The following is a 113,455-nucleotide window of genomic DNA, read 5'->3' on the forward strand; positions in this document are numbered from 1 at the left end:
AAGGTGACGCGCCGCCGTCGTTGGTGGGGGTGGCCCCGATCAGATGATCGGGCGGCCCGCCTTCTTGGACTCCGAGACGTCGCGGAAGAAGCCGCGCGCGATGAAGAACAGGACGGCGGCCACGATCACGGGCCACATCAGTACGTACACAGTCAGCAGAACTGTTGTCATGGTGGTTCCTTTCTGGTTCGTCGCGGCCGGTCAGTCGCGCTGGGAGTCGGACGAGGATGATCCCCCCGAGGTTTCCGATGCCTTGGCGGCGGCAGCGGCCGCCACGATCTGCTCGGCTGTCTGCGGGGTGTCCGGATCGAAGTCTCCGGTGATGTCCTTGATGACGTCGAAGTCGAAGTTCTGCTTCGACCGGACGGACATCAGGTAGCAGACCAGGAAGGAGACCGCGTAGGCGACCAGCGAGGCGGAGAGCACCGTGTAGTCGCGCAGACCGCCGGTGAAGATCCCGGCGAACGTGAAGGGCGCGGCCGCCACGGTGGCGATCCCGCCGACCCAGATCGCCGGCTTCAGGCCGAAGAACCCGAAGGACATGATGCCCAGCACCACACCGATGCCGACCGTGGCCAACAGCTCGACGCTGAAGCCGAGGACGCCGGTGAACGGGATCCACTCGAAGCGCACCGGCAGGAACGCCACGAGGGCGGCGAGCACCGACACGGAGAAGGCCGCGTTGGTGACCTTCGGCCAGTAGAACGAGGCGATGACCGGGAACACCAGGCAACCCCACAGAGCACCGACGAACACCAGCAGATCGAGGATGTTGAACTGCGCCGTGGCGAAGTACAACCCCGCGCCCGTGGCCACGATCATGCTGATGCGGCCGACGAGCAGCATGGTCTTCGGGTTGGCCTTCTTCTTGCCGACGGACTGGCCGTAGATGTCCGCCATGACGATGGAGGACAGGGCGGCTAGGTCCGAGTCGGCGGTGGAGGAGAGGGCGCCGATGATCATGATGAACGCCAGGGCCAGCAGGATCGGGCCGAGGTAGGTGCCGGCCATCTGCGGGATGAGGTTGTTGACGTCCCCGTTCATGGGCTCCACGCCCAGGTACAGCGCCATCACGCCGAGCATGCCGATGCCGATCACCGAGCCGCCGTAGCCGATGGTGGCGGTCACGAAGGTCGGCTTGATGAGATCCTCCCGCACGGCGAACAGGCGCTGGGCGATGGTCTGGTTGCCGATGGCGTAGGCGAGGACGGCGGCGATGTACGGGGCGCCCTGGTTCATGAAGGCCTCAGAGGAGAAGAAGTTCTCCTGCTGCGGGGTGACGTTGCCGGCAGCCACACCGGCCTCGAACATGCCCGGGCCGCCGGCCACGAAGAAGATCACCGGGATGATGATGACGGCCGCGCCCAGCATGAACATCACCTGGGCGAAGTCGGTCAGCACGGAGGCGCGGAAGCCGGACCACAGGGTATACATCAGCACGCCCGCGGCCACGATCACGATGCCCGCACCGAAGCTCAGCGGGGACAGCATCGAGATCAGGGCGCCGCCGGCAATGAAATTGGAGGTCAACGAGATCAGTGAGCCCAGGACGTTGGATCCGGCCAGCATCAGCTGGGAGGACCGTCCGTGGCGGGCGTACATGACCTCGGCCAGGGTGTGGGCCCTCGGGGCAACCTTGCGGATGCGCTTGCCGAAGGGGTAGATGAAGAGGATCATCAGGGCTCCCCAGAGCCCGTAGTGGATGGGACCGGAGATGCCGTAGGTGTAGCCCGCGGTGGCGGAGGCGTACATGGACGAGGCCCAGATCCAGGTGGCGGTCATCGATGCCGCGGAGATGCCGAATCCGATGTTGTTGCCGGCGGTCATGTAGCCGTCGGCGTTCTCCTTCTTCCGGCTGATGCCCACGGACATCCACATGGTGCCGCCGTAGAAGAGGATCAGCAGCAACACCACTGCCAAGATCCCTAACTGATTGAATTCCTGAGCGGGTGGCATCCCGGTCCTTTCATCTCGGCGACAATGACAGCGGTCCACGGGGCTGGTATTCGGTCCCCGCGGACCGTAGTACGTAGCCGTCTCCGGCTACCGGCGGCCCCCTCGGGCCACGTGCGATGGCCCCGTTCGGGCCTCGCGGCGACCCTTCAGGTCACCTCCGGCGGGAGCCATGTCAGCGGGTCTGCATGTCGTGTCCATGCACCCAGCTGGGCTCTCTCGCATCGGCGTTGGCAATGAAGCCAACCGCTGAAGTCTCTCATGTTTGCAACCGCAATACCAGTTCGAGGGGTCGATCTTGAAGTAAAGCGCCTTGTCAGAAAGGAGTTTCCAGCGTCTTCACAGGCGGTCAGCAGTGGGGCCTGCGTCAGCCCGTGTTGGTCTGGTGTTGGCATCGGCGCGGCTCGGCCACGATGGGGACACCTGCGAATTCGAAGGGCGGCCAGTGACGGAGTATGATGGCTGAGCGCCTTCCGGCGATGCGTCGGGATCCGCGGGGCCTTAGCTCAGTTGGTAGAGCGTTTCGTTCGCAATGAAAAGGTCAGGGGTTCGACTCCCCTAGGCTCCACAATTGTCCTGAGTCGAGACACCGTTAGTAAACGATGTCTCGACTCAGGACTTTTTTCGTGGGTTCGTTTTTCGGGTTGTTGTCTTGAGGTGTGGTGGTGTGCCGGGGGTTCGGCTGAGGGGCTTCTGGTAGTTCTTGCTGGGGTCGATGGCGTGCTCGGCGATGACGTCGCCGGTGGCTGCGTTAGTGGTAGTGACGTGGTTGTCCTGGATCAGGAGCAGGACGTTCTCTTCGATGCGTGCCTGGGAGGTGTCGGAGTTGTCCGGCGTAGAGGTTGGAGACCTTGCCGTAGCGGTCCACCCGGTCGGTGTGGCTGCGAGATTCTGCTTCAGGGTGTGTGTTCCGGGCTGCCGACTCAGGCCGAAGCGCTGGGCGGCCTGGACGATGACGAGGTTGCGATTTTTCGATCCCATGGAATATCGTTGCCGGTCCACACTGTCGGTGCAGTGTCGTCGATGTCCCGAGTCATCGGTGGCCTTGGAGCCGACCATGCGGTGATCATGCAATGGCTTGCGGTATGCGTCCTGCTTGGCGCATCTCTTCCGAAGCTTCGAACTCCGGGGCGTTCGATGACTCGTGGAACTCCAAGAGCTGCGCCTCGTGGTCGGCATGGTGCTCTAGAAGCGCCTCCTTGACCTCCGACGGAGTGGCATAGAAATACTCCCGTCGTAGATTGACCAGATTCACACGCTTGTTGGCGAAGTGTTCATGGAGCGCACGTTCAAGTCCAACTGCATCCTTGGCGAAGATCATGGTGTGACTGTCGAAGTAGAATGGGACCGATGCGTCGCCCAGCTCTCGTACTCGGTCGTCCGGGTTGAGGCGTCGAGTCATGCCGATCTTGATGATTCCCGGTCCGAAAGCGCCGCGATTCGAGATGACGTAGACGTACCCTGCGCGTGTATTGGCCATAGTCGATTCAACATCGGCGAGTTTCTCCTCCGCCTCAGCGAGTGCTGAATTTGCCTTGTTGATGGCTTCTTGGTCGCCTGAAGCCTGGAGGGTCGCGAGCACCGATTTGTAGTGCTCGACCTCCTTCTCCTGCTTGGCCTTGGCGGCGAGAAATTCCTTTTGAGCTTGGCGTTCCTCACGCTCTCGAGCCCGTGCTTCCCGCTCCTCCTCCTTGGCGGCCTTGGTTGCCTCGAGATGGGCATGGGTGAGGGTGAGTTCCTTTTCGCGGAGGTTGAGGTACCCAGGGGTGATGCGGATGCTCATGGTTTTGCCAAGCCGAGCGACCGCCTCTGCGGACTTCTCGAGTCTCTTCTTTGCCGCTGACAAGTGGCCCGCCTTGACCGTCTTGATGGAGTTTTCTGCCTCCGCGTTGAATGCGCGGAGGAGTAACTTGGTCATATCGTTGACCATCTTCCGTCCCTGTGCCTCCGAGCCGTTGACTGTCCAACCCTGAGCGGCTGACGTGGCATTCTTGTCCCGGACCATGCCCTTAATGCGCTCGCGAGTTGCCTGAAGGTCAGCGCCGTACTGCACGGAATCCGATGCGGGATTTTCGAAGTTGTAGAGGCCATAGTCGTTCAGGTCAACCATGTCTTCTAGGTCGATCACCTGTTGTTTTAGGTCAGCGACACGGTCGCTTTCGAATTTTGCCTCGTCCTGGGTTGTCACGATGTGCCGGCGCAATGCGTCGATGTTTTCGTCGAGTCGGGCGACCTCGTCCTGACGCTCCAATACCTCCATGCCGTTAATGCGATCGAAGTCGGAACGAAGCTGGCGGTTCTCTGCTTGTGCTGCCCGTAAGGCAGTGGCCCTGCTTTCCCCGGTGCTGGCAAGGGTTTCGTTCTCCTTGCGAAATTTGAGGACGTGGGCGAGCCCCGCGATAGTGAAAGGAATGCCAACAATTGTGAATGTCGCGAGGATGAGTCCAATGATGGCGGATATGAACATCGGCTTGTTCTGCGATGTGGGTTCTGGACTTTCGGGTGGCGTTTTCAGTTCCATGAGAGGCCCGTCGTTTCGTTGCTAGCGGGATAGAGGTAAAGCCAAGTATCCCAAGTCGCTGGACACCTTAGGCAAGGGGTAAAAATCCTATTGACAGTTCACGCCACCCATCAGGGAATGCATTCCCGCTCGCAATGAGAAGATCACGGTTTTGACTCCCTTAGGCTCCACGATGAGTCGAGACATGGGTGACACCTGAGTCGCGTCATCGGTGACAGAAGAACGGGAGTCCGGCCATCGGCCGGACTCCCGTTCTCATGTCTGAAGGACCTCAAGCGTGCTGGGTTGAACGATGAACTGGTCAGGAATCGAGAAGCGCCCCGGGCGGGGCCGCCGTTAGTGTGGTCGGCATCAGCCAGGTGAGACCGAGGAGAAGCGACGATGACGACCGAGGGCGACACCCCAGGAGGTTTCTCCGCCCAGGAGCGGACCGCGATGAAGGAGCGAGCTGCGGAACTGAAGGCTGACGCCAAGCGGGCCAAGGGGGCGAAGAAGGCGGCTGCGGACGAGGCGGACCTTCTCGCCAAGATCGCGCAGATGCCCGAGGGCGACCGCGAGATGGCCGAACGGCTGCACTCGATCGTCTCGGCCGTCGCCCCCGACTTGGCGCCCAAGCTCTACTACGGTCAGCCCGGGTACAACCGGGATGGGAAGGTCGTGGTCTTCTTCCGCAGTGGGCAGATGGATAAAGAGCGCTACTCGACCTTCGGTGTCAGTTCGAAGGCGGCCCTCGACGAGGCTGACGGTTTCTGGCCGACCTCCTACGCCCTCATCGACCCGACCGAGGAGGGCTGGGAGCGGCTCGCCGACGTCGTCCGGCGCGCTGCGAAGACGGAGTAGCGAGCCCTACTTCGCCGCCAGCTCCGGGTGGAACTTCTCGGTGACCTTCGGATGCGCACGGACAAAGCCCTTGAGCATGTTGGAGCCGAACGAGGCCAGCATGGGGTTGTCGGGATCGTCGGAGACACCGCGGGCCTCGGCGGCCAGCTCGGCCGGCAGCTCCACGGGCTCGATCACGGCGTCCAGGCGCGGGGAGTAAAAGAACGGCACGGAATAGCGGTCCACGCCCTCGTCCGGGGCGATGGCCCGGTGGATGGTGGCCATGAGGTAGCCGTTGGTGGCCACCTCGAGCATCTCGCCGAGGTTGACGACCAGTGCGCCGTGGATCGGCTCGACGGGAAGCCACTCGTCCTGCCCGTAGGGGCGCACCTCAAGGCCGCCCACCAGATCCTGCAGGAGCAGGGTGATGAAGCCGTAGTCGGCATGCAGGCCGACGCCCTGGGTGCCGGCCTCCTTCACTCCGCCGACGTAGTGGGCCAGCTTGCCCATCCATGCGCGGTCACCGCTGAACGGCTCCGCGAAGTGGTCCTCGTCCAAGCCGATGGAGACACACAGGGCCTTCAGCAGGTCCTCGCCGACGCGATCCATCAGACCGGTCCAGTCCATGGCCGCCCGCTCGAGTTCTGGCATGTCCGCCGGCCACTGATTGCGGCCCTGCAGGTACCAGTACTCCTCGCCGGGCGTGATCTGCTCGGCCGGGACCGGGGCGCGGTCCGGGGAGAAGTCGATCTGCTCGCGCGAATCCGGGCGCCCCTGGGTGCGCTCGGAGCCCACCGAGGAATAGCCGCGGTAGTGCGGGGAATTCTGGTTGTGCAGGGCCAGTTTCTGCTCGTCCGGCCGGGCGAAGAACTCGGCGGTGACGCGGAACAGGTCGTCCACCTGGCCGGCGGCGGCGCCGTAGTTGACGATCTGGAAGAAGCCCACGTGGTGGGCGGCATGGCGCAACCGGTCCAGGAAGTCCGGGGCGAAGGAGCCGTCGGCGGTCCGCATGGTGGACAGGTCCAGGACCGGGATGTCCAACGGTGCACCGGTGGTGGTGGAGTCGTCAGAGAGCGCAGAAGTCATGGAACCAGTCAACGACGCCGGCCGGCGCACATACTTCTACGTTGCCTTGCGCTACCCCGGGTGACGACATTTCGTCACATGGTGGCGTTCGGCGCGCCAGTGGTCTTTAATGCCCACTCCAGGAAGGCCTGCCCGGCTTCCTCATGCCGACCCTCGGCCGTCCCGAAGCCCTGGGCGGCCAGGTCGTCACTGGTCATCACCGGGTACGGGGTCTCCGGGATGCCGTCCTCGTGCCGGACGTCCACGTGCACCACCGGCGCCCCGCGCTCCTGCAGCCAGTCCGCCATGGCGTAGTCCGTGCGGGAGTCCCCGCAGGTGAACCAGCGCATCGGCAGTTCCCCGTCGGCAGCGATCAGAGCCCAGGAGCGCTCCGCACCGCGGTCCTTGCCACTGGAGGCATGCTCGACGTCCGAGGAGATGATGGTCGAGTCCAGCTGGAACGCGTCGGCGGCCCGGTCCTCGGCGAGGAGGCCGGCCACGCGGTCCTCGAAGTCGCGCTGACCTGCCCGGTAGCGCTCCGGCGACTCGCCCACGTTCATCTCGGCCGAGAACATGGCCAGCTTGGTGTCGTCGTAGAACATGGTGTCCGTGTAGTCGCCCACCAGCCGGACCAAGCGCGACTCCAGGTCCGCTGGGAGCCGCATGCCGGCGTCGACCTCCATCCATACGGGCACCCCGTGGCCGCGCGTGGCCCGGGGGAGGCCGGCGTCGCGATCCGTGTCAGTGGGGTCCTGACCATACTCGCCGGTCTCGCCCTTCCGTGCGCTTCCGGAGGCCGGAGCGGCAAGGTCGGCCAGAGCAGCGAAGGAGAAGTGGACCGCGCCCTTCTCGCACACCGCGTGGAACCGGGCGTCGCCGGGCAAACCGGCAGCGAGGAGCGGGGCAGCCACGTGCTGCAGCACGAAGTCGGCGGACCGGCCGGTGTTGAAGACCACGGGGATGCCGCGGCCCGCCAGGGAGACCAGTGCCGTGACGATGCCGTCCGGCACCCGGCGGGTCTCGGGAGAGGCGATGGGACCGTCGACGTCCAAGAGCAGTCCAAACGGGGGCACAGTACGCATGCCACCAGAGTAGGGGGCGAACCGGATGCCAGACCGTGGCCCGTCGCCTAATGTGGTGCGGACTACAGTCCACGTGCACCGAAGGGGGTCCCGTGTCCCACCCTCAGCTGCCTCCAGACGTGGACCCGCGCCAGGAGCCGGACGGGCGGCGGATCTTCACGGAGAACGATCTCGGACGTTATTTCGGGGTGGTGGACCCGAAGGTGCTGCAGCGGGACCGCCGCCGGCGTCACCGGCGGCACGCGATCGTCCTGCTGATCGTGGCACTCCTCGTCTCCGGGGTGACCGTCACGGCATGCCAGGTGCTGCAGGGGGCCTGGAGCATCCCGGGATGGGAGGCGGCTCCGCCGGAGGAGCCCCTCCTGTGCCCGGCGGGGGAGTTCGACTACTCGACCGAGTCCACGGTGACGGTCTTCAACGGCACTAACATCGGCGGGCTGGCCGGGGACGTGGCCAACGCGCTCGAAGAGCGTGAGTTCGTGATCGGCGGAGTCGGCAACAAGGGGTTCACCACGTCCAACATGGTGGCCGTCATCATCTCCGGCCCGGAGGGGCGGGGCACGTCCCTGGCGGTGCAGCGGAACATCGAGGGCTCGGTCTACCTCCCGGACGCCCGGGAAGAGGCCACGGTGGACGTCATCATGGGCACCCAGTACGAGGGCCTCGTCCCGGCGGACGGGGTCAACACCGCATCGGGACCGCTGGACTGCCAGCGGCTCGAGACGGAGGCTCCGACGGCGGCGCTGGGCTGAGCGCTGTCTCACCGGCCCCGCGCCGCCGTCGATCGCGTGCGATCAGGTCACATGCCGCCGGGGAACACCAGCGGGACCAACGTGTACATCACGAGCATGATCAAGCCGATGGAGACGACGTTGAGCCAGACGCCGGCGCGCACCATCTGCTTGATGGTCACCTCGCCCGAGCCGAACGCCACCGCGTTGGACGGCGTGGCCACCGGCAGCATGTAGGCCGAGCAGACCGCCAGGGTCACGGCGATGGTCATGAACAGCGGATCCATGCCCAGGCCCACGGCCACGGCGCCGAAGATCGGGAAGAACGCGGCGGCCGTGGCGGTGTTGGAGGTGAGCTCGGTCAGGGCCAGGGCCACCAGGATCACGATCAGCAGCACCAGCCATGCCGGGACACCGCTGAGGGCTCCCACCTGCCCGCCCAGCCACTCCGAGAAGCCGGTGGCCGTGAACATCGCGGAGAGGGAGAGTCCGCCGCCGAAGAGCAGCAGCAGTCCCCACGGGATCTCCTTGGCCGCGGACCAGCGCAGCAGGGCGGTGCCGTTCGGGTTCACGGAGCGCTTCTCGGCGGGGACGAGGAAGCAGGCGATGGCGGCGGCCATGGCGACCTGGGTGTCCGAGATGGTGTCCAGGAATGGCAGGGCTGAAGCCACGGCGGGGATGTCCGCGATGAAGGGGACGAAGACCCAGAAGAAGATCGCCAGCAGGAAGATGATGCCCACGCGGCGCTCCGGGGTGGTCAGCCGGCCGAGCTTGGCCAGCTCGTCCTTGATCATCTGCTTACCGCCCGGGATCTCGGAGACCTCGGCACGGAACACGAGCTTGGTCAGCACCAGCCAGGCGATCCCGATCATGACGACGGCCCAGGGCACCCCGACCAGCATCCAGTGGCCGAACTGCAGGTCGAAGCCGTGGGACTCCATGAGGTAGCCCTTCATGAGGGCCATCGGCGGCTGGCCGATCAGGGTGGCGGTGGAGCCGATCGTCACGCCGTAGGCGACGCCGAGGAGCATGGACGCGGCGAACCGCTTGCCGCCGGCCTCCGGGTCGACGCGGCGCACCAGCTGCAGGATCGAGACAGCGATCGGCACCATGATGACGGCGGTGGCGGTGTTGGACACCCAGGCGGAGATGAAGGCTGAGGCCGCCATCAGCCCGAACACGATCTGCGCGGGCTTGGTGCCGACCATACGGATGGTCAGCAGGGCCACCCGCAGGTGCAGGTTGGACCGTTCCGTGGCGAGCCCCAGGATCACGCCGCCCATCACGAGGAAGACGACCGAATCGGCGTATGGCGCGGCCACGTCCTTCATGGGGGCCATCCCGAACAGCGGGAACAGCACGAGAGGCAGGAGGGATGTCACCGGGATGGGGGCGGCCTCGGTCATCCACCAGATCGCCATCCACAGGGCGCAGCCGGCCACGGCGCGGCCCTCGAAGGACAACGACGCCGGCAGCACCAGGGCCAGCACCAGGCCGGCTGCCGGCCCCAGGGCCAGCAACCACCAATTGCGCTTGCCGCCGGAGTCGAGCGCGTCTGACGGGGGTTCGGGTTGTCCCGGTGCGGTGACCGCGCGGGCGTCGGAAGAGGTCTGGGTCATCTCGGGTGGTCCTTGGGGATGTGATGGAGCGGGTTGAGCGGTGTCGAGCGGTTCTTTCTCCAGAACCGTCTGAATCTGTGATCTGTCACACCGTACGCGGATCAATGACAGGACAGAAGTACACATTCCACCTGTATTGATATGTCCAGAGTTCTAATATGGTTGGAACTGGTCTTTCACTTGTGAGTCATGCCATCCCTACGCTGGATCGACCATGCCGCGCTCGCCGAGCGTGGCGCAGAGCGGGCCGGCCCGGCCCAGGATGGCATCGGAGAGGGGGTGGCGTGGTGGATCTGCGCCAGATGCGCTATTTCGTGGCCGTTGCCGAGGAGCGGCATTTCGGGCGGGCGGCCGAGCGGCTGCACATGGCCCAACCGCCGCTCTCGCAGCAGATCAAGCAGCTGGAGGCCACCCTGGGCACCCAGCTCTTCGAGCGCACCACTCGCCGGGTGGACCTCACCGATGCCGGGCAGCTCATGCTGGAGCGGGCCCGCCAGATCCTGGCCGACGTCGAGGCCCTGACCAAGGATGTCCGCGAGGTCGGTGCCGGCGCCGCGGGCGTGCTGCGCGTCGGGTTCGTCGGATCGGCCACCTATCGGGTCATGCCGGCCGTGGTGCAACTGGCCCGGCGTGAGCTGCCCGGGGTCCGCCTGCACGTGGTGGGGGAGATGCTCACCCCGCAGATCGAGCAGGGGCTGTTGGAGAACCGGCTCGATGTCGCCGTTCTGCGCCCGCCGGTGCAGTCCTCGGAACTGTCACTCGACGCCCTCGAGGGGGACAGTCTGGTGGTCGCCCTCCCGGCCCACCACCGGCTGGCCACCGCCGGCGGCCCCGTTCCCCTGGCCGAGCTCGCCGGAGAGGACTTCGTGAGCTACCCGCAGGGGTCCGCCGTCGCCACCATCACGTCCGAGGCCTGCCGGCAGGCGGGCTTCCGCCCGCGCGTCGTGCAGGAGGCCACGGAGACCTCGACCCTGCTGGCCTTCGTGGGTGCGGGCATGGGCCTGGCCCTGGTGCCCGACGGCGCCCGGCGGGCCGCGGCGTCCCCCATCGCCTACCGCGAACTCGAGAGTGCGCCGGAGGTCGGCCTCGCCATCGCCTGGAAGCACGGCAGCCGCTCCGGACTCATCCCGCCCTTCCGGGCCCTCGCCCACCGTGCCGTGGGCGAGGTGCGCCACGGCCAGCCCAGCCTCGTCCACCCTCCGTCCCCTGACCAGCAGGAGCGTCCATGAAGATCACCGGCATCGAAGCCATCCCCTACGCCATCCCGTACAGCCACCCGTTGAAGTTCGCCTCCGGTGCCGTGGAGACCGCGGACCACGTGCTGGTGCGGATCCACACCGATGAGGGGATCACCGGGGTGGCCGATGCCCCGCCGCGGCCCTACACCTACGGTGAGACGCAGGTGTCCATCAAGAACATCGTCGAGGAGGTCTTCGCCCCGCAGGTCATCGGGCTGGACCCCTTCGACCGGGAGAAGGTCCATGCCGTGATGCGCCGGACCATCAACAACCAGGTCGCCAAGGGCACCGTGGACATCGCCCTGTGGGACCTGGCCGGCAGGACGCTGGAGCGGCCGGTGCACCAGCTGTTGGGTGGGTGGACCGATTCGATGCGGGTCTCCCACATGCTCGGCTTCAAGCCGGCCCAGGAGCTGCTGGACGAGGCGCTGCGCTTCGGCGAGGAGTACGGCATCACCACCTTCAAGCTGAAGGTGGGCCGCCGTCCGCTGTCCTTGGACATCGAGGCCTGCCACGTGCTCCGCGAGGGACTGGGGCCGGACGTGGAACTCTACCTGGACGCCAATCGCGGCTGGACCGCCAACGAGGCCATGCAGGTGCTGCAGCAGACGGACGGTCTGGGCCTGACCCTGCTGGAGGAGCCGTGCGACGCCAAGGAGGCCATGAGCCGCCGCCGCCTGGTCGAGAAGTCGCCGATCCCCGTGGTGGGGGACGAGTCCGTACCCACGGCCGGCGATGCCTCCCGTGAGCTGCTCTCGGGCGGCTGCAACGCGATCTGCATCAAGACCGCCCGGTCCGGGTTCACGGAGGCCACCGAGATCCTGGGGCTGTGCACCGGCCTCGGCGTGGATGTGACCATGGGCAACCAGATCGACACCCAGATCGGCTCACTCGCCACCGTGACTTTCGGCGCCGCCCACGAGGCGACCAGCCGCCGGGCCGGGGAGTTGTCCAACTTCCTGGACATGGCCGACGACCTGCTGGCCGAGCCGATCGCCATCGCTGACGGACGCATCTCCGTGCGGGACGTGCCGGGCGTCGGTGCGGAGATCGACGGCGAGAAGCTGTCGAGGTACCGCACCGACCGCTGAGGTCAGCTGCCGCTCACGAGCGGCCGGATGCCGCACAGGCGCATGGCCTGACCGTAGGTCTCGACCATCTGGTCCTCGAGTTCCTCCGGAGTGAACTTCCGGTTGGCGCTCTGGGCGTGCAGCGCGGGCGCGTGGAAGACCTTGATGGCCTTGGCTGAGAGTACCGAGCCGCCGATGGTGGAGGAGAACGCCTTGATGAGCTTCTGGGACTCGCCACCGTGGGCGATGATGGCCACCACGCGGGGGACGCGCTTGAGGAAGCGGTTGAAGGGCTTCACGCCCGTGGCAATCCGCTCCTTCGTGAGGTTCAGGGCGTAGTCCTCCTGGGTCCAGGGGTGGACCAGCCAGGGGATGGTGTACTTCGGGTCCAGGCCAGCCGAGGAGAAGACGCGGAGCAGGCGCTCGGAGGCGTCGTCGTCGTTCTCATGGGAGAGGAAGCCGGACGCGGTGCCGGGTCCGGGGGCGGGGGTGAGGACCAGGATACGGGCCTCGTCCACGTCATGGGCGGGGTCCACGTAGGGGATGGGACCCTTGTCCGTGGCCTCCAGGGAATCGCAGAGCTGGGTGATCGGTTCGATGTTCTCGCCGTGGAGGCGGTCTTGGCTTTCGGAGACGTAGGCGGGATCGGACATTCGGCGCATGGGTGCTGTCCCTCAGTGTTGATGTGTGGTGCTCCGGTCAGTTCAGACCGGCCTGCTGCCTCCAGTCTACGAGGCGGTTCTCACCCGCACGGAGGACCACTCCCCGGACAGCGGGATGTTGGCGTTCAGCGTGTGCCCACGGGCCTCGATGTCCTTCCAGATGGTGTCCCGGTTGATGTCCGATCGGCCACCCTTCGGATAGCCGATCCACAGCACCCGGGCACCGAGCGCCGGCTCCAGCCAATCGTCCAGCACCCCGTCCAGGGACTTCTGGTCCTGGGCGAAGAGCACGACGGCGGTGGCCTCCGTGATCTCGTCCGACAGCCTCACGCCCTCGGGCAGGGGATCCAGGAGCGAGTGCAGGCCCTGGTGCCCGCCGGCCAGGTGCAGGGTGTCGGTGGGCTTGATGAAGAGCTTCTGCGCGGTGGTCTTCTGAGGCGCGGAGGGGGCGGCACGTGCAGTTGAGTCGGCGGGGGTGGCGGGCTGTTCCGGGGTCGTGGCCATGACACCATTCTGCCTCCACCATGACGGGGGAACGACGTCGGCCCGGCATCGTCCACAGGATTCCCCGGGAAGATGCCGGGTCGGCTTCGAGGTCCGTGGAGCCCGTCATCTCCAGTGGCCGGGACCGCGGTCCTCTGCCGCTCGCCTATGCTGCTGTGGTCATCATGCGGAGGGGCACGCACAGAGGACTCGATGGTCATGGCTGGTTTGTGGGCAAGGTCATCAGTGACCGCCAAGGTGGTCACCGGGGTGGCCGTGGTGGCCGTGGCGGCAGGCGCCACCGGCGTCGCGGTGGCGCAATCTGGTGGTTCGGACGACCGTGACCGGGCGACCGTGGTCCGGGTGATCGACGGTGACACCATCGACGCGGAGGTCAACGGTGAGGTCCAACGTGTCCGGCTGTTGAATGTGGATACACCGGAGACCAAGCACCCGGAGAAGCCCGTTCAGTGCCTGGGCCCGGAAGCCACGGCGTTCCTGGAGGAATTGCTGGCCCCGGGTGAGCAGATCGAGCTCGTCTATGACGTCGAACGCACTGACCGGTATGACCGGACTTTGGCCGGTGTCTACAAGGACGATTCGCTGGTGAACGCAGATCTGGCAGAAGCCGGTTTGGGGGTGGCCGTCCTGTACGAGCCGAACGATCGCTTCTACGCAGAGGTTCTCGAGGCGCAGGAACGGGCCGAGGAGGCCGGCGAGGGCCTTCACGATGCGGCCGTTGAGTGCACCGTCCCGGCCCTGGCCGAGGCCCTTCCGCCCTTGGAGGATCTGCCGGCGGCCATCCCCGCAGACGCAGCCGGCGTGGCCGCGGCGCTCGCAGCGGCTGCTCCGGTGATCGCCGCCGGTGAGGCATTGGGGGCGGCTTTGGATCTGGTCGAGTCAGGTGGTCACGTGGTCCTCTCCAAGGCTTATGGAGGTCTGGCCCTGGAGTTGAGAAAGAGGAGCGACGTGGCATTGCCGGCTGCGGTTGCCTATCAACAGGGGCTGCTGGCCAAAGAAGCCGAACTGGCGGAGGAGGCTCGAGTGGCGGCAGAGAAGGCTGCCGAGGAGAAACTGGCTGCCGAAAAGGCCGCCGCGGAAAAGAAGGCCGCGGAGGAACGAGCGGCTGCGGAGCAGAAGGCCGCAGAAGAGCGAGCTGCCGAAGAAGCTCATCAAGCGGAGCAGGACCGTGCCGCAGAAGCAGAGCGGCAGCAGGCGGAAGCTGAGCGGCAGCAGGCGGAAGCTGAGCGGCAGGCAGACAGGGCCCGCGAACGGGAGGACGCTCGCCAGGCAGAGCGCAACCGTTCGAACGAGAGGCAGCAGGAGACACCACGTCGCCAGCAGCCGTCGAATAGTGGTTACGGAACGGATGCTGACTTCCCGGGCTACACGGGACCCCGTTGCTATGCCCCGGGCGGACAGGCGTGGAAACCCTGCTGAGAACGCACCTGTGGGGGTCAGGTCGACCGGTCGACCTGACCCCCACAGCGGGGAGGTGGAAGAGTCAGTCCCGGCGGGTGGGCTCCTCGTGGCCTTCGGCGCCGTAGGTCAGGCGCAGCACGCGCCCGTCGGCTTCCAGCTTGTCCCGGGCTTCCTTGGCCTTCTCCACCTTGGAGATGTCCCGCGGCGGGAGCTGGATCATCTCCTCGGCCGGGATCCCAGCCTGCAGCTGCCGCGCGCGCTCGACCTCCGCGTCGACCTCCGCACCCAGCAACAGCACGATGTTGAAGATCCAGAGGACGAAGAGCAGGGCCATCACGGTGCCGATCGCACCGTAGGAGCTGTAGCCGGCGAACTGCGTCAGGTAGATGGACAGGGCCACGCCGGCGATGGCGATGCCGACGATCGCCACGACCGAACCGATGCCGACCCAGGTGAACTTGGGTTGCTTCACGTTGGGCGTGAAGTAGTACAGCACGGCGATCATGGTGATCACGAGCGCCAGGATGACCGGCCACTTGACCCAGGCCCAGATCGGCAGGAAGGTCTCGGACAGGAAGGTCAGGGTGCCGCCCAGCCCGAGGGGTTCGGCGATCGGGCCCAGGACGCCGTCGACCAGCGACTGGTTCAGGGCGAGCGAGACCAGGATGAGCACCACGCCGAGGAGCAGGGACAGGGTGACCAGCAGCATGGTCCCGAGCTGCTTCACGAGCCCACGCCCCTCCTCCACCCCGTAGATGGCGTTCATGGACCGCGAGAAGGCCTTGACGTAGGCGGAGGCCGACCACAGTGCGGTGGCGATACCGATGATCAAGGCGATGACGCCTCCGGTGGCGGAGCTGATCATCGTGTCCACGAGGTCGACCACGAGGCTCTGGTAGTCCGCCGGCACGTACTGCTGGACCAGGTCGTCCACGAGCGTGGTCACCGTGCCGGCGTTGTTGGCGAGCACGAGGGTGATGATCGAGAAGATGGCCAGCAGGGCCGGTGCCAGGGACAGCACCATGTAGTAGGTCAGCCGGGCGGCCAGGTCGGTGCCGCTGTCGGTGCCGAACTCCTTGAGAGCGCGCTTGAAGGCGTACTTCCAGCTGGCGCCCTTGAGCTTGGGTGGATCATCGGGCTTGGTGCCGTGGTCCGGCTCCGGAGAGTCGGCCGCGTCGAGCGTTGCGTCTATCGGATCTTTGATGGGCACAGGATGTCCTCTCCTCTTCGTCTGCGCGGGTGCGCTGAACCTCGACTCGGGGCCCATGGTGCCACCGTTCGGTGGTCCGGCTGCACCGTTCTTGTTCTCCTGCCTGCCATCCTGTCCTGTCTGCGGCGGATCTGAAAGCACCGGCGGGCCGTGCCTACCCCTCCGCAGGTCACCGGTCGGTTAGGTTCGATGCATGATCAAGTACCTGGGCTCCAAGCGGTTGTTGGTGCCCGTGCTGGGTGCCATGGCGTCAGCGGCCGGTGCCCGCACCGCCGTCGACCTCTTCTCTGGCACCACCCGTGTGGCCCAGGAATTCAAGCGCCGGGGCATCCGCACCACGGCCTCGGACCGGGCCACCTACACCGGCGTGCTCGCCGGCTGCTACATCGCCACCGACGCGCGGGACATCGACCGGACCGAGCTGGCCGCCATCCTGGCGGATCTTCAGGGCACGACGCCGGCCCGCGGCTATGTGACGGCGACGTTCTGCGAGCAGGCACGCTACTTCCAACCCCAGAACGGCATGCGGATCGACGCGATCCGCCAGCGCATCGAGGACGACTACGCCGGCACCCCCTGGTACCCGATCCTGCTGACCTCCCTGCTCGAAGCGGCCGATCGCGTGGACTCCACCACGGGCATGCAGATGGCCTACCTGAAGTCCTGGGCCCGGCGCTCCGGGCGGGACCTGGAGCTGCGGGTGCCCGCGTTGCTGGACGGGCCTGGGGCGGTGGTGGTCGGGGACGTCATGGACACGGTGGACACCCTGCCGCAGTCCGACCTCTACTACGTGGACCCGCCGTACAACCAGCACCGCTATTACGCCAACTACCACGTGTGGGAGACCCTGGTCCGCTGGGACGAGCCCGAGCACTACGGGGTGGCCTGCAAGCGGGTGGACGTGCGGGACGAGGACACGCGCAGCGTCTTCAACTCCAAGAGAACCATGCCGGCGGCGCTCGCGGATGTGCTCACCCGGATCCGGTCCGAGCTGGTCATCGTGTCCTACAACGACGAGTCCTGGATCACCGCGGACGCCATGGAGCAGTCCCTGCGGGGGGCCGGCCATGAGGAGGTGGCCGTGCTGGGCTTCGACTCGAAGCGGTACGTCGGGGCGAGCATCGGCATCCATTCGCCCACGGGGGAGAAGGTCGGGAAGGTGTCCCACCTGCGCAACACGGAGCTGGTCTTCGTGGCCGGGCCGGCCGAGAAGGTCGAGGCGGCGCAGGCTGCGGCGGGAGCGGTCATCGGCGGGGGACGCTTTTCCGCGGGCAGCACGGGCGGCACGGGCAGTACGAGGAAGAAGGGCGATGCGAGCCATGTCTGCACCCTATGAATTCGAGATGGACCTGCGGTGGTCTGACCAAGACCTGCAGGGGCACGTGAACAATGCCAAGGTCGTGACCTTGGCCGAAGAGGCTCGCGTGCGGTTCCAGTCCTTCCTGGACCGGGCGACGTCGGGGCCGCCCGAGGCGAACCGCGTGGTGGCCCGGCAGGAGATCGACTACCACGCTCAGACAAGGTATGCCCCGAGTCTCACCATGCAGGTGGGGGTCTTGAGGATCGGCACGAAGTCATTCACCTTGCGCCATCGCGGGATCCAGGACGGCGCACCGGTGTTCACGGTGGACGCGATCATGGTCAATGTGGATGGGACGGGCCGATCTCGGGCGCTGACCCAGGGGGAGCGCGCTCAACTCGAGGAATGGAGCTGGCCAGACTGAGTGGTGCTAGTAGTTGGACGGCGGGTCCGAGGCCGGGAAGGACTCGTTCCCCCATTCCTCGGCCAGCTCCTCATCGTGGCGGTGTGCCGCCGTTTCGATCGGATCGTCGGCCACTGGCGGTTCGGCCAGGGCCTCGTCACCCGAGAGTTGTGGTTGCTGTTCGTCGAGGCGGTCCTCTTCGGGCACTTCGGGATTCACGTGGTCCACGGCGACTCCTTGTTCCGACGATGGGTGGAGATCCCCAGTTTGACCATCCAGGTGATCTGCGGCAAGAGTGCCGCCGCGTTGTCAGCGCGGCGGCATCTGCTGCAACGACCAGGTGTTGCCGTCCGGGTCAGCGAAGTAGACGAACCGGCCCCAGTCCTGTTCGTCCACGCCGCTGCACTCCACCCCGCGGCCGGACAGTTCAGCGAAGGCTGCATCCGCGTCCTCGATGACCATCTGAATGCCCTTCTGCGAACCGGGTGCCATCTCGGTGATGCCCACTCCCAGCGCGATCGAGCAGGCTGATCCCGGCGGGGTGAGCTGGACGAATCGCAGCTCGGGGGAGAGGACGTAATCATGGTCGGCGTTGAAGCCGACCTGGTCCACGTAGAAGGATTTCGCCCGGTCGACGTCGGTGACCGGAATATCGACCAGCTCGATCTTCATATCCATGACGGCCACCGTAGAACCGCGGCGGTGCCGGGACAATGTCCTGGCACCGCCGCGATCGAATCTCAGACCGATGTACCCGCCAGCGCCTGCCGCGCCGGGGCATTGGCCGAGAGGAACCTCCGGTAGGCCGGCAGGGTCAGGAAGTCGGGGTACTCCTCCGCCAAGGTGGATCCAGCGAAGACCTCGAGGGCGTCGTCAAAGCGGTCCCCCTCGGCCCGGTCGATCCGGCCGAACTCCTCGTCCATCAACTCCTGCACCCACTCCCGGGTCACCGTCTTGGTGCCACCCTCACTCAACTCAGCCGTGGAACCCGCGTTGATCCACTGCCAGATCTGCGAGCGGGAGATCTCCGCAGTGGCAGCATCCTCCATGAGGTTGTGGATGGCGGCGGCGCCGTTGCCCCGCAGCCAGGACTCCACGTAACGGATGCCGACCTCGATGTTCATCCGCACGCCGGCCTCCGTGATGGAGCCCGGGGTCTCGGACACGGTCAACAGCGCCGCGGCGTTGGGAGTGACATCCTCGCGGCGGTTGGCGCGGATCTGGTTCTGCCGGTCCTGCAGCACGGAATCGAAGACCTCCATGGCCACCGGCACCAGGTCCGGGTGGGCCACCCAGGAGCCGTCGAAGCCATCAGATGCCTCACGGGTCTTGTCTGCCCGCACCTTCTCCAGCGCCGCGGCGTTGGCCTCGGGATCACGGCGGTTCGGGATGAAGGCCGCCATGCCGCCGATCGCCGAGGCGCCGCGCCGGTGGCAGGCGCGCACGAGCTGATCGGTGTAGGCCCGCATCATCGGGGCGGTCATGGTCACGTCGGCACGGTCCGGCAGCACGAACGCCTCGCCGCGATCCCGGAAGTTCTTGATGATGGAGAAGATGTAGTCCCAGCGCCCGGCGTTCAGGCCCGCGGCGTGGTTGCGCAGCTGGTAGAGGATCTCCTCCATCTCGAAGGCCGCGGTGATCGTCTCGATCAGCACGGTGGCGCGCACGGTGCCCTGGGGGATCCCGAGGTGATCCTGGGCCACCACGAAGATGCAGTTCCACAGGCGGGCCTCGAGGTGGTTCTCCGTCTTCGGCAGGTAGAAGTACGGTCCGCGGCCGCGGCGCAGCAGCTCCTTGGCGTTGTGGAAGAAGTACAGGCCGAAGTCCACCAGGGCGCCGGCCATCGGCTCGCCGTCCACCACCAGGTGGTCCTCGTCCAGGTGCCAGCCGCGGGGGCGAACGATGATGGTCGGTCGGTCCACGAGCTGCACGCCGCCGAGCGCGTAGTCCTTGCCCTCGGGGGAGGTGAAGTCGATCTGGCGGCGGATGGCGTCGCGCAGGTTGACCTGGCCGTTCAGCATGTTCTCCCAGGACGGCGAGGAGGAGTCCTCGAAGTCGGCGAGCCAGCATTTGGCACCGGAGTTCATCGCATTGATGGTCATCTTCCGGTCCACCGGTCCGGTGATCTCCACGCGGCGGTCCTTCAGACCGGGCGCGAGCGGGGCAACGCGCCACGAGCCGTCTTCACGGATGGTGCGGGTCTCCGGCAGGAAGTCCAGGGTGGCGCCGTCGGAGATCCGTTGACGGGTCTCCTCCCGCTTGGCCAGGAGTTCGAGGCGGCGGCCGTTGAACTGACGGTGCAGGCTGGCCAGGAAGTCGAGAGCATCGGGGGTGAGGATCTCCTCCTGCCGGGGCAGGTGCGGGCCGGTGATCGTCACGCCGTTGAGCGTGATGGGCTGGTCGGTGGGGTACATGGGAGCCTCCTCGGGGAGTCGTCCGCGCCCGCCGTGTTGGCGGTGACGCGGTGCGCGTTCTGAAGAACGCGTGGTGTCAGGAAAGTCGATGGAAGAGCCCCAGGGTGTGGTGCGGGGTGTGATGGGCGACGTCGGCCGTCAAGGTGGGCGCCGGCGTCGGGATAGCTGATGGTGGGGTGGAAGGACGGACGGCGCCCGGACCATGTGGGGTCCGGGCGCCACCCGCCTTCCGTCCGGCTCAAGGCTTGGCCTGAGCTGACTGGATCAGAACTGGCCGGCCTCGGTGGACCCGGTGAGGGCCAAGGTGGAGGCATCCGGGTTCAGGGCGGTGGAGATGGCATCGAAGTAGCCGGTGCCGACCTCGCGCTGGTGCTTGGTGGCGGTGTAGCCGCGGGCCTCGTCGGCGAACTCGCGCTCCTGCAGCTCCACGTAGGCGGACATCTGGCGCTCCTGGTAGCCCTTGGCCAGGTCGAACATCGAGTGGTTCAGGGCGTGGAAGCCGGCCAGGGTGATGAACTGGAAGGTGTAGCCCATGGCGCCGAGCTCGCGCTGGAACTTGGCGATGGTGGCATCGTCCAGGTTCTTCCTCCAGTTGAAGGACGGCGAGCAGTTGTAGGAGAGCATCTGGTCCGGGAACTCGGACTTGACGGCCTCGGCGAACTTCTTGGCCAGTTCCAGGTCCGGGGTGCCGGTCTCCATCCAGATGAGGTCGGAGTACGGGGCGTAGGCCTTGGCGCGGGCGATGCAGGGCTCGATGCCGTTGCGGACCTTGTAGAAGCCCTCGGCGGTGCGCTCGCCGGTGATGAAGTCCGCGTCACGCTCGTCCACATCGGAGGTGATCAGGGTGGCAGCCTCGGCATCGGTGCGGGCGATGACCACGGAGGGGACATCGGCGACGTCGGCCGCGAGGCGGGCGGCGTTCAGGGTGCGGATGTGCTGGCCGGTCGGGATGAGGACCTTGCCACCCAGGTGACCGCACTTCTTCTCGGAGGCCAACTGGTCCTCCCAGTGCACGCCGGAGGCGCCCGAGGAGATCATGGACTTCATCAGTTCGTAGGCGTTCAGCGGGCCGCCGAAGCCGGCCTCGGCGTCGGCCACGATCGGGACCAAGTAGTCCTCCACGGTCTGGACGCCCTCGGCGAACTCGATCTGGTCGGCGCGCATCAGGGCGTTGTTGATGCGGCGGACGACCTGCGGCACCGAGTTGGCCGGGTACAGGGACTGGTCCGGGTAGGTGTGGCCGGAGAGGTTGGCATCGGCGGCGACCTGCCAGCCGGAGAGGTAGATGGCGCGCAGCCCGGCCTTGACCTGCTGGACGGCCTGGTTGCCGGTGAGGGCGCCCAGGGCGTTGGTGTAGGAACCCTCGGCGTGCTCACTGGTCAGCTGCTCCCACAGCTTCTCGGAGCCGCGGCGGGCCAGCGTGTGCTCCTCCTGGACGCGGCCGCGGAGCTTGACGACGTCCTCGGCGGTGTAGGTGCGATCGGTATTGGCCCAGCGGGAGTTGTGGTCCCAGTCGTGCTGGATCTGCTCGGCGCTGGCCGGGGTGTGCTGGGTGTTCTGCTCGGTCATGGCAGGCTCCTCGGGTCTGGACTGACGGATCTGTGGTGTCGAAGCGGTGTCTCGCTGCTTCGTTGAGATCCAGTCTTGACTCCTGCAAGGTCCCGAAGGGCGGAAAGGCCAGAAAAGTTCTGACCAATGCCCGACTCTGTCAAAAAGTGCATACCTGGGGTGCCATCTCCCCGGAGAGTGTCGTCCAGGATGCCAACTGCGTCAGAGAGCGAGAAAACTGACTCTCAGTCCTGAAGGATGGCCGAGTGATACGCCGCGAGATCGTCAGCGAAGGAGTCGGCGCCGGAAAAACCGGTGACGCTCCTGGTCGGCGCTGGGCCAACGGTCGGCTGTACCGCGGTCATATCGCCCGGGGTGGACGCGGCCTCCTCCGCGGACCTCGCTGCGGCCAGGGCGCGGAACATGGACCACGTGGGCGGCATGAGCTGATGATGTCCGGCGCGGAAGTCCTGCAGGGCGCCGCCCGCCGTGGTCCATCGGCTGGCCGTGCCCTCGAAGGAGAGCGTCCCCGGGACCTGGCCCTCCGGCAGGATCGCGGCGAAGAAGTACGTGTCGTACCGCCGGGAGGCGCCCTTCGGGGTGATCCAGCGGGCGAGGGGCGCCATGCCGGTCACGTCTGGCAATAGCTCCTGCTCCGTCAGCAGGCCGCCGAAGTCCAGTTCGTGGCGCTCGATGCGGATCCGGGTGTCCTCCGGCCAGGCGTTCACCGAGGCGGGGTCTACCGGGGTCCCGTCCCGGTGCCGCGCCATCAGGATGCCGGTCTCCTCGAAAGTCTCCCGCACGGCCCCGGCCAGCATCTTCCCCGCGGCAGCGGGCTCCAGTCCGAGCGACTCTCCCCAGGCGTCCAGGTCGGTGCCCTCCCAGAGGGAGGCGGGCAGTTCGTCGGCCGGATCGATGCGACCGCCCGGGAAGGCCGAGACGCCCGCGCTGAAGGCGAGCTTCGTGGAGCGAGTGATCGTGAAGACCTCGGGGGTTCCGGCAGCAGATGCCGTTCCCGGGCGAAGCAGCAGGACGGTCGCGGCCTGGGGTATCGGCTGGAGCGTGCCCGGAGCCGTCATGCCGCGCTCCCGGCCTCGGCGGCGACGGCGGGGGAGGTGTCGCCGGCGAGGGACCGGTAGGCCATCCCGGCCAGGACGACGCCGGCCGGATCCCCAGGGGAGTCCGGGGCGCTGTGCGGGGTGGAGTTGAGCAGACCGAAGGTGCCGAGCAAGCGGACCTGGCGCTCGCCGTCGCGCATGGCCGGGTCCAGGCGGGCCAGCACACCGTCCCAGAGCTGGACGTACTCGCGCTGCAGTCGGCGCACCTCCTGGTTGTCCTCCGGGGCCAGGGAGGGCAGTTCGCGGTCCTGGATGCGGATGACGTCCGGATCGGTGGTGGCGAACTCCAGGTGGAACCGGATCAGGCGCATCAGGGTGTCCGCGGCGCCACCGCGTGCCTCCTCCGGCGAGTCCTCCGCCAGGATGGTCCGGCACCCGTCCAGCAGCCGCTCGGAGGCGTCCACGAGGATCTCGGCGAGCAGGGCGTCCTTGGACGGGAAGTGCTTGTAGAGGGCGGGGCCGCTCATCCCCACGGCCTCGCCGAGCTCGGCGGTGGACACGGCGGCGAAGCCGCGCTCGGCGAACAGCCGGGCGGCGGACTCCATCAGCGCGGCACGGCGATGGGCCTTCTGCGTGGCCCGCCAGGTTGCGGTCATCTGGTCCTCCTGCGGATCCGGGTGCATCCATCATAGACAACTTCGGTTACTGACCGCTAACCTGATTTCAGTTACCGACTGATTACCCAAAGGACGGCGCCCCCGATGTCGACAACCTACCCAGAGCTGATCGCCGAGCTGCGCGAACGGCGCGCCATGGCGGCCCTCGGCGGGCCGGAGCGGTCCCGCCTCAAGCACACGGAACGCGGCAAGATGCTGGCCCGGGACCGCGTGGACGCCCTGCTGGACGAGGGCAGTCCCTTCCTCGAGGTGGCGCCTTTGGCCGGCTATGACCTCTACGACGGAGCCGCCCCCGCGGCGGGCGTGGTGGCCGGCATCGGCCTGGTGGAGGGCCGCCAGGTGATGATCGTGGCCAACGATGCCACGGTGAAGGGCGGTACCTACTACCCCATCACGGTGAAGAAGCACCTGCGCGCCCAGGAGATCGCCGCCGAGAACCGGTTGCCCTGTCTCTACCTGGTGGACTCCGGGGGTGCATTCCTGCCGATGCAGGACGAGGTCTTCCCCGACCGGGACCACTTCGGCCGCATCTTCTACAACCAGGCGCGGATGTCCCGAGACGGCATCCCCCAGATCGCCGCCGTCATGGGCTCCTCCACCGCAGGCGGCGCCTACGTGCCCGCCATGAGCGATGAGACCGTGATCGTGCGGAACCAGGGCACCATCTTCCTCGGCGGCCCGCCCCTCGTGAAGGCGGCCACCGGCGAGATCGTCACGGCGGAGGACCTGGGTGGTGGTGAGGTGCACTCGAAGGTCTCCGGAGTCACGGACCACCTCGCGGAGAACGACGAGCACGCCCTGCAGATCGTGCGGGACATCGTGGCCACCCTCCCGGACACCCCGGAGCTGCCCTACGTCCCGGCCGCCGTGGCGGAGCCCGAGCATTCCCCGGAAACGCTGGCGGACGTGGTCCCGGTGTCTTTGACCACCCCCTATGACGCCCGGGAGATCATCGCCCGCACCATCGACTCCGGCAGCTTCCACGAGTTCAAGGCCGAGTACGGCACCACCCTGGTGACCGGCTTCGCCCGGATCCACGGCCACCGGGTGGGGATCCTCGCCAACAACGGGGTGCTCTTCGCCGAGTCCGCTTTGAAAGGCGCCCACTTCATCGAGCTGTGTGAGCAGCGGGGCATCCCGCTGCTGTTCCTGCAGAACATCACCGGCTTCATGGTGGGCCGCGAGTACGAGTCCGGCGGCATCGCCAAGCACGGCGCCAAGATGGTCAACGCAGTCGCCACCGCCTCCGTGCCCAAGCTGACCGTCGTCGTCGGGGGCTCCTTCGGGGCCGGCACCTACTCGATGTGCGGCCGCGCGTACTCGCCCCGCTTCCTCTGGCTGTGGCCGAACGCCCGGGTCTCCGTGATGGGCGGACCGCAGGCCGCCTCCGTGCTGTCCACCGTGCGCCGGGACCAGATCGAGGCCGACGGCGGCACCTGGAGTGACGAGGACCAGGCCGCGTTCGAGGCGCCCACCCGGGAGCAGTACGAGCACCAGGGCAGCCCCTACTACTCCACGGCCCGGCTGTGGGACGACGGCATCATCGAGCCCGCCCAGACCCGCGACGTCCTCGGCCTGGCCCTGGACGTCGTGATGCGGCAGCCCTCGGACCGCACCGCCCATACCCCCGCCGGCCAGACGAGCCAGACGTCGTCATTCGGCGTCTTCAGGATGTGAGCCCCATGTCAGCAGCAGTGACCGAGACAGGCCCCCAGACCATGTTCAAGACCGTCCTCATCGCCAACCGCGGCGAGATCGCCTGCCGGGTGATCCGCACCCTGCGCTCGATGGGCATCCGCTCCGTGGCGGTGTATTCCGATGCCGACGCCGGCGCCCGCCACGTGCGGTTGGCGGACGCGGCCGTGCGGCTGGGCCCGGCCGCTGCGGCCCAGTCCTACCTGGACATCGACGCCGTCCTGGACGCCGCCCGCACGACCGGTGCCGAGGCCATCCACCCCGGCTATGGCTTCCTGGCCGAGAACGCCGCCTTCGCCCAGGCCTGCGCGGACGCTGGGATCGTGTTCATCGGCCCCGAGGCGGAGTCCATCCGGGTGATGGGTGACAAGATCACCGCCAAGAACGCCGTCGAGGCGCGCGGCGTGCCGACCGTCCCGGGCATCGCGAAGCCGGGGATGGACAACGACGCCCTCGCCGCGGCGGCCCCCGGGATCGGCTACCCGCTGCTCATCAAGCCCTCGGCAGGGGGCGGCGGCAAGGGCATGCACGTGGTGGAGTCCGAGGACCAGCTCGCCACCTCCCTCAAGGCCGCCCGGCGCGAGGCCGCCGCGAGCTTCGGGGACGACACCCTGTTCCTGGAGCGGTACGTCACGACCCCGCGGCACATCGAGGTCCAGGTCCTCGCCGACGCCCATGGCCATGTCATCCACCTCGGGGAGCGGGAGTGCTCGCTGCAGCGCCGCCACCAGAAGGTGATCGAGGAGGCGCCCTCGCCCCTGCTGGATGAGGCCACCCGCGCCCGGATCGGTGAGGCCGCCTGCGAGACCGCGCGGTCCGTGGGCTACCGGGGCGCCGGCACGGTGGAGTTCATCGTGCCTGCCGACTCCCCGGACGAGTTCTTCTTCATGGAGATGAACACCCGCCTGCAGGTCGAGCACCCGGTGACGGAGGAGATCACGGGCGTGGACCTCGTGGAGCAGCAGCTGCGGATCGCCGCCGGCAAGGTGCTGGAGCTGGACCAGGAGGACATCGTCCTGGACGGCCACTCGATCGAGACGCGCATCTACGCCGAGGATCCCTCCGCCGGCTTCCTGCCGACCGGCGGGCTCGTGGAGCACGTGCGCCACCCCGAGGGCGAGGGCGTCCGCGTGGACACGGCGCTGGAGGACGGACTGAGCGTCTCCATCGACTACGACCCGATGCTCGCCAAGGTCATCACCTGGGGCCGGGACCGCGAGGAGGCCCGGGCCCGCATGGTCGCGGCGCTGGAGAACACGGCGGTGGTCGGCTTCACGACCAACGTCGAGTTCCTGCGCGCGCTGCTGGAACTGCCGGCCGTCGTCGCCGGAGACCTGGACACCGGCCTGATCGCCCGCGAGTTCGACTCGATCGACTTCGCAGAGCCGGGGGAGCGGGAGTTCCGCGAGGCCGCCCTGCTGATGGACGCCGCCCGGGGCTCGTCTGCCGACCCGTGGCGGCGCCGTGACGGCTGGCGGCTGGGCGCGCCGGCAGCCCGGCGCTTCCCGCTCGTGGCGGCGGACGGCACCAGCCGGACGGTCCTGCTCTCCGGCACCGTGGACGCCCCCGCCGTGGTCGTCGAGGGTGACGCCGGGCCGGAGGCCAACACCGAGACCAACACCGAGCCCGACGCCGGCCGGGCCGGGTCCCTGCCCGCGCTCGTCAGGCGCCGGGGGCAGGACGTGACCGTCACGATCGGCGGCGTCGGGCGCAGCTTCACGGCCGTCGTCGGGCCCGAGGGGGTCCAGCTCACCCGGCTGGGAGCCCTCTTCGACATCCGCCGGGTCCACGCGGACCACAGCATCCAGGGAGAGGCCGAGTCCAACCCGTCCCTGGCCTCGCCGATGCCGGGCACCGTGCTGCTGACGCCGGTGGCGGACGGCGACGTGGTGGCCGAGGGCGATCCGGTGATCGTGGTCGAGGCCATGAAGATGGAGCACGTCATCCGGTCCACCGTGGCCGGCACCGTGGCGCTGCACGCGGCCGTGGGGGACGCCGTCTCCCGGGGGCAGGCGCTCGCGGTGATCACGCCGGTGGAGCACGAGAGTGAGGAAGAGGCATGAGTGAGAAGCGCATCGTCCAGCGGGGGCTGTACTTCGACGAGATGCAAGAGGGGGCCGTCTACGTCCACAGCCCCGGGCGTACGGTGACGGAGGCGGACAACGTCCTGTTCACCACCCAGACCATGAACACCCAGTCCCTGCACCTGGACGCCGCCTGGTCCGCCGGGACCGAGTTCGGTGAGCCGCTGGTCAACAGCATGTTCACCCTCTCCACGCTGGTGGGACTGTCCGTGGCGCAGCTGACGCAGGGGACCATCGTGGCCAACCTGGGATTCAGCGAGGTGGCGTTCCCCGCCCCGATGCGGCACGGGGACACCCTGTACGCCGAGACGCTGATCGCCGGCAAGCGACGCTCCAAGTCCCGCCCACATCAGGGGATCGTGGAGTTCCACCACACCGCCCGGAACCAGGACGGGGTGGTGGTGGCCACGGCGAAGCGGTCCACCCTGATGCAGGTATCACCGGAGGCGCTGGCAGCGGAAGGCGCCGGGGGAACGGCAGCCGAACGGCCGGCGTCGGGCGGTGCGGCATGACCGCCGCCGACCGGATTCCGGGCCCGTCCATCCTGTTCTGCCCCGCCGACCGGCCCGACCGGTACGCCAAAGCCGCCGCCGCGGCCGACGCCGTGATCCTCGACCTGGAGGATGCCGTGGCCCCCGCGGACAAGGCGGCGGCTCGGGGGCACGTGGCCGCCTCCATGCTCGACCCGGAGGCCACCATCGTGCGGGTCAACCCGGTGGACGGTGAGGCGGCGGAGGAGCACCGCCTGGACCTGGCCGCGCTCGACGGCGGCCGGTACCGGACGCTGATGGTTGCCAAGGTGAAGGACCCGGCGCAGCTGGACCACCTGCATCAGGCCGGCTACAGGGTCATCGCCCTGTGCGAGACCGCGGCCGGGGTGGAGCGGGCCTTCGAGATCGCCCGGCACCCGGCCGTCGTCGCGCTGATGTGGGGTGCCGAGGACCTGGTGGCCTCCATGGCGGGTAAGTCCAGCCGTTTCGCGGAGGGCTCGCGCGCCGGGCAGTATCGCGAGGTGGCCCGGTATGCGCGCTCTCGGGTGCTCGTTGCCGCGAACGCAGCGGGGAAGGTCGCGGTGGACACGGTGTTCATGGACATCGTCGACCTGGACGGACTGCGGGACGAGGCTGAGGACGCGGTGGCCTCGGGGTTTGCCGCCACGGCGTGCATCCACCCCTCCCAGGCGGAGGTGATCCGGCAGGCCTATGCCCCGAGCGCCGAGGAGCGCGAGTGGGCCGAGGCGGTGCTGGCCGAGGCGGAGGTGCAGCCGGGCGTCTTCCGGTTCCGGGGCCGCATGGTGGACGAGCCGATCCTGCGGCAGGCCCGGCGGATCGTGGGGTGACCGTCCCGGCTCGGCCGGTCTAGATCCTGATCGGGCCGGGCGGTCCTTGACGACCGTCGAGGTGACATCTATGGTCAGTCCATTCTGGTGTGCTCTCGATGTGGATGTGAGTGCATTGACGTGCGTCTCCTCGCCCGGAGACGGTGATGCCGGGAGGCGGTAGTGCCTGAATCTGCCCAGGAGCTCACTGAGCATGCCCATCGCATCCTGGAGCTGGTGGGTTGTCTCAGCCGTCATTCCTACCAGCGGGTCGATGTGGGGGACCGCCTGCCCGAACTGGATGCAGCGCTTGCTCGGGCGGAGGCAGTGGTGCGCGGCCTGGCCAACCGGGCCAAGAGGGCGTCGAGCCCGGCGCCGTCCAGTGGGGTGATGGATCTCTTCACTCTGCTGGCCGATATTGGCGACGTCAGGAATCGCCTGCTCATACACCAGCTGGCTGGTCGGCATGAGGTGATTCACCGGATGAACGCGGCGCTGGGCAGGCTGCGATCAGTGGAGACGGTGCAGGAGTTCATCGACCAGGTGCCCGTGGAGGTCGTGAACCTGGGGTATGTCCGTTCCCTCTATTCTTCGGCGGAGAGCATGCAGTGGATCGCCCGGTCTGCGCACTCGACTCAAGGCCCAGAGGAGAGCCTTCTTCTGCTGGAAGCGGGGCAGCAGGATCCTCTGCGAGATATCCACGACCTGTACGAGGCCGAGATGGTCCGGGAACGTCAGCCCATCTTGCGCCATGGAATCCGGAAGAGTCGACGGGTCCACCCGGAGATCATCAAGGTCACCGAATCTGATTCCTATGTGGCATCGCCCCTCATACTGGGCGGACAGGTCAGGGCCTTCGTCAGCGTGGACGTCAATGCGGAAAGCGGGACTGTCGATGCGTTCGACATGGAGCTGATGGGGCTGTTCACCACCGGCGCCGCTATCGCGTTGGACCGGCTCGGGGGCCCACGTCACCTCAGCTCGGTGGTCGGTGCTGAGTGGGCTAACGGGGCCGGATCCGGCCGAGGAGATGGCATGCCCTCGGATCTGACCCGGCGCGAGCTGGAGATTCTCGGGTTGGTGGCTGAGGGCCTGTCCAATGCGGCCATTGCCCAGCGGCTCGTCATCAGCGAGGGGACCGCCAAGACGCATGTGAAGAACATCCTGCGCAAGCTGGGCGCCTCGAACCGCACCCAGGCGGCCGCCTTCCTGCGGCGGGCTAACCCCGCCGCGGAGGCAGAGGGTCTTCCTGGGGAGAGATACCCCTTTCGGGAGATGTGAGCCGCATCACAGTAAACCTAGATTGGGGGCACCCAACCTAGGAGGAAACGATGAGCGTCACCCAGGATTCCCCGGACACGTTGGTCCCCGACCACATCGCACGCCAGGTCGTCACGCCGGAGGGCCACCGCGATGACGAGGCCCTCTTCGAGGCGTACCGGTGGTTGCGTGACAACGCCCCGCTCGCCAAGGTCCACGTCGAGGGCTATGACCCTCTCTGGCTGCTCACCAAACACGCGGACATCATGGAGGTCGAGCGGCAGCCGCAGATCTTCTCCAACGGCGGTCCGGAGATCGGCTCCCACAACCCCAATCTTGGCAGCCAGGCCGACGACGCCTTCCACCGGCAGCTCACCGGGGGCAGCCTGCGGGTGATCGACTCCCTCACCTACCTCGACCCGCCCGAGCACACCATGGTCCGGGACATCGCCACCGACTGGTTCCGTCCCGTCACCCTGAAGAAGTGGGAGGACGAGATCCGCGTCCTGGCCCGGGAGGCCATCGAAGCGCGGTTGCACCCCGGGACCAACGAGCTGGACTTCGTCAAGGAGTTCACGGTCTACTACCCCCTGCACGTCATCATGACCCTGTTCGGCGTCCCGGCGGAGGACGAGCCCCGCATGATGGCGCTGACCCAGGACTTCTTCGGCACCGCGGATCCGGACGCGCAGCGCGAGGACGTGGAGCCACTGTCTCCAGGGGCCGCGGCGGAGCAGTTCTCGGCGGCCATCCAGGACTTCTACGCCTACTTCGACCGGCTGATCGAGGACCGCCGGGCCGAGCCGCGGGACGACCTCGCGTCCATCATCGCGAACGCGCGCACGGAGGACGGCGAGTACTTCGCCCGTAGCTACGCCTACGGTTGGTTCATCGCCATCGCCACCGCAGGCCATGACACGACGTCGAGCACCCTGGCCACCTGCCTTGAGGCGCTCGCACAGAACCCCGACCAGCTGGCCGCCGTACAGGCCGATCCCTCCCGGATCCCGGACCTGGTCAACGAGTCGCTGCGCTGGGCCTCGCCCGTCAAGCAGTTCACCCGGATGGCACTGGAGCCCTACGAGCTGCGGGGCCAGAAGATCGAGGCCGGCGATCGCCTGGTCACCCTCTACCAGTCGGCGAACCGGGATGAGGATATCTTCGAGGACCCCTACGCGTTCCGCTACGACCGCAAGCCGAACAAGCACATCGCGTTCGGTTACGGCCCCCACATGTGCATCGGCCAGCACCTGGCCAAGATGGAGCTGCGGGTGATGCTTGAGGAGCTGCTGCCACGCATCACGTCCCTGCAGCTGACCGGGGAGCGCAAGGTCGTTCAGACCAACTTCGTGGGCGGGCTGAAGAACCGCCCGCTGGTCCTGGAGCTGTCATGAGTCCGCGCAAGGTCATCGTGGTGGGGGCCGGCCACGCCGGAGGCACCTTCGTGGCGCTGCTGCGCCGGGAGGGCTTCGACGGGGAGATCGCGATGGTGGGCACGGAGGTCCACGCCCCGTACCACCGGCCGCCGCTGTCCAAGTCCTTCGGCGGGCCCAAGGACGGTGGGGACCGAGGTGCACCTGCGAAGTGGCTCTATGACCCGGCCTTCTACCAGGAGCAGGGGATCGATCTTCACCTGAGCGAGACCGTCACCTCCGTGGACCGGGGCGGCCGCTCGGTCACCCTGAGCGGTGGAGCCGTCCTCGACTATGACGTGCTCGTGTTGGCCACCGGCGCCGAACCCCGCAGCCTCGGTCTCCCGGGTGAGGGACTGGAGGGTATCCACACCCTCCGGGACGTCGGCGACGCCGTGCGGCTGGACGAGGCCATCACCTCGGGTCGGCCGCTGGCGATCGTCGGCGGCGGCTATATCGGCCTGGAGGTCGCCGCGGCGGCCAGGGCGCACGGCGTGGACGTGACCGTGATCGAACGCGAGGACCGCCTCCTCGCCAGGGTCGCGAGCCCGGCGCTCTCAGGGTTGCTGTCCGAGCACCACCAGGTGAGCGGCACCGCGATCCTCACCGGAGCGCAGACCGTCGGCTATGTGTGCGACGCCGGCCGGGTCGGCGGGGTGCGCCTGGCTGATGACACGGTCATCCCCTGCGGCACCGTCCTCGTCGGAGCCGGGGCCGTGCCCCGGCAGGCCCTCGCGGAGCAAGCCGGGCTGGAGTGCGGCAACGGCATCATGGTCGACGCGCGGTGCCGCACCTCCGACGAGTCGATCCTGGCGATCGGTGACGTCACCAACCGACCGGTGGACGGCTTGGAGATGATGGACGGTCGCATGCGGGTGGAGAGCATCCCCAGCGCGGTCGACCAGGCCCGGCATGCCGTCGATGTCGTCCTGGGTCGGCCGGCCCAGGACCATGAGGTCCCGTGGTTCTGGTCCGACCAGTTCGACCTGAAGATCAAGATCGCCGGGATCGTCCACGGAGACTACGAGACGGTCCAGCGCGGGGATCCGGTGCGTGGTGGGTTCGCCCTCTACCACCTACGCGATGGTCGACTGGTCGCCGCGGAGGCCGTCAACGCACCGAAGGACTTCATGGTCGCCAAGCGCATGCTGTCCACCGGGTGCCCCGTCGAGGCCGCGGCGCTCCGGGACCCGGACGCCGACCTGAGGGGCCTGGTCGCCGCCGCCTGATCCGAATACCGGCGGTCGCCCGTCCTGCAGAAGTCAATCCTCGAGTCATCGAGATGCCCAGAAAGTGAATCCCATGCCCACCATCACCTATGTCCTCCCCGACGGAACCGAACAGCAGATGGACGTCCCCTGCGGGCAGTCCGTGATGGACGGTTCAGTGCGCAACAACCTCCCCGGCATCGTGGCCGAGTGCGGCGGCAGCTGCTCCTGCGCTACCTGCCACGTCTTCCTGGAGCACGCCCCGGACGGGGCATTCGACGAACCCATGACGGAGGAGACGGACCTCGTGGAGTTCCTCGAGGACGCCGCACCGAACTCCCGGCTCTCGTGCCAGCTCATCGTCTCCGAGAACGCGGACGGCGCCCGCGTGCGCGTGTCCACAGCCAACGGCTGACCTCTCCTGCCCCACCCCCCTCATCTCACCGTCAAGGAGCAACCATGCAAACCACCGCAGCCGTCCTCGAAGTTCAGGGCAGCGACTTCACCCTTCAGGAGATCACCATCTCGGATCCCGGGCCCGGTGAGGTCCTCTTCGAGGTGGCCGGGGTCGGCCTCTGCCATACCGACCTGGCTGTGCGGGAGGGGCACCTGCCGTTCCCCTTCCCGGGCGTCGTCGGGCACGAGGGCAGCGGCACCGTGGTCGCCGTGGGCGAGGGCGTCACCAAGGTCGCTGTCGGAGACAGGATCGCCGCGAGCTTCAATAGCTGCGGCCAGTGCTCGCAGTGTGCCGCCCACCAGCCCGCCTACTGCGTGGAGTTCATGGAGCGGAACTTCGGCGGTACCCGTTCGGACGGCACCAGCGCGCTGCGCGCCGGTGATCAGCAGGTCGGGTCGAACTTCTTCGGCCAGTCCTCCTTCGCCCGGCATGCGATCGCGCACGAGCGAAATGTGGTGCCGGTTCCCGAGTCCGTCCCCCTGGAGCTGGCCGGGCCGCTGGGCTGTGGTGTGCAGACCGGGGCCGGAGCCGTCCTCCGGTCCTTGGACTGCGAACCGGGGTCCTCCCTGTTGGTGACCGGCGGCGGGCCCGTCGGCCTCTCCGGTGTCCTCGGGGCGGTTTCGCGTGGGGTGAAGACCATCATCGTCTCCGAGCCGATGGCTTCCCGGCGGGAGTTGGCGCTCTCGCTCGGGGCGACCCACGCCGTCGACCCGCTGGCCCGGCCCCTGTCCGAGCAGGTCCGCGAGATCCTGCCGGAGGGAGTGCGCTATGTACTGGACACCACGGCCATCGTGCCAGTGGTCACCGAGATCATCGCGTCTATGGGGCAGCGAGGACATCTGGGCATGGTCGGGGTCCCCTCGGACCCCGCGGCCGCGCTGAACGTCAACCTGCTGGAGATGCAGGCTCGCGGACTGAGCTTCACCGGCATCGTCGAGGGCGACAGCGACCCGGACACCTTCATCCCCGAACTGATCGGCCTGTACGAACAGGGTCGGTTCCCGTTCGACCGAATGATCACCACCGTGCCGTTCGAGCAGATCAACGAGGCTGTTGCCGCCCAGGCCAGAGGTGAGGCCGTCAAGGTCGTCCTCGTCCACAGCTGAGTCACCCCCACTGAGCACCCACCAAGGAGAACACCATGACCACCGTCGACACCCGGCAGACTATCGACTACGACCGTCTCTTCCTGGGCGGTGAATGGACCGAGCCCACGACCGAAGACCGCATCCAGGTCCACTCCGCCACCACCCACGAGCTGGTGGGCAGCGTCCCGGAAGGCCGTGAGGGAGACATCGACGCCGCTGTCGCCGCCGCCCGCGCCGCCTTCGACGACCCGAGCGGCTGGGCGCACTTCACCCCGACGCAACGCGGAGAGGTGCTCGAGCGCTTCGCGAAGGCCCTGGAAGCCCGTGGCGCGGAGACCGCCCGGCGGGTGACCGTCCAGAACGGCATGCCCACCTGGCTGTCCCAGCAGTGGGAGCAGGGCTTTCCGCCCATGCTGGTGCGGTTCTTCGTCGACCTGGTGAAGCAGACGCAGGAAGAGATCCGCCCGGGCCTCCTGGGCAAGCAGACCATGGTCATCCGCAAGCCCATCGGCGTGGTGGGTCAGATCGTGCCGTGGAACGTCCCGCAGGCCATCACTTTCCTCGGCATGGCACCCGCCCTGGCGGCCGGTTGCACCGTCGTGCTCAAGCCCTCCCCGGAAACCGTCCTCGACGCCTTCATGCTCGCGGAGGCCGCCGAGGAAGCGGGGCTGCCGGCCGGCGTCGTGAACATCATCCCCGGTGGCCGTGAGGTGGGTGCCTACCTGGTGTCCCATCCCGGGGTGGACAAGGTGTCCTTCACCGGATCCACTGCTGCTGGCCGCAAGGTCGCGGCGGCGTGCGGTGAGCTGTTGCGCCCCGTCACCCTGGAACTGGGTGGCAAGTCCGCAGCCGTGATCCTGGACGATGCGGACCTGGACTCCCAGTTGGAGGACTTCTTCGGCAACACCATGATCAACAACGGGCAGGTCTGCTGGACGTCCACCCGCATCCTCGTGCCCTCGTCACGGTACGACGAGATCACCGGGACCCTGGCGGACCTCTACTCCGGGCTGGCGGTGGGGGACCCCCTGGATCCGGCCACGAAGGTCGGCCCCCTGGTCTCCGAGCGACAGCGTGAACGTGTGGAGGGCTACATTGCCGTCGGCAAGCAGGAGGCCCGTCTGCTGGTGGGCGGCGGCCGGCCGCACGGCATCGACCAGGGTTGGTTCGTGGAGCCCACGGTGTTCGCCGACGTCGATCCGAAAGCGAGGATCGCCCAAGAGGAGATCTTCGGCCCGGTGCTCTCGATCATCCGCTACGAGGACGAGCAGCAGGCCACCCAGATCGCCAACGACTCGGAGTACGGGCTGGGCGGATCCGTGTGGACTGCCGATTCGGACCGCGGAGAGGCGTTCGCCCGCACGGTCCGCAGCGGTACCTTCGGCGTCAACGGCTATGCCAACGATCCTGTCGCCCCGTTCGGCGGTGTAAAGTCCAGCGGCCTCGGCCGCGAGTTGGGTCCTGAGGGCCTGGCTGCGTTCCAGGAGATCAAGACGATCTACCTGGACCGTCCGAACGCCTGACGTGCCGGGCGGCCGGTGGCCGGTGCCTGATCACGGCGCCGCCCACCGGCTGCCAGTTTCGGAGGTGTCGAATCAGCTCAGCCGCCCGCGACCAGTCGCTCGTGGAGATGCCCGGCCAAGCTCTCGACCTGGGCTCTTGTGCCGTCGTCTTCCCCGGTGCCCGCAGCGGAGGACAGGAACGGGACGACTCCACCGGCGGCGTGAATCCCTCGCAGGAAGGCCACCATGCTGTCGGGATGCGCATGCAGGATCGGATGGTCGGGGTACTCGGTGCTGGGCATCGGCCGGCCGGTGGCCTCGGCGTGGCGCCGGTGGACCCCGTCCACGAAATCTGCGGTGCGCGCGTAGTCCTGGACCACCACGTCATCGTCGGCTCCGAGGAGCAGGAGGATGACGGCGGCCAGGACCCCGGTGCGGTCCTTGCCAGCGGTGCAGTAGAACAACACGCCGCCGTCGGAGGCGGCGATCTCCCGGATGCTGTCCAGCAGGACGGCCGAGCGGGCCCGAGCCAGTCGCAGGTACCAATCGCCCACTCCCTCGTAGTCCGTGATGGAGTCGAAGGTGGTGGCCAGGGTGGCCGGATCGGCCGACTTGCGGGTCATCGGTTGGTGCACGTGCCGGATTCCAATGCGCTCCAGGACGGCGGTGCCGGTCAACTGCACCTCGTCCGGGGCCCGCAGGTCGATGACGGTACGCAGCCCTTGGCCGCGGAGATCCTGCAGTTGCTCATCGGGGCTGACGGTGATGTTGTCACTGCGCCACAGCCGGTTTCCGGCAATGCGGCCGCCGCCCACCGGCAGCCCAGCGAGGCTTCGAAGGTTTGCCGCCGGAATCCCCACCATGGGCTCAGGCCCTCCGCAAGAGGGCGGCCAAGGCTTGGCCGCCGCCGATGCACATGGTGACGATGGCCAACTCCTTGTCCTCCCGGACGAGGGTCTTGGCGGCCCGTAGGGTGAGGATCGCCCCGGTGGCACCCACGGGGTGTCCGAGGGCGATCGCCCCGCCATAGGGGTTCGTCTTCGCCGGGTCCAACCCGGCGTCCCGGATGACGGCCACCGCCTGGGCGGCAAAGGCCTCGTTGAGTTCGATGACGTCCACGGTCGCCGGTGAGGTCCCGGTCATCGCGAAGAGCTTCTCGAGCGCCTGGACCGGAGCGTAGCCCATCAGCTGCGGGTCCATGGCGGAGGTGGCCACCGCCTCCAGCGTGGCCAGGCCCTGCACCCCGCGGTCCCGGGCCACGGACTCGCGAGCCAGGACGAGCGACGCTGCGCCGTCGTTGATGCCGGAGGAGTTTCCCGCGGTGACGGTGCCGTCCTTCTCGAAGGCCGGCCGGAGCCCTTGCAGGATCTCGACGCTCGTCTCGGGCTTGGGGTGCTCATCCTCGGTGACGGTGAAGGGCTTTCGCCCGGGGACCTCGTAGGAAACGATCTCCTCGGCAAAGGCCGCATGGGCCTCCGGGGTCGCGGCCCGCCGCTGGGATTCGGCGGCGAACTCGTCCTGCTCCTGCCGGCTCACGCCGTACTTCCGGGCCACGTTCTCTGCCGTGACGCCCATGTGGATGCCGCTGAAGGGGTCGGTCAGGATGGCCACGGTCCCGTCCACGAGCTTGCGGTCACCCAACCGGTAACCGTCTCGAGCGCCGAAGTCGTAGAAGGGCATCCGGGTCATGGACTCGTTGCCGCCGGCGAGGGCGATGTCCACGCCGCCCCAATGCATCTGTTGCGCGGCGGACCACACGGCTTGGAGCCCGGATCCGCACAGGCGGTTGACGGTGAAGGCCGGCGTGCCGTCGTCCAGCCCCGCTGCCAGAGCCACGCGTCGGGCGTTGTAGGCGTCCGGACCGACCTGACCGATGCAGCCCATGACCACTTCATCGACCTCGTCTGGGCCCACCCCGGCTCGGATCAACGCCTCCCGGCTGGCCGCCGCACCGAGCTCGAAGCCCGGAACCGTCTTGAAGACCCCGCCGAAGCTGCCGGTGGGAGTGCGAGCACCGTCGAGGATGACGGCCTTCTCTCGGGTGGTGTCCATGGGAGTTCCTTCGTCAACGGAGGGGTCGCTGTCTGAGATGGATGGCTTGATATCCACTCTAGCCCGCAAGTGCTTAACTATCAGACCAAATGTCTCTCACAATGGTTCCATTAATTCTTCGGACCTCTTACTATGAGGTGCATCACACCCCCTGCCTGTCTCGTCTCCCGGAGGTCCAGATGTCCGCAGTCGCCTATGTTCCAACCCTCGAAGAGCGCTACACGCCTGATCGGATCCGCGCCTTCTATGAGTCAGGCGTGTGGTTCGAGGACAGCTTCTACGGCCAGGCCAGCGCACAGGCCGAACGCCAACCGGACAAGGTGGCCTTCTTCGACTCCACGAGCTCGCTGACGTTCGCGCAGTTCCGGGAGCAGATCCTGAGGCTCGCCGTCGGGTTCAAGAGGCTGGGGGTCCAGCGCGGCGACCGGGTACTGGCCCAGGTCCCGAACATCACGGAGTTCCCGGTGATCGCCGGTGCCGTCAGTCGGATCGGGGCGGTCATCGTGCCCGTCATGCCGATCTATCGGGCACACGACCTCGAACACGTGCTGGAGAACTCGGGTGCCACCGTGGCCTGCTTCGCCCAGAGCTTCGGCGGGTTCAGCTACGAGGACATGTTCACCCAACTGCAGGCGGCCGCTCCGGAGTTGCGCCAGCTCGTTGTCCTCCGCTCGGAAGGCACCCCGGCGGAGGGGACGGTGACCTACGAATCCCTGTTGGTTGACGGGGACCTCGAGGCCCTCGAGGCCGAGGCCGGTCCGGACAGCTCCCCGGATGATCCCTTCGAGATCGTCTACACCTCGGGAACGACCTCCCGGCCCAAGGGCTGCTTCCACACGCTGAACACGGTCCGTTCCAGCGCCGTGCAGATCGTGCGGTCCCTGGACTACTCCGCGGAGGATGTGCAATTCGGGCCGTCCCCGATCACCCACAGCACCGGCCTGGTGACCAGCGTGTTGATCCCCCTGTACCTGGGAGCCTCGTCCCATTTCATGGAGAAGTGGGAGCCGTCCGACGGCGTCCGACGGGTCCGGGAGCATCGGCTCACGGCGGCCGTGACCGCCACCCCGTTCCTGCAGATGCTGATGAAGGCCTTCGATCCGGAGCGGGACGACGCCTCCTCCCTGCGCATCTGGGTGTGCGCCGGTGCGCCGATCCCCGGCTCCGTGGTCTCGGCTGCCACCGCGATGTTCCCGAATTGCAGGATCCTCAGCCTGTACGGGCGTTCGGAGAACCTGTTGACCACCCTCTGCTCGGTCGACGACGCCCCGGAGCGTTCCAGCACCAGCGACGGCCGCGCCGCCGACCCATCCGTCGTCCAGGTGGTCGGCGCCGACGGTGCCGAGCTGCCGCGGGGCGAGGTGGGTGATGTGGCTTACAAGGGCCCGTCCCACATGCTCGGCTACTGGAACAACCGCGAGGCTACCGAGGAGCTGTTCACCCCGGACGGCTACTCGCGGTCCGGCGACCTCGGCTTCATGGACGAGGACGGCTTCGTGCGCATCACCGGCCGGTCCAAGGACATCATCATCCGCGGCGGCATGAACATCTCCGCCCGCGAGGTCGAGGACGAGCTGCTGCAGAACCCGCAGATCGCCAACGTCGCCGTGGTGGCCATGCCGGACGAGCGGCTCGGCGAGAAGTGCTGCGCCTTCGTGGTCCCGGCGGACGACGGCGGCGCCCCGGACCTGGAGACGATCGTCGCCTTCCTGAAGGATCGGGGGATCGCGAACCAGAAACTCCCCGAGCGTCTGGAGATCGTCGAGGAGCTGCCCACGACGGCGACCGGCAAGATCCAGAAGCACCTGCTCCGGGCGCAAATCGCCGAGAAGGTCTCAGCCGGGGTCTGACGCAGTGGTGTGGTGCGGCGAATCCGCGTAGTAGCCGTCCTCCAGGGCGAAGCGGACCCGCAGGGGCTGGGCGTCCGGGACGATCTCCGGTTGGATCGGCGAGCAGTCGGGGGAGGCGTCTAGGGCCTCGGCCACCGTGCCGAACCCCTGCAGGTAGTGGAACTGGGACCAGGTCGGTGGCATGAGGAAGGTGCTGCCGTCCCGGAACCACTCCAGGGCGGTGGCGGCGTCCAGCCACTGGACCGCGCTGGCCTCGCCGCTGACCTGACGGGGTTCCTGCCCCGCTGGCAGGGCCGCCAGGAAGAACCGGGTGTCGTAGCGGCGCGGCTCACCCACCGGGGTGATCCAGCGCGAGAGTGGCCGCAGCAGTCCGACGTCCGGGACGAGCCGGTGGGCGGCCAGGAAGTCGGCGAAGGAGAGTTCGCGTGATTCCAGCTGGGCCCGTTCCTCCTCGAAGTCCCGCGGATCGGCCAGCGCGCGGCCACAACTGGGCCGGACCAGCAGCACGCCACACTCCTCGAAGGTCTCCCGGATGGCTGCCGCCAGCAGTTGCCGAGCCAGGGCAGGATCCGGGCCCAGCATCGGCACCCACGGTTCCAGGTCGGTTCCGGCCCAGAACTGCTCCGGGAGGTCGTCACCCGGGTCGACCCGTCCGCCCGGGAAGACGGTGGCACCGGCGGAGAACGCCATGGAGGTGGCCCGGGTCAGCGTGAAGGCCTCCGGGCCTCCGACCCCGTCTCGCAGCAGGACGACGGTGGCCGCATCGCGGACCGGGGCGGGATCCGCGGCAGGCGCCCTGTACTCGGGGTACGAGGTGGGCACGTTGTCGGGGCTGGTCGCCGACGTGGGCATCAGGACTCCTTGACGGTGACGACGACCTTGCCGACCGCGGTGCGGTTCTCCAGCGATGCGAAGGCCCGCGCCGCGTCCGCCATCGGGTAGGTGTTCTCCACCGCGGGACTCAGCCGGCCGGCGTCGAGCAGATCCTGGACCCCGCGGCGCACTCGGTCCAGCGTTCCGGGGTGCTCCTTCTCCATGACGTCCATGGCGATCCCCGTCAGGGTCAGGTTCCGCAGCAGCAGGCGGTTCACCTTGATCTCCGGGATGGTGCCGCCGGCGAAACCGACCACCACCCCGGTGCCGCCGATCGACAGGGCGCGGACGGTGTCCAGGAAGCCGTCCCCACCCACCATGTCGATGAACCCCGCTACGCCGCGGCCGTCCGTGAGGGATTTGACCTCGTCCAGCCACGCACCGGTGGAGCGGACGACGTGCGTGGCTCCGGAGGCACGGGCCACCCGCTCCTTCTCGTCGGTGGAGACCAGGGCGATGGTGGAGATCCCCTGGGCGCGGGCGATGTCCAGCACCGCGGTGCCGACGCCGCCGGCGGCACCGGTCACCAGCACCGTCCCACCCGGCTGCACCTTGGAGCTCTCGAGGGCATACCAGCCGGTGGAGTAGTTCATGTAGACGCCCGCCGCCTGCACGTAGTCCATGGAGTCGGGGATCCGGACCAGGTAGTCCTCGATGGCCAGGGCCCGTTCGGCCAGGGCGCCCTGCCAGACGATTCCTGCGACCCGGTCGCCGGTCCGCAGTGGGGAGCCCTCCGGAGCCTCCAGTACGACGCCGGCCAGCTCGCTTCCCGCGATATAGGGGGCTTCCAGTCCCGACTGGTACTTGCCCCGTGTCTGCAGTGGATCGATGAAGGACAGGCCCACGGCGTGGACGTCCACCAGGACCCGCCTGCCCTCAGCCCGATGGTGGGCGCCTTCGGGCTCCGGAACCTCCTCCACGCGGGCGGCGGTGGGGCCGGTGAGTTCAGGGATGAGGACTGCCTTCATACGGGTCTCTGCTTTCCTCCCGCCCGGAGGCGGGATGCATCGGTGCGGGCCTAGCCCGTGGTGACGGAGGGGATGGGTCGCTCCAGGGTGGCGAGGGCGCCTTGAAGGAGGGCGAAGAGGTGGTCCTCCACGGCCGCGCCGCGGAGGGTGCGGCCCGGCCAGGACGTCATGGAGAAGATGGCGCCCAGCACGGACTGGACGGACTGAGCCGTGCGGTCCTGGCCCAGTCCGGGGTAGCGCCGTTGGAACAGGAACTCCCACTTCTCGATGTACTGGCGCTGGCGACGGTCGAAGGGGCGCTTCCAGGGATCCGAGAGCGAACGGACCTCCCGCTGGTACAGGCCGACGAGGTGTCCCTTGGTGGTCGAGAAGCGGATGTGGTGCCGCAGGGCGCGCTCGAGGTCCAGGGCCGGATCCTCATGGATCGAGATGGTGGCCGTCATCAGCTCGTCCAGCGCCTCGTTCAGCAGGGTGGCGAGGATCTCGTCCTTGCCGGAGAACGATCGGTACAACGCCGGGCCGCTCAGTCCGGCGCGACGCCCCAGTTCGTCCATGCTGACGCCATGGAAACCCTTCTCAGCGAAGGCGCCGGTGGCGGCACTGAGGATCGTCTGTTCCCTGCCCATAGAGGGAGACTATCCGTGATAACGACCGTTCACAACAGCAAGACGCCTCCATCCACGGGGATGCTGGTTCCGGTGATATAGGACGAGGCGTCGCTGGCCAGGAACACCACCGTGGCGGCGATGTCCTCCGGGTCCCCGATGCGGCCCAGGGGGATGCGGGCATCGATGATCTTGCGCTGATAGTTCTCGCTGTAGTGGGCCGTGGCCTCCGTGGGGAAGACTCCGGGCATCAGCGCATTGACCCGGATCCCACGGGCTCCCCACTGGGCCGCCAGATCCCGGGTCAGGCCGAGGACTCCGGCCTTCGAGGCGCTGTAGGCGGCCGCCGGCATCCTCGCGGTGGTCACCGCCATCACCGAGGAGAAGTTGATGACCGATCCGCCGTCCGCCAGATGCCGTCCCGCAGCCTGGGCCATCCAATAGGAGCCGTTGAGGTTGAGGTCCACCATGGAGAGCCAGTGCTCCGGCGGATCCTCGGTCGCCTCGTGGTACTCGCCCCCGGCCCCGGCGTTGTTGACCAGGATGTCCACGCGGCCGAAGGCCTCCTGTGCGGCATCCGCCAGGGCGAAACAGGCCTCGCGGTCGGTGACGTCGGTGGGCACCGCCACGCAGCGCGCCCCGAAGGCCTCCACGGCCCTACGGGTCTCGTCCAGCCGCTCGGCCCGTCGGGCGCCGATGGCCAGATCGGCACCCGCAGCGGCGAGCCCCAAGGCGACGGCCACTCCCAAGCCGGACGAGGCTCCGGTGACGATGGCGGTCTTGCCGGTCAGGGAGAAGCGGTTGCGGAACCGTTCGGGAGAGTAGTCCATGGTTCCAGTGTCCGCGGCCGGCAGGTCGGCGACCAGGGGATGGCCGGTCCCTCACTGTGGAGTTCTCCATGACCGGGCCGGGGCGGGCCTTGCCCCGCGCGGTCCGGTGCCGGACAGTGGCAGGGTGACTGGACGTGCTCAGGTGCTCGCAGAATCCTCCGTGGTTGAACGGGTGGCCGCCGCTGCGCGGAATGCTGCCCCATGGGCCGGTGTGGGGCCAGCGCCGGAGGTGGCCGGGATGCGGCGGCTGCCGGGTGGGGTCTCGAGCCTGACCTACGCGGCCGAGATCCGCGCCGGGGGTGCAGACGGGTACCCCGTGGTCATCAAGATCGCCCCGCCGGGGCTGGACCCCGTGCGCAACCGGGACGTGCTGCGGCAATCCCGGCTGATGGCGGCGATCGGGGCCACCGGCGCGCTGCCGGTCCCGCGCATCCTGATGGACGACGACGGCGACCCGCCCCTGTTCGTCATGGACCTCGCCCCCGGGCAGTCCTATGAGCCGTTGCTGGACGTGGCCGAGAACCCTCCCCCGGCCTCGGTGGTCCGGGAGCGGGCCATGACGGCAGTGGCATCCCTGGCCGGCCTCCAAGGCCTGGACCCCGTCCTTGCAGGGGTGGGGGAGCCGGTCCTCGACCTGCGAAGGGAACTGGACCGCTGGGAGAGGCTGCTGCAGACGGTGCCCGATGAGATCGTCCCCGGCCATGAGGAGCTGTACCGCAGGCTGGCCGCAGCCGTCCCGACTGATGCGGCTCCGGTGCTGGTCCACGGGGACTACCGGCAGGCCAACATGCTCTTCGAGGGTCCCGTATTGAACGCCGTGATCGACTGGGAGATCTGGTCGGTGGGCGATCCACGACTCGATCTGGCGTGGCTGCTGATGCACACGGCCCCCGCCCACCGCTACGCCCGAACGCGTCCCGAGGCAGACCGGGAGGCCGGCGCCGGGATGCCGACCCGCGAAGAACTGGTCTCGGCGTACCTGGAATCCGGCGGGCCCGCTCGGCCGGATGACCTGCCCTGGTTCCTCGCCTATTCGTACTACAAGGTCGCCTCCACGCTGGGAGTCATCGTCAAGCGCAGCCGGAAGGACGCGAAACCGCCTAAGCATCTGCTGGCGGCAGCTGACAGTCTGCCGGACGTGGTGGCCTACGGTCTGGAGGCGCTGAGCGCGAGGTGACCGGCCGGCGTCGCCTCCGCCACTGGAGAAGCCCACACCCGGGAGGATCGCGGCAGGGGCCTGAAGCCGACCGCGGGCCCTAGGGTCGCAGCAGATCATCCCCGTCTCACCGGACGGGCACGCCGGGCCACCCTGTCCCACGGGTACACCGGCACCATCCCCACGAGAGGACCCCATGGACTGGTCAACACCCGCACCCCTGCAGGACCTGCTGGACCGTCTGGATGCCTTCATCGACGCCGAGATCGCCCCCTTGGAGCAGGAACACCCGCAGTTCTTCGATCACCGCCGGGAATACGCACGGACGGACTGGGACCGCGACGGGGTCCCGGCCCGGGAATGGACGGAACTGCTCGGGGAGATGCGCCGCCGGGCCGACGCCGCGGGGTTCTACCGTTACGGGCTCCCGGCGGCACTCGGTGGGCAGGACGGTTCGAACGCGGACATGGCCCGCATCCGAGAGCACCTGCTGGCGCGTGGACCGGGCCTGCACTTCCCCCACAATGACGAGGCCTCGGTGGTGGGCAACCTCCCGCTGGCCCTGGTGCTGCACGAATACGGCACCCCGGAGCAGAAGGATGCCTACCTGCACCGCTACGTCGACGGGGAGATCGAGATCGCCTTCGGACTCACCGAACCCGGCCACGGCAGCGACGCCACGTTCCTGGAGACCACGGCCCGCCGGGACGGCGACGACTGGATCATCCAAGGGGCCAAGCGTTTCAACAGCCTGTCCCACGCGGCCGAGGTGGATGTGGTGTTCGCCCGAACCTCGGGGCAGGATGGCAAGGCCCAGGGCATCACCGCATTCCTCGTCCCCACGGCATCGGAGGGGTTCGAGATCCCCTTCAACTGGTGGACCTTCAACATGCCGAGCGACCACCCGGAGGTCCACCTGAACTCCGTGCGGGTGCCGAACGCGGCGATCCTCGGCGAAGAGAGCCGGGGCCTGGACCTGGCCCAGCTGTTCGTCCACGAGAACCGCACCCGCCAGGCGGCGTCCTCCCTGGGCGCGGCCCAGTTCTGCATCGATGCCTCCGTGGCCTACGCCCAGGAACGGACGGTATTCCGCAAGCAGCTCCACGAACACCAGGGCGTCCAGTGGCAGCTGGTGGACCTCAACACCGAGGCGGAGATGGTCCGCAGCCTGCTCTACCGGACGGCCGCCCTCATGGACGAGGGCGGCAAGACCAGTGCCAGCCCGCTGGTGTCCATGGTGAACCTGCGGTCCAATCAGCTGGCCTGCAACGCCGCGGATCGGGCGATCCAGATCCACGGGGGCACCGGGTACACGCGGCACCTGCCGTTCGAGCACCTCTATCGGCACCACCGGCGGTACCGGATCACCGAGGGGGCCGACGAATTGCAGAAGCGGCGCATCGCCAGCAGCATGTTCGACTTCCGATCTTCCGCGCCGGCCCCCGGCACCCGGGGCTAGTCCGTACCGAGGATCTTCGGGGCGACGGATCGGTGGAACGGCTGGAACGGTGAGACATTGCGCGCTGGCTCGGGCGTGACCCAGGCGCGCGAACCGTTGGGGGCCGCCCCGTCCACGCGGATCACCGAGCCTGAGGTGAAGCCCGAGGCGGGCGAGAGCAGGTAAGTGATCGCTGAGGAGACCTCGGCCTCGGAGCCCCAGCGTTGTAGGGGGATCTCCCCGCGCAGGTCACGTTGCATGTAACCGTCATCCTCCCGGTCATAGGTGTCCAGCCCGGAGGAGGCGATGGACCCCGGGGCCACGGCGTTGACCCGAACCCCCGACTCGCCCCATTCGGCGGCCGCCGTCTGGGTCAGGTTCCACATGCCGGCACGGGCGGCCCCCGAGTGGCCGTACATCGGCCAGCCCATCCACATGTCCGCGACGATGTTGACGATGCCGCCTCCGTGCTCCTCCATGGTGCGGTTGTAGACTTCGCGCATCATGATGAAACCGCCGACCACATTCGAGCGCAGCACGGCCTCGAGGCCCTTGGTCTTGATGGTCTTCAGGGCACCCCGGTACTGGCCTCCGGCGTTGTTGACCAGACCGTGGATGTGGCCGCGATCGGCCAGGACCGCCTCGACGATCTCGATGACGCGTTCCTCGTCGCGGATGTCCCCCAAGTAGGTGGAGACCGAGCCGCCGTCCTCGAGGATCTCGGCTTGAACGGCATCGAGCTTCTCCTGGGTGCGCCCCACCAGTGCCACGTGGGCGCCGAGGGAGGACAGTTCATGGGCCGTGCACCGGCCGATGCCGCTGCCGCCGCCCGTGACCACCACGGTCTGGCCGGCGAACAGGTCGCTCCGGAATGCTGACTGGTATCCGCTCATGGGTGTTCTCCTTCAGGTGATGCCGTTTGCTCCGGCCGTACTTCGATGACAACTTTCCCGTGGGCCTCGCGTCTGTCGATGATGCCCATGGCTGCTGGGGCCTGCTCCCACGGAAGGACATGGCCAATGAAGGGATGCACCGCGCCGCCGGCAGCCAGTGCCTCCATCTCCCCGAGCAGTCGCTCCCCGAAGCCCGGGTGCCGTTCCAGCCAGGGGTTCACAGCCACACCCATGACGCTGAGATCGCGCAGCAGCAGGCGGTTGACCCTCACCTCCGGAATGCTCCCTTCGGCGAAGCCGACCACCATCAGGCGCCCGCCGACGTCCAGGGACCGCAGGGAGTCGGTGAACCGATCCCCACCGACCGGGTCAATGACGATGTCCGCGCCGTGGCCGCCAGTCGCGGCCCGGGCCAGGTGCGACCAGTCCTCGTCCGTCCTCAGGACGTCGGTGGCTCCGCACCGGGCGGCCGCCTCGGCCTTGGAATCAGAGGACACCACGGCCAGGAGGCGGTCGGTGCGGTCCCTGAGCAGGTCCAGCACCGCGCTGCCCACGCCGCCGGCCGCGCCGTGCACCAGCACGGACTCCCCATCCGTGAATCCGGCCCGATACAGGGCGAACCACGCGGTCGCATAGTTCAGGAAGAAGGCCGCACCCTCGTTGAAGGACATCGTCGGGGGGATGCGCACCGTATAGCCGGGGATGGCCGTGACCTGCTCGGCGACGGCGCCGAAGACCGTCAACCCCGCCACCCGGTCGCCCACCGTGAACCTGGAACCGGCAGGGGCGTCCAGGACGATCCCGGCGAACTCGCCGCCGGCCACATAGGGCACCGGTGCCGCATGCTGGTAGGCGCCACGGGACTGCAGCACATCGGGAAAGGCGACGGCGGCCGAATAGACCTCGACGAGCAGGCGCTCGCCGCTGGCCCAGGGATGCGCGCCGACGGGCTCGGACACTTCTGTGAGTTCGGCGGCCTCCGGGCCGCTCGTCACGGGAACCTGCAGAGCCCTCATGGGATCTCCGGAGACGGGTGGTGTGCGGAACCCGAGCTGGCCATCGAATCCACATGGGAGACCACGCTGGAGGTGACGCTGCGGTGGTTCAGGAAGTCGCCGCCGTCGATGGTCAGCAGTTGGCCGGTGACCATCCCTGAGGACTCGGCCGCGAAGAAGGCGACGCCGTTGGCGATATCGGCCGGTTCCACGAACCCCTCGGGCAACGTTCGCAGCCAGGCATCCTGGACGTCCTGCGGCATCGAAAGGATGCCGCTGCTGGCGGTCATCCCGGGCAGCACCAGGTTCGCCGTGATGCCGCGGCCGGCGCTCTCCGCGGCGACCGTGCGGACCATGCCGATCAGTCCGGCCTTGGAGGTGGAGTAGGAGACCTGCGCCGGCATGCCCTGCACGGCCGAGGTGGACGAGGTCAGGACGATGCGGCCGTAACCGCGCTCGCGCATCCCGGTCAGGCATTGCTGCAGCACGCGGAAGGTCCCGGTCAGGTTGATCTCCAGGTCCAGGCGCCACTGATCCAGGTCGAAGGAGTGGGCCCCGCCGAACAACGTGGTGATCGCCGCGTTGCCCACGTAGACGTCGATGGGGCCGAAATCAGGCAGCTCGTCCCGGGACAGGTCTACCTGCCACGTGCAGCCGGGTTCCCGGTCCAACGTCACCACCTCGAAGCCATCGGACTCGAGCCGGGCGACAATTGCCTCACCGATGCCGCCGGATCGTCCGGCGCCTGTCACCAATGCGCGTCTGCTCATGCGATCCTCCTGCTGTTTGTCTGGTCCGTTGGGTCCGTTGGGTCCGTTGGGTCGGCCTGGTGCGTCTTCGGTGGCGCGGAGCCGCGCGCCGGCAGGGCGCCGGTGAGTTGGAGGACGAGCAGCGCCGTCTGGACGGACAGCTGGTCGTTGGCGTTACCGCCCACGTCCAGACCGGTGATCTCATGCACCCGGCCTAGCCGGAGCCGGATGGTGTTCTCGTGGACGGCGAGGGCGCGCGCCGAGGCCCGGATGCTGCGGTCGTGGCCGAAGTAGGACTGCAGGGTCACCAGCAACGACCGCTGGGTCTCATCGCCGCGCAGCAACGGACCCAGTACCTCGGAAACATAGGCGCGGATGGCTTCGGTGTCCGCATTGGCCACGAAGAGCCGAGCCGGACCAAGGTCATCCACGGCCAGGATGCGCTGTCTCCTTGGGGAGAACCGGTCTACGCATCGGGCGACCTCCCGGGCCTCCCGGTATGCGCGGCGCAGGCCCATGCGGTCGGTCACCGAGGAGACCCCGACGGCGGCGCCCGGCCTTCCGTCATCGTTCCGTGGTTGCAGGTACCGCCCAACTGCGTTCTTGACCTCGTGGACGAAGTCCGCCGGCGCCCGGCCGTCGGGTGCCTCGACGAGCAGGATGGTGCCCTGGTTGCCCTGAGTTCCCAGGACCTCCACGCCGAGCGCGGAGGCGAGCCGGGCCGCGGCGCGGGCCTCGTCACCGGTGTGGGCGATGTGGCCGGCCTGGGACGGACGGCCGAGGCCGTGCCCTTCAGTTTCCGCGCGGCCTTGCTCTGTGGGGTCGGAGAGGTAGACGACCAGCCGCTTGCTGTCGACGTTGACGCCGAGGTATTCGCCGCTCGCCACCAAGTCGTCCTCGGCCCCGGACCCCCGTACCAGTTGGCGGGCCAGCAGGGACCGGGCGTTCCAGGCGGCGCGGGCCACGCGGTGCTGTGCGTCGTATTCGGTGGCCAGATGATGGGCCACGCGATCGGCGAGGATCCGGTCTGCCTCCTCGAAGAGCCGGGGCATTTCGGCCACCACCCACCACGCGTGGGTGATCCCGCGCCGGGCGACGGGAACCACGAGGTGTCGTCGAGCCAGACCGAGCGAGGGGGACGGGGGAACCATCGTGGCCTCCCGGCTATCGGGGTCGATCCCTCCGTCCATCTCCGTCAACGACTCCCATCGGGGGGTGGAGAATGCACGGGCGCGGGCCGTGCAGGCAACCAGCCGGCCATTCGCTCCGATCAGCCATTGCGGGCGGTCCGAGAGGCCCCCGGCGGCGGACACCAGGCCCACCAGACCCTGATGGGCGGCGGCGCTGTCTGCCAGAGTCAGCTCGGCATGGTGCAAACGGGGCAGGTCCGAGGGGGCGGGAAACGCGGACGCGGGGCGGCTGGTCATCAGTGTCCTCCCTGCGGGCGGTTAGTCTTCATCGACACTTTAGAATGGTCAGTCCATTAAGCGCAAGTGAAGGCCGTGGGACGGCCTGTCCGACCATGCGAGTCGAAATGTCCATGGGGTGGCGAGGGTACAAGTGGGCCGCCGCCCCTTGCTCAAGGTGGCCGGTCTTGTAAGGTGTGAATGGTCAGACCGAAAGGGGCAAGATGCAGGCGATCGTGATGCGCGACTATGGCGGACCGGAGGTCCTGGTCCCGGGCACTGTCCCCGACCCGCAACAGCGTGACGGATGGACCACCGTGCGCCTGGGAGCCAGTGCGCTGAATTGGCATGACACCCTGGCGAGGCACGGCGTCTACCACTCCCCGTTGCCGGCCGTGCTGGGAGCGGATGGCGCCGGGACCGTGGTGGAAACCGGGGAGGATGTCGTCATCCTGCCGTCCCTGTTCTGGGGTGGGCGGGAGTCTGCCCCAGCCACGGGTTTCGAGATCCTCGGGGACCACCGCGGCGGAACCTATGCCGAGTTCGTGTCCGTGCCGGATGAATGCATCTTCCCCCGCCCCGCCGGCCTGGGTGTGCACGAGGCGGCGGCCTTCGGGTTGGTCGGCGTGACGGCCTACCGGGCGCTGTTCACCCGCGGGCGGTTGGTCGCCGGTGAATCACTCCTGGTCCTCGGCGCCAGTGGGGGTGTGGCCACCACGGCCGTCTCCCTCGCGGTGGCCGTCGGGGCCACGGTCACCGTGACCTCCACCTCGGGGGCCAAGATCGACCGGGCCCGCGAGTTGGGGGCGACGGCCGGCGTCGACCATTCCGCCCCCGACTGGGTGGAGCAGGCTCGGAAGCTGACGCCGGGGGGCAAGGGCTATGACCTGGTCCTGGATCCCGTGGGCCGCGTGGGCGAGTCCCTGGGCGCCCTGCGGGCCGGCGGCCGGTGCGTGGTGCTGGGGGCCAACGCGCAGGAGACGACGCCCTTGCAGGTGCGGCCCTTCTACTTCGGGCAGTACGACCTGATGGGCACCACCATGGGCAGCCCCCGGGACTTCGCGGGGCTGCTGCGGCTCGTGCGCGAGCGGACGGTCCGCCCGCCCATCATCGACCGCACCTACCCACTGGACCAGGCCGCCGAGGCCCATCGATATCTGGAGTCGGGAGCCGGGTTCGGCAAGATCGTGCTGGACCATGGCTGACCACTGACCACTGATCACTGATCACTGACAACAGGAGAAGCCCTCGTGGACACCACCATCCGCTATGACGTGCGCGGCGCCGTCGCCACCATCACTCTCGACGACCCTTCGACTCGCAACGCCCTCGGGGATGAGACCCTGGACCAACTGCTGGCTGCGCTGGAGACGGCCCGTGACGACGGAGCCATCCGCGTGGTCGTGTTGCGGTCCGCCGACCCGAAGGTCTTCTCCTCCGGGGGCAATCTCAAGGCCTTCACCGATGACCGCCCGGTGGTGGATAAATATGCCGGGCTGGACCGGTTCCCTCGCCTGTACAGATTGCTCGGTGGGCTCGGCAAGCCCGTGGTCTGCGCTGCCGAGGGGGATGTCCTGGCCGGCTCCTTCGGCCTGGCGCTCGCGTGCGACTTCATCGTGGCCGTCGACGGCGTCAGGTTCGGCTGCCCCGAGATCAACGTGGGGGTCTTCCCCTTCATGATCTCCGCCCTGATCTACCGCAGCGTGCCCCGCGCCCGGGCCAATGAGCTGATGATGACCGGCGAGCTCATCACTGCGGCCGAGGCGCACCGGCTGGACATCGTCAACCGGGTGGTCCCGCGAGAGGACTTCGAGGATGAGCTCTCCGGGCTCGTGGATCGCCTGGCTTCCCGCTCGCCGCTGCTGATGCGGATGGGCAAGGACGCCTTGGACGCGACCCGGGACATGCCGCTCGACTCCGCGCTGGACTACCTCCAGTCGCAGCTGGCGCTGGCCTTCGCCACGGAGGATATCCGCGAGGGAGTGGCCGCGTTGAAGGACAAGCGGGAGCCTCGGTGGACGGGCCGGTGATGCCCCTCGCGGCGGGCAACAATGGGCTTATTGTGCCAATGGTCTGACCGAACTAGGATGTCAGTGAGCCCAGTCACAGATGTGGCCGCGGGCATGGCCGAAGCAGGACGAGAGTAATGGCCCGGAAGGGGACCTGATGGCATTCGCGACAGTGCGTGACCGCTACACCCAGGAGCAGATCGAAGGCTTCTATGCCGAGGGCTTCTGGGGTAGACCCACCATGTTCGAGGCGCTCGAGCACCAGGTGGCGCAGCGCGGTGACAAGGTTTTCATCACCGACGACACCACGGGCTTCACCTATCGTCAGGTCCACGATGACGCCGTTCGGATCGCGGCAGGTTTGTCCCGGCTGGGCGTGGGGCGCGGTGATTCTGTGGCCATCCAGATGCCCAGCTGGGCCGAGTTCGCGGCGCTGGCCATGGCCATCAATCGCGTAGGGGCCATCATCGTTCCGGCCCAGCCGATCTACCGGACTGACGAGGTCAGGCACATGATCGCGACGGCCAACGTCAAGGCCGTCTTCACGGCCACCGAGTACCGCGGGTTCGACCATGCCGGTATGTGGCTGAGCTTCCTGGAGTCTGCCCCGAGTCTTGAGCACGTCATCACGATCCGTGGCGAGGGGCCCGCCGGGACACAGACGGTGGAGTCCCTCATTGAGGGCATCGCCGTGGAGGAGGCACAGCGCGAACTCCCGGCGGCTGCCGGCCCGGATGACGCGTTCGCCATGGTCTTCACCTCCGGCACCACGTCCCAGGCCAAGGGCTGTCTGCACACCTTCAACACCCTGGCCACCTCGGCCCGCATCCAGGCGGAGAACTACCGCTACACGGAAGACGATGTGCAGTTCGGCCCGAGCCCGCTCACCCACACCACCGGACTGGTCACGAGCATCATCCTGCCCCTCCTCTATGGAGCCGCGACCCACGTGATGGAGCGGTGGAATCCCGAGTTGGCCTTGGAGCAGATCCGGGAACACCGCTGCTCCGTCACCGTGAACGCCTCGACCTTCCTGCAGACGCTGCTGGAGGCCTATGACCCGGCACGCCACGATGCCTCGACCATGAGGGTCTGGACCCTCGCCGGTGCGCCGATCCCGGCCTCGCTCGTGGAGAAGGCCCGCCAGGCCCTGCCGAACCTCTCGGTCCTGAGCCTCTATGGCCGCACCGAGAACACCTCGATGACGATGTGCACGCTGGATGACGAGCCGGAGCGGTCCCTCACCTCGGACGGGCGCGCCTTCCGCGGCCAGGAGATCGTGATCCTCGGCCCCGGGGACGAGATCCTCCCCGCCGGCAAGGAGGGTGAGATCGCCTTCCGTGGCGCCATGGTCCTGCTGGAATACGTCGGTGAACCGGAGAAGACGGCCGAATCGTTCACGGCCGAGGGCTACTCCAAGTCCGGTGACCTCGGGATCCTGGACGAGGAGGGGTACCTGCGCGTGACTGGCCGGCTGAAGGACATCATCATTCGCGGCGGGTACAACATCTCCGTCCGCCAGGTCGAGGACTTGCTGGCGGCGCATGAAGCGGTGGGCAAGGTGGCCGTCGTCGCGATGCCGGACGAGACCATGGGCGAGCGGGCCTGCTGTTACCTGGTCCCCGCCGCCGGCCATGATCCACTGACGCTGGACGAGATTCGGGACTACCTCCTGGGCCACGGACTGGCGATCCAGAAGGTCCCCGAGCGTCTGGAAGTGGTGGACGAGGTGCCCACGACGCCGACGGGCAAGATCCAGAAGAACGTGCTGCGTGCCGAGATCGCCCGCAAGGTCCTGGGGGTCCCGGACCTCAGCAGCGCAGGCTAGGTTCCGTCCTGTGGCGAGATCCGCAGTAAGGCGCGAGCGCGGCACCGGATGTCCGGTGCCGCGCTCGGGTGTCGAGCATGGCGTGGGGGTGGACGTGTCGCTTCGGCGGAGGGCGCCTATAGGCCGACGTTGATCCCCGTGCGCTCGTCCACCTCGAGGAGAGCCTCCGCGTAGGAATGGACGTGACGGGTCATGCGACGCACGGCGGCGTCCCGGTCCTGTTCGCGGATCCCGCGGGTGACAGACCGGTGGGCCCGGACCGTGGTGGCCCGCACCGCGTCGTCCACGAATCCCTGGTTGTCCGTCGCCTCGTAGATCGCGCGGGATAACGCGCGCATCATTCCCGAGAGCAGCTCATTGTGGCTGGCTTCGGCGACGGCCATGTGCCAGTCAACGTTGATCTGGAGGAATTCGGCGAGCGAGGCGCCCTCTGCCTGCTCGATCTGGTCGTTGAGCTCATTCAGGCGCTTGAGGTCCTCGTCGGTGCGGTACAGGGCGGCGAGGCCGGCGCACTGCGGCTCGATGGCCTCGCGGGTCTCCAGCAGGTCGTCCAGCCGGATCTGCCGTCCGCGAATGAGCAATTCCACGGAGTTGGCCACGGAGTCGCTGTCCGGCCGGCGCACGAAGGCTCCACCCGATCTGCCGGTGCGGATGGTCACCAGGCCCTGAACCTCCAGGATGCGCAATGCCTCCCGGACGGTGGTGCGGCTCATGGCGGTCTGGGCGACCAGCTCGCGCTCGGGTGGCAGTGAGGTTCCCTCGGGGAAGTCGCCACGGAGGATCCGCTCCCGCAGGTCGTCCGCCAGGACGTCGGAGGCCTTGGGCACCTGCAGTGGCGACAGGGACGCAGAGGGCGCCTCCGGGCTCGGCGTGGTGCCGTTCGATGTGGCCATGGTTGCCTCCTGGGTTGCGCGGGTGTGCGACGTGTGGGCTCCTCGGGCGAACCGGTTCCTCGGCGGTCACGCCACCCATCCGAAAGCAATGGTTCAAGAATTTCCCTCACCACCGAGATTACCAGTAGGGGCATCGTGACTAAAGGGTCAGACCTTTGGTATGGTTTCGAGCATCGGATGCAGCGACCGCATCCAGCCCCTCACGGGGCGCCCCTTCATCTCAGGAGGCCTCCGCATGGACTTCGAACTGACGGAAGACCAGCAGACCATCAAGGACGCCGTGGCAGAGCTCGCCGCGCGCTTCGACCACCAGTACTGGATGGACAAGGACCTCAACAAGGAGTTCCCCACCGAGTTCTACGATGCCTTCGCCGAAGGCGGCTGGCTCGGGCTGACCATTCCCGAGGAGTTCGGCGGCCACGGCATGGGCATTACCGAGGCCTCCCTGCTGCTGCAGGAGGTGGCGGCCTCCGGTGCCGGCATGAACGGCGCCAGCTCCATGCACCTGTCCATCTTCGGCATGCATCCCGTGGTCGTCCACGGCACCGAGAAGATGAAGCAGGAGAACCTGCCCCGCATCGCCGCCGGTGACCTGCACGTGTGCTTCGGCGTCACCGAGCCCGGTGCCGGCCTGGACACCTCCCAGATCACCACCTTCGCCCGCAAGGACGGTTCCGACTACGTGGTCAACGGCCGCAAGGTCTGGATCTCCAAGGCCGTGGAATCCGAGAAGATCCTGCTGCTGACCCGGACCACCAAGGCCGAGGACGTGCAGAAGAAGACGGACGGCATGACGCTGTTCTTCACCGACCTGGACCGGGCTCACATCGATGTCCAGCCCATCAAGAAGATGGGCCGCAACGCGGTGACCTCCAACGAGCTGTTCATCGACGACCTGCGGATCCCCGAGGAGGACCGCATCGGGGAGGAGGGCAAGGGCTTCACCTACCTGCTGGACGGCCTCAACCCCGAGCGCATGCTGGTGGCCGCCGAGGCGCTGGGCATCGGCTATGCCGCCCTGAAGGCGGCCACCCAGTACGGCAACGACCGGGTGGTCTTCAAGCGCCCGATCGGTAAGAACCAGGGCATCCAGTTCCCCCTGGCCGATTCACTGGCCCGCCTCGAGGCGGCCGAGCTGATGCTGCGCAAGGCCACGTGGCTCTACGATCACGGCAAGCAGTGCGGCAAGGAGGCGAACATGGCCAAGTACCTGTGCGCCGATGCCGGCTTCGACGCGGCCGACCGGGCCCTGCAGACGCACGGCGGCATGGGCTACTCCGAGGAGTACCCCGTGGCCCGTTTCTTCCGCGAGGCCCGGCTGACCCGGATCGCCCCCATCAGCCAGGAGATGATCCTCAACTACCTGGGCTCGCACGTCCTGGGCATGCCGAGGAGCTACTGAGATGACCGTGGAACAACGCACCTACCCTGCCGTCTTCTCCCTGCAGGGCCGTTCGGCCCTCGTGACCGGGGCCGGTGCCGGCATCGGCGAGGCCGTGGCCCGCGCGCTGGCTGCGGCCGGCGCCGCGGTGCTCGTCACCGACCTTCAGGAGGAGGCCGCCCGCGCGGTGGCCGAGTCCATCGTCGCCGGTGGCGGTACCGCCGCCCATGCCGCCCTGGACGTGCGCAACGCCGAACAGGCCGCCACTGCGGCGCGCCAGGCCGCGGAGCTCAACGGGGGAACCCTGAACATCCTCATCAACAACGCGGGGGCCATCGCCCCGGCGATGTTCCCGAAGATGACCGCTGAGCAGTTTGAATTCGTGGTCGGCGTCCACCTGGTGGGTTCCTTCACCGTCAGTCACGCGGCCCAGGAATTCCTGCCCGACGACGGCACGGGCCGCATCCTCAACGTCACCTCGGCCGCGGGGCTGACCGGCACGATCGGCCAGGTGAACTACGGCTCCGCCAAGGCCGGCATCATCGGCCTCACCAAGTCCCTGGCCAAGGAACTGGCCCGCCGCCAGATCACGGTCAACGCGCTCGCCCCGCTGGCCGCCACGGCCATGACGGAGACCGTGCGGACCAATGAGAAACTGTCCGCGAAGCAGCTGGCCCGGATCGCCATGGGGCGTTGGGCCACCCCGGAGGAGATCGCCCCCAGCTTCGTGTTCTTCGCATCCGATGCGGCCAGCTACATCACTGGCCAGGTCTTGCCGGTCGACGGCGGAACGGTGGTCTGAAACCATGAGCAACACCGCGCGTACGCAACGTTCCTTCACCAACCCGTTCATCGAGAACGGCCGCGATGCCTGGATCGTCGAGGCCCTGCGCACTCCGATGGGCAAATCCCACCCGGAGAAGGGCTGGTTCCGGGATGTCCACCCGAACGAGCTCCTCGGCCGGGTCTACACGGAACTGCTGGAATCCACCGGTCTGGCCCCCACGGAGATCGAGGACCTCGTGGTCGGCTGTACGGCACCGTTCGGCGAGCAGTCCCGCAACATCGCCCGCAACGCCTGGTTGCAGGCCGGTTATCCGCCGGAGGTCCCCGCCACCGTGCTGGACCGCCGCTGCGGATCGGCCCAGACTGCCGTGGAGATGGCCGCCGGGCTGGTGTCTTCCGGGACCCATGACGTGGTGATCGCCGGCGGAGTGGAACACATGGGTCATGTGCCCATGAACTCCCCGGCGGAGATCTCCAAGCTCTACGGCGAACCGTGGCCCGAGGAATTGCGGGCCCTGTACGACTTCGTGCCGCAGGGTGAGAGCGCCGAGCTCATCGCCGATCGCTGGGGCATCACCCGCGAACAGATGGACGAGTTCGCCGTCCGCTCCCATGCCAGGGCCGCCGAGGCCGTGGACGCCGGCCGCTTCAAGCGCGAGATGATCCCGTGGGAGACCCAAGGGGAGCGTCATGCCAGTGACCAGACGATCCGCCCGGGCACCTCCCTGGACTCGCTGTCCGGGCTGAAGACCGTCTTCCGTGAGGATGGCCGGATCACCGCCGGCTCCTCCTCGCCCATCTGCGACGGCGCCGCCGGTGTGGTCATGGCCTCGGACGCCGCCGTCGAACGCCACGGCCTGACCAAGCGGGCCCGCATCCTGGACCAGACCACGGTGGGGGTGGATCCGATCATCATGCTGACCGGCCCGATTCCCGCCACGCAGAAGCTGCTCCAGCGCAATGGGATGACGATCGACGACATCGACCTGTTCGAGATCAATGAGGCCTTCAGTTCCGTGGTCCTGGCCTGGGAACAGGAACTGAAGCCGGACATGGAGCGGGTCAACGTCAACGGCGGCGCCATCGCCCTGGGTCACCCCGTAGGCGCCACCGGCTCCCGGCTGTTCGCCACCTTGCTGGCCGAAATGGAGCGGCGTGACGTGGAGATCGGCCTGGTCACCATGTGCTGTGGCGGCGGCCTCGGCACTGCCACCCTGATCCAGCGGGTCTGACGACCATGGCCCGCATCGATTTCAGCGCTCTGCTGGCGGAGGCGTCCGCCAGCGGTGCCGTACCGGGCGTGTGGTGGGGCCAGGGGGCCGGGGAACCGATGTCCTTGGTGGACGCCCTCCTGGACGCCCTGGCGGATCCGGACTCCGCGCTGGACCGGGTCCGCGCCTTCAGTGGCCTGAGCTTGAACGAGCGCCTGGGTCGGGATCTGCCGGCAGGCCTCGAGATGGAGTCCTACGGCGCCCTTGGGCAACTGCGCAAGGTCGCGGCCGCCGGCCGCCTGGAGGTCGTCCCGGCCAACTATTCGGCGTTGCCCCGGCTCTTCGCGCAGGGAAGGCTCCCGTCCGACGTCGGGATGGTCCAGGTCTCGCCGCCGAACCGGAACGGCGAGGTGTCCCTCGGTGTGGCCGTCGATTACTTCGGCGACGCGATCGGCTCCACGCGGATGCTGATCGCGGAGATCAATCACGCCATGCCCTTCCTCGAGGATTCGCCCCGGCTGCCGCTCTCCGCGTTCGCCGCCACCGTGGACGTGGACCGGCCCCTGGCCGAGATGGGTCACCGCGCCCCGGACGAGGTCGATCTGGCCATCGCGGGTCATGTGGCCGGGCTGATCGAGGACGGCTCCACCCTGCAGATCGGCGTCGGCACGCTGCCGAATGCCGTGCTGCGGGCGCTGTCCGGGCACCGGGATCTCGGCTTCCACTCGGGCATGGTCACCGACGGCGTCCTCGACCTCATCGAGTCCGGCGTGGCCACCGGTGCCCGCAAGGAGATCGACACCGGGGTGGCCGTGACCGGTTCCGCCCTCGGTTCCGCCGGCCTCTACCGCCGGCTCGGCGAGAAGCAGGGCCGGCGGCAGGACGGCGGGCTCGACGTGTCGTTCCGTCCGGCCAGCTACACCCACGACCCGGCCGTGCTGTCCCGACTCGGCAGTCTCGTCTCGATCAACTCCGCCCTGGAGGTCGATCTGTCCGGCCAGGTCGGATCCGAACGCGTCGGCGGACGCTTCCTCGGTGCGATCGGCGGCCAGGCCGACTTCAGCCGGGCCGCGGCCCTGACCGGGGCCCGGTCCATCATCGCGTTGCGGTCCACCAGCCGCGGCGTCTCCACCATCCGCCCCGAGCTCGACGGCGGCTTGGTCGCCACCGCGCGCGCCGACGTCGACGTGGTGGTCACCGAGCACGGCGCCGCCGTGCTGACCGGGCTGACGGAGCGGGCCCGCGCAAGAGCCCTCATCGGCATCGCGGCGGAGGAACACCGCGATGGCCTGACCCGCGCAGGCTGCATCCAGACGACCGAGAAGAACCAGACGACCCAGGAGGTACCGGCATGACTGAGACGACCACCAACGCCACCCCCGGTGAGGACCGCACCGTGGTGATCCGCGAGGTCGGCCCGCGGGACGGCTTCCAGAACGAACCGGAGACCATCGCCACCGCGGACAAGATCCGGCTGATCAATGAGCTCGGACAGACCGGTCTCACCCGGATCGAGGTGGCCAGCTTCGTCCGCCCGGACGTCATCCCGCAGCTCTCCGATGGGGTCGAGGTGCTGAAGGGCATCGACCTGCCCGAGTCGGTGGAACGCATGGTGCTGATCCCCAACACCAAAGGCCTGGACAACGCCCTGGCCATCCGCGAACTCTTCGATGCCTGCACCCTGTTCGTGAGTGCGTCGGAATCCCACAACAAGGCCAACATCAACCGCACGGTCCGCGAGACCATGGAGGATGTGAAGACCATGGGTGGAAGGATCGCCGCCGAGGGCATCCAATACGGTGCGGTCATCGCCACCTCCTTCGGCTGCCCCTACGAAGGACACGTCCCCATGGACCGGGTCCTGGACCTGGCCGAGGAGTTCGCCGAGTCAGGCGCCACCGAACTGGGTTTCGGGGACACCACGGGCATGGCCAACCCCGCCTACGTGCACCGCTTCTTCACCGAGGCGGCCCGCCGGCTGCCCGGCGTCGAGCTGACCGCGCACTTCCACAACACCCGTGGCCAGGGGCTGGCCAACGCCTACGCGGCGCTGGAGGCCGGCTGCCGGTCCTTCGAATCCAGCTTCGGAGAGCTCGGAGGCTGCCCTGTGCCCAAGGGCTCCACCGGCAACATCGCCTCCGAAGACCTCATCAGCATGTTCCACGAGATGGGCGTGGAGACCGGCATCGACCTGGACGCCCTCATCACTGCGGCCCGCCACGCCCAGGAGGTGCTGGGCCGCAAGCTGACCAGCCACTCGATCGTGGCCGGTCCCGTCCTCTGGGAGTCCGCCGCCTGATCGGCTCCATCCACCGAAGAGCCACCACCATCACCACGACCATTTCGGGCGTCACCGCCCGAACGCATGACCTGAAGGGAACACGACCATGACCGAAGAACGCACCGCACTGATCACCGGAGGGGCCCAGGGCATCGGCAAGGGCATCACCACATCCCTGGCCGAGGCCGGGTTCTCGGTGGTCATCGCCGACCTCAATCTGGAGGTCGCCACCGCCACCGCCGAGGAACTGACCGGCCGCGGGCTGAAGGCCTCCGCCGTACAGATGAACGTGACCGACTCCGCCTCCGTTGCCGAGGCGGTCCAGCAGGCCGAGGCCCAGTCCGGCCCCATCAGTGTGCTGGTCAACAACGCCGGGTGGGATGACTTCATGCCCTTCCTGGACACCACCGAGGAATTCTGGGACAAGATCGTGGACCTCAACTTCAAGGGCCACTTGCGCACCGTCAAAGCCATCGTGCCCGGCATGATCGAGCGCGGCTACGGCCGCGTCATCAACATCGGCTCCGACGCCGGCCGCGTCGGTTCCTCGCTCGAGGCCGTGTACTCCGGGGCCAAGGGCGGCGTCATCGCCTTCACCAAGACCCTCGCCCGGGAGATCGCCACGAAGGGCGTCACCGCCAATGTGGTCTGCCCCGGCCCCACGGACACCCCCGCCTTGCGCAAGTTCGCGGACGGTGCCGGCGATGACGCGGACAAGGTCATCAACGGGATGAAGCGGGGCGTGCCGATGAAGCGCCTCGGCACCCCCGAGGACATCGGTCCGGCCGTGGCCTTCTTCGCCTCCGAGGGCGCGGGATTCGTCACCGGCCAGACCCTGTCCGTCTCCGGCGGACTGACGATGGCCTGAGCTGTGGACATGGCCGAGACGACCACGCCGGAAACCTGGAACGTCTCCGGGAACTACGAGGACATCCGCTACGAGACCACCCCCGATGGCATCGCCAAGATCACCATCGACCGCCCCGAGGTGCACAACGCCTTCCGGCCCCAGACGCTGATCGAGGTGTCCGATGCTCTCGTGACCGCCCGCGAGGACGAACGCGTGGGCGTCATCATCCTCACCGGTGCCGGTGACCAGGCGTTCTGTTCGGGCGGGGACCAGCGTGTGCGCGGCGACAGCGGCTATCAGACTGCTCCGGGCACGACGGGACGGTTCCACGTGACGGACCTGCACGTGCAGATGCGCCGGTGTCCCAAACCGATCGTGGCCATGGTCGCCGGCTGGGCCATCGGCGGCGGCCACATCTTGCAGATGGTCTGCGACCTGTCCATCGCCGCGGACAACGCGCGCTTCGGACAGGTCGGTCCGCGCGTCGGCTCCTTCGACGGCGGCTTCGGCGCCTCCCTGCTGACTGAACTGGTGGGGGCGCGCAAGGCCAAGGAGATCTGGTTCCTGTGCCGCCAGTACACGGCCGAGCAGGCGCTGGAGATGGGCCTTGTCAACACCGTGGTGCCGCTGGAGCAGCTCGAGCAGGAGACACTGTCCTGGTGCCGCGAGATGCTGGCCTTGTCCCCGTACGCGCTACGCCTCATGAAGGCCTCCTTCCATGCGGCCGAAGACGGCTTCGCGGGCATCCAGCAGCTGGCCCATGACGCGAACCTGCTGTTCTACGGCACGGAAGAGGCCCAGGAGGGCCGCGAGGCGTTCAAGGCCAAACGGGAACCCGACTTCTCGAGGTTCCCCCGCCGGGCCTGAACCGGGATCCCGGTGCTTCCCCTGCCACTGTCCCAGACCGTTCACCACCTACGTGAGGACCACCATGCACGCCCTCGGACTGGCCACCTGGTTCCGCCGCCGCGCCGAAAGGGATGGATCCCGAGATGCGATCTCCTTCGCCGGCCAGACCCTGACCTTCGCCCAAGCTCAGGCCGAGATCGAGGCCTTTGCCGACATGCTGGCCGCCTCCGGGGTCGAACCCGGGGACCGGGTCGCCTATGTGGGGTTCAACCACAGCCGCTTCCTCATCGCGCTGTTCGCCACCGCGCGCCTCGGGGCCATCTTCGTGCCGCTGAATTTCCGGTGCACCGGCCACGAGCTGGCCTACTTCGTCCGGGACAGCGGCGCACAGTTGCTGATCGCCGACGAAGCGCACTCGAGCCCGGTGGACGAGGTCCGCGCCGACCTCGACGTTCGGACCTACCTGCGGTTCGGGGAGGGTGCGGAGGAATGGCAGGGCATCGAGGAGCTGCTGGCCCGGGGACATCCGCACGTCCAGGAGGCTCCCGTGGACGCGGAGTCTCCGGGCGTGATCGTCTACACCTCCGGCACCACCGGCAACCCCAAGGGTGCCGTCCTCTCGCACCGGAACCTGTGGACGAACAACGTCAACTGGATGCTCTCGGTGGGCTACGGCTCTGACCATGTGGCTCTGACCTCAGCACCCTTGTTCCATTCCGGCGGCATGTGCGTGATGACCCTGCCGATGCTCATGGCCGGTGCCCACGTCATCATCCACGAGAAGTTCGACCCCGGTCTGTTGCTCGATGACGTGGAACGGTACCGGGTGACCTCGCTGTTCCTGGTCCCGGCCATGATGCAGGGCATCAGCCGGCACGAGCGCTTCGACTCGGCCGACCTGTCCAGCATCCGCATCGTCGTGGCCGGCGCCGCTCCCGTGCCGGAATCCCTGCTGCGGCTCTATGGTTCGCGGGGCATTCCCGTGAGCCAGTGCTGGGGCCAGACGGAGGTGGCCACCGGTGCCACCTTCCTCGGAACCGAGGAGGCCCTCGACAAGCTGGGCTCCTGCGGGACGGCGGGCTTCCTCAACGAGGTCCGGCTTGTCGACTTCAGCGGCGAGCCGATCACCGAGCCGGGAGTCCGCGGCGAGCTTTGCGTGCGTGGGGACACCGTCACCCCCGGGTACTGGAACCTGCCGGAGGCGACGGCGGCCGCGCAGGGCGGAGAGGGATGGTTCCGTACCGGGGACGTCGCCTACCAGGACGAGGACGGCTACTTCTACATCGTGGACCGCCTGAAGGACATGATCATCAGCGGTGGGGAGAACGTCTATTCCGCCGAGGTCGAGGACGCGATCTACGGTCACCCGGCCGTGTCCGAGGTCGCCGTGATCGGCGCCGCCGATGAACGCTGGGGCGAACGCGTGGTCGCCATCGTGGCTCTCAAGGACGGCGAGAAACTCGACCTCGAGGGCCTCCGCGAGTTCGCCGGTAAGCGGCTGGCCCGCTACAAGCTGCCCCTCGAACTGAGACTGGTGGACGAGCTGCCTCGCAACACCACCGGGAAGGTCCTCAAGCACGAACTGCGCGCTTGAGGACCCTGAGCGGCTCGTGCGCCCGTTCCGATAGAGAGTCATCAGAGTCAGCGGAGCAGCTCATCTGTGTACTCGACCGCCGCATCGGCGACGGCGGCCGCGGGGGCTGACGCGCCGCCGTCGGGGTGGACCTCGTCCTCCCGGCGGCGCAGTTCGACGCGGCGGATCTTGCCCGAGATGGTCTTGGGCAGGTCGTGGAACTCGAGACGACGGATCCGCTTGTACGGGGCCAGGTGCTCGCGGCAGTGCTGCAGGATGGCCTTCGCGGTCTCCTCGGTGGGCTCCCATCCCTCGGCGAGGCGGATGTAGGCCTTGGGCACGGCCAGCCGGATCGGATCGGGGGAGGGGACCACGGCCACCTCGGCCACGGCAGGGTGCTCGATCACCGCGGACTCGAGTTCGAAGGGGGAGAGCCGGTAGTCGGAGGCCTTGAAGACGTCGTCATTGCGGCCCACATAGGTGATGATCCCGTCCTCATCCCGGGAGACCAGGTCGCCCGTGTGGTAGACCCCGTTGCGAAACGCGAATGCCGTCTTCTCGGGATCGCCCCAGTAGCCGGGGGTCAGCCCGACGGGTCGGGGATCCAGCCGCAGGCACAACTCGCCCATCTCGGTGGACTCCTCGTCCGTGTCCGGGTCGATCAGCACCACGTCGTAGCCGGGCAGCGGGCGTCCCATGGCGCCGGGGCGCACGGGCTGGCCCGGGGTGTTGGCCACTTGGAGCGTGGACTCCGTCTGGCCGAAGCCGTCCCGGATCTGGGTGCCCCAGGCCTTCTCGACCTGGGCGATGACCTCCGGGTTGAGCGGCTCTCCGGCTGCCACGATCTTGGTCGGTGGGGTCTTCAGCTGGGACAGGTCGGCCTGGATCAGCATCCGCCAGACGGTGGGCGGGGCGCAGAAGCTCGTGACGGACTCGCGCTCCATCTGGTTCATCAGGGACTGGGCATCGAAGCGGCCGTAGTTGTAGAGGAAGACGGTGGCCTCGGCGATGAACGGGGCGAAGAAGTTCGACCAGGCGTGCTTGGCCCAGCCGGGGGAGGCCACGTTCAAATGCACATCTCCGGGCTCGAGGCCGATCCAGTACATGGTGGACAGGTGTCCCACCGGGTAGGAGGTGTGGGTGTGCTCCACGAGCTTGGCCTTGGACGTGGTCCCGGAGGTGAAGTACAACAGCAGCGTCTCGTCGGCCCGGGTCGGCTGGTCGAGGTGGAACTCCCCGGGGGCGGACCAGGAGTCCTGCCAGTTGTGGACAGGGCGCTCGCCGCCGGCCGGATCGCTGCCCGGGCGGTCCCCGATCTGCACCACCTGGTAATCCCCGGGAACCGCGTCGAACTTGGCGGCGTCGGCACCGGTGGTGACCACCCAGGAGGCCTGGCCTCGCTCCACGCGGTCCTCCAGGTCCGCCGGCCCGAGCATCACGGTGGAGGGAATCACCGGTGCGCCGAGGCGGAAACAGGCGAGCATGACCTCCCAGAGTTCGACCTGGTTGCCGAGCATGATGATGATCCGGTCACCGCGTTTGACGCCGAGGCCGGACAACCACGCGGCCACCTGGTGGGAACGTCGTGCCAGCTCATGGTAGCTGCGGCGCTCCTCCGCGCCGTCCTCCTCGACGATGACCAGGGCGGGCTGCTCGGCGCGGGGACCGGAGGCGATGTCATCGATCCAGTCCGAGGCGAAGTTGAAGTGCTCGAACCGGGGCCACTGGAAGGTGCGGTGGGCGGTCTCCGGGTCGGTCCGGCAGGCCAGGAGCTGGTCGCGGGCCTGTCGGAAGGTGTCTGCGGCGGACTGCTGCGTCATGGGAGGCCTTTCTACTGTACCCGGTGGTCTGTGTCACGCCAGACTACTGACCGGTACCGGAAAACGGATGGGCGAGGCTTGGTCCGGTCTTCACAAACCGTGCTCTACACAGTACGGTCAGACCATAAGCATATTTTCCTGATCTGGAGGTCCTGATGACGGCTGAGCTGGCTACCGACGTGGTGACGTGGGAGGTCGTGCGTCCCGGGACCATGGTGGTGACCATGGACCGTGGCCCGGCCAATGCGCTCGGCATTCCCCTGCTGGACGGGTTACAGGCCGCCTGTGACGCGGCCGAGGCAGCTGGCGACATCAAGGTCATGGTCATCCGCTCCGCGATCGAGGGCTTCTTCGCTGCGGGCGCCGACATCAAGCATCTCGGCACCATCAACGCCGAATCCTTCACCGCCTACGGCAACCAGATGCGGGCGGCCAACGACCGCATCGAATCCGCATCGTTCATCAGCATCGCCGCCGTCGACGGTCTCGCCTTGGGTGGCGGCATGGAACTGGCCATGGCATGCACCTTCCGGGTGGGCGGTGCCAAGGCGCGGTACGGACTGCCTGAGGTCAACATCGGGCTGATTCCCGGCGCCGGCGGCACCCAGCGGCTGCCGCGGCTCGTCGGCCGTGGCAAGGCGCTCGACATCATCCTGACCGCCCGTCAGGTCCCCGCTGCCGAGGCAGCCGAGATCGGGCTCGTGGACCGCTCCACCGACGGCGACGTCCTGGAGGCCGCGCTGGCGCTCGCCGACGAGTTCGCCGGAGCCTCGTTGCCGGCGCAGCTGGCCGGCATCCGCTCGGTCGACGCCGCCTATGACCTGCCCTTCGCCGAGGGCGCACGGGTGGAGGTTGAGCAGGAGCAGGGCCTGTTCGAGCACGGCGAGGCTGCCGAAGGCATCGACGCCTTCATCACCAAGCGCAAGCCCAACTTCGCCTGACCGGCCAGCCTCCGGCGCACGGCACCATCAGAAAGGACCACGGACACCATGGCCATCCCGGAACGATCGTTCACAGGACCGCTCGCGGGCCTCCAGGTCCTGGAGATCGGCGGCATGGGGCCGGGACCTTTCGCGGCCATGGTCCTGGCCGATCTTGGTGCGGACGTGGTCCGGGTCGACCGGGCCCACGGGGCCAGCCTGCCCGGGCCGAACCACGTCTTCCGCAAGGAGGTCATGCACCGGGGCCGCCGTTCCGTAGCGGTGGACCTGAAGCACCCGGACGGGGCCGGCGTCGTCCTGGACTTGGCCGAGCGCGCGGACGTGGTCATCGAGGGGTTCCGGCCCGGGGTCGCTGAACGACTCGGCATCGGGCCGGAGGAATGCCTGCAGCGCAACCCACGGATCATCTACGGCCGGATGACCGGCTTCGGCCAGGACGGGCCGTTGTCGCAGGACGTGGGCCATGACATCAACTACATCGCCACCTCCGGACTACTCTCCCTGATTGGCCGCAAGGACGCTCCTCCGACGCCACCGCTGAGCCTGCTCGGCGATTTCGGCGGCGGCGGCATGCTGCTGGCCATGGGCGTGCTCGCCGCGCTCTGGGAGACCGAGCGGTCCGGCGAGGGTCAGGTCATCGACGCTGCCATGGTGGACGGTGCGGCCCTGCTGGGAACCGCCTTCTTCGGGTTCATGCCCACCGGCGCCTGGCGCCAGGAGCGCGGCGCGAACCTCGTGGACAGCGGCGCGCCGTTCTATGACAGCTACGAGACCTCCGACGGCGGCTGGGTCGCCGTGGGCGCGATGGAACCCCACTTCTACGCGGACCTACTGACCGTCCTCGAGCTGGACGAGGCGTCCCTGCCCGGCCGCCAGTGCGACGAGTCGGCGTGGCCCGAGCTCAAACAGGTGTTCGCCGAACAGTTCCGCACCCGCACCCGGGACGAGTGGGTGGCTGCCTCCCGCGGCCTGAACGCCTGCCTGCACCCGGTGCTGACCATGGAGGAGGCCACCCGCTCGGAACACGCCCGGGCCAGGGGCTCCTTCACCGAGATCGACGGCGTGGCGCAGCCATCACCGGCGCCACGCTTCAGCCGCACCCCTGCCACCGTGAACGCGCCGCCGCCACTGCCAGGCGAGCACACGGAGGACGTCCTCGCCGATTGGGGGACACCGACGTGGAGGATTGCCGAATGGCTGAAGTCCGGTGCCGTCGTCGATGCCGCGGGCGCCGCCGGGGAAGACGCGGGAACCGCGATCGCGAACGGGACCGAGACCACCGAAACGACCACCGATTTGCCCGCCGAGGCGCGGGCCTGAACTGCCACGGAGCGACCATGAAGACCACTGAGACCACATACGAGACCTTCACCCTGGAGGAACGGGCCCCGGGTGTGGTGGTGATGACGCTCAACCGCCCCGAGACCTACAACGCCATGACCAACACCATGTTCCGGGAATTCGAGGAATTGGCGTGGGCCATCGACGACGACGATGACATCCGAGTCTTGGTGATGACCGGCGCCGGCAAGGCCTTCTGCTCGGGCTACGACCTCAAGGATGCCGACGACCTGCCGAACCTGGGTGCCATGGGCATGCTCGACCAGCAGGAACGTGCCGCCCGGGCCCTGCTGGCCCTGCGCAGCATCCGCATCCCCTTCATCGCGGCCGTCAACGGCCCGGCGGCCGGCGGCGGCATGTCCCTGGCCTTGGCCGCGGACATCCGGTTGGTCTCGGAGTCTGGACGCTTCAACGCGGCGTTCGTCAAGATCGGCCTGACCGCGGGCGACCTGGGCGTTTCTTGGCTGCTGACGAGGTTGATCGGGCCGGGCCATGCGGCCGAGATCGCCTACACCGGACGGCAGGTGGGTGCCGAGGAGGCCTTGCGCTTAGGGCTCGCCACCAGCATCCACCCGGACGGCGAGGTGGCGGACGCCGCCGTGGAACTGGCCGTGTCCATCACCGGCAACTCACCCACGGGCGTTCAGTTGTCCAAGCGGGCACTGCAAGCCAACATGGAGGCCGCGTCGTACGCCGGCGCCCTGGAACTGGAGAACCGAGGGCAGGCCTTGCTGACCCGCACCCAGGACATGTCCGAGGCGCTCAGCGCCTTCAAGGAAAAGCGCAAGCCGAATTTCATCGGGGCCTGAAGCCCGTAACCCCCTGCCACTCAGGCACCCCGAGCGACGAAAGACGAGAGACATGAACCTGCAGATTCCCGAGCTGGAAACCCTGACCGTGGAGGAACTTCCCGGGGACATCGTGGTCCTGCGGATGAACCGCCCCGACCGGATGAACTCGCAGACCGTGAAGATGTTCACCGAGTACGGGCTCGCCGCCCGCGCCCTGAGGGACAGCGGTGCCCGGGCCCTGATCCTCACCGGCACCGGCGAGCGGGCGTTCTGTGCCGGCTTCGACCTGGACGAGATCGACGTGATCACCACCATGGGTGTCCGGGAGTTCCTGAAGTTCCAGGAGACCGCCACCGGCGGAATCCAGGGTATCCGGCACCTGCCGTTCCCTGTCATCGCGGCCATCCATGGGCCCGCGACCGGTGGCGGGCTGGCCCTGTCCCTGGCTGCGGACATCCGGCTGGCGGCGCCGACCGCCAAGTTCAGCGCCGCCTTCGTCAAGGTCGGGCTGTCTGTGGGGGAGCTGGGGACCTCCTACAACCTCACCCGGTTGATCGGCCCGGGCCGTGCAGCCGAGATCGGCTACACGGGACGGATCGTCAAGGCCGAGGAAGCCGAACGGATCGGGCTGGTCAACAGGATCGTGCCGACCGAGGAACTCTTCGACGCCGCCCTGGTGATGGCCCAGCAGATCTCCGAGAACTCACCGGGAGGCGTCCGCATGTCCAAGCGGGCCATCCAGTGCAACCAGGAGATCACCTCCTACGCGGCGGCTCTGGAACTGGAGAACCGGGGGCAGGCGCTGATGACGCGCACCGAGGACATGCCCGAGGCGCTGGCGGCGTTCAAGGAGAAGCGTGCGCCCCAGTTCACCGGGCGCTGAGATGGAACGAGTCATGACACCCACGGATAACCGGGAACTGGTCTGGGACTGGTCCGAGCAGACCCTGGCGGACCTCGCCACCTTCCTTGAGGCACGAGGGGTGATGTCCGGACCGCTGACGTCGAAGCCGATCGGTGACGGACATTCCAACCTGACGTTCCTCATCACCAACGGTGAGGCGTCCGTCGTCGTGCGCCGGCCCCCGCCGCCCCCGCTGCCGCCGGGGGCGAACGACATGCTCCGCGAGGCGAGGTTTCTGGCCGGACTGCACGGCACGGGCTATCCCGTGCCGGAGGTGCTGGCCACCGCGCAGGAAGGCGAGGTGCTGGACGTACCGTTCTACGTCATGTCCTTCGCCCGCGGCCACGTGGTGACCACCTCCACCCCGGAGGCCCTCGCCACCCCGGACCAGCGGCTCAACATCGCCCACTCCCTGGTGGACAACCTGGCCCGGTTGCACCTGACGGACTACCGGGCCGCGGGGCTGGACGACCTCGGCCGGCCCGAGGGCTTCAACGCCCGGCACCTGAAGCGGATGGCCCGGCTGGTCCAGGACGCCGAGGGCAACCTGCCGGCGGATTTCGAAGCCGTCTACGACTGGTTGGCCACCAACGTTCCCGCAGAGTCCGGGGAGGCGGTCATCCACAACGACTACCGCATCGGCAACACGATGATCTCGCCCGATGCCCCCGGCCGGGTCACCGCCATCCTGGACTGGGAGCTGGCGACCCTGGGTGACCCCCTGTTCGACCTGGGATACTTCCTGTCCTCCGTACCGGAGCCCGGCCACGCCCGCACCCCGACCGAGGAGCTGGGCACGGCCCTGCTCGAGGAGGGCTACCCCGGCCGTGCCGAGCTCGCCGAGCGTTATGCCGAACAGACCGGGGCAGACCTGACCCACCTGGACTGGTACGTCGCCCTCGCCCTGTGGAAGCTGGCCGCCCTCTACGAATACAGTCGCCGCCGTGGGGAAGACGAGTACTACCTCACGCCCGGTCTCGTGGACAGCTTCTTGGCGGAGGCACGGGAGACCGCCGGCCTGTCCGACTGAACGTCAGCACACCCATCAAGGAGTACCCATGAGCCCCGAGTTCGACGACGCGATGATCACCACAACCGCTGCCGACATGCCGGAGAAGTTCTTCGACCGGTTCATGTTCAACCTGCACCCCGACGACGGCACCAGCCCCTCGCTCGTCCTGGGCGCCGGCGCCTACCCGCCGCGGGACGTGGCGGACGGATTCGTGGTGCTCTCCACGCCGACGGAGCAGCGCAACCTGCGCTTCTCCACCGAGCTCTCCGCCACCGACGGTGCCTCCGTGGGGCCGCTGCGCTGGGAGACGGTGGAGGACAACACCGTCTGGCGGCTGGTCCTCGGCGCCAACCGCACCGGCCTGGAGCTGGACCTGACCTGGCGGGCCCGGGCCCCGTACTGGCTCGGCTCCGTGGACGTGGAGAACGCCGACGGGAACACCACGTCCTTCGACCACCTGTTCCAGCCCGGCCGCTACGACGGCACCCTGACCCTGGACGGTGAGTCTCAGTCGGTCGCGGGTTGGTACGGCGTCCGCGACCGCTCCCGCGGGGTCCGCACCATGTCCGGCGGGCAGGGACTGCACGTCTGGTACCAGGCCCAGTTCCCGGACCGCGCCATCGGTTTCCTGCTGGTGGAGGACCGCGAGGGCGGCCGGATCCTGCTCGAGGGTGCCGTCATGCACGAGGACGGCGAGGTGGACGACGTCACCGACGTGGTCCACGACCTGGTCTTCACGGACGACAACGATCTGCTCTCCGGGACCGTGCAGGTCACGACGGCGGCCGGCCGGGTCTACCGGGTGGGTGCGGAATCCGGGGGCCGGGGCGGCTACATGGCCGGCGGCGGTTACGGCGGACACCACGGGAAGGTCCGCGGCCGCGATCACGAGGAGTATGACGTCTACCCGTTGGACGGAACTGTCAACGCCAAGACCCTCGACTCCGCTCTGACCGACCGGAGCTCACGATTCACCTGGGACGGGCAGACGGGCTATGGCATCTTCGAGTACGCGCTGACGCGCTCTTCGTCCTACCAGTACCAGCCAACGCTGGATCCCACCACTGCGGGGGCCTGAACCATGGCCCGGCGGGAACTGACGCTGGCAGGGTTGCGCGCGCTGGAGGGGCAGGAGATCGGGACCACCGGGTGGCACCTGCTGGACCAGGACACCATCGCGGCCTTTGCCGCGACCACAGGGGACACCGAGCGGATCCACCTGGACGCCGCTGCCGCCCGGGCCCAGGGCCTGGGCGGCATCATCGCCCATGGGTTGCTGACGTTGTCCCTGGGGCCGATGTTCCACCAGGAGCTGTTGGCGGTCACCGACCACTCCCGGGTGCTGAACTACGGCTTCGAGAAAGTCCGGTTCCTGGAGCCTGTTCCAGTGGACTCATCGATCCGGATGAGGTTGCGGCTGGAGCGGGTGAGGCCGATCGAGGGCGGCAGCGCCTTCCACCTCGACCAGGCCTTCGAACTCAGATATCCGGACGGCACCGTGGCCGAGCGTCCAGCCTGTGTGGCCGGGGGCGTGGTGGCCTACTTCGACTGAACCGCCTGAGCCCATTGCACTCGCGGGATTCGACGCCCTGTGGGCCGTGGGCAGGAAGGACTGCATCATGACAGAACCGAGGACTTCGCAGACGACCGACGGCCCCAGCCGGATCCGGTCGGGGGACACCCTCGGTACGCTGTTTCTCCGCTCTGCAGCAGAGGACCCTACGGCTATAGCCCTCTCTGGGGACTCCGCAACCTTCACGTGGCAGCAGTACGCGAACCGGGCTTCGTCCTTGGCCGCCAGGTGGCGTGCTTTGGGGTTGGGACCTGGGGGTGTTGTCGCGCTCCTCATCGGTCCCAGTCCGGAGTTCCATCTCGTGGACACCTCGGTGCTGCTGGCGCGGGGCGTGCCGTTCTCGTTGTCCCCCGAGGACCCGGCTGACCGGCACGGTCTGCTGCTGAGGCTCTCCACCGCCCGAGTCATCGTGACCGCACCCGAACACGTGAAGGTGGCCCGCGCCGCCGCCGCGGCTGCGGGGGATTCCGGAGTACGCATCGTGGTCCTCGGCTCACCACAGGCCGCCTCAATTCGGGGCGTGGCACCCGGTACGACGTCCCTCGAGGAGGTCGAGCAGGCAGGGCGGGCTTCTGAGGTGCCCGACGCCGGCCCTGGGGATCCCGAGGACATCGCCACCTTGATCTTCACCTCCGGAACCACCGGCACCCCCAAAGGGGTGCGACTCTCACACCGGGCCATCGTCAGTTCGCTGGCCGCCACCGACGTCATCGCCCCCATCGGTATCGGAGGAAGAGTCCTGTCCTTCCTGCCCACGGCACACATCGCCGAGCGATTCATGAGCCACTACCAGGGACTCGCTTTCCGTCTGAGTATCTGCAGCGTCGCGGACCCGGCGACCCTGTATGACGAGGTCCTCCGAGTCCGGCCCGACCGGTTCTTCGCCGTGCCCAGGGTCTACGAGAAGCTGGCTGCCACGGCTCATCGCCTGATCGAGCAGGCCGGGCTGACCGCCACGGTGGATGCCAGCTTGCGGCACGTTCGGCGTGAACAGGAGACCGGGCAGCACGGTTCAACCGACGACCACGACCAGCGGCTCGCCGTGCTGGCCCCGATCCGCGCCGAGCTGGGCCTGGAGCGGACCGAGTACCGTGGCGTAGCCACGGCCCCGTCCTCACCGGATGTCCTCGAACTGTTCTCCGCTATTGGCCTGCCTGTTGGGAAAATCTGGGGGATGTCCGAGGCGATCATGTGCACCATGAACCTACCGGAGAAGCTCAAGCTCTCCAGTGTTGGCGTTTTCCTGGATGGCGTTGAGGGCAGTATCGACACGGACGGCGAGATCCTGATCCGGGGCCGCAACCTCTACTCCGGCTACCTGCCCGGACCGGACACCCCGGAGGATCCGGTCGATGAACACGGCTGGTTGCATACCGGGGACCTGGGTGTCATCGATGAGGACAAGTATCTCTATGTGACCGGACGGAAGAAGGACCTGATGGTCACCGCTACCGGCGCGAACATCGCGCCGGCGCTGGTGGAGGGTGCCCTGGTGGGAGCCGCGGATCTGGTGGCCCATGTTATGGCCGTCGCCGACCGCCGGAGGTTCGTGACCGTCGTCGTGGGCCTGGATGAAGATGCCCTGACGGAGTTCGCCAGCGTGCACGGATTGGAGGGGGGCATTGCACAACTCAGCAGGCACCCTACTGTGCATCAGGAGATCGAACGGGCTGTTGCCGAGGCCAATGCCCACCTGCCCAAGGCTGCGAGAATCAGGGGTTTCGTGGTTGCCGACCGGTTCTGGAAACCGGGAGGTCCAGAGATTACCCCGACCATGAAGCTGCGCAGACCCGCGGTCCTCGAGGAATATGCTGACCAGATCGACGCGCTCTACCGCTGAGGTCAGGGTCAAGCAGCCCACCGAATGCACCGGCACCAGGGGCGCGTGAAGAGGGGCTGACGGAATCCGTCAGCCCCTCCTTCCACCCCACGCCGTTTCGGGGCGGGTGGTGGTCCATCACGGCCTCGAGGAAGTCCTCTGGTCCGCTGGCTCTTCCGTACGGTGAGCCTCCGAGCTGACATCGGTGCCGGTGCTCTGGTGATCCAGGGTGAATCGGTAGGGGCCCATGAACAGCAGGCAGATGATGGCGATCCCCACGAGCAGGATGATGGGCAGGGCCCCGGACTGGTAGGAGCCAGTGGCACCGTAGATCTGGCCGAGCAGGAAGATGCCGAAGGCGGAGCCCTGTGCGTACAGGAAGTAGATGAAGCCCAGGACGCGGCCGTAGGAGTGCTTCGGGAAGTACCGGCTGCACATGTACGCGGCGACGTCTCCCTCAGCGCCCAAGCCCAGGCCGATGAGCACGGCAGCGAGGAACAGGAGCGCGATGCTCGAGGACATGATCATGAAGTACACGCCCACTGCGCACAGGGCGAAGATGATGGTGCCGATCACCGGTGCGTAGAAGCGGTCCAGCAGGAAGCCGACCACCAGCCGAGCGAACAGTGAGGACAGGCTGAGGACGGAGAGGATGCTGACGGCCGTGACCTGGTCGATGCCCTTGTCCGTGGTCATCGGCACCACCTGGCCCATCAGGCCGAAGGTGGCGGAGGAGACGAGGAAGATAGCGATCGAAAGCAGCCAGAACTGACGGTATGAACGGGCAATCCTCCAGAGCGATTCTCCCGCCGTCTTGCCCTGCTTGCGGGCCGCCTGGCGCTCGGCCTCGTGGTCGGCCGGCATCCTGGTGATGAAGGCGTAGACGCCGGCGGGGATCACGGTGCACAGAGCGCCGATGACGAGGAAGGTCATGCGCCATCCGCCCCAGGCGAGGACCCAGTTGGCGAGGTAGGGCATGAGGACGCCGCAGGCTCCGAGCCCGGCCATGAGGATACCCAGGGCCAAGCCGCGGCGGTCCTTGAACCAGGCGCTGACTACGGTGGAGTGGGCCACTGGGTTGACGGCACCGGCGCCGGCGCCGATGATGGCACACAGCAGGTAGAACATGAACTGGCTGTTCGGCATGGCGGCCATCAACATCAGGCCGACGCCGAAGGCCATCGCCATGGGGACAGACGGGATCCGAGGACCGTAGCGGTCAATCAAGAAACCGAGCGCCACGATGCTGATGCCCACGAGCACCGTCTCGAGGGAGAGGCCGTTGGTCATCACGCTGCGTTCCCAGCCGAACTCCTCGGTCATGGGGGCGCCCAGCACGTTGAACAAGACGTTGACGGTGCTGGTGCCGAACAGCAAGGTCAGGAACCCGGTGACGACATACCACCAGCGGTTGAGACCTCCGGTCCGTGACGGGGTCACGGTGGGTGCTATGGCGGACATGAAGCGCTCCTCGGTCGGCGGATCGGTGTGACGCCATGGCGGCGCGCGGACCCTCACCATGAGAACACATGGCCCGTCCTAAATAAAGGTATGACCACAATTCAGCATGATGCCCGAAAAGTTTGGCTGTGCCATTGCATATGGTCAGGCCTTTGAATATTGTCGAGTGACACAGATCACATGCGTTGTCTGCTCGTCTCGAAGGGGTCCTGCTGTGAATGCCAAGAAGAAAATTGCCTACTCGATGTCCGCCGTGGCCCTGATGGCCCTGGTCACCTCTTGTGGAGGGACTGAGGGTGGGGGTGACGCCGCCGGCGGCACCGAGGGGGAGCCCATCAAGATCGCCGTCATTCCCCCCACGAGCGGGGCCCTGGCGGAGTTCGGTACGGCCTCCCGTGAAGCCTGGGAGTACGCGGCGAAGGAGGCCAATGACAACGGCGGCATCCTCGGTCGGCCCGTCGAGCTCGTCATTAAGGACACCGACGCCAGTGCCAACACGACGCTCCAGGCGGTCCGTGAGGCGGTGACCCAGGACGGGGCCAACTTCATCGGCGGCGTCATGACCTCGACCGAGCACAACGCGATCGCCCAGCAGCTCGAGGGCCTCAACGCGTTGAACTTCAACTCCAACGGCAAGGACGATGCGCTGACCGGAGCCGACTGCAAGCCGAACTCCTACCGGATCGTCCAGTCCAACTTGATGGACATCAACGCCCTTGCCGACTCGCTGGCCGAGCTGCCCGGCGAGACGTGGGCCATCCAGGCCGTCGACTACTCCACCGGCCATGACGCGGCCGCCGCCTTCACCGAGGCCGCCGAGGCTGCCGGCAAGGAGGTGGTCACCGAGCAGTTCGCCCCGCTGAACACCACCGAGTTCGGCACCTACATCACGGAGCTGAAGAACAGCGGGGCGGACGCCCTGTTCTCCGTGGAATACGGCGCGGACGGCGTGGCCTTCGTCAACCAAGCGGACCAGTTCGGCCTCACGGACCAGTTCGACACCGTGCTCGGATTCAACATGGTCAGCGAGCCGCTCTTCGAGACCCTCGGCGACCGGATCGTCGGCTTCAAGAACAACGTCGGCTATGACGTCAACGCGGACAACGAGTCCAACCAGTCCTTCGTCGAGGGCTTCGAGGAGGAGTACGGCGAGACGCCGTACTACGTCCACGCAGACAACTACCTCGCCGCTCAGACCCTCTTCGCCGGCATCGAGGAGGCCGGCAGCTCGGAGACCGAGGCCGTGCGGGAGGCACTGAAGGACCTGAGCTTCGATTCGATCGTCGGTGAGGTCACGGTCCGCTCCGATGACAACCAGCTGCTGCGGCCCTCGCAGATCGGCGAGGTCGTCGAGGGCGAGGACGGGGAGCTCGAGTTCGAGATCCTGACGACCGCAGACGCGAGCGTCACCACGCCCGAGGCCAGCGACGAATGCACGATGTGACGTGAACTCCGGCAACGGGGACGGGGTGCGCCGCCGATGATTGCACAGCTGCTCAACGGGATCGCCCTGGGGTCCCTCTATATGGTGCTCAGTTCGGGCCTGGCCATGATCTACGGGCTCCGGGGCGTGACCAACTTCGCGCACGGCTCGCTGTACATGGCGGGGGCCTACGTGGCGATGAGTGTCAGCGCCAACGTCAACTTCTGGGTGGCGCTCCTCGCTGCACCGCTCGTGCTGGCGATCGTCGGGGCGAGCCTGGAGCTGATCTTCTTCCGCAGCCTCCAGGACCGCAACCACATCGAGGTCGGCCTGGTCACCTTCGGGCTGAGCATGATCCTCGAAAGGGTCATCGTGCTCGTCTGGGGCGAGCAGACCCACACCGTCAGCCCGCCGGAACTGCTCACCGGGTCGATGTCGATCCTCGGTGCCAGCTACCCGACGTACCGGATCTTCCTCATCGTCGTGGCGCTCGTCATGGCCGCCGCCCTGGTGGGGTGGGTCCAGTACACCCGGACCGGACTGTACGTGCGGGCCGCCAGCCGGGACGTGCAGGCGGCTTCCGTGCTCGGCATCAACGTGGACAGGGTCAGCCTGATCGTCGTCTGCGTCGGCGGCGCCCTGGCCGGGCTGGCCGGTGCGCTGGCCGCCCCCTACATCTCGGTCAGTCCGACCATGGGCATGCAGATCCTCATCACCGTGCTCATCGTCGTCGTGGTCGGCGGGGCGGGCAGCATCGGCGGCGCGATGGTCGCCGGGATGGCCCTCGGGGTGCTGCAGACCATGGGCAACATCTGGGTTCCGGCCCTGGCCGCACTGATCCCGTTCGTGGCGCTGGTGGTCGTCCTGCTCTGGCGACCCCAGGGCATCGCAGGAAAGAAGGCGTGACATGGCACTGGACCTGAACCCGGGCCAGCAGGCCGGAACCGAGATCCCCGGGCTGCCCAAGGCCACGAACTCCCCCCGCCGGACGCTCCTGTGGGTCTCGATCGCCGCCGTCGTGGTCCTGGTCCTCGGGCTGGCCGTCCCGCTGGTGCTGACCAACCGGTACTACATGGGACTGACCCTGGCCGCGGCCATCCTCTCCTTCCACGCTCTGAGCGTGGGCTTCCTGGCCAAGCACCTGGGACTGATCAGCCTGGGGCACACCGCCTTCTTCGGCGGGGCGGCCTACTGCGTCGGTATCGCCATGACGCACTGGGGTTGGTCTCCGCTCATGGCCGCCCTGTTCGGCCTCGTGGCCGTGACCGTGGCAGCCGTGCCCATGGGGGCTTTGATCATGCGCTCCTCCGGCATGGTGTTCCTCATGCTGACGCTGGCCCTTGGCCAGGCCCTCCACACCATCTCGATCCAGCCGGCGTCGCGGGACATCACCGGCGCCCATGACGGTCTGCAGTTGCAGGCGGCCGACGGTGCGACCTTCCTCGGCATCGACTTCTACGCCCTGCTGGTCCCGCAGTCCTTCTGGCCGCTGGCCTGGGTGATGCTGGTCGTCGTCATCTACCTGCTGTGGCTCGTTGGTCGGTCCCGTTTCGGCTCGCTGCTCGAGGGCATCCGGGAGAACGAGGAGCGCATGCGCTTCTCCGGCTTCGGGACGTTCGTCCCGCGGGTGGCGGCCTTCACCCTCTCCGGTGCCGTGGCCGGGCTCGGGGGAGTGCTCTTCGCACTCAATGCGCACTACGTCTCGCCGGAGCTGCTGAGCTTCCTGGCAGCGGGAGACGCCCTCGTCTCGGCCATCGTCGGCGGGCTGGGCGCCCTGCTCGGTCCGGTGCTGGGCGCCTTCATATATACCTTCAGTGAGTCGTTCCTCAACTTCGGCGGCAACCTCCAGCTGTTCATGGGGGCCCTGCTGGTCATCGTGCTCGTGTTCTTCCGCGGCGGCATCGCAGGCATCGTCGGCACGCTGTACGGCCGGTCCCGCCGGAAACGGGCCCAGAAGACCACCACCACGACGACGGCCCGGCCGGCGGGTCCTGCAGAGCCGGCTGCGCCGGCGGATTCGAAGGAGCCGGGAGCATGACGCTGTTCGAAGGCCGGGACGTGACCGTCCGCTACGGCGCGGTCAAGGCCCTCGAGGGGGTGGACATCACGGTCGAGCCGGGAGTGGTCCACGGGATCATCGGCCCCAATGGGGCGGGGAAGTCCACGTTCATCGATGCCCTGTCCGGCCGCCGTCGGATCACCCGGGGCCAGGTGCTGCTGCGCGGGGAGGACATCAGCCGCAAGTCCGTGGTCTGGCGGCGTCACCACGGGGTGTCCCGGTCCTTCCAGAAGACGAGCGTGTTCCAGTCCATGACCGTGCGCGAGCAGTTGGAGATGGTCGGCTGGCGCAATGGGGAGGAGGACGTCTCCGAGATCGTCGAGGTCCTGGAGCTCGGACCGGTGATGGACACCGTGTGCTCGGAGATCGCCTACGGGACCCAGCGGTCGGTGGACCTGGCCATGGCCCTCATCGGGCGCCCGGAGGTGGTGCTGCTCGACGAGCCCTGCGCCGGGCTGGTGGCCTCCGAGTCGATCCGGACGCTCGAGCACATCAGGCGCCTGAGCAAGGAACGGAACGTGGCCGCACTCGTGGTGGACCACAATGTCGAGGGGATCTTCGGCACCTGTGACCTGGTCTCGGTCCTCAACCTGGGGCAGATGCTGACCACCGGCGAACCAGCACAGGTTCGCAAGGATCCCGCCGTCGTCAAGGCTTACCTAGGGAGTGCAGCATGACCGCCCTGCTCGAATTCGAGAACGTCTACGCCTCCTACGCCGGAGCCGTGGTCCTCCAGGACGTGTCCTTCTCCATCGGGAAAGGGGAGTTCGTCGGACTGGTGGGGCGCAACGGGGCGGGGAAGAGCACGGCGCTGCACTCGGTGTACGGCATCCCGCAGGTCCAGGGGACCATCTCGATCGAGGGGACGCCCGTCGGCCAGCGGCAGTATGAGCCCGCCTCCCGGGGTGTGAGCCTGGTGCCGCAGGGCAAGAGCATCTTCCCCAACCTCACGGTGGAGGAGAACCTCCTGCTGGGCCGGGCGGCGAACCGATCCGGAAGCTGGACTGTCAAGGCGATCTACGAGCTGTTCCCCAATCTGGGCCGCGGGGCCAAGCGTCTGGGCACCGAGCTGTCCGGCGGGGAGCAGCAGATGCTGGCCATCGGCCGAGCGCTCATGGCAGAGCCGAAGCTGCTGCTGCTCGACGAGCCCACCGAGGGCCTCGCCCCCGTCATCGTGGACGAACTGGTGTCCGCGCTGCGCACGGTCCACGAGCGGGGCACGGCCGTGCTGCTCGTGGAACAGCACATCGGGATGATCCAGCAGCTGGCCAGTCGATTCATCGCGCTGCGCACCGGTGAGCTGGCGGCCGCGGGGCCCGTGGAGGATCTCGGGACGCGGGATGTCCAGGAGATCATTGCGCTGTAGGACTCTGTGGGACCAGTCGCGCCATGCCGGCGGCTTGGTCTCCGGCAGGCGACGCCTGAGGTGATAGGAATGCACGCACCCGAGGACGATCGCGAGTTCCTCGAGAATATGTCGATCGATACGTGGGCTCACATGGCACGAGCACGCCACACCTCTAGGATGGCACAATGACGAGTCGCACCCCAATCGCTTCAGCACAGGATAGGGACTGCCAACCCCAAGCAGGCCGTGGTGATCATGAGATGGTTCGTGGGCGCATCGAGAAATTGATGCGTGGACGCTTAGTGCGCCGTGTCGGGAACGGGGACAACTACGAACGTGCTGGCGTGATGGAAACCGGACCCTGGGTGCTGGACCAGGATGGTAGACCGACAGGCATTGCCGCCGCGGTGATTCTGGACGGCGCCCTGTCCTCTGCCATCCGGGCTGCCGTCCCCGACTGGAAATGGCCCGTCACGACGGAGCTTCACCTGAACCTGCTTCGCCCATTACCAAGTGACGGGACGGTCCTGGAAGCCTGGACGCGATCTGAGATCATCGACAATGCCGGCGGCCTGACATCAGGGGACCTCCGAACCCCTGACGGGACAGTGCATGTTCAGGCCACGGCATGGTTCCACGGACATGGACAGGCGGATGACTCGAATCTGGAGCAGTCCTTACGATCGGCCGAGCGGCCTCTAGGCCCCAACACCGAGCTCCCGTTGGCTCAACTGTTACATGCACGCGATGAGACGGCAGCCCGGTCAGCGATCCGGTCCGCGGATCTTGAGCAAGCCTTACCTGGATTGGCGTTCGACTCCCACGACGATCTGGTCAGTCCCCTCGGAGCAATCCACGGCGGAGCCTTGACCATGATGGCCGGGCTGGCTGCCCAGCACACGCTGCTAGATCGGTTGGATGTCGACCTACAGTCGCTGCGTGTCACCTTCCTCCGCGCCGGGTCTGGCACAGTCTTCACACAGGCGCGGACAATTCACTCGGGTCGCACCCTCCGTGTGGTGGAGGTTAACCTCTATGGCGAGCGTGGGCCGGAGAAGCCGTTTGCACACTGCGAGGCAGTCTTCCGCCCACGTCGTTGAGACTGGACGAACGGGGAGCACGTCGGATTCACTCTAGCAATCTCGGCACGGTCACCCATGGCCTGGGGCCCCTGGCCATCCAGATGGCGCTGATGTTGGGGGCCCAGGTCTACGCGGCCAAAATGAGTGAGGGAGGTCCATGGCGTCCTCCGCGGGTACGGCGATGCCCGGGTATCTCCTCGCTCATGAGCTTCACTGATGAGACCCGCGAGGCGACCGTTGACTCAGCCGGATTCATTACGACGACTGCCAGGACCATCGGTTCCATCGACATGTGCGGCACCACGGTGCACGACAGTCACAATCATGTGCAAGCACCCGTAGGGGACGGCTGCATTAGGTCCAGACGTGCAGAAGGCTCCTCAATCGCTGCCGGAGTGCCCCATGGGCGGCAGGAGAGTCCGAGTTCTCGCTGCCGCCCACGGGACCTTTGAGAGTCCTGAAATCTCGTCGACGTTTCAGGCCACGGAGATCCCACCGTTGACGCTGATCACCTGGCCAGTGATGAGACTCGCCTCCGGAGAGGAGAGGAAGACGGCCAGATGGGCCAGATCGTCTGGACCGGTCATGCCCAAGTGGGCCTGACTGGTGATCTTGGTGAAGATCTTCTTGGAGAACTCCTGGTTCATGGCTCGGTCGAATGAGCCCGTCTCGGCGATGAGGGACGGAGTGATGCTGTTTACGCGAATGCCGTACCTCTTGGCCTCCAGCGCCAGCGTTCGGGTGAATGTGACGATGGCGGACATGCTGGCTCCGATGATCGTCTCACCGGGAGTCGGGACCTTGGCGGCATCCGACGCAATGCAGATGACGCTTCCGGATCCCTGGTCTCGGAGGTAGGGGACGACCGCGCTGGTCATCACCAGCGGGCCGACCGCCTGCTCTAGGAACATCCGGGGAATGTCCTCGGTGGTGGTCTGGTGGAACAGCGTAGGTTGATACGGCGCGACGGTGGAGTTGCAGAGCACGTCGATTCGACCGAGCACGTCCTTCGCCGCGGCAGCGGCAGCGGTGGCACTCCCGGGGTCATTGGCATCGGCCCGGATGAACGTGAACTCGGTCACGGGACTCTTCGCCTGTGCTGACTCCACCGCTGCGCGTCCCCGGTCCTCGTTGCGTCCCATGAGGACGACCCTGGGTGCCCCCGCGAGGCCGAACTGGATGCCCGTCGCCAAGCCGACACCCGACGTGCCGCCGGCGACGACGACTCCGGACTCGTTGATGGGAGGTGACGCGACCCGGGCGGGTAGGTCGAGGTGATCCATGGAGCTCCTTCTCTGGGAGGGTGACGTGGCCTGGTGCTGCCGCTCAGACGCCCTGTGGCGTCACGAGGGTGGTGGAGGACAGACGGCTGAGGATTTCGGCGGCCTCCTGCGCCATGGCGGGCACGAACTCCGCCACGGTGATGATGTCTTGGATGGTGCTGGACACCTGCCCGGCCAGGACGATGCCGCCCTCGGTATCGCCTTCGGTCTGTGCCCGCTTCATCAGGGTGATCTTCTGCCGCACGCGCTCGACGGGGTCCTCATCGCTCTCAGTGGGGTGGTGCCTTGACAGTGACGTGGTGACGTCGTTCTTCAACGCCCTGCAGGGGCCGTAGACCCCATCGAAGGCGATGTCCTGGCCCTCCGTGGACTTCAGGATCGCGTCAATGTAGAGGGGATTCCAGTCGGCATTGTCGGTCGAGGCGATGAATCGAGTCCCCATGGCAACGCCGTCGGCGCCCATGGAGAGAGCCGCAGCCAGTCCCCGTCCGTCCCGTGCACCTCCGGTCAACAGGACGGGAACGTCGACTGCCTCGGTGATGCTCGGGACCAGGACGAAGGTGTGCATCTCCTTGCTGGGCGCATGGCCGCCCATCTCGAAGCCTGCGGCGATGATGACATCCACCCCAGCCTCTGCTGACTTTATCGCCTGACGAGTGGCGCCGACCTTGTGCTGGTGGATCATCCCCTCGTCCTTGATCTGCTGGATGTAGGGTCCGGGGAAGCCGGCAGACGTCGTCATCACCGTGAGTCGTTCCGCAATTGCTGGGTCCGCTCGGCGGGCCTCGAAGGCGGCTTCCACGTAGACGTCGGAGAACGGGAGGACATCGCCGTTGGAATCGACTCCTACGGGGATGTTCACGGCGAAGGGCCGATCCGTCAGACTCGCGCATTCCTCGATGTGGTCGCGGAATTCTCGAGCGGCAGCCTTCAGATCAAAGGGGAAGCCCGGCGTGCTGACGGTGCCGAGGCCACCAGCGTTAGACACTGCGGCGGCGAGCTTCGGGGTACGGAACGGGCCCATGCCCTCCTGGACGATCGGGTGTTCGATCCCGAGCAGCTTCGTGTAGCGGTTCTCGATGAATGACATGGTGGTTCCTCTCAGCAAGGGTCAGTGATGGAAGGTTGGTTCAGGCGACGGGGGCGGTGCCGGTGGCGCGAGTGGACGCCGTGAGCCGGTAGGCACTGATGGCGCCGAGCACTGCAAGGACGATGCAGATGACCGGCACTGCCCAGATTCCGAGTGCACTCGTCTCGAGGGACACGGCCACCAGCGGGCCGAAACCACCGAGGACCGACGCGGCCTGCAGGCCGAGCGAGCCTGCGGTGTACCGCACCTGTGGAGGGAGGTTGTCGACGATGAAGGCGGGGAAGACGCCATTGACCACGGCGTGCCCCAACCCCGCTGTCGCACAGAGGGACAGGGCGATGAGCAGGATGTTCCCGGTGCCGATGGAGGCCATGTACGCGAAGAGGAAGATGGCCTCGGCCAGAATTCCTGCCGCCATGAGGTGGGTTCTCCCGATCTTGTCCGAGAGCGAGCCCCACACTGGGTTCATGACCACGACGAGGGCGGTGGCGATGGTCACCACCCAGAGCATCGTCGTCCGATCGACTCCTGCGCTCGCGGTGGCGTAGCTGAGGCTGTACACGGTGAGGATGTACCAGATGACGAACATCGCTGACATGAGCAGGGTGATGGACACCATGGTGCCCAGATGGTTCTTGAAGGCGTACGTGATCGGGTTCATCGGCTTCGCGGCCGGGGACTCGCCCTCCGCCTTCTTGGTCTCGACGAAGTCCGGGGTCTCCTCCAGGCCGAAGCGGATGAGCAGCCCCAGCAGGACGATCACGGCGCTGGCGAGGAAGGGGATCCTCCAGCCCCAAGCCTCCAGTTGGTCGGCTGGCATGAGACTGACCACAGCGAACACGCCGGTGGCGAGGACCGTGCCGCCCTGGCCGCCGGCCGTGGCGAAGCTGCCGAAGAGCCCTCGACGTCCCTCCGGGGCATGCTCCGTGGCGATGAGGATTGAGCCTCCGAGCTCACCGCCGATGGCGATGCCCTGGAAGATGCGGAGTACAACAAGGATGATCGGAGCGGCTACGCCGATGGCCGCATAGGGCGGGATGACTCCCATGAGCACCGTGGCGGCACCCATCATGGCGAGCGTCAGGAGGATGGCCGTCTTCCTGCTGATCCGGTCCCCGATGTAACCGAAGATGATGGCTCCCACCGGTCGGGCCAGGTAGCCCGTGGCGAAGGTCGCGAAGGACAGGATCAGCGCCAGGGCAGAGGACGATTCCGGGAAGAAGACCCTGTCAAAGACCAAGGCCGAGGCCGTCCCGTAGATCACCAGGTCGTAGTACTCGAGAACGGAACCCATGAAGGCGGCGAACGACGCACGCTTTGCCTGGGACGGCTTCTGGGGGGGCTGTTGTGACACGTCACCACTGAGAGGACTGTCGCGAAGGACGTCGTTGCTCATAGTTTTCTCCGGTTTCAAGGATTAGTGGATGGAAGGAACGGGGGAGGCGGCGACGGTCAGCGCCACCTTGATGGAGGACAGCTCCGAAGCGGCGCGGCTGAACGGCTCGGAGCATTGATCTTCGGCCGGCAGCTTCATGAGGACTGTGGCGGCATCCGGGCTGCCCGGCTGCTTCGCAGCCAGGTCGAACTCGATCTCCGGGCCCAGATATCGGTCGACGATTTCGCGGACGACGCTCTCCAATGCAGCGTGGCGGAGGGAAGGTTTCGCGATCTTGCCGACCGGGGTCTGCGGAATCTCGTCAAGGATCGTGATGGAAACGGGCAGTGCCGCCCGTTCTTGGACCAGACTCCTGCAGTGCTCGAAGAGCTCCTGCTCGGTGGCATCGGTGTCGGCCTTCAACTGAACGAAGGCCACCGGCAGTTCGCCCTTGCTTGCGTCAGGCCGTCCCACTGCGGCCGCCAGCTGGACCTTCGGGTGAGTGGATAGGGCGAATTCGATGTCCCTGGGATCGATGTTGTGGCCACCGCGGATGATCAGGTCCTTGGACCGCCCGGACACAAAGACGAATCCATCTTCGTCGATGTATCCGAGATCTCCCGTGTTGCCCCACCTCTGTCCATCCGGCATGGACCTGATGAAGAACTCCTCATCGATCGCGGGATCGAGGTATCCGGGGCACAGGGTGGCACCACCGATGGCGAGGTTGCCGACCTCACGCGGTTCGCACTCCCTCTTGAACTCGTTGTCCTGGACGATCACAGCCTTGACCGGAGTGTTCGGCAGGGTACGCCCCGCCGAACCGACCCGCGGCATATCACCGTCGTTGTAGTGGCCGGTGATCGTCCCATGCAACTCGGTCATGCCCCAGTTGTCCCGGAGCCACAGGCCGAACCGCTCGTGGAAAGTCCTGACGAGCTCCTCGGGGAGGACGCTTCCACCACAGTGCACATCAGAGAGGAGAGTGCCCTGGGGGCCCCCGTCACGTTGGAGGAGTGCCTGATACGTGGTCGGTGTCGCGAGGACAGAGGTCATCTTCCATGCCCTGGCGATGTCCCAGAAGCAGTCGATGGTCCACTTGCTCCTGAAGCCGACGCTGGTCAGCGTCAGCAGTGTCTGTCCGTACAGGATCGTTCGAAGACCAAGGGAGATGGTTCCTCCACAGTGGAAGTTCGGCATGCCGTGGCCGACGACACCATCTTCATCCGGCCCCATCAGGGAGCCAACGTTCGAAGCGACATTCAGTTGGCCCATCTGGTTCATTCGAACCAACTTCGGCTGTCCCGTCGTTCCGCCCGTGGGCATGAACATGGAATCTCGGTGTGAATCGGAGTCCAAGGCGAACTCGATCGTGCTGTTGCTGTGTCCCTCGAGCACCCTGTCCAGTCCGAACTCGGAGTGGTCGTCTCCGATCAGGAGGACCCGTTTGAGAGACGGTACGTCGGCACGGAGGTCAGCGAAGTCGTCCAGGCCACGCTCCTTCGCCACCTCGGGTGTGGTGACCAGGACGGTCGCCTCCGAGGTCCTCAGGAGCCCGACCAGGGCGTGGTACTCGATGAAGGGGTTGATGGGTACTGCCACGCCGGCCGTCTGTGCTGCCCACAGCGCGATGAGTCCGTCATTGAGCATGGGCACCATCGTCGCGACGATGGTGCGCTGGCTCCCCGATGCAGCGGTGAAGCAGTTCGCCATCTGGGTCATGCGGCTGAGCAATTGCCCATAGGTCGTCGTCTCACGTGATTTCTCGACCGAGGGGGCCTCCAGACGGACAATGGCCGGCTTCTCCGGTGACTGACCTGCGATCTGCTGAACGCAGCCGTAGATGGTGTCTGCCGCGCGCAACTGCTCGGGGGTGAAGCTCTCGAGGAACTGTCGATCCTCCGGGGTGTTGATGCGGTGACGGAACGTAGATTTTCCGTTTGGGGTAGCCGATGTGGAAGTGCCGAATGTCGATGCCATGTGCTGTTTCGTCCTTCAACCTGACGCGGAGCGGCGCGTCTGAGTGGATGGTTCAGTCAAGCGACTGGCATAAGAGTGACAGGAATCACATTCGAATTGCAAGACCTATTTTTAGGTCATACCAGTTCAAGGGAATTAGCCCCAGGCGCGTCAATGGAGTGGGATTTCCTTCTCAAGTGATTCGAGAGGAGAAATGCCACTCCTGAGAGGCTCTACGTGATATTTGCCCGATTGATCCTGAAGGCGATCGCGCCCTCGGCGCGCCGGCTTGATGTCGAAATACTACAGACTGCATGCCGAAGTCACAACTGTTGACAAATGTTTTGGGGCTGCTCACACTGAAATGACCGGACAGGCCATCCCGTCAAGTGCTCAAGAGCAACGACCGAATGACCTGCATCGGAGGTGGCTCGTCGCGACGGGTGCCCATGCCGCACGGCGGCACTCGCCACGCATCCAGATTTCTTCCGAACGGAGTTGACATGACTACTGAAGTGCAGTCTCAGGCGCTGGATCGTCTGCGCCAGGCGGCCCGTGACCCCCGTGGGTATGTCGAAGACTGGAAGCTTCGTACCGGCGGTCTGGCCCTAGGGATCTTTCCCATGAACTTCCCCGTGGAGATCACTCATGCCGCGGGTGTCCTGCCCGTGATGGTGCAGGCTGGCGATGAGGCCATCAGTGACGGAAATTACCTGCTCACCGAGTACTACTGCGGCTTCACGAGGTCAGTGGCCGACCAGGCCTCGAAGGGCCAACTCGACCACCTTGACGGGTTCATGAGTGCGGATCACTGCATCGAGTTGATGGGAGCCGTTGACGTGGTCCGGGAGAGCCTGCCGGACCGGAAGGTGTTCTATGGGCAGTTCATCGCCGTCATGGGCCACGATTGGATGGACCGGAAGCTGAGGGCCACCGTCGAGGAGTTCATCTCGGAGATGGAGACATTCTCCGGCTCGTCGATCTCCACGGAGGACCTGCACCGCAGTATCGGCATCCTCAACGAGAACCGCTCGATGATCCGACAGATCTTCCAGGATCGGCGCGAGGGCCGCTACCGGGTGGATCCAACACTTCTCCAGGACATCGTCAAGTCGTCGATGATCATGGATCGTCAGGAGCACACAGCGCTGCTTCGGGAGGTCGCCGATGAGCTGGCATCTCAGTCGTCGTCCGAAGACGGCCTGATCCGAGTGCACCTGTCCGGCCACTTCTGCCACGCGCCGAACCCCGACCTGTTGACGGCTATCGAGGACTGCGGCGCCATCGTCGTCGACGACGACCTGTTCACGGGGTACCGATATGTCTCGACCGACGTCCCTGAGGACTCTGACCCGGTGGAGGCCATCTGTGCCTGGTACCAGGATCGCAATACCAACGCACCCTGCCCAACGAGGGTCCAACATGACATCGACTGGGATGGCTATCTCGTCGACTCGGTCCGCAACAACAAGGTTGATGCGGTGCTGGTCCTGATGGCCAAGTTCTGCGAGCCACACATGCTCTACTACCCGGAAATTCGCAAGGCACTCTCCGCCGCCGACATTCCCCACCTGATGCTCGAGACAGAACATCTGGGTATGCCGCTGGAGACGATCCGCACTCGACTCGAGGCGCTCTTCGAGGGCATTCGACGCCGCTCACTGCAATCGGCCAACGCCTAAAAACTGCTGAAGGGACCACACCATGACGACGGTAGCCGCCGACACTCGCGCGACATCCAAGGTCAATCGACTCAAGCTGCCTGAAGGGCAGAACATGGTCAATGAATATTGGGAGGACATTTTCTCCGCTCGCGAGCGGGGACAGAAGGTCGTCTGGTACAACGGGTCGGCTGTCAATCCGTTCTTCCAGGCTGCCGGCTTGAGCTGGGCCCATGGAGAGGCCTTCTCTGCACGGCTGGCGGCCCAGGAACTCGAGAAACCCGCGCAGCTGGCGGCCGAGGAGTACGGGTACGCCGGTGAGCTCTGCTCATATGCCCGTACTCACCTCGGCTGTGCGGTCCTCACGGAAAGTGCTCGGAGTCGCAAGGTCAATGCAGCCCAGACCGGCATCGTCGGTTTGGCGGACCAAGAGGAGCTGGCCTCGAGGCTCCCGACGCCGGACTTCTTCGTCAATGCCTATGCAGGGTGCAGTACCGGCCAGCAGTGGGACGAGATCACCTATCGGGTGTTCGGCAAGAAGGTCCCGATCTACAACGTTGACATCCCTTTCCTCTGGGGCAACAAGCCGGATTCCACCTACCTTGGCGGGGAGGAGTGGGAAGGCGCCTCGGACTACGTCGAAGATCAGCTCAAGGGAATGATCGGCTTCATTGAGGAGCAGACCGGCAATCCGTTCGACATGGACGCCTTGAGCCAGAATATGGCGTACATCAAGAGAGCCTCGGAACTGAGGCGAGAGGCCATGGCGCTGTGCAAGACGGGTCCGGCACCGGCCACGTTCTGGGACTGGATCGCGTCGATCGCCCACATCAACTTCATGCCTGCCTCAGAGGGCCTGGTGACCTACTTCCAGGCGGTCAAGGATGAGATCGAGTCGCGTCTGGAGAACAACGTCTCCGGGATCGCCAATGAGCGGTACCGGTTGTACTTCGACGGCATCATGAACTGGAACAAGCTCGGAGAGTTGGCGCGGCTCTTTGCGAGCTATGACGTCTCCGTTGTCGCAGGGCGGTATACGCATAATGCCTTCTGGCAGGAGCCGCACCTCATTGACCCTGAGAACCCGCTGCGCGGCATGGCCCAGCACTACCTTCTCTGCCCCACCAATCACGGGGTGAAGACGCTGAAGAACATGACGAACAAGGATCTCGTGGACTACGACCTCGACGGCCTCGTCTTCCACTCGACCAGGACGTGCCGTGCGTTCGCCGGCCCCCAGCACCTCTTGGCGAAGTCGGCGGAGGCAGAGCTTGGCCTCCCGTCGATCTTCTTCGAGGGAGACGTCGCCGACGCCTCGTTCTACAAGGGAGAGATGCTGGCCACCAGGCTGGAAGGCATGTTGGAGTCCATCGACATCCGCCGAACCCGGGCGTCCTGAGTCGCCGGGTACAAGCCAGTAGCGTCGCCGGAAGGAGTCCGCCGTGACATTCGCATGTATGGGTATTGATTTGGGGTCGACGACGGCCAAGTCCGTCGTCGTGGATGGTGACGGCAACGTCTTGGGTGCGCAGGTGGTCCAGATGGGTGCCGTCAGTCGCAAGGGCCTGGAGAAGTCGATGGAAGGGGCGCTTTCGCAGTCTGGGCTTGCCTTCGAGGACATCCGCTCCACCATCGGCACCGGCTACGGCCGGCGACTGGTCCCGGGCGCGGGACGTACCTTCACGGAGATCACCTGTCATGCGCGGGGGGTCGCTGCGCTCGTGCCGGGAGTACGGCTCGTCATTGATATCGGCGGCCAGGACTCCAAGGCGATCCTCGTCAACGATGAGGGGCTGGTGGACAAGTTCGCGATGAACGATCGGTGCGCCAGCGGTACCGGACGCTTCTTCGATGTCGTGGCCCGCGCGCTCGAGGTATCCATGGATGAGTTGGGTCCCCTGGCGTTGAGCGGTGCGGAGGACTTGGAGATCAGCAGTATGTGTGCCACCTTCGCCGAGACGGAGATCATCGCGCTCATGGCGGAAGGGCGGGACCCGGCGGACATTGCGGCGTCGGTACACCGGGCGATCTCCGCTCGGGCCCTCGGGCTGGTGGCCCAGGTCGGACGTCATACCCCGGCAGTCTTGACTGGAGGCGTTGCGCGGAATGCGGCAGCGGTGAAGTTCATGTCTGAGGCTCTCGGCGAGGAGCTTATCGTCCCTGCTGACCCACAGGTCACCGGCGCATTTGGCGCTGCCCTCCTTGCCGTGGAGACGGAAACCAAGGGATTCGTTTTCCAAGGGGATGTCTCCAAGCTGGACGCGGTGGAGCATGAGGTGGAGTCTTCGTTCCGAATCGAGAATCGGGCCGTCCCCGAGTGCTCGACCTGTAGTGGTGGGCCGGTGCCCGTCACCTTGGGTCGGGGTCCCAGCCTCACGGTTTAGGGTTCTTGCTCAGCGTTCGTTGATCTCGGACCAGCGGGTCTTCACCGTGGCGGACCAACGGCGGCGCAGGCTCATGATGTGTGCTGCGACCTCACGACCGATCCACCCGGGCAGCAGGGCCTCCGGCAGTTGGGGATCCGTGAAGGTGAATCCTTGGATTCGCCCCATGGAACGGATCTCTGTGAACAAGACCTCGTCATCGTCCACAGGGTCAGCGTCCCCGAACTCATCCAGGACCGCTCGGTATTCGGCCGCCAGGCTGTCCAGGTCCCATCCTCTGGAGACTATCTCGGGCGGGGTGAGCCCGATCGGATCGACAGGGCCATGGAGTGCCACTATGGAGCCGGTCAACTCGAGCCGCTCGACGAGCGACTTGACCTGATCATGCCGGTCTACATGAGGGGTCAGCCAAACTCCGGGCAGCGGGTTTCCCATGCCGGTTTGCGACAGGCCGGTATAGAGGCGCTGGCGCTGGGATCGCTGCGCCTGGGGGACGGTGATGAAGAGCGTGAGCCACTGCGAGTCCCAGTCGGTAAAGGGGTTGCTCAAGTCATCGACGAGATGGAGTCCATCGCTGAACACCTTCGATAGGTAAGGCGTCGGCGACCACTCGACCTCGCGACCGAACTTCTCACCCTGGATCCAACCGGAGTCCGACGCCCTGATGATGGCTTGGCGTGCGGTTGCCTCTTCAATTCCCAGGCCACCCATGACGTAGAGCAGCGCAGATGTCCGTGCGGGCTGACCTGATGTCCATACCAGCTCACCCAGAATCGTCATGAGTTCGGACCTGGCGCTCCCCCGCGTCAGTCCCGAGGGGGGACGGGCGCTCCGCCGAGTCCCGGCGTCGGTGCGTGTGGAGGAATTCATGAGATCTCATCCTATCGAGTGTCTTGCCGTGAGCGAGATCACAGTAACCCTTGAAATGGTCAGACCATCTACATTATCGTTGCGCTGAGCACCCGATATGTAGAACGAGTGCTGGCCCCACCGGGGCGTCCACCAGCACCACCGCCACCTCCGGCGCGTGGAGCACCGCCGCTTTCGAGGAGCACGGATGACCACCCAGCTGACTCAGTCCTACTGGCCCGCCGAGAAGAGCACCGGCGTCCGAGAGATCACCCTTCCGGGCCTGCTCAGAGAGGCGGCCGCAGACGTTCCCAACCACCTCGCCCTCGTGGACGCGGTGGCCGACCCGGACGCCAGGCGGCATTGGACCTACGCCGAGTTCCTGGCCGAGGTGGAGCAGGTCTCCCGAGCGCTGCTCGCACGGTTCTCCCCGGGCGACAGGATCGGGGTCTGGGCCCCCAACAGCGCCGAGTGGGTCATCCTCCAGCAGGCCATCGCCATGTCCGGGATGGTCGTCGTCGCAGCGAACCCCGCCTACAAGGCCCACGAACTGGAGTACGTGCTGCGCCACTCCGGTGCCGTGGGCCTCTTCTACGTCAGCAGCTACCGCGGCACGGACCTGGAACCGGTGGTGCAGGCTGCCCTGCCGACGGCCACGTCCCTGAAGACCCTCATCAAGATGGAGGACTGGACCGACTTCCTCGCCTCCGGCCATCCCTCCACCCCGCTGCCCGAGGTCAAGCCGACGGACCCGGTCCAGGTGCAGTACACCTCCGGCACCACGGGATTCCCCAAGGGCGCGATCCTCCACCACATGGGCATCGTCAATGAGGCCGCCTTCGTGGGGGAGCGCGCCGGCATGGGTCCCGACGGGGTCTGCATCAACGCCATGCCCATGTACCACATCGGTGGCGGAGCGGTCACCGAGTTGCAGACCATCGCCTCCCACGGCACCTACGTGGTCATGCCCGGCTTTAACCCGGGCCTGACCCTCGAGCTGATCGAGGCCTACCGCGGCACCCACTCGCTGATGGTCCCGACCATGCTGCTGGCCGTGCTGGAGCACCCGGACAGCGCCACCCGAGACATGTCCAGCGTCCAGACGATCATGTCCGGTGCCGCTCCGGTCTCAGAGGCCCTGGTCAAGAAAGTGACCGAGCGCTGGGGCTGCCAGTTCAGCATCCTCTTCGGCCAGACCGAGATGCACGGCGTGACGAACCAGACCCGGATCACCGATTCCCCCGAGGACCAGGCGGGAACCGTGGGCCAGCCACTGCCGGAACTGGAGATGAAGATCGCAGACGTGGTCACCGGGGAGGTCCTGCCCATCGGCGAGCAGGGCGAGATCTGCGCACGCGGATACCAGAACATGCTCGGCTATGACCAGATGCCGGAGCAGACCGCCGCGACGATCGACGAGGACGGCTGGCTCCACATGGGCGATCTCGGCACCATGGACGAGCGAGGCTTCGTCAAGGTCACGGGACGGCTGAAGGACATGATCATCCGCGGCGGCGTGAACATCTACCCGCGGGAGATCGAGGAGGTGTTGGCCGGTCACCCGGACTTCGCGGACCTGGTGGTCCTCGGGGTGCCCAGCGAGAAGTGGGGCGAGGAGGTGGCCGCCGTGGTCAGGCTGCGGCAGGGCGCCGTCCAGCCGGATCCCCTCGAGCTCAAGTCCTGGTGCCGCGAGCGGATCTCCATGCACAAGAGCCCCAGCCGCTGGTACTTCACCGAGGCCTATCCGCAGACGCCCTCCGGCAAGATCCAGAAGTTCTTGCTCCGGGACCAGATCGCGGACGGGGACCTGAAGGCGGTGGTCCTTCCCTCGAGCTCGGATCAGGCCAAGGTCTCGCCGTGACGGAGGCCGGCCGGCGGGTCACCCTGACGGTCACAGAGCAGGTCGGGCACCTGGAGCTGTCCCGGCCCGAGGCGCGCAACGCCATGGACCCGGACTTCGTCCGCGACTTCGGCGACGCACTCGATCAGGCTGTGAGCCGCCCGGACATCCGGGCCCTGCTCGTCACGGGCCAAGGACCCTCCTTCTGCGTCGGCGGTGACCTGTCCTACTTCACGTCTCACCCCGACACTCTTGAAGAGGACCTGGGTTGGATGGTGGACCACTGGCACGAGGTCCTCGGCAGGTTCGCCTCGATCGACCTCCCGGTCATCACCGCCGTCCACGGCGGAACGGCGGGCGGCGGCCTGGGCATGGTCTGGTGCGCAGACCACGTGATCGCCGCCGAGGACACCCGGATCGCCGCGGGCTTCGCTGACATCGGCCTGTCCGGTGACGGGGGAGCGTCCTGGTACCTGCCGCGTCTGGTGGGGCACCGTCGGGCCCAGGCGATGATCCTGGACAACGTCCCAGTGGATGCCCCCACCGCACTGGAGTGGGGGATCGTCCACTCCGTGGTGCCCCGCGCAGACCTGATGGACGCGGCCTGGACGTCCGCCCGGCGGTTCGCCCGCCGCTCCGCCCCGGCCTTCCGTCAGGCCAAGCGGTTGCTCAGGGAGTCCTCAACCCACGGCCTCGTGGAGCACCTGCACGCCGAGGCGGAGGCCATCCATGCATGTGCGGCCTCCTCGGATTCCGCCGAGGGCATCAGCGCCTTCGTGGAGAAGCGGCCGGCGGTCTTCACCGAGCCCTATCCGGCGGCCGGTCTCGTCAGTACTCTCCGCGGCTGATCTCGGCCCACCGCTCGGTGACGTCCCTGGCCCAGCGCCGGCGCAGTGACTGGATGTGGTCCGCCACCCTGCGGCCGATCCAGTCGGGCAGGAGTGCAGCCGGCAGCTGGGGATCGGTGAAGGGGAAGCGCTGCAACTGGCCTACGGCTCGCACCTCCGTGAAGAGGACCTCGTCCGGACTCTGCGGCTGGGGGGCACGGAACTCCTCGTAGACCTCCGCATAGTCCTGGGCCAAACTGTCGAGGTCCCATCCCTTGGTGACGATCTCAGCCTCAGAGAGTCCCACGCCGTCCACCGGCCCGTGGAAGGACATGGTCGACTCCGCCAGACCCAGTCGCCGGACCACCTCGGAGACCTGGACATGGCGCTCGCCGTGGGGGCTCAGCCAGACGCCGGGGGCAGGGTTGCCGAAGCCCGCCCACGTCAGGTCGCCGTAGAGCCGCTTGCGATGGGAGCGCTGGGCCTTGGGGACCGTGATGAACAGGACGAGCCACCGGGAGTCCCATTCGGGGAAGGGATCGCTGAGGTCGTCCACCCGGCGCGAGCCCTCCTCGAAGACCCTGGTGAGGTACGGGGTGAGGGACCAGCTGACCTCGCGTCCGTGCTTCTCGCCTTCGATCCACCCCGATTCGGCGCCTCTGATGATGGCCTGGCGGGCGGTCGCCTCCTCGATGCCGAGGCCGGCCATGACATAGAGCAGGGCAGAGGTCCGCGCCGGTTGGCCGGTCGGCCAGACCAGCTCGCCGAGTACCGTCATGAGGACGGAGCGGGCGCTTCCCCGGTTCAGTCCGGCCTGGGGTGACGGGGTGGTGGCGACGGAAGCCTCGGACAGTGCACTCGGGGGGCTGGCTTTCATGGACTCGTACTCTACTGAGGGCTCAGGACCAGAGGTCCGACGACGGCCGGCTCGGCCCCAGCGGAACCCTCACCGAGGGCTCGGTCCCGCGGCGGAGAGGGCGTCGGTCTGGAGGATGACTGGGACGGGCCTGCGGCTGCCGCCGTCGTGGTCGTGGGCGTGGCCGTCGCCCAGGTGGCCATCGCACCCGGTGCAGTCCCGGAGGCCGCCGGAACGCTGGGCCACGAGCTGACGATCCGTCTCGATGTCCTGCACGGTGAGCCCAAGCTGTCCCTGGTATTCGTCGCGGGCGATGAGGGCGGCCCCCAGCGCGCCGGCGATCTGGGGGGTGTCCAGGATGACGAGATCCTGTCCGAGAGCGTCGGAGAGGAACGTCACCAGCGCCTTGTTCTGGGCGACCCCGCCGGTCATGACGGCGGGGATGGCCTTGCCCACCTGGGCCACGAGGCCCAGGGTCCGTGCGGCCACGGAGCGGTGCACCGAGGCGGAGATGTCGGCCGGCGCGGAGCCCTGGGCCAGGAGGGAGATCACCTCGGTCTCGGCGAAGGTGGCGCACATGCTGCTGACCTCAAGGTTCTCAGTGCCCGCCAGGGCCAAGTCGACCACCTCGTCGAGGTCCACCTCCAGTGCCCGGCACAGCACGTCGAAGAACCGGCCGGTGCCACTGGCGCAGCGGTCGTTGAGGGCGAAGCGGTCCACGAGGCCGTCATCGTCCACGGCGATCGCCTTGCTGTCCTGACCGCCGATGTCGATCACCAGGCGCACACCCGGTGACAAGGCCGCGGCGCCGCGGGCATGGCAGGTGATCTCCGTGAAGGTCTTGTCCGCCCCCGGCACCAGCCGCCGGCCGTAGCCGGTGCTGATGGTCCGGGCGATGTCCTCAGAGGACAGGCAGGCGTCCTCGAGGACGCTCTCGATGGCCACACCGACAGCCTGCCGGCTGACCGCGCCCATCTGGACGACCCTCGAGGCCACGATCTCACCGGCGGCGTCAACGATGACGGCCTTGGCGGTCGTGGACCCCAGATCCACTCCCATGGTGTACCACTGCATGGTGCTGCCTCGTCTCGGTCTCTTCTTCGTCTCTTCGTCTCTTCGTCTCTCGTCGAACCCAGGTTGCGTTGAGGTTCCGTTCCGCCCTGCTCAGACGAGCTGGGCGGTCTTCGCGCGCTGCTGGTCGATCGACTCGAGCATGGCCACCAGGCCGCTCTCGAGGGTCTCGTCCTTGTAGAACGCAGCATCCGCGACGTCCCCCTCGAAGGAGAAGGACTTGATACCGCGCTCGCGCTCCGCCGTCCGGGCCAGCATCTGCTGCGGGTTGGTCATGGCGCGGCAGGTGCGCGTGGAGTGAAAGGCGATCCCGTCGATCCCGTACTCGTCGCAGCGCTTGAGCAGCAACTCCTCCATGATCTTCATCCCGTGGTTGATCGGGCAGATCAGGTAGTGCTGGGCCATGCCCAGCAGCGGGCGGTCCACGTCGATGAGGTCCGGCTCCTGCCAGAAGGAGTCGTGGGTGTACCGGCCGGCCACCACGGCCACGTCATGCTCGGCGAACTTGCGGGTGAGGTAGCCCAGCTTGTTCCAGTTCATGATGCCGTCGAAGTACACCCGGTACCGCTCGTTCTGCACGGCGGAGACTTTTTCCCGGATCCTCTGCTCGATCTCGTCCTTGACGGCCTGGAAGTAGTCCACGAGCATCTGGTTGGCGGGCAGGAAGTTGATGGGTGCGATGCTCGCCACCCAGTCCCAGTACGTGGCCGGGGTCGGGGCGGCGGCGCAGAGCTGCATGGCCTCGATGCGCAGTTCAGAGGCTCGCTTGATGTAGGACATGTTCTCCGAGAGCGCGTCCCAGTCGAAGGGCCGCTTGGTCTGGTCCTCGATGAACTCAATGAGCTTGTGGAGCTGCTTCTCCACGTAGAGGGGCGTGGTCTCCCACTCCTTGCCGCGCAGGTAGCCTGCGTCCGGCTTGGTGCCGAAGATCATCGGCAGTGAGACGTTCATCATCGGCAGCTCCTTGCCGAAGACCCGGTAGGTCATGGCATCCCATTGCTGACCGGTGCTGCAGCCCGCGTAGGCATTGACGAAGAAGTCGGGGGAAGGGAGCTTGGCGGCCAGCTCCTCCTGGTCGGCCATGCCCACGATCCCGTCCTGCTTCTCGAGGGTGCCCTTCTGGGTCAGGACGGCGCAGCCGAGGTGCGTCCGGGAGTAGGAGCACAGCTCGGCGTTGTAACCGTATTCCGCACCGGCGGCCTGGGCCGGCTCCTCCATGTGCATGGCAGCGAGCCGTGCGGAGAAGGCCTCGCCATGGCACCAGGCCAGGCCTGCCGCCTGGAAGATGGGGTTGAGGGCGCTGCCGTTGTACCAGACAACGCTCTGGCCCCGTTCCCGGGCGGTGAAGATGTTGTCCCAGTAGTCGGCGACCATCTTGCCGCCCATCCGGGTGCTGGACAGTCGGTTGGACTTGTCCGGGGCCTCCGGGGTGACCAGGCGGGTCGGGGATAGGTCGAGGCTCTGCTTCGTGCTCTGGTTCGTGTCCAGTGACATCGGGGGGACTCCTCAGTGGGTCTGTGAATCTGTCAGTCTGTGCTTGGTCGGATCAGGCCGGGAGGAGCTGCTTGCTCCGCTGGCGGCGGATGCGCTCCACGAAGGTCTCGATGGTGGTGCGGATCGACTCGGCGGCCAGGCCCTCGTGCTCGGTCTCGATGAGCAGCTCGGGGATGTCCCGCTCGCCGAGGGTCCTGCGCAGCTCGGGGTAGTAGAGCATGAGCGGCTCGCAGAATTTCGCCTGGAGGGTGACGACTCCCTCGGCGCCGGAGTCCGCCAGGGTGTCCACGAGGTAGGACTGCCAGTCGACGTCCAGCTGGACGCGGGTGGCGCAGGGGACGTTGACGTTTCGGTCCAGGTACCAGGAGGCCAGCGCGGCAAACGGGTCGCCGTCCTTTGGGACGTCCGTGGAGATGTAGCGGGAGCCGTGGTACAGGTCGTCGTTGACGATGACGACGTCGCATTCCTCGAGCAGGTTGAGCAGCTCGGGGCGCGGGGGCGCACAGAAGTGGCCGGAGAGGTGCAGTCGCACCAGGTGCTCCGGGGCTGAGCTCAGGGTGTCCAGGCGGTCCAGCAGCTGCTGCAGGAGGGCCGTGTGCTCGGTGATGTCCATGACCATGCTGGACTTCACGAGGACTTGGAGGGCACTGGCTGGGATGTGGAGCCGGCCGGTGCGGCGCAGGTCGAAGAACTCCCGAAGGAGACGACGGTTCTCATTGAAGACTCGGATGCTCGCGGTCAGCGACTCATCGGTCACGGTGACCCCGGTGCTCTCCTCGACCTCAGCACGCATGGCCTGGACCTTCTCCTCGACCGCCCCGCGGCTCCAGGCGTCGTCCATGGAGCTGATGAACTGGGTGAAGTGGAGCGGCTTGTCCGGGATGACTCTCTGGATGACATCGGCAGCGCCGAGCAGCTGGACGCAGTGATCCACGAGCACGAAGGCATCGAAGACCTCCAGTTCACCGGTGGCGGCCTGGTCGGCGAGGCTGCGCGTGTAGCTGCAGTAGAACTCGGGGAGCAGGCTGCGGCCCTCGGTGATGGTGGTCCGGCTCTCCTGGACGATCACGGGAAGGGCGCCGGTGGCGTGGACCAGTTCGGAGGGGAAGTTCATCGGAAACGAGCCGATGACCAGCCCGCCGGTGCGCTCCTTCCACTCCGTGGCGTAGGCGACGGGGTCCTGCGCGGCTCGTTCGAGGGGGGCGAAGGTCGTGGGGTCAAGGGTGTTCATGGAGCCTCTTCTCACCGATGTGTGCGGTCCGGTGTTCGATCTACCCTCTACGATCCGCTCAACTCCAACATTTGTCAATAGAGGTGACTCGGTTCCTGGGCGTGTCATATGTCGAGTGGTCCGTCGGGATCGTAGGATGCCGACAGGTTCACCGTCTCGGTGGGCAGGGCTGACTCATCTGAAGGCGGGACGCACCATGGACACCACCGACCGTGACCACACGAGGGACGTGGCGTCGCCGCACGCGACGACGGGTTGGATCACCGAGGCGCAGTCCCGCCACCCCGAGCGGGGTACTATCACCGTCGACGGGGCTACTATCGCCTTCAGGCGCTGGCTCGGCCCAGAGGAGGCCCCCAGTGGGGTCCTGCTGGTGCACGGCGGGGGAGCGCACTCCGGGTGGTGGGACCATGTGGCGCCGCTTTTGACGGACCGAGGTCCGGTGGTGGCCCTGGACCTCTCCGGGCACGGGGACAGCGACCATCGCACGCACTACAGCCTGGATGGCTGGGGGGATGAGGTCCTGGCCGTGCTGGGGGCCGCCGGACTCGGTGAGGACCCGGTCGTCGTCGGCCACAGCCTCGGTGGGCTGGTCACCCTGTCCCTTCGCGAGCGACCGGGGAATGGGGTGGGGCGGGTCGTCGTCGTGGACTCACCGATCGAGGGTCCGGAGGCGCAGCGCAGGCCCGAGGCCGGGACGTTCTCCTCTCGGCACCGCCTCTACCCGACGCGCGAGGCGGTCATGGAACGGTTTCGCCCGGTGCCGCCCCAGCCGACCCTGTCCGAGGTGGTCGAGCACCTGGTGCCGGACTCCGTTCGTCAGGTCGACGGCGGATGGACTTGGAAGTTCGATGCAGGCATCTTCGATGGCACGGCGCGGATGCACATCACGCGGCCCGGGCCGGGACGGCCGTGGGCCTTCCTTCGGGGCGAGCGCGGCATGGTGCCTGCCTCGGTGCGAGAGCAGGTCGAACGGACCGGCGGTCTGCTCGTCGACCTGCCCGGCGCCGGGCACGCCCCCATGCTCGACCAGCCGGGGATGCTGATCGGGGCGCTGCGGGCCATCCTCGCAAACTGGCCGTGACCTGAGCCGGCCTACTTCTTGGCGTAGGGGACGAACTGACGGCCGAAGAGCTCTCGGGCGATGATGATCTTCTGGATCTGGGCCGTGCCGTCCGCGATCTCCACGGAAAGGACATCCCGGAGCCGCTGCTCGAAGGGGAATTCGCTGGAGTAGCCGAAGTTGCCGTGCAGCAGCAGGCACTCCTTGATGGCCTGGCCGGCATGCAGCGGCCCGTACCACTTGGTCATGGCGGCCAGGGCGGTGTGCTTCCGGTCCACGGTCCGGTGCCACAGTGCCGAGTAGCAGAGCAGCCGGGCCGCCTGCAGGTGGGTGGCATGCTCCGCGAGCGGGAAGGAGATCCCCTCGTACTTCGCCAGCGGGGAACCGAAGGTGCTGCGCTGGCTGACGTACTCGACGGTCTCGTCGATGCAGACCTGTGCACAGCCGATCCCGGTGAGGGCCAGCAGCGGTCGGGTGAAGTCGAATCCGTTGAGTACCTGCCGGAAGGCGACGCCCTCCTGGCCGAGCAGCGCATCCGCGGCGACCTCGACGCGATCCAGGCTGAGGATCCCGCGCGCGAGTGGCTTCCATCCCGGGTCCTCGATCGGTGACTTCGAGATTCCCGACCCGTCCAGCGGCACGAGGAACGCCGATGCGCCGACGTCTAGACCGTCCCGGACGGTCCGGGCCACCAGGACGATCGCCTCGGCCTCCGGCAGCATGGTCACGGAGGTCTTCTCCCCGCTGATGACGTAGCCGTCCTCGGTGGCCGTCGCGGTGGTGGTGATGGCGCTGACGTCCGAGCCGCACTCCGGTTCGGTGAGGCCCAGAGCCACGTAGACGGACCCGTCCACGAGCCGGCCGAGGTATTGGTCCCGCACCCGCTCGCTGCCGTGCTGGGCCAGCAGGGAGCTCATGAGCATCACGGGGATGGCGGCATTGGCCACGTTGAAGTCCGCAGAGGCTAGTTCCTCGATGGCCAGGCCGGCGGCAACGAAGTCCTCCTCCGGCAAGGGGTTGTGGTCAGGACCGGCGAGGAGTCCGAACACGCCGAGCTCGGCCACACTGCGGTGGATGTCCCAGTCGAAGCGGTCTGAGCGGGCGCGCTCCAAGTATCCCGGGGCCAGGCGCTGGGTTGCGAAGGACCGTACGGCCTCGCGCAGCTCCTCCTGGGTCTCGGTGAGTCCGAACTGCATGGTGTCGCGTCCTCTCGTCCTTCTGCTCAAACAGAGGCGGGGCTCTGCAGCCTGGCGGCCAGGTCACGCAGGATGTCCGCTGCCTCCTCTGCCATGGCCGGGACGAACTCGGCCACGCTAATGATCTCCTTGAGGGCCGAGGAGACCTGGCCCGCCAGGACCAGCCCGTTGTCCACATCCCCCTCGGTCTGTGACAGCTGCATCGACTCGATCTTCCAGCGCTCCAGCTCCACCTCGGTGGGCTGGGATCCGGAGCCGTCGGGACCCCGGACCTCGCCGGAGAGGAGCCGCTCGGACGCGGTGTTGCGCAGGCCGCGGCAGGGGCCGTAGACGCCGTTGAACGCCACGTCATCACCCTCACGGGCGTCGAGGAGTGCCTGGATGTAGTTCGGATGCCAGTCGGCATTGTCCTCACTGACGATGAAGCGGCTGCCCATGGCCACACCATCCGCACCCATCGCCAGCGCTGCCGCGAGTCCTCGGCCGTCCCGGGCGCCACCGGTGAGCAGGACGGGAATGTCAATGGCCTCGGTGACGCTCGGGACCAGCACGAAGGTGTGGACGGCCTTGCTGGGTGCGTGTCCGCCCATCTCGAACCCGGCCGCGATGACGACGTCCACGCCGGCCTCCGCCGACTTCACCGCCTGACGGGTGGAGCCGACCTTGTGCTGGTGGATCATCCCGGCATCCTTGATGGCCTGCAGGTAGGGGCCGGGGAAGCCTGCGGAGGTCGTCATGACCTTCAGCCGCTCGGCGAGGGCCGAGTCGGCCTCACGGGCCTCGAGCACCATCTTGATGTAGACGTCCGTGAAGGGCAGGACCTCGCCCTCGTGGTCCACGCCGACCGGGATGTTCACGGCGAAGGGCCGCTCCGTCAGGGAAGCCGCCTCCTCGATGTGCTCGCGGAAGGTCCGGGCGCCGGCCTGGATGTCCACGGGCATTCCGGGCATGGAGACGGTGCCCAGACCGCCGGCGTTCGAGACGGCCGCGGCCAGTTTGGGGGTGCGGAAGGGGCCGAGTCCCTCCTGCACGATCGGATGCTCGATGCCGACGAGTTCGGTGTATCGGTTGCTCAGGACAGCCATAGTTCAGGCCTTTCGGTCGGGGTGGAGTCTGATTTCGGGAGGCGATTGCGGACCTAGCCCGCGGAGATCCCGCCATTGACGCTGATGACCTGGCCGGTCAGCCGTGCGGCTCCCGGGCCGCCGAGGAAGAGGACCATCTCGGCGAGATCATCGGGCTCGGCCACGCCGAGGTGGGCCATGCGGGAGGCCTTCTCGAAGAGGGTCTTGCTGAAGCCGTCGGTGAGGACGCGATCGGCCGTCGGGGTGCCCGCGATGAGGGACGGGGTGAGCGCGTTGACCCGGATCCCGTTGCGCTTGGCCTCCATGGCGGCGGTGCGGGTGAACATGGTGATGGCGGCCATGGCGGCGCCGAGCACGGTCTCACCGGGGGTCGGCACCTTGGCGGCGTCGGAGGCGATGTTGATGATGCTGCCCCCGCCCTGGGCCTGCATGAGGGGCAGGACTGCACGGGTCAGGTACATCGGGGGCAGGGCCTGCCGGTTGATGATGGACACGAAGTCCTCTGGATCAATGGTGTGGAGGAGCTCGGGCCGGTAGCTGGCCGCCACGGAGCTGACGAGGACGTCGATGGCTCCCAGGCGATCGTGTGCGGCGGTGACGGCCTCCTGGACCTGTTGGGGGTGATCCAAATCTGCGGGGAGGAACACGACGTTCGCCTGGGGGTTGAGGGCTGCGACCCGGTCCCGCGCGGCCTGCCCGCGCTCCGGGTTCCGCGAGACCAGGGCCACCCGGGTGACGCCGGCCTCGAGGAACTTCTGGGCTGAGGCCAGGCCGACCCCGGAGGACCCGCCGGCGATGACGACGGCCGAGTCTTCGTAGGACTTCACGGTGGGTGTGGACATGGTGGCTCCTGAGGCTGGGGTGCTGGGGGAGGATCTCGGCGCAGAATGTGCGCTGGTTCACTGCCTCCATTTATATAGCATCTGGTGACCAAGTCGCTACATCTGTCGAATGTAATTCATGTGAGGGCGCCGGGTGCGCGTGCGAGCGGGAGCACTCGGGCACGCGAAAGGGTGAGTCCCGACGCCAGATGCGTTGGGACTCACCCTTCGGTGTGCGGATCAAGCCCGCGGTCAGACGCTGCGTTGCGCCTTCGAGGCCTCGGTGGCGGCCTTGGACTTCTCCCGGGCCTCGGCCCAGTCCTCGTCCGTCATGGAGGCCAGTCCGGCGAAGGTGCCGGGGCCGGCGAGCATCTGCCCGCCGTCCATGGCGATCGTCTGGCCGGTGATGTAGTCGCAGGCGTCGGTCAGCAGGAAGATCGTCAGGTTGGCCAGTTCCTCCACGGTGCCGGGGCGCCCGGCCGGGACCGTGTCGAACTGAGTAGCCCCGGCGGAGGAGTTCTCCGTGGGATTGAGCATCTCCCAGGCGTACTCCGTCGGGATGGGCCCGGGGGCGATCGCGTTGATGCGTATCCCGTACTTGGCCCATTCCACGCCCAGGGACATGGTCATGGCGTTCACCGCGGCCTTGCCCATGGCGGAGGGCACGACGAAGGCGGACCCAGTCCAGATCCAGGTGGTCAGGGTGGAGAGCACGTTGCCCTTGAGCCCCTGATCGATCCATCGCTTCCCGGCCGCGTGGGTCACGTGGTAGGAGCCCTTCATCACGGTCGAGGACACGGTGTCGAAGCCGCGGGGGCTGAGGTCCTTGGTCTGGGCGATGAAGTTCGCGGCAGCGTTGTTGATCACTCCGGTCAGGGGGCCGTGCTCTGTCCACAGCTGCTCCATGGCGGCGTCCACGGACTCGTAGTCCTTGACGTCCACCGTCTGGACGTGGACCTGCCCGGGGGCGTTCACCGAGGCCTCCGCCGCAGCCTCCTCGAGGACGGCCTGGCGCCGACCCCAAAGGTGGACTTGGGCTCCGTGCTCGGCCAAGTGCCGGGCCACGCCCCTGCCCAGGCCGGTGCCGCCGCCAGTGATGAGGATGCGTTGTCCGGACAGGATGTCCCGTCGGAACGGTGAGGGATGGTTCGTCATTGGGTGTCCTTCGTCGAAGTGGTCAAGGTCGCCCGAGGAGCGCCTTGGCGATGATGTCTTTCTGCACCTCATTGGCGCCGCCGTAGATGGGCGGGGCGATAGCGGCGCGCAACTGTGCCTCCATGCCGTATTCCTTGGTGAAGCCGTTGCCGCCGTGCATCTGGATGCCTTCGAGGGCGGCCTTCTGCGCGATCTCGGTGCATCGCGACTTGGCCATGGCGGACTCGGAGGCCAGGGCGTCCTCGAGCCCGGCGTCCACCTTCGCGGCGGCGTCGTACACGAAGGAGCGGGCCATCGCGATGTCCGTGGCCAGGTCGGCGATGCGGTGGCGGAGGGCCTGGAAGCTCGCGAGCTTGGTGCCGAAGGCCTCGCGCTCCTTCACGTAGGCGATCGTGTCGTCCAGGGATCGCTGGGCGGCGCCCAGGCTCATGGCGGCGATGATCAGCCGCTCCACGCTCAGCCCGCGCATGAGCTGCTTCCAGCCCTGTCCGGCTTCGCCGACGACGGCCGAGACCGGCACGCGGACGTCCTTGAAGAACAACTCGTTGACGGTGTGCGGCTCCATGGTCTCGATGGCCACCATGTCCAGGCCCGGGCTGTCGGCGGGAACCATGAGCAGGGTCAGGCCCTCATGCCGGGTCCCGGAGGTGTCCTCGCGGACCAACAGGAGGATGTGCTCGGCCAGGTGGGCGGCCGTGCACCACGTCTTCTGTCCGTTGATGACGTATTCGTCGCCCTCGCGCACGCCCTTGCAGCGCACGCCGGCCAGATCCGAACCCGTGTTGGGTTCGGACAGTGAGATCGCCTCAAGCCGGCCCGCGGCGAGGTTGGTGCAGATGGTCGTCTTCTGCTCGTCGTTGCCCCACTTCAGGTAGGTCTGGGCCGCGGTCAGTCCGGTGGAGTAGGAGTGGTTCAGGGACAGGCCTCGGGACGAAGCCTCGAGGAAGACCACCTCATCCAGGAAGGTGCCCCCCTGTCCGCCGTACTCCTCGGGCAGGGAGATGCCGAGCCAGCCGAAGCCGGCCATGTCCGCCAGCACCTTCCGGGACGTGGTCTGGGTGCCGCCCTCGGTCAGTGCCTCACGCTGTGCCACGGTGTCCGTGGTCTGCGCGCAGTAGTCCCGGACGGACTCGGCCAGTGACAGTTGTTCTTCGGTGAGCTGCATGGAAGGGATCCTCTCTGCGGACCGTGTGGTGTGGCCGGTTCAGATCTGGTGGGCGCGGAAGTCTGGCTCGCGCTTCTCGTTGAACGCGGTGATGCCCTCCTGTGCCTCCTCGGTCTCGCCGAACATCTTCAGGGTCGAGTAGGCCATCTGGCCGACACCGGCGAAGTGCTCGGTGTCCGAGTTGAAGGACTGCTTGAGGACCTTTAGGGCGGTAGGGGAGAGCTTGAGGATCTCGTCCGCCCAGGAGCGGACCTCGGCATGGAGTTGGTCCATGGGGACGGACTTGTTCGCCAGACCCCATTCGACGGCCTGCTCCGCCGAGTAGCGCCGGCAGAGAAACCAGATCTCCCGCGCGCGCTTCTCGCCGACGGCGCGGGCCATCAGGCCGGTGCCGAAGCCGGCATCGAAAGAGCCGACGCGCGGGCCGTTCTGCCCGAAGACCGCGTGGTCGGCCGCAATGGTCAGGTCGGCCAGCAGATGCAGCACGTGGCCACCTCCGATGGCGAAGCCGTTCACGGCCGCGATCACCGGCTTGGGAGTGTCCCGGATGACTCGATGCAGAGAGTCGATCTCGAACAGCCCGGAGTCCGAGGGGCCGTAGTCGCCGCTCTCCATCCGTTGCTTCTGGTCACCGCCGGTGCAGAAGGCCTTGTCTCCGGCACCGGTCAGGGCCACCACGCCGACGGCCGGGTCGTTCCAGGCCGTCTTGAAGGCCATGACGAGTTCGTCCACGGTCCGAGCGCGGAACGAGTTGTATCGGTCCGGGCGATTGACGGTAATCCAGGCGAGACCGTTGTCCACCTCGTAGGTGACGTCGGTGAAGTCCTCGACAGCAGGCATGATTCTCCTTGAAGAAGCGGGCTAGGTGATTCCGGTGGCCTCGTCTCTCGCGATTTGGCCTTACCATTTACTGACTTTAGATGTGTGAACGCTCGTTATCAAGAGTTCGGCCGTGAGAGGTTCTCATCTACGCTGGTGCAACCGGCCTCCACTGGCCGAAAAAACACATTGCCAAGAGGTACGTGACTGGCACCAGGAACACCGCCAAGAAGAGTTGCAGACCGGCCTGGTCGAAGCCCGTCATGAGCGCGCCGCCGATCTGGACGGAAGCGGCTGCGGACACGTAGGCCACGCCGGCATACAGCGACGTGCGGGCACCGTGCATCTGCGGGGGCAATCCTCGGGTGGAAGCCAGCATTCCCAACCGGTATCCGGCGCCCTGCCCTGCCCCCGTCAAGGCTCCGCCGGCCAGGATGATGGGGACCTGTCCGATGGAGATCCCCACCGCCACGCACAGGGTCCCGGCCGTGAGGCACAGCGCCGCCACCGTGACCGACAACCTTGACCGGGACAGGGGCATCGAATATTGTCCGGCGATGCCGAAGCCGGCCACCAGCACGGCAACCAAGGAAGCAACCAGCAGGGAATCCGATCTGAGGGAGTCCCGGACGATGGTGGGCGCCAGTCCCACCACGGCGTTACCTATGGACCAGGCCAGGATGCCAACAGCGACGCTGGCCACGACCGCGGTACGGCTTGGCCGGACGTTCGGTTCCGGCGGCACGGCGTCACCCCGTTGGATGTCGGTGCCGGTCAGTTCGGGCGGCACGATGTCAGAGTGTGGCCGGCGCTCGGAGCGGATCGTCGGTGCAAGCGCGGTGGGCATGGTCGAGAGCGATACGAGGACGAGTACGAGAATGGTCGCGACGCCGTGTACTACGAACGGTGCCGTCGTCGGCCAGGGGGTGAGGTCGGCCAGCAGAGCCGAGCCGAGTATGCCCGTGAAGCCGGCGACCATGGTCATGGTCGCGGCGATGCTGCGGCCGTGCTCGCCGCGCAGCAACACCGCCAGGGTGGCTCCGGCGCCGAGGCCGAAGCCGACACTGAACCCCGTGAGGATGCGACCGGTCAACAGGGCCGGTTCCGTGCCAGCGAGGAAGAAGACGTCCGATACCAGGGAGCCGACGAGGGCGATCGACAAGGTCAACCGGGGCTTGGCCTGGGCTGCTGGGATGCTGCTCAGGCCCAGGGACAGCACCATCGTGGCCAGGTAGCTCCCGAACAGCAGCGCCACCCGGTCAGGAGGCAGATCCAGCAGTTCTCCGTACAGGGGAAGCAGGGGGATGGGGGCAGACGAGCCGGCGATAAACAACGCCATCGCCGCATAGACGTACAGACTCCGACCGCGCCCGGGCGTCCCGACGCTGCCCGGCCCTGCCCCGGTCACCTCCCCTGCCGGAAGGCCTCTGCCTGTTCGGCGTACCAGTCGAGGACGGTGGGGTCTTCTGCGGTGCCGCGGTTGAGGGTTTCGGGTCCGGCGCCTTGGAAGAGTTTCTTGATGGGGACTTCCATGAGTTTTCCGGTGCGGGTCTTGGGGACGGCGGGGGCCTCGATGATCTCGTCCGGGACGTAGCGCGGGGAGACCTCGGTGCGGATGGCCGTGGTGATGGCGTCCTTCATGGCCTGGTCCAGAGCCTGGCCGGCGGTGGGGACCACGAACAGCGGCATGTAGTAGTCGCCCCCGGTCAGTTCGGCGCCGATGACCATGGAGGTGGCCACTCCGTCCACGCGGTCCACGGCCTGGGTGATGTCGGCGGAGCCCATGCGGATGCCGCCGCGGTTGATGGTGGAGTCGGAGCGTCCGTGGATGATGAACTGGCCGCCGTCCAGTTCGGTGACCCAGTCCCCGTGCCGCCAGACGCCGGGGAAGTCCTCGAAGTAGGAGGAGTGGTACCGGGTGCCGTCGGGGTCGTTCCAGAACTTGATGGGCATCGATGGCATGGGGGCGGTGACCACGAACTCGCCGACCTGATTGAACACCCGGTTGCCCTCGGGGTCCCAGGACTCGGCGGCGACGCCGAGGCAGGCTCCCATGAGTTCGCCGCGGTAGGCCGGGTCCAGGGGGTTGGAGCCGATGAAGGCGGTGGCCACGTCCGTGCCGCCGGAATCGGAGCCGACCCGCAGGTCCTGGCCCACGGCACGGTAGATCCAGTCCCAGGTGGAGTCCGGCAGCGGCGAACCCGTCACCATCAGTGCGGTCAGTGCCGAGAGGTCGTAGCGGGTGTTCGGGGCCACCCCGGATTTCTCGATCATGGTCAGCACGGCTGCGCCGGTGCCGAAGAACGTGGCTTGGTGGCGGGCGATGAGTTCGAAGTGCCGGGCCGGGCCGTCGTGGGTGGGGGAGCCGTCGTAGGTGATGATCGAGGTGCCCACGATCATGGTGTCCACGATCATGTTCCAGACCACCCAGGTGGTGGACACGGCGAAGTACGCCCGGTGGTCCGGCCCCAGGTCGTAGTGCAGTCCGTTGGCCTTGAGGACCTCCACGAGGACACCGCCGTGGGAGTGCACGATCCCCTTGGGCTTGCCCGTGGTCCCGGAGGAGTACAGCACCCACAACGGGTGACTGAAGTCGACCTGTTCGTAGTCCGGCTCGGCGGTGCCGGTCACGATCTCGGAGAACCGCAGGACATCGTCCGGCAACGGGCCGCAGGACCCGGCGGGGAACTGGTCGGCCACGATCACGTGGTCCACGGTTGGCAGGACCTGGCGCAGGTCACCGATGCTGGCGGTCATGTCCCGGACCTTGCCGCCGAACTCGTAGCCGTCCACCGTGAACAGGACCTTGGGCTCGATCTGGGCGAAGCGGTCGGCCACGCCCTGGACGCCGAAGTCGGTGTTGACCACGGACCAGATGGCCCCCACGGAGGCGGTGGCCAGCAGGGCCACCACGGTCTGCGGGATGTGGGGCAGCACGGCGGCCACCCGGTCGCCCGGCTGGACGTCGAGCCGGCGCAGCTGAGCGGCCAGGGCCGCGACCTGGTCCTCCAGCTCGCCCCAGGTCAGAGTGGTTGCCGCCAGGGTCTCGTGCTCGCCGATGATCGCGACCTCGTCCGGGCGGTCGGCGGCATGGCGGAGCAGGTTCTGGGCGTAGTTCAGCCGGGTCCCCGGGAACCAGTCGGCGCCGGGCATCGACTCGTCAGCCAGCACGGCGCCGGGGCGACCAAGCTGCGGCTGGACCGAGGCCAGCACCTCGAAGTACTCCCAGACCGCACCCCAGAAGCCTTCCAGGTCGGTCACGGACCATTCGTGCAGGGACCGGTAGTCGGTGGTCTGCACCCCGCGGTGCTCGGCCACCCAACGCTGGAACCGACGCATCCGGGAACCCTCCGTACGCTGCGCGGGCGGCGACCACATCAGCGTGCGATCCGCGCCGCCGTCGTGTCCTGCGCCGGTGTCTGCCGGTGCCGGCGCGGTCACCACTGCTTTTCCCACGACGACGGCGTTGCCGCCCACCGAGGCGGTCAGGTCCAGTTCCGCACGGTTCCCCGCTGACCCCGCCGGGGCTGCAGGGGAACCGGTGTGGACGGCGGTGAAATTGATGGTGTCGCCCAGGGAGACAGGTGCCTTGAACTGGACGGAGAAGGAGTGCAGGTTCTCCACTCCGCACCAGTCGGTGAGCCATCCGGACATCAGGGCCGCCGTGAACTGCCCCATGGCAATGGGAGCGTCGAAGCCGGCCTGGCGGGCGAACGCCGGATCGTGGTGCAGGGGGTTGAAGTCGCCGCCGGCTCCGGCGAATCGGACGACATGGGTTTGGGTCACCGGGCCGAAGTGCCCTGGGGGAACGGCGACCGGGGCGCTGGCGCAGGTGTCTGCGGTGGACTCGGGAGTGTGCTGGTCCTCGACGCGGTTGCTCATCGACGTCCCCTTTCAAGGATGGTCTCCTGTTGGCGGACGGCTACCTGGCCGTCCCGGTCCCGGTATTTGGTTTCCAGGGTGAGGATGCGCAACGGCGAACCGCTGCTGCTGGTCTTGGTCACGTCCCCGGTGACGACGCGCCGCCCAGTGAGCGAGTCCCCAGCAACCAGTGGGCGGACGTAGTCCCAACTCGTGCCACCGACCATCACCCGAGGCAGGTCGAGCCCCAAAGTCTCCAGCATGGACTGCGCCGAGCGGTGGTGACCGGCAACCACCACGTGCGTTGCGGTGGCGGCCACGTCCGGGAGGTGGCGCCGCTCGGCCTCCCTCCGGTCGGTGTGGACCGCATCGTGGGCGCCGGTGGCCCGCGCGAACTCGGCGATCTTGCCGCGTTCCACGTCGAAGGCGACCTCGTCCACGATCGTGCCCACCAGGTTTCCGGTGCCGTCGCCGGGCTGCTTCGCTCCGTGATCCATCGTCGTCCTCCCGTTGTCCATTGTGGGCTAGCCAATTCAAATGGTCTGACCTAAAGTTCACTCTAGCGAAAGAACGATGAAGGGACGAGCATGGATTTCTCCGAGCGACCGGACGAGGCGCAGTTCCGCACCGAGGTGCGTGCCTGGTTGTCCGAGACACTCCCCACCCTGCAGTGGCCCGAGCCCCCCGAGCTGGAGGACAAGGTCCCGTTCTGGCGCCCCTACCAGACAGCGCTCTTTGAGGCAGGCTACGCCGGACTGACCTGGCCCCAGGAGTATGGCGGTCAAGGCCTGGACGAGCGCATGTCTTCCATCTTCTCCGAGGAGTCCGCCCATGCGGGGGCCCCGGAGCGGCTGAACACCATCGGCGAGGACTTCGCCGGCCCCACGATTGCCCACTTCGGCACAGCCGAGCAGAAGGAGAAATACCTGCGGCGGATCCTCACCGGCGAGGACATCTGGTGCCAGCTGTTCTCCGAGCCCGAGTCGGGATCGGACCTGGCCTCGCTGCGGACCAAGGCCGTCAAGGTGGACGGCGGGTGGCGCATCACCGGCCAGAAGATCTGGACCTCGCGCGCCCAACTGGCCGCCCACGCCATCCTGCTCGCCAGGACCGGGGGAGGGGAACGCCACAGGGGCATCACGTACTTCCTGTTGCCCATGGACTCCGAAGGCGTCACAGTCCGCCCCCTCGAGCACATGCTGGGGGAGGCAGAGTTCAACGAGGTGTTCCTGGACAATGTCTTCCTGCCGGACTCCGCCGTCGTCGGGGAGGTGGACGGCGGCTGGAAGGTGACCATGGGCACTCTGGCCTTCGAGCGCGTGGCCATCGCCACCGGCCGGGTGAACACGGTGAAGGAGATCCGGAACCTCGTGGACGACGTCCGCTCGCGCACGGATGCCGACGGCAACCCCCTGGGCGCCGATCCGCACGTGCGGCGCAGTGTGGCCGACCTGTGGGGGCGGGTGCACCTGCACCAGGCCATCAGCCAGCGCGTCATCTCCGGTGCCAGCGGTGGGGAACCGCCCGGAGAGGCCACCTCCATCGGCAAGCTGTTCTTCTGCCCCCTGGTGGAGGACCTGGCCGACTTCGGCCTGTCGCTGGAGCCGCTGAACGACCAGTTCGACCTCGAGGACGAGGTGGCCGCCGTCGGCACCGGTGGTCTGGCCGCTGCCGAGCACGAGGCCGGCCCGCAGGACCAGGGGCATCGGCACTGGCTGCGGTTGGCCAACCAGGCCCGCGGCACCGCCATTGCCGGCGGATCCACCTACATCCAGCGGAACATCGTGGCAGAACGCATCCTCGGGATGCCCAAGAAATAGCCCGTGCGCGGGGCTAACGATGGCTGCCGCTGAGATCGGAACCACCACGAGGAATAAGGGCCACAGTGGTCCAGGAAGTGCGGGTAGACCATGGAGTGGAAATTCTCCGAAGAGCAGGAGGCCTACGCCGAGGCGCTGCAGGACTGGCTGTCCGGCGCGGTGGACTCCGAGAAGCTTCGCGGTTGGTTCGATTCCGGTGACGCATCGGCCTTCGCCGAGACGTTCGCCCGGGACTGGGCCGGCGTCGGAATCCCCGAGGAGGACGGCGGCCAGGGCGGCGGGCTCGTCGAGCTCGCCCTCACAGCCGAGCATCTCGCCCGGGTCGACGCGCCCTCCGCAGCCTGGCTCGCCACAACACTGGCCGTACCCGCGCTCGCCGGACGCCCAGCCGAGGTTGAAGAGGCCGTCGGCGGACAGACCGTCGCCCTGCTGGCCTCCGCCGACCGGATCCCCAGCGCCGCGGTTCCGCTTCAGGGCGGAGCGAATGGTCTCACTGGCTCGGTCGCTCGGGTCCTGGCCGGGGATACCGCGGTGCGGTTCGTCGTGCCGGTCGCCGGGGCGCACGGCCTTGAACTCCACGTGGTCGACGCCGGCCAGGAGAGTGTGCGGGTGACGCCGCGTCGGCTGCTGGATCGGTCCAGGACGCTGGCGGACGTGACCTTGGATGGTGCGGCCTCCCAACGGCTCGACGTCGACGCCGTGTCCGTCCTCGAAGCGATCAGCCGCCGCGCCGCCGTGCTGGTGGCCGCCGACACCCTCGGCGCGAGCCAGACCATGCTCGACCTGGCCGTGGACTACGCGAAGCAGCGCCAGCAGTTCGGCGTCTTCATCGGCTCCTTCCAGGCCGTCAAGCATGCCGCGGCCTCAATCATGGTGGCCGTGGAGGCCGCCCGTTCGGCCGTCTACTACACCGCGGCATCCGTGGACTCGGATCAGCCAGAGGCGGCCCTGCATGCCGCCGCCGCGAAGGCCCAGATCACGGCCGAGGGAACCCGGTCCGCGGACACCGCCCTGACGATGCACGGGGCCATCGGATACACGTGGGAACACGACCTCCAGCTGTACTACAAGCGGGCCAAACTCAATGAGGGGCTCTTCGGATCCCCGGGTGCGTGGAACGATCACATCGCAGATGTCTTGCTGTTGACAGCGGGAGATCAGGCGACGCCCCGGCTGCTTGGCGCGGGAGCGAGTGTTTGAATGGCCCCGTAGATGTAGACGCCGTTCAGCTGCAGAAGCTACTGATTCCGCATGGAAGGCCGGAAGAGCTCTTCGGGCTGTCGGGGTTGGGGCTTTCGGGCGCGGACTCTTTCGGAACCATGGCACCGGGGCCGTGGAGCCGGGAACGGGACGGCCGGTTCGCGGCAGGCATCCTTGGCGTGCTGGCCGACAACGTCCTCGCCCAAGCGGTCTTGGCGCACCGCCATCCGGACATGTGGGCCGTGACCACCGAGTTCGCCTTCGACTTCTTTTCATCACCCGTCGAGGGCCAGGAACTGACGGCATCGGCGACGGCGCTGGTAGTGGACGCTGGTGGCGGAGGGTCCCACGGCCGCATCACGGATGAGGGCGGCGGGGCCGTGGCTGACGTCACGTTCTGGGGGCGCTTCGTTGAAGGGGTGCCCCAAGCCGTTGTGGACCAGCATCGGGCTCCTTCCCTGGAGGTGCGCCCCGGTTCTCTCGCCGAGTTGCTGGGACTGGAACGTGATGGAGATCAAATGGTGTTCCGGGAGCGTGGCGAGCTCGTCAACCCGCTGGGGATAATGCACGGTGGGGTTCTGTTTCCTACGCTTGAACGGGCGGCCGTGGAACTCGGCGCCCGGCCCGAGGGCATGGTGACGGCCTCGATGCGCATCAATTACCTACGCCCTGCGTCCGGGGACATCCTCATTGCCGTACGACAGATACACCGGGGCCGCACTTTTGCCAGCGCTGAGGCCACGGCCCTGCGTCCCGACGGCAAGGTGGCGGCATGGGCGCTGTTGACGTTTCGATCAACCGGACGTTAGACGACTTGCCATGACCTTTCCGATCATCGCCGGCCCGGCGGAACGGGTCTTCGGTGTCCATGAGATCTCCCCGGCCGCCCCTGAGATGGAGATCCGAGCACGGACCCGGCACTGGGAGGAGGGCGGCGACGGGGACGCCCCTGTCGGGGTCCTGGGTGTACCCGTGGACAATGCCACGGGGTATGCCGTCAT

Annotated in this window: 102 protein-coding genes and 1 tRNA gene (1 of these 103 running past the window's edge); 56 read left to right on the plus strand and 47 right to left on the minus strand. The window is 67.3% G+C overall.

The window, feature by feature from the left end; all coding sequences use genetic code 11:
- Positions 1–39: 39 nt before the first annotated feature.
- Positions 40–171 (minus strand): putative transporter small subunit, encoded by a 132-nt coding sequence (locus IEX49_RS16775; protein ID WP_229672309.1) that lies wholly within the window; start codon positions 169–171, stop codon positions 40–42.
- A 30-nt stretch (positions 172–201) separates the two neighbouring features.
- The gene (locus IEX49_RS05850) at positions 202–1,956 is read right to left on the minus strand and encodes a sodium:solute symporter family protein (protein WP_188805167.1); all 1,755 of its coding nucleotides are present in this window, start codon (positions 1,954–1,956) and stop codon (positions 202–204) included.
- A 492-nt stretch (positions 1,957–2,448) separates the two neighbouring features.
- On the opposite strand from IEX49_RS05850, the gene IEX49_RS05855 reads away from it, so the two are divergent.
- Positions 2,449–2,521: transfer RNA gene (locus IEX49_RS05855), tRNA-Ala, on the plus strand.
- A 44-nt stretch (positions 2,522–2,565) separates the two neighbouring features.
- Here the strand turns inward: IEX49_RS05855 and IEX49_RS05860 are convergent.
- Both IEX49_RS05860 and IEX49_RS05865 read right to left on the minus strand, forming a co-directional pair.
- The gene (locus IEX49_RS05860; protein ID WP_188805169.1) at positions 2,566–3,012 is read right to left on the minus strand and encodes a hypothetical protein; all 447 of its coding nucleotides are present in this window, start codon (positions 3,010–3,012) and stop codon (positions 2,566–2,568) included.
- Positions 3,013–3,019: 7 nt separating this feature from the next.
- Positions 3,020–4,474, minus strand: coding sequence for an SNIPE associated domain-containing protein (locus IEX49_RS05865; RefSeq protein ID WP_188805171.1), 1,455 nt, complete (start codon positions 4,472–4,474; stop codon positions 3,020–3,022).
- A gap of 381 nt (positions 4,475–4,855) precedes the next feature.
- Between IEX49_RS05865 and IEX49_RS05870 the strand changes: the two genes are divergently transcribed.
- Positions 4,856–5,314: a DUF1801 domain-containing protein gene (locus IEX49_RS05870; RefSeq protein ID WP_188805173.1), complete on the plus strand. Its 459-nt coding sequence runs from the start codon at positions 4,856–4,858 to the stop codon at positions 5,312–5,314.
- A 6-nt stretch (positions 5,315–5,320) separates the two neighbouring features.
- On the opposite strand, the gene IEX49_RS05875 is transcribed toward IEX49_RS05870, so the two are convergent.
- Both IEX49_RS05875 and IEX49_RS05880 read right to left on the minus strand, forming a co-directional pair.
- A complete protein-coding gene (locus IEX49_RS05875; protein ID WP_188805174.1) occupies positions 5,321–6,379 on the minus strand; it encodes an isopenicillin N synthase family dioxygenase in 1,059 nt (352 codons plus the stop codon).
- Positions 6,380–6,453: 74 nt separating this feature from the next.
- Complete coding sequence (locus tag IEX49_RS05880) at positions 6,454–7,440, minus strand: Cof-type HAD-IIB family hydrolase (protein WP_188805177.1); 987 nt, start codon at positions 7,438–7,440, stop codon at positions 6,454–6,456.
- Positions 7,441–7,532: 92 nt separating this feature from the next.
- On the opposite strand from IEX49_RS05880, the gene IEX49_RS05885 reads away from it, so the two are divergent.
- Positions 7,533–8,192 carry a LytR C-terminal domain-containing protein gene (locus IEX49_RS05885; RefSeq protein WP_188805179.1) on the plus strand — a complete coding sequence of 220 codons (660 nt, stop codon included), beginning with the start codon at positions 7,533–7,535 and terminating at the stop codon, positions 8,190–8,192.
- A gap of 47 nt (positions 8,193–8,239) precedes the next feature.
- Here the strand turns inward: IEX49_RS05885 and IEX49_RS05890 are convergent, their stop codons facing one another.
- Positions 8,240–9,790 (minus strand): SLC13 family permease, encoded by a 1,551-nt coding sequence (locus IEX49_RS05890; protein WP_188805180.1) that lies wholly within the window; start codon positions 9,788–9,790, stop codon positions 8,240–8,242.
- Positions 9,791–10,074: 284 nt separating this feature from the next.
- On the opposite strand from IEX49_RS05890, the gene IEX49_RS05895 reads away from it, so the two are divergent.
- Entirely contained in the window at positions 10,075–11,019 is a 945-nt protein-coding gene (locus IEX49_RS05895) for a LysR substrate-binding domain-containing protein (protein ID WP_229672310.1), read from the plus strand.
- A complete protein-coding gene (locus IEX49_RS05900; RefSeq protein WP_188805182.1) occupies positions 11,016–12,119 on the plus strand; it encodes an enolase C-terminal domain-like protein in 1,104 nt (367 codons plus the stop codon). The genes IEX49_RS05895 and IEX49_RS05900 overlap by 4 nt, the downstream gene beginning before the upstream one ends.
- 2 nt (positions 12,120–12,121) lie before the next feature.
- On the opposite strand, the gene IEX49_RS05905 is transcribed toward IEX49_RS05900, so the two are convergent.
- Both IEX49_RS05905 and IEX49_RS05910 read right to left on the minus strand, forming a co-directional pair.
- Positions 12,122–12,760, minus strand: a complete 639-nt coding sequence (locus IEX49_RS05905; RefSeq protein WP_188805184.1) for a uracil-DNA glycosylase family protein — start codon at positions 12,758–12,760, stop codon at positions 12,122–12,124.
- A gap of 66 nt (positions 12,761–12,826) precedes the next feature.
- Entirely contained in the window at positions 12,827–13,264 is a 438-nt protein-coding gene (locus tag IEX49_RS05910; protein WP_188805185.1) for a DUF3052 domain-containing protein, read from the minus strand.
- A 225-nt stretch (positions 13,265–13,489) separates the two neighbouring features.
- Between IEX49_RS05910 and IEX49_RS05915 the strand changes: the two genes are divergently transcribed.
- On the plus strand, positions 13,490–14,683 hold the full coding sequence (locus tag IEX49_RS05915; protein ID WP_188805187.1) for a thermonuclease family protein: 1,194 nt from the start codon (positions 13,490–13,492) through the stop codon (positions 14,681–14,683).
- A gap of 64 nt (positions 14,684–14,747) precedes the next feature.
- On the opposite strand, the gene IEX49_RS05920 is transcribed toward IEX49_RS05915, so the two are convergent.
- A complete protein-coding gene (locus IEX49_RS05920) occupies positions 14,748–15,875 on the minus strand; it encodes a YihY/virulence factor BrkB family protein (RefSeq protein WP_188805188.1) in 1,128 nt (375 codons plus the stop codon).
- Positions 15,876–16,068: 193 nt separating this feature from the next.
- Here IEX49_RS05920 and IEX49_RS05925 point away from each other — a divergent pair, with 193 nt between their 5' ends.
- Complete coding sequence (locus IEX49_RS05925) at positions 16,069–17,211, plus strand: DNA adenine methylase (RefSeq protein ID WP_188805190.1); 1,143 nt, start codon at positions 16,069–16,071, stop codon at positions 17,209–17,211.
- Positions 17,195–17,599 carry an acyl-CoA thioesterase gene (locus tag IEX49_RS05930; protein WP_229672311.1) on the plus strand — a complete coding sequence of 135 codons (405 nt, stop codon included), beginning with the start codon at positions 17,195–17,197 and terminating at the stop codon, positions 17,597–17,599. Before IEX49_RS05925 ends, IEX49_RS05930 begins: the two co-directional genes overlap by 17 nt.
- A gap of 6 nt (positions 17,600–17,605) precedes the next feature.
- Here IEX49_RS05930 and IEX49_RS05935 read toward each other — a convergent pair whose 3' ends face one another.
- The 6 genes from IEX49_RS05935 to IEX49_RS05960 form a co-directional block, all read right to left on the minus strand.
- On the minus strand, positions 17,606–17,806 hold the full coding sequence (locus tag IEX49_RS05935; protein WP_188805555.1) for a hypothetical protein: 201 nt from the start codon (positions 17,804–17,806) through the stop codon (positions 17,606–17,608).
- Positions 17,807–17,887: 81 nt separating this feature from the next.
- Positions 17,888–18,256 (minus strand): glyoxalase superfamily protein, encoded by a 369-nt coding sequence (locus IEX49_RS05940; RefSeq protein ID WP_188805194.1) that lies wholly within the window; start codon positions 18,254–18,256, stop codon positions 17,888–17,890.
- Between the two features lie 62 nt (positions 18,257–18,318).
- On the minus strand, positions 18,319–19,992 hold the full coding sequence (gene aceB / locus IEX49_RS05945; RefSeq protein WP_188805196.1) for a malate synthase A: 1,674 nt from the start codon (positions 19,990–19,992) through the stop codon (positions 18,319–18,321).
- A gap of 264 nt (positions 19,993–20,256) precedes the next feature.
- Positions 20,257–21,561, minus strand: a complete 1,305-nt coding sequence (gene aceA, locus IEX49_RS05950) for an isocitrate lyase (protein ID WP_188805198.1) — start codon at positions 21,559–21,561, stop codon at positions 20,257–20,259.
- Positions 21,562–21,785: 224 nt separating this feature from the next.
- The gene (locus IEX49_RS05955) at positions 21,786–22,619 is read right to left on the minus strand and encodes an NUDIX hydrolase (protein ID WP_188805200.1); all 834 of its coding nucleotides are present in this window, start codon (positions 22,617–22,619) and stop codon (positions 21,786–21,788) included.
- Positions 22,616–23,254, minus strand: coding sequence for a TetR/AcrR family transcriptional regulator (locus IEX49_RS05960; RefSeq protein WP_188805202.1), 639 nt, complete (start codon positions 23,252–23,254; stop codon positions 22,616–22,618). Before IEX49_RS05960 ends, IEX49_RS05955 begins: the two co-directional genes overlap by 4 nt.
- A 105-nt stretch (positions 23,255–23,359) precedes the next feature.
- On the opposite strand from IEX49_RS05960, the gene IEX49_RS05965 reads away from it, so the two are divergent.
- The 10 genes from IEX49_RS05965 (at position 23,360) to IEX49_RS06010 (ending at position 35,320) form a co-directional block, all read left to right on the plus strand.
- A complete protein-coding gene (locus IEX49_RS05965) occupies positions 23,360–24,952 on the plus strand; it encodes a carboxyl transferase domain-containing protein (RefSeq protein ID WP_308421919.1) in 1,593 nt (530 codons plus the stop codon).
- Between the two features lie 5 nt (positions 24,953–24,957).
- Positions 24,958–27,033, plus strand: coding sequence for an acetyl-CoA carboxylase biotin carboxylase subunit (locus IEX49_RS05970; protein WP_229672312.1), 2,076 nt, complete (start codon positions 24,958–24,960; stop codon positions 27,031–27,033).
- Positions 27,030–27,566 (plus strand): MaoC family dehydratase, encoded by a 537-nt coding sequence (locus IEX49_RS05975; RefSeq protein ID WP_188805203.1) that lies wholly within the window; start codon positions 27,030–27,032, stop codon positions 27,564–27,566. The genes IEX49_RS05970 and IEX49_RS05975 overlap by 4 nt, the downstream gene beginning before the upstream one ends.
- Positions 27,563–28,393 carry an HpcH/HpaI aldolase/citrate lyase family protein gene (locus IEX49_RS05980; protein ID WP_188805205.1) on the plus strand — a complete coding sequence of 277 codons (831 nt, stop codon included), beginning with the start codon at positions 27,563–27,565 and terminating at the stop codon, positions 28,391–28,393. Before IEX49_RS05975 ends, IEX49_RS05980 begins: the two co-directional genes overlap by 4 nt.
- 162 nt (positions 28,394–28,555) lie before the next feature.
- Positions 28,556–29,653 carry a helix-turn-helix transcriptional regulator gene (locus IEX49_RS17055; RefSeq protein WP_188805207.1) on the plus strand — a complete coding sequence of 366 codons (1,098 nt, stop codon included), beginning with the start codon at positions 28,556–28,558 and terminating at the stop codon, positions 29,651–29,653.
- Between the two features lie 50 nt (positions 29,654–29,703).
- Positions 29,704–31,026 (plus strand): cytochrome P450, encoded by a 1,323-nt coding sequence (locus IEX49_RS05990; RefSeq protein WP_188805209.1) that lies wholly within the window; start codon positions 29,704–29,706, stop codon positions 31,024–31,026.
- Complete coding sequence (locus IEX49_RS05995; RefSeq protein WP_188805210.1) at positions 31,023–32,273, plus strand: NAD(P)/FAD-dependent oxidoreductase; 1,251 nt, start codon at positions 31,023–31,025, stop codon at positions 32,271–32,273. The genes IEX49_RS05990 and IEX49_RS05995 overlap by 4 nt, the downstream gene beginning before the upstream one ends.
- A 73-nt stretch (positions 32,274–32,346) precedes the next feature.
- Positions 32,347–32,667, plus strand: a complete 321-nt coding sequence (locus IEX49_RS06000; RefSeq protein ID WP_159548366.1) for a 2Fe-2S iron-sulfur cluster-binding protein — start codon at positions 32,347–32,349, stop codon at positions 32,665–32,667.
- Between the two features lie 44 nt (positions 32,668–32,711).
- Positions 32,712–33,815 (plus strand): NAD(P)-dependent alcohol dehydrogenase, encoded by a 1,104-nt coding sequence (locus IEX49_RS06005; protein ID WP_188805212.1) that lies wholly within the window; start codon positions 32,712–32,714, stop codon positions 33,813–33,815.
- Between the two features lie 35 nt (positions 33,816–33,850).
- The gene (locus IEX49_RS06010) at positions 33,851–35,320 is read left to right on the plus strand and encodes an aldehyde dehydrogenase (protein WP_188805214.1); all 1,470 of its coding nucleotides are present in this window, start codon (positions 33,851–33,853) and stop codon (positions 35,318–35,320) included.
- 77 nt (positions 35,321–35,397) lie between these two features.
- Here IEX49_RS06010 and IEX49_RS06015 read toward each other — a convergent pair whose 3' ends face one another.
- Entirely contained in the window at positions 35,398–36,162 is a 765-nt protein-coding gene (locus tag IEX49_RS06015) for a tyrosine-protein phosphatase (RefSeq protein WP_188805216.1), read from the minus strand.
- Positions 36,163–36,166: 4 nt separating this feature from the next.
- A complete protein-coding gene (locus tag IEX49_RS06020) occupies positions 36,167–37,351 on the minus strand; it encodes a thiolase family protein (protein WP_188805217.1) in 1,185 nt (394 codons plus the stop codon).
- Between the two features lie 179 nt (positions 37,352–37,530).
- On the opposite strand from IEX49_RS06020, the gene IEX49_RS06025 reads away from it, so the two are divergent.
- On the plus strand, positions 37,531–39,201 hold the full coding sequence (locus IEX49_RS06025; protein WP_188805219.1) for an AMP-binding protein: 1,671 nt from the start codon (positions 37,531–37,533) through the stop codon (positions 39,199–39,201).
- On the opposite strand, the gene IEX49_RS06030 is transcribed toward IEX49_RS06025, so the two are convergent.
- The 4 genes from IEX49_RS06030 to IEX49_RS06045 are packed head-to-tail and all read right to left on the minus strand — an operon-like array spanning position 39,187 to position 42,477.
- The gene (locus IEX49_RS06030) at positions 39,187–40,053 is read right to left on the minus strand and encodes an NUDIX hydrolase (RefSeq protein WP_229672314.1); all 867 of its coding nucleotides are present in this window, start codon (positions 40,051–40,053) and stop codon (positions 39,187–39,189) included. The genes IEX49_RS06025 and IEX49_RS06030 overlap by 15 nt on opposite strands.
- A complete protein-coding gene (locus IEX49_RS06035) occupies positions 40,053–41,042 on the minus strand; it encodes an NADPH:quinone oxidoreductase family protein (protein WP_188805221.1) in 990 nt (329 codons plus the stop codon). The genes IEX49_RS06030 and IEX49_RS06035 overlap by 1 nt, the downstream gene beginning before the upstream one ends.
- Positions 41,043–41,092: 50 nt before the next feature.
- Positions 41,093–41,668: a TetR/AcrR family transcriptional regulator gene (locus IEX49_RS06040; protein WP_188805223.1), complete on the minus strand. Its 576-nt coding sequence runs from the start codon at positions 41,666–41,668 to the stop codon at positions 41,093–41,095.
- 29 nt (positions 41,669–41,697) lie between these two features.
- Positions 41,698–42,477, minus strand: a complete 780-nt coding sequence (locus IEX49_RS06045) for an SDR family NAD(P)-dependent oxidoreductase (protein WP_188805225.1) — start codon at positions 42,475–42,477, stop codon at positions 41,698–41,700.
- A 142-nt stretch (positions 42,478–42,619) separates the two neighbouring features.
- Between IEX49_RS06045 and IEX49_RS06050 the strand changes: the two genes are divergently transcribed.
- Together IEX49_RS06050 and IEX49_RS06055 are read left to right on the plus strand one after the other, a co-directional pair.
- Positions 42,620–43,654 carry a phosphotransferase family protein gene (locus IEX49_RS06050; protein WP_188805226.1) on the plus strand — a complete coding sequence of 345 codons (1,035 nt, stop codon included), beginning with the start codon at positions 42,620–42,622 and terminating at the stop codon, positions 43,652–43,654.
- A gap of 175 nt (positions 43,655–43,829) precedes the next feature.
- Positions 43,830–45,092 (plus strand): acyl-CoA dehydrogenase family protein, encoded by a 1,263-nt coding sequence (locus tag IEX49_RS06055; RefSeq protein ID WP_188805229.1) that lies wholly within the window; start codon positions 43,830–43,832, stop codon positions 45,090–45,092.
- Here the strand turns inward: IEX49_RS06055 and IEX49_RS06060 are convergent.
- The 4 genes from IEX49_RS06060 to IEX49_RS06075 are packed head-to-tail and all read right to left on the minus strand — an operon-like array spanning position 45,089 to position 49,135.
- Entirely contained in the window at positions 45,089–45,964 is an 876-nt protein-coding gene (locus IEX49_RS06060) for an SDR family oxidoreductase (RefSeq protein WP_188805230.1), read from the minus strand. The genes IEX49_RS06055 and IEX49_RS06060 overlap by 4 nt on opposite strands.
- Complete coding sequence (locus IEX49_RS06065; protein WP_188805232.1) at positions 45,961–46,980, minus strand: NADPH:quinone oxidoreductase family protein; 1,020 nt, start codon at positions 46,978–46,980, stop codon at positions 45,961–45,963. Before IEX49_RS06065 ends, IEX49_RS06060 begins: the two co-directional genes overlap by 4 nt.
- Entirely contained in the window at positions 46,977–47,729 is a 753-nt protein-coding gene (locus IEX49_RS06070; protein WP_188805234.1) for an SDR family oxidoreductase, read from the minus strand. The genes IEX49_RS06065 and IEX49_RS06070 overlap by 4 nt, the downstream gene beginning before the upstream one ends.
- Entirely contained in the window at positions 47,726–49,135 is a 1,410-nt protein-coding gene (locus IEX49_RS06075) for a PucR family transcriptional regulator (protein ID WP_188805236.1), read from the minus strand. Before IEX49_RS06075 ends, IEX49_RS06070 begins: the two co-directional genes overlap by 4 nt.
- A 203-nt stretch (positions 49,136–49,338) precedes the next feature.
- Between IEX49_RS06075 and IEX49_RS06080 the strand changes: the two genes are divergently transcribed.
- From IEX49_RS06080 to IEX49_RS06090, 3 genes are all read left to right on the plus strand, one after another.
- Positions 49,339–50,319 carry a quinone oxidoreductase family protein gene (locus tag IEX49_RS06080; protein ID WP_188805238.1) on the plus strand — a complete coding sequence of 327 codons (981 nt, stop codon included), beginning with the start codon at positions 49,339–49,341 and terminating at the stop codon, positions 50,317–50,319.
- A 45-nt stretch (positions 50,320–50,364) separates the two neighbouring features.
- A complete protein-coding gene (locus IEX49_RS06085) occupies positions 50,365–51,144 on the plus strand; it encodes an enoyl-CoA hydratase/isomerase family protein (protein WP_188805240.1) in 780 nt (259 codons plus the stop codon).
- Positions 51,145–51,280: 136 nt separating this feature from the next.
- Positions 51,281–52,951 (plus strand): AMP-binding protein, encoded by a 1,671-nt coding sequence (locus IEX49_RS06090; protein ID WP_188805242.1) that lies wholly within the window; start codon positions 51,281–51,283, stop codon positions 52,949–52,951.
- A gap of 116 nt (positions 52,952–53,067) precedes the next feature.
- On the opposite strand, the gene IEX49_RS06095 is transcribed toward IEX49_RS06090, so the two are convergent.
- A complete protein-coding gene (locus tag IEX49_RS06095) occupies positions 53,068–53,844 on the minus strand; it encodes a FadR/GntR family transcriptional regulator (protein WP_188805244.1) in 777 nt (258 codons plus the stop codon).
- A gap of 235 nt (positions 53,845–54,079) precedes the next feature.
- On the opposite strand from IEX49_RS06095, the gene IEX49_RS06100 reads away from it, so the two are divergent.
- From IEX49_RS06100 to IEX49_RS06135, 8 genes are all read left to right on the plus strand, one after another.
- Complete coding sequence (locus tag IEX49_RS06100) at positions 54,080–55,246, plus strand: acyl-CoA dehydrogenase family protein (RefSeq protein ID WP_188805246.1); 1,167 nt, start codon at positions 54,080–54,082, stop codon at positions 55,244–55,246.
- A gap of 1 nt (position 55,247) precedes the next feature.
- Complete coding sequence (locus tag IEX49_RS06105; protein WP_188805248.1) at positions 55,248–56,027, plus strand: SDR family NAD(P)-dependent oxidoreductase; 780 nt, start codon at positions 55,248–55,250, stop codon at positions 56,025–56,027.
- 4 nt (positions 56,028–56,031) lie between these two features.
- Positions 56,032–57,243: a thiolase family protein gene (locus tag IEX49_RS06110; protein WP_188805249.1), complete on the plus strand. Its 1,212-nt coding sequence runs from the start codon at positions 56,032–56,034 to the stop codon at positions 57,241–57,243.
- A gap of 5 nt (positions 57,244–57,248) precedes the next feature.
- Positions 57,249–58,577 carry an acetyl-CoA hydrolase/transferase family protein gene (locus IEX49_RS06115; RefSeq protein WP_188805251.1) on the plus strand — a complete coding sequence of 443 codons (1,329 nt, stop codon included), beginning with the start codon at positions 57,249–57,251 and terminating at the stop codon, positions 58,575–58,577.
- Positions 58,574–59,521 (plus strand): hydroxymethylglutaryl-CoA lyase, encoded by a 948-nt coding sequence (locus IEX49_RS06120; RefSeq protein WP_188805253.1) that lies wholly within the window; start codon positions 58,574–58,576, stop codon positions 59,519–59,521. The genes IEX49_RS06115 and IEX49_RS06120 overlap by 4 nt, the downstream gene beginning before the upstream one ends.
- A gap of 88 nt (positions 59,522–59,609) precedes the next feature.
- The gene (locus IEX49_RS06125; protein WP_188805255.1) at positions 59,610–60,371 is read left to right on the plus strand and encodes an SDR family NAD(P)-dependent oxidoreductase; all 762 of its coding nucleotides are present in this window, start codon (positions 59,610–59,612) and stop codon (positions 60,369–60,371) included.
- Between the two features lie 9 nt (positions 60,372–60,380).
- Entirely contained in the window at positions 60,381–61,220 is an 840-nt protein-coding gene (gene menB / locus IEX49_RS06130; RefSeq protein WP_188805258.1) for a 1,4-dihydroxy-2-naphthoyl-CoA synthase, read from the plus strand.
- Between the two features lie 64 nt (positions 61,221–61,284).
- Positions 61,285–62,796, plus strand: a complete 1,512-nt coding sequence (locus tag IEX49_RS06135) for an acyl-CoA synthetase (RefSeq protein WP_188805523.1) — start codon at positions 61,285–61,287, stop codon at positions 62,794–62,796.
- A 47-nt stretch (positions 62,797–62,843) separates the two neighbouring features.
- On the opposite strand, the gene IEX49_RS06140 is transcribed toward IEX49_RS06135, so the two are convergent.
- Positions 62,844–64,595 (minus strand): AMP-binding protein, encoded by a 1,752-nt coding sequence (locus IEX49_RS06140; protein WP_188805260.1) that lies wholly within the window; start codon positions 64,593–64,595, stop codon positions 62,844–62,846.
- A 155-nt stretch (positions 64,596–64,750) separates the two neighbouring features.
- Here IEX49_RS06140 and IEX49_RS06145 point away from each other — a divergent pair, with 155 nt between their 5' ends.
- The 8 genes from IEX49_RS06145 (at position 64,751) to IEX49_RS06180 (ending at position 72,997) form a co-directional block, all read left to right on the plus strand.
- Positions 64,751–65,536 (plus strand): enoyl-CoA hydratase/isomerase family protein, encoded by a 786-nt coding sequence (locus IEX49_RS06145; RefSeq protein WP_188805262.1) that lies wholly within the window; start codon positions 64,751–64,753, stop codon positions 65,534–65,536.
- Positions 65,537–65,584: 48 nt separating this feature from the next.
- On the plus strand, positions 65,585–66,856 hold the full coding sequence (locus tag IEX49_RS06150) for a CaiB/BaiF CoA transferase family protein (protein ID WP_188805264.1): 1,272 nt from the start codon (positions 65,585–65,587) through the stop codon (positions 66,854–66,856).
- A 17-nt stretch (positions 66,857–66,873) separates the two neighbouring features.
- Positions 66,874–67,686, plus strand: a complete 813-nt coding sequence (locus IEX49_RS06155) for an enoyl-CoA hydratase/isomerase family protein (protein ID WP_188805266.1) — start codon at positions 66,874–66,876, stop codon at positions 67,684–67,686.
- 52 nt (positions 67,687–67,738) lie between these two features.
- Positions 67,739–68,551 carry an enoyl-CoA hydratase/isomerase family protein gene (locus tag IEX49_RS06160; RefSeq protein ID WP_188805268.1) on the plus strand — a complete coding sequence of 271 codons (813 nt, stop codon included), beginning with the start codon at positions 67,739–67,741 and terminating at the stop codon, positions 68,549–68,551.
- Positions 68,552–68,564: 13 nt separating this feature from the next.
- A complete protein-coding gene (locus IEX49_RS06165) occupies positions 68,565–69,602 on the plus strand; it encodes a phosphotransferase family protein (RefSeq protein ID WP_188805270.1) in 1,038 nt (345 codons plus the stop codon).
- Between the two features lie 28 nt (positions 69,603–69,630).
- The gene (locus IEX49_RS06170; protein ID WP_188805271.1) at positions 69,631–70,662 is read left to right on the plus strand and encodes an Rv3169 family protein; all 1,032 of its coding nucleotides are present in this window, start codon (positions 69,631–69,633) and stop codon (positions 70,660–70,662) included.
- Between the two features lie 3 nt (positions 70,663–70,665).
- Positions 70,666–71,136, plus strand: coding sequence for a MaoC/PaaZ C-terminal domain-containing protein (locus IEX49_RS06175; RefSeq protein WP_188805272.1), 471 nt, complete (start codon positions 70,666–70,668; stop codon positions 71,134–71,136).
- A gap of 67 nt (positions 71,137–71,203) precedes the next feature.
- A complete protein-coding gene (locus tag IEX49_RS06180; protein ID WP_188805273.1) occupies positions 71,204–72,997 on the plus strand; it encodes an AMP-dependent synthetase/ligase in 1,794 nt (597 codons plus the stop codon).
- A gap of 117 nt (positions 72,998–73,114) precedes the next feature.
- On the opposite strand, the gene IEX49_RS06185 is transcribed toward IEX49_RS06180, so the two are convergent.
- On the minus strand, positions 73,115–74,437 hold the full coding sequence (locus IEX49_RS06185) for an MFS transporter (RefSeq protein WP_188805274.1): 1,323 nt from the start codon (positions 74,435–74,437) through the stop codon (positions 73,115–73,117).
- A 214-nt stretch (positions 74,438–74,651) separates the two neighbouring features.
- Between IEX49_RS06185 and IEX49_RS06190 the strand changes: the two genes are divergently transcribed.
- The 6 genes from IEX49_RS06190 (at position 74,652) to IEX49_RS17130 (ending at position 80,367) form a co-directional block, all read left to right on the plus strand.
- On the plus strand, positions 74,652–75,881 hold the full coding sequence (locus IEX49_RS06190; RefSeq protein ID WP_188805275.1) for an ABC transporter substrate-binding protein: 1,230 nt from the start codon (positions 74,652–74,654) through the stop codon (positions 75,879–75,881).
- A 36-nt stretch (positions 75,882–75,917) separates the two neighbouring features.
- Positions 75,918–76,766: a branched-chain amino acid ABC transporter permease gene (locus IEX49_RS06195; protein ID WP_188805276.1), complete on the plus strand. Its 849-nt coding sequence runs from the start codon at positions 75,918–75,920 to the stop codon at positions 76,764–76,766.
- A 1-nt stretch (position 76,767) separates the two neighbouring features.
- A complete protein-coding gene (locus IEX49_RS06200; protein WP_188805277.1) occupies positions 76,768–77,898 on the plus strand; it encodes a branched-chain amino acid ABC transporter permease in 1,131 nt (376 codons plus the stop codon).
- Positions 77,895–78,596: an ABC transporter ATP-binding protein gene (locus IEX49_RS06205; protein WP_188805278.1), complete on the plus strand. Its 702-nt coding sequence runs from the start codon at positions 77,895–77,897 to the stop codon at positions 78,594–78,596. The genes IEX49_RS06200 and IEX49_RS06205 overlap by 4 nt, the downstream gene beginning before the upstream one ends.
- Positions 78,593–79,285, plus strand: a complete 693-nt coding sequence (locus IEX49_RS06210) for an ABC transporter ATP-binding protein (RefSeq protein ID WP_188805279.1) — start codon at positions 78,593–78,595, stop codon at positions 79,283–79,285. The genes IEX49_RS06205 and IEX49_RS06210 overlap by 4 nt, the downstream gene beginning before the upstream one ends.
- A gap of 329 nt (positions 79,286–79,614) precedes the next feature.
- Positions 79,615–80,367, plus strand: coding sequence for a PaaI family thioesterase (locus IEX49_RS17130; RefSeq protein ID WP_373286694.1), 753 nt, complete (start codon positions 79,615–79,617; stop codon positions 80,365–80,367).
- A 458-nt stretch (positions 80,368–80,825) separates the two neighbouring features.
- On the opposite strand, the gene IEX49_RS06220 is transcribed toward IEX49_RS17130, so the two are convergent.
- From IEX49_RS06220 to IEX49_RS06235, 4 genes are all read right to left on the minus strand, one after another.
- Positions 80,826–81,632: an SDR family NAD(P)-dependent oxidoreductase gene (locus IEX49_RS06220; RefSeq protein WP_188805281.1), complete on the minus strand. Its 807-nt coding sequence runs from the start codon at positions 81,630–81,632 to the stop codon at positions 80,826–80,828.
- A 43-nt stretch (positions 81,633–81,675) separates the two neighbouring features.
- A complete protein-coding gene (locus IEX49_RS06225) occupies positions 81,676–82,722 on the minus strand; it encodes an NAD(P)H-dependent flavin oxidoreductase (protein WP_188805282.1) in 1,047 nt (348 codons plus the stop codon).
- A 40-nt stretch (positions 82,723–82,762) separates the two neighbouring features.
- Positions 82,763–84,076: an MFS transporter gene (locus IEX49_RS06230; RefSeq protein ID WP_188805283.1), complete on the minus strand. Its 1,314-nt coding sequence runs from the start codon at positions 84,074–84,076 to the stop codon at positions 82,763–82,765.
- Between the two features lie 63 nt (positions 84,077–84,139).
- Positions 84,140–86,077, minus strand: coding sequence for an AMP-binding protein (locus IEX49_RS06235; RefSeq protein ID WP_188805284.1), 1,938 nt, complete (start codon positions 86,075–86,077; stop codon positions 84,140–84,142).
- A gap of 482 nt (positions 86,078–86,559) precedes the next feature.
- Between IEX49_RS06235 and IEX49_RS06240 the strand changes: the two genes are divergently transcribed.
- The 3 genes from IEX49_RS06240 to IEX49_RS06250 are packed head-to-tail and all read left to right on the plus strand — an operon-like array spanning position 86,560 to position 90,101.
- The gene (locus tag IEX49_RS06240) at positions 86,560–87,738 is read left to right on the plus strand and encodes a 2-hydroxyacyl-CoA dehydratase subunit D (protein ID WP_188805285.1); all 1,179 of its coding nucleotides are present in this window, start codon (positions 86,560–86,562) and stop codon (positions 87,736–87,738) included.
- A 22-nt stretch (positions 87,739–87,760) separates the two neighbouring features.
- Complete coding sequence (locus tag IEX49_RS06245) at positions 87,761–89,116, plus strand: 2-hydroxyacyl-CoA dehydratase subunit D (protein ID WP_188805286.1); 1,356 nt, start codon at positions 87,761–87,763, stop codon at positions 89,114–89,116.
- 43 nt (positions 89,117–89,159) lie between these two features.
- Complete coding sequence (locus IEX49_RS06250; protein WP_229672316.1) at positions 89,160–90,101, plus strand: acyl-CoA dehydratase activase; 942 nt, start codon at positions 89,160–89,162, stop codon at positions 90,099–90,101.
- 9 nt (positions 90,102–90,110) lie between these two features.
- Here IEX49_RS06250 and IEX49_RS06255 read toward each other — a convergent pair whose 3' ends face one another.
- Positions 90,111–90,971 (minus strand): PaaX family transcriptional regulator C-terminal domain-containing protein, encoded by an 861-nt coding sequence (locus IEX49_RS06255; protein WP_268237704.1) that lies wholly within the window; start codon positions 90,969–90,971, stop codon positions 90,111–90,113.
- Between the two features lie 187 nt (positions 90,972–91,158).
- Here IEX49_RS06255 and IEX49_RS06260 point away from each other — a divergent pair, with 187 nt between their 5' ends.
- Together IEX49_RS06260 and IEX49_RS06265 are read left to right on the plus strand one after the other, a co-directional pair.
- A complete protein-coding gene (locus IEX49_RS06260; RefSeq protein ID WP_188805288.1) occupies positions 91,159–92,811 on the plus strand; it encodes an AMP-binding protein in 1,653 nt (550 codons plus the stop codon).
- Complete coding sequence (locus tag IEX49_RS06265) at positions 92,808–93,638, plus strand: enoyl-CoA hydratase/isomerase family protein (protein ID WP_188805289.1); 831 nt, start codon at positions 92,808–92,810, stop codon at positions 93,636–93,638. The genes IEX49_RS06260 and IEX49_RS06265 overlap by 4 nt, the downstream gene beginning before the upstream one ends.
- Here IEX49_RS06265 and IEX49_RS06270 read toward each other — a convergent pair.
- From IEX49_RS06270 to IEX49_RS06285, 4 genes are all read right to left on the minus strand, one after another.
- Positions 93,619–94,494, minus strand: a complete 876-nt coding sequence (locus tag IEX49_RS06270) for a PaaX family transcriptional regulator (protein ID WP_188805291.1) — start codon at positions 94,492–94,494, stop codon at positions 93,619–93,621. The two genes, IEX49_RS06265 and IEX49_RS06270, sit on opposite strands and share 20 nt — an antisense overlap.
- 69 nt (positions 94,495–94,563) lie before the next feature.
- Positions 94,564–95,547, minus strand: coding sequence for an acyl-CoA dehydratase activase (locus IEX49_RS06275; protein ID WP_188805292.1), 984 nt, complete (start codon positions 95,545–95,547; stop codon positions 94,564–94,566).
- A gap of 90 nt (positions 95,548–95,637) precedes the next feature.
- Positions 95,638–97,038 (minus strand): 2-hydroxyacyl-CoA dehydratase subunit D, encoded by a 1,401-nt coding sequence (locus tag IEX49_RS06280; RefSeq protein WP_188805295.1) that lies wholly within the window; start codon positions 97,036–97,038, stop codon positions 95,638–95,640.
- 52 nt (positions 97,039–97,090) lie between these two features.
- Positions 97,091–98,269: a 2-hydroxyacyl-CoA dehydratase subunit D gene (locus tag IEX49_RS06285; RefSeq protein ID WP_188805297.1), complete on the minus strand. Its 1,179-nt coding sequence runs from the start codon at positions 98,267–98,269 to the stop codon at positions 97,091–97,093.
- Positions 98,270–98,465: 196 nt separating this feature from the next.
- Here IEX49_RS06285 and IEX49_RS06290 point away from each other — a divergent pair, with 196 nt between their 5' ends.
- Positions 98,466–99,353 (plus strand): alpha/beta fold hydrolase, encoded by an 888-nt coding sequence (locus tag IEX49_RS06290; RefSeq protein ID WP_188805299.1) that lies wholly within the window; start codon positions 98,466–98,468, stop codon positions 99,351–99,353.
- A gap of 11 nt (positions 99,354–99,364) precedes the next feature.
- On the opposite strand, the gene IEX49_RS06295 is transcribed toward IEX49_RS06290, so the two are convergent.
- From IEX49_RS06295 to IEX49_RS06335, 9 genes are all read right to left on the minus strand, one after another.
- Entirely contained in the window at positions 99,365–100,528 is a 1,164-nt protein-coding gene (locus IEX49_RS06295; protein ID WP_188805301.1) for an acyl-CoA dehydrogenase family protein, read from the minus strand.
- Between the two features lie 26 nt (positions 100,529–100,554).
- Positions 100,555–101,613, minus strand: coding sequence for an NAD(P)H-dependent flavin oxidoreductase (locus tag IEX49_RS06300; protein ID WP_188805303.1), 1,059 nt, complete (start codon positions 101,611–101,613; stop codon positions 100,555–100,557).
- Positions 101,614–101,666: 53 nt separating this feature from the next.
- The gene (locus IEX49_RS06305; protein ID WP_188805305.1) at positions 101,667–102,455 is read right to left on the minus strand and encodes an SDR family NAD(P)-dependent oxidoreductase; all 789 of its coding nucleotides are present in this window, start codon (positions 102,453–102,455) and stop codon (positions 101,667–101,669) included.
- A gap of 231 nt (positions 102,456–102,686) precedes the next feature.
- Entirely contained in the window at positions 102,687–103,589 is a 903-nt protein-coding gene (locus IEX49_RS06310) for an SDR family oxidoreductase (RefSeq protein WP_188805307.1), read from the minus strand.
- 22 nt (positions 103,590–103,611) lie between these two features.
- The gene (locus IEX49_RS06315) at positions 103,612–104,754 is read right to left on the minus strand and encodes an acyl-CoA dehydrogenase family protein (RefSeq protein WP_188805309.1); all 1,143 of its coding nucleotides are present in this window, start codon (positions 104,752–104,754) and stop codon (positions 103,612–103,614) included.
- Positions 104,755–104,793: 39 nt separating this feature from the next.
- Positions 104,794–105,594, minus strand: a complete 801-nt coding sequence (locus IEX49_RS06320) for an enoyl-CoA hydratase-related protein (RefSeq protein WP_188805311.1) — start codon at positions 105,592–105,594, stop codon at positions 104,794–104,796.
- 127 nt (positions 105,595–105,721) lie between these two features.
- Complete coding sequence (locus IEX49_RS06325) at positions 105,722–106,912, minus strand: MFS transporter (protein ID WP_188805313.1); 1,191 nt, start codon at positions 106,910–106,912, stop codon at positions 105,722–105,724.
- Between the two features lie 65 nt (positions 106,913–106,977).
- Positions 106,978–109,455 carry an acetoacetate--CoA ligase gene (locus tag IEX49_RS06330; protein WP_188805315.1) on the minus strand — a complete coding sequence of 826 codons (2,478 nt, stop codon included), beginning with the start codon at positions 109,453–109,455 and terminating at the stop codon, positions 106,978–106,980.
- On the minus strand, positions 109,452–109,931 hold the full coding sequence (locus IEX49_RS06335; RefSeq protein ID WP_188805317.1) for an FAS1-like dehydratase domain-containing protein: 480 nt from the start codon (positions 109,929–109,931) through the stop codon (positions 109,452–109,454). The genes IEX49_RS06330 and IEX49_RS06335 overlap by 4 nt, the downstream gene beginning before the upstream one ends.
- 90 nt (positions 109,932–110,021) lie before the next feature.
- On the opposite strand from IEX49_RS06335, the gene IEX49_RS06340 reads away from it, so the two are divergent.
- The 4 genes from IEX49_RS06340 to IEX49_RS06355 all read left to right on the plus strand — a co-directional run.
- On the plus strand, positions 110,022–111,254 hold the full coding sequence (locus IEX49_RS06340; protein ID WP_188805319.1) for an acyl-CoA dehydrogenase family protein: 1,233 nt from the start codon (positions 110,022–110,024) through the stop codon (positions 111,252–111,254).
- A 90-nt stretch (positions 111,255–111,344) separates the two neighbouring features.
- Positions 111,345–112,454: an acyl-CoA dehydrogenase family protein gene (locus IEX49_RS06345; protein WP_188805321.1), complete on the plus strand. Its 1,110-nt coding sequence runs from the start codon at positions 111,345–111,347 to the stop codon at positions 112,452–112,454.
- Between the two features lie 119 nt (positions 112,455–112,573).
- On the plus strand, positions 112,574–113,263 hold the full coding sequence (locus tag IEX49_RS06350; protein ID WP_188805323.1) for a PaaI family thioesterase: 690 nt from the start codon (positions 112,574–112,576) through the stop codon (positions 113,261–113,263).
- 10 nt (positions 113,264–113,273) lie between these two features.
- Positions 113,274–113,455 carry the start of a PaaI family thioesterase gene (locus IEX49_RS06355; protein WP_188805324.1) on the plus strand. 439 nt of this gene lie beyond the right edge of the window, so 182 of the gene's 621 nt are visible here — the first part of the coding sequence; its start codon is at positions 113,274–113,276; its stop codon lies off the right edge, out of view.

The organism is Citricoccus zhacaiensis, assembly GCF_014645315.1.
GTDB classification, from domain to species: Bacteria; Actinomycetota; Actinomycetes; order Actinomycetales; family Micrococcaceae; genus Citricoccus; species Citricoccus zhacaiensis.

Excerpts from the sequence above, each read along its gene's own strand:
- IEX49_RS16775 (WP_229672309.1), bottom strand. The coding sequence starts at position 171 with ATGACAACAGTTCTGCTGACTGTGTACGTACTGATGTGGCCCGTGATC.
- IEX49_RS05850 (WP_188805167.1), bottom strand. The coding sequence starts at position 1,956 with ATGCCACCCGCTCAGGAATTCAATCAGTTAGGGATCTTGGCAGTGGTG.
- IEX49_RS05860 (WP_188805169.1), bottom strand. The coding sequence starts at position 3,012 with ATGGTCGGCTCCAAGGCCACCGATGACTCGGGACATCGACGACACTGC.
- IEX49_RS05865 (WP_188805171.1), bottom strand. The coding sequence starts at position 4,474 with ATGGAACTGAAAACGCCACCCGAAAGTCCAGAACCCACATCGCAGAAC.
- IEX49_RS05870 (WP_188805173.1), top strand. The coding sequence starts at position 4,856 with ATGACGACCGAGGGCGACACCCCAGGAGGTTTCTCCGCCCAGGAGCGG.
- IEX49_RS05875 (WP_188805174.1), bottom strand. The coding sequence starts at position 6,379 with ATGACTTCTGCGCTCTCTGACGACTCCACCACCACCGGTGCACCGTTG.
- IEX49_RS05880 (WP_188805177.1), bottom strand. The coding sequence starts at position 7,440 with ATGCGTACTGTGCCCCCGTTTGGACTGCTCTTGGACGTCGACGGTCCC.
- IEX49_RS05890 (WP_188805180.1), bottom strand. The coding sequence starts at position 9,790 with ATGACCCAGACCTCTTCCGACGCCCGCGCGGTCACCGCACCGGGACAA.
- IEX49_RS05900 (WP_188805182.1), top strand. The coding sequence starts at position 11,016 with ATGAAGATCACCGGCATCGAAGCCATCCCCTACGCCATCCCGTACAGC.
- IEX49_RS05905 (WP_188805184.1), bottom strand. The coding sequence starts at position 12,760 with ATGCGCCGAATGTCCGATCCCGCCTACGTCTCCGAAAGCCAAGACCGC.
- IEX49_RS05910 (WP_188805185.1), bottom strand. The coding sequence starts at position 13,264 with ATGGCCACGACCCCGGAACAGCCCGCCACCCCCGCCGACTCAACTGCA.
- IEX49_RS05925 (WP_188805190.1), top strand. The coding sequence starts at position 16,069 with ATGATCAAGTACCTGGGCTCCAAGCGGTTGTTGGTGCCCGTGCTGGGT.
- IEX49_RS05930 (WP_229672311.1), top strand. The coding sequence starts at position 17,195 with ATGTCTGCACCCTATGAATTCGAGATGGACCTGCGGTGGTCTGACCAA.
- IEX49_RS05940 (WP_188805194.1), bottom strand. The coding sequence starts at position 18,256 with ATGGATATGAAGATCGAGCTGGTCGATATTCCGGTCACCGACGTCGAC.
- aceB (WP_188805196.1), bottom strand. The coding sequence starts at position 19,992 with ATGTACCCCACCGACCAGCCCATCACGCTCAACGGCGTGACGATCACC.
- aceA (WP_188805198.1), bottom strand. The coding sequence starts at position 21,561 with ATGACCGAGCAGAACACCCAGCACACCCCGGCCAGCGCCGAGCAGATC.
- IEX49_RS05955 (WP_188805200.1), bottom strand. The coding sequence starts at position 22,619 with ATGACGGCTCCGGGCACGCTCCAGCCGATACCCCAGGCCGCGACCGTC.
- IEX49_RS05960 (WP_188805202.1), bottom strand. The coding sequence starts at position 23,254 with ATGACCGCAACCTGGCGGGCCACGCAGAAGGCCCATCGCCGTGCCGCG.
- IEX49_RS05965 (WP_308421919.1), top strand. The coding sequence starts at position 23,360 with ATGTCGACAACCTACCCAGAGCTGATCGCCGAGCTGCGCGAACGGCGC.
- IEX49_RS05970 (WP_229672312.1), top strand. The coding sequence starts at position 24,958 with ATGTCAGCAGCAGTGACCGAGACAGGCCCCCAGACCATGTTCAAGACC.
- IEX49_RS05975 (WP_188805203.1), top strand. The coding sequence starts at position 27,030 with ATGAGTGAGAAGCGCATCGTCCAGCGGGGGCTGTACTTCGACGAGATG.
- IEX49_RS05980 (WP_188805205.1), top strand. The coding sequence starts at position 27,563 with ATGACCGCCGCCGACCGGATTCCGGGCCCGTCCATCCTGTTCTGCCCC.
- IEX49_RS05990 (WP_188805209.1), top strand. The coding sequence starts at position 29,704 with ATGAGCGTCACCCAGGATTCCCCGGACACGTTGGTCCCCGACCACATC.
- IEX49_RS05995 (WP_188805210.1), top strand. The coding sequence starts at position 31,023 with ATGAGTCCGCGCAAGGTCATCGTGGTGGGGGCCGGCCACGCCGGAGGC.
- IEX49_RS06000 (WP_159548366.1), top strand. The coding sequence starts at position 32,347 with ATGCCCACCATCACCTATGTCCTCCCCGACGGAACCGAACAGCAGATG.
- IEX49_RS06005 (WP_188805212.1), top strand. The coding sequence starts at position 32,712 with ATGCAAACCACCGCAGCCGTCCTCGAAGTTCAGGGCAGCGACTTCACC.
- IEX49_RS06010 (WP_188805214.1), top strand. The coding sequence starts at position 33,851 with ATGACCACCGTCGACACCCGGCAGACTATCGACTACGACCGTCTCTTC.
- IEX49_RS06015 (WP_188805216.1), bottom strand. The coding sequence starts at position 36,162 with ATGGTGGGGATTCCGGCGGCAAACCTTCGAAGCCTCGCTGGGCTGCCG.
- IEX49_RS06020 (WP_188805217.1), bottom strand. The coding sequence starts at position 37,351 with ATGGACACCACCCGAGAGAAGGCCGTCATCCTCGACGGTGCTCGCACT.
- IEX49_RS06025 (WP_188805219.1), top strand. The coding sequence starts at position 37,531 with ATGTCCGCAGTCGCCTATGTTCCAACCCTCGAAGAGCGCTACACGCCT.
- IEX49_RS06030 (WP_229672314.1), bottom strand. The coding sequence starts at position 40,053 with ATGCCCACGTCGGCGACCAGCCCCGACAACGTGCCCACCTCGTACCCC.
- IEX49_RS06035 (WP_188805221.1), bottom strand. The coding sequence starts at position 41,042 with ATGAAGGCAGTCCTCATCCCTGAACTCACCGGCCCCACCGCCGCCCGC.
- IEX49_RS06040 (WP_188805223.1), bottom strand. The coding sequence starts at position 41,668 with ATGGGCAGGGAACAGACGATCCTCAGTGCCGCCACCGGCGCCTTCGCT.
- IEX49_RS06045 (WP_188805225.1), bottom strand. The coding sequence starts at position 42,477 with ATGGACTACTCTCCCGAACGGTTCCGCAACCGCTTCTCCCTGACCGGC.
- IEX49_RS06055 (WP_188805229.1), top strand. The coding sequence starts at position 43,830 with ATGGACTGGTCAACACCCGCACCCCTGCAGGACCTGCTGGACCGTCTG.
- IEX49_RS06060 (WP_188805230.1), bottom strand. The coding sequence starts at position 45,964 with ATGAGCGGATACCAGTCAGCATTCCGGAGCGACCTGTTCGCCGGCCAG.
- IEX49_RS06065 (WP_188805232.1), bottom strand. The coding sequence starts at position 46,980 with ATGAGGGCTCTGCAGGTTCCCGTGACGAGCGGCCCGGAGGCCGCCGAA.
- IEX49_RS06070 (WP_188805234.1), bottom strand. The coding sequence starts at position 47,729 with ATGAGCAGACGCGCATTGGTGACAGGCGCCGGACGATCCGGCGGCATC.
- IEX49_RS06075 (WP_188805236.1), bottom strand. The coding sequence starts at position 49,135 with ATGACCAGCCGCCCCGCGTCCGCGTTTCCCGCCCCCTCGGACCTGCCC.
- IEX49_RS06080 (WP_188805238.1), top strand. The coding sequence starts at position 49,339 with ATGCAGGCGATCGTGATGCGCGACTATGGCGGACCGGAGGTCCTGGTC.
- IEX49_RS06090 (WP_188805242.1), top strand. The coding sequence starts at position 51,281 with ATGGCATTCGCGACAGTGCGTGACCGCTACACCCAGGAGCAGATCGAA.
- IEX49_RS06095 (WP_188805244.1), bottom strand. The coding sequence starts at position 53,844 with ATGGCCACATCGAACGGCACCACGCCGAGCCCGGAGGCGCCCTCTGCG.
- IEX49_RS06100 (WP_188805246.1), top strand. The coding sequence starts at position 54,080 with ATGGACTTCGAACTGACGGAAGACCAGCAGACCATCAAGGACGCCGTG.
- IEX49_RS06105 (WP_188805248.1), top strand. The coding sequence starts at position 55,248 with ATGACCGTGGAACAACGCACCTACCCTGCCGTCTTCTCCCTGCAGGGC.
- IEX49_RS06110 (WP_188805249.1), top strand. The coding sequence starts at position 56,032 with ATGAGCAACACCGCGCGTACGCAACGTTCCTTCACCAACCCGTTCATC.
- IEX49_RS06115 (WP_188805251.1), top strand. The coding sequence starts at position 57,249 with ATGGCCCGCATCGATTTCAGCGCTCTGCTGGCGGAGGCGTCCGCCAGC.
- IEX49_RS06120 (WP_188805253.1), top strand. The coding sequence starts at position 58,574 with ATGACTGAGACGACCACCAACGCCACCCCCGGTGAGGACCGCACCGTG.
- IEX49_RS06125 (WP_188805255.1), top strand. The coding sequence starts at position 59,610 with ATGACCGAAGAACGCACCGCACTGATCACCGGAGGGGCCCAGGGCATC.
- menB (WP_188805258.1), top strand. The coding sequence starts at position 60,381 with ATGGCCGAGACGACCACGCCGGAAACCTGGAACGTCTCCGGGAACTAC.
- IEX49_RS06135 (WP_188805523.1), top strand. The coding sequence starts at position 61,285 with ATGCACGCCCTCGGACTGGCCACCTGGTTCCGCCGCCGCGCCGAAAGG.
- IEX49_RS06140 (WP_188805260.1), bottom strand. The coding sequence starts at position 64,595 with ATGACGCAGCAGTCCGCCGCAGACACCTTCCGACAGGCCCGCGACCAG.
- IEX49_RS06145 (WP_188805262.1), top strand. The coding sequence starts at position 64,751 with ATGACGGCTGAGCTGGCTACCGACGTGGTGACGTGGGAGGTCGTGCGT.
- IEX49_RS06150 (WP_188805264.1), top strand. The coding sequence starts at position 65,585 with ATGGCCATCCCGGAACGATCGTTCACAGGACCGCTCGCGGGCCTCCAG.
- IEX49_RS06155 (WP_188805266.1), top strand. The coding sequence starts at position 66,874 with ATGAAGACCACTGAGACCACATACGAGACCTTCACCCTGGAGGAACGG.
- IEX49_RS06160 (WP_188805268.1), top strand. The coding sequence starts at position 67,739 with ATGAACCTGCAGATTCCCGAGCTGGAAACCCTGACCGTGGAGGAACTT.
- IEX49_RS06165 (WP_188805270.1), top strand. The coding sequence starts at position 68,565 with ATGACACCCACGGATAACCGGGAACTGGTCTGGGACTGGTCCGAGCAG.
- IEX49_RS06170 (WP_188805271.1), top strand. The coding sequence starts at position 69,631 with ATGAGCCCCGAGTTCGACGACGCGATGATCACCACAACCGCTGCCGAC.
- IEX49_RS06175 (WP_188805272.1), top strand. The coding sequence starts at position 70,666 with ATGGCCCGGCGGGAACTGACGCTGGCAGGGTTGCGCGCGCTGGAGGGG.
- IEX49_RS06180 (WP_188805273.1), top strand. The coding sequence starts at position 71,204 with ATGACAGAACCGAGGACTTCGCAGACGACCGACGGCCCCAGCCGGATC.
- IEX49_RS06185 (WP_188805274.1), bottom strand. The coding sequence starts at position 74,437 with ATGTCCGCCATAGCACCCACCGTGACCCCGTCACGGACCGGAGGTCTC.
- IEX49_RS06195 (WP_188805276.1), top strand. The coding sequence starts at position 75,918 with ATGATTGCACAGCTGCTCAACGGGATCGCCCTGGGGTCCCTCTATATG.
- IEX49_RS06200 (WP_188805277.1), top strand. The coding sequence starts at position 76,768 with ATGGCACTGGACCTGAACCCGGGCCAGCAGGCCGGAACCGAGATCCCC.
- IEX49_RS06205 (WP_188805278.1), top strand. The coding sequence starts at position 77,895 with ATGACGCTGTTCGAAGGCCGGGACGTGACCGTCCGCTACGGCGCGGTC.
- IEX49_RS06210 (WP_188805279.1), top strand. The coding sequence starts at position 78,593 with ATGACCGCCCTGCTCGAATTCGAGAACGTCTACGCCTCCTACGCCGGA.
- IEX49_RS17130 (WP_373286694.1), top strand. The coding sequence starts at position 79,615 with ATGGAAACCGGACCCTGGGTGCTGGACCAGGATGGTAGACCGACAGGC.
- IEX49_RS06220 (WP_188805281.1), bottom strand. The coding sequence starts at position 81,632 with ATGGATCACCTCGACCTACCCGCCCGGGTCGCGTCACCTCCCATCAAC.
- IEX49_RS06225 (WP_188805282.1), bottom strand. The coding sequence starts at position 82,722 with ATGTCATTCATCGAGAACCGCTACACGAAGCTGCTCGGGATCGAACAC.
- IEX49_RS06235 (WP_188805284.1), bottom strand. The coding sequence starts at position 86,077 with ATGGCATCGACATTCGGCACTTCCACATCGGCTACCCCAAACGGAAAA.
- IEX49_RS06240 (WP_188805285.1), top strand. The coding sequence starts at position 86,560 with ATGACTACTGAAGTGCAGTCTCAGGCGCTGGATCGTCTGCGCCAGGCG.
- IEX49_RS06245 (WP_188805286.1), top strand. The coding sequence starts at position 87,761 with ATGACGACGGTAGCCGCCGACACTCGCGCGACATCCAAGGTCAATCGA.
- IEX49_RS06255 (WP_268237704.1), bottom strand. The coding sequence starts at position 90,971 with ATGAATTCCTCCACACGCACCGACGCCGGGACTCGGCGGAGCGCCCGT.
- IEX49_RS06260 (WP_188805288.1), top strand. The coding sequence starts at position 91,159 with ATGACCACCCAGCTGACTCAGTCCTACTGGCCCGCCGAGAAGAGCACC.
- IEX49_RS06270 (WP_188805291.1), bottom strand. The coding sequence starts at position 94,494 with ATGAAAGCCAGCCCCCCGAGTGCACTGTCCGAGGCTTCCGTCGCCACC.
- IEX49_RS06275 (WP_188805292.1), bottom strand. The coding sequence starts at position 95,547 with ATGCAGTGGTACACCATGGGAGTGGATCTGGGGTCCACGACCGCCAAG.
- IEX49_RS06280 (WP_188805295.1), bottom strand. The coding sequence starts at position 97,038 with ATGTCACTGGACACGAACCAGAGCACGAAGCAGAGCCTCGACCTATCC.
- IEX49_RS06285 (WP_188805297.1), bottom strand. The coding sequence starts at position 98,269 with ATGAACACCCTTGACCCCACGACCTTCGCCCCCCTCGAACGAGCCGCG.
- IEX49_RS06290 (WP_188805299.1), top strand. The coding sequence starts at position 98,466 with ATGGACACCACCGACCGTGACCACACGAGGGACGTGGCGTCGCCGCAC.
- IEX49_RS06295 (WP_188805301.1), bottom strand. The coding sequence starts at position 100,528 with ATGCAGTTCGGACTCACCGAGACCCAGGAGGAGCTGCGCGAGGCCGTA.
- IEX49_RS06300 (WP_188805303.1), bottom strand. The coding sequence starts at position 101,613 with ATGGCTGTCCTGAGCAACCGATACACCGAACTCGTCGGCATCGAGCAT.
- IEX49_RS06305 (WP_188805305.1), bottom strand. The coding sequence starts at position 102,455 with ATGTCCACACCCACCGTGAAGTCCTACGAAGACTCGGCCGTCGTCATC.
- IEX49_RS06310 (WP_188805307.1), bottom strand. The coding sequence starts at position 103,589 with ATGACGAACCATCCCTCACCGTTCCGACGGGACATCCTGTCCGGACAA.
- IEX49_RS06315 (WP_188805309.1), bottom strand. The coding sequence starts at position 104,754 with ATGCAGCTCACCGAAGAACAACTGTCACTGGCCGAGTCCGTCCGGGAC.
- IEX49_RS06320 (WP_188805311.1), bottom strand. The coding sequence starts at position 105,594 with ATGCCTGCTGTCGAGGACTTCACCGACGTCACCTACGAGGTGGACAAC.
- IEX49_RS06325 (WP_188805313.1), bottom strand. The coding sequence starts at position 106,912 with ATGGCGTTGTTTATCGCCGGCTCGTCTGCCCCCATCCCCCTGCTTCCC.
- IEX49_RS06330 (WP_188805315.1), bottom strand. The coding sequence starts at position 109,455 with ATGAGCAACCGCGTCGAGGACCAGCACACTCCCGAGTCCACCGCAGAC.
- IEX49_RS06335 (WP_188805317.1), bottom strand. The coding sequence starts at position 109,931 with ATGGATCACGGAGCGAAGCAGCCCGGCGACGGCACCGGAAACCTGGTG.
- IEX49_RS06340 (WP_188805319.1), top strand. The coding sequence starts at position 110,022 with ATGGATTTCTCCGAGCGACCGGACGAGGCGCAGTTCCGCACCGAGGTG.
- IEX49_RS06345 (WP_188805321.1), top strand. The coding sequence starts at position 111,345 with ATGGAGTGGAAATTCTCCGAAGAGCAGGAGGCCTACGCCGAGGCGCTG.
- IEX49_RS06350 (WP_188805323.1), top strand. The coding sequence starts at position 112,574 with ATGGCACCGGGGCCGTGGAGCCGGGAACGGGACGGCCGGTTCGCGGCA.